This is a genomic window from Acidobacteriota bacterium (assembly GCA_026393675.1).
Lineage (GTDB): Bacteria > Acidobacteriota > Vicinamibacteria > Vicinamibacterales > JAKQTR01 > JBAXOX01.
In genome coordinates, this window is record JAPKZQ010000015.1 from 1 (window position 1) to 115,343 (window position 115,343).

Annotated in this window: 91 protein-coding genes, 1 tRNA gene and 1 pseudogene (1 of these 93 running past the window's edge); 56 read left to right on the forward strand and 37 right to left on the reverse strand. The window is 64.3% G+C overall.

Features of this window, described 5'->3' with window-relative positions:
* Window positions 1-202 precede the first annotated feature (202 nt).
* The gene (locus tag NT151_04740; protein MCX6538228.1) at window positions 203-844 is read left to right on the forward strand and encodes an MBL fold metallo-hydrolase; all 642 of its coding nucleotides are present in this window, start codon (window positions 203-205) and stop codon (window positions 842-844) included.
* On the opposite strand, the gene NT151_04745 is transcribed toward NT151_04740, so the two are convergent.
* Complete coding sequence (locus tag NT151_04745) at window positions 835-1,149, reverse strand: FHA domain-containing protein (protein ID MCX6538229.1); 315 nt, start codon at window positions 1,147-1,149, stop codon at window positions 835-837. The two genes, NT151_04740 and NT151_04745, sit on opposite strands and share 10 nt — an antisense overlap.
* Window positions 1,121-2,830 (reverse strand): alpha/beta fold hydrolase, encoded by a 1,710-nt coding sequence (locus tag NT151_04750; protein ID MCX6538230.1) that lies wholly within the window; start codon window positions 2,828-2,830, stop codon window positions 1,121-1,123. The genes NT151_04745 and NT151_04750 overlap by 29 nt, the downstream gene beginning before the upstream one ends.
* Window positions 2,831-2,868: 38 nt before the next feature.
* On the opposite strand from NT151_04750, the gene NT151_04755 reads away from it, so the two are divergent.
* Complete coding sequence (locus tag NT151_04755; protein MCX6538231.1) at window positions 2,869-3,897, forward strand: hypothetical protein; 1,029 nt, start codon at window positions 2,869-2,871, stop codon at window positions 3,895-3,897.
* On the opposite strand, the gene NT151_04760 is transcribed toward NT151_04755, so the two are convergent.
* A complete protein-coding gene (locus NT151_04760) occupies window positions 3,894-4,298 on the reverse strand; it encodes a (deoxy)nucleoside triphosphate pyrophosphohydrolase (GenBank protein MCX6538232.1) in 405 nt (134 codons plus the stop codon). The two genes, NT151_04755 and NT151_04760, sit on opposite strands and share 4 nt — an antisense overlap.
* The gene (locus NT151_04765; GenBank protein ID MCX6538233.1) at window positions 4,295-5,029 is read right to left on the reverse strand and encodes an A/G-specific adenine glycosylase; all 735 of its coding nucleotides are present in this window, start codon (window positions 5,027-5,029) and stop codon (window positions 4,295-4,297) included. Before NT151_04765 ends, NT151_04760 begins: the two co-directional genes overlap by 4 nt.
* Window positions 5,030-5,060: 31 nt before the next feature.
* On the opposite strand from NT151_04765, the gene NT151_04770 reads away from it, so the two are divergent.
* From NT151_04770 to NT151_04825, 12 genes are all read left to right on the forward strand, one after another.
* Window positions 5,061-5,594 (forward strand): cob(I)yrinic acid a,c-diamide adenosyltransferase, encoded by a 534-nt coding sequence (locus NT151_04770; protein ID MCX6538234.1) that lies wholly within the window; start codon window positions 5,061-5,063, stop codon window positions 5,592-5,594.
* Entirely contained in the window at window positions 5,591-6,472 is an 882-nt protein-coding gene (gene hpnC, locus NT151_04775) for a squalene synthase HpnC (GenBank protein ID MCX6538235.1), read from the forward strand. The genes NT151_04770 and hpnC overlap by 4 nt, the downstream gene beginning before the upstream one ends.
* A 200-nt stretch (window positions 6,473-6,672) precedes the next feature.
* The gene (gene hpnD / locus NT151_04780; protein MCX6538236.1) at window positions 6,673-7,548 is read left to right on the forward strand and encodes a presqualene diphosphate synthase HpnD; all 876 of its coding nucleotides are present in this window, start codon (window positions 6,673-6,675) and stop codon (window positions 7,546-7,548) included.
* On the forward strand, window positions 7,545-8,915 hold the full coding sequence (gene hpnE, locus NT151_04785; GenBank protein MCX6538237.1) for a hydroxysqualene dehydroxylase HpnE: 1,371 nt from the start codon (window positions 7,545-7,547) through the stop codon (window positions 8,913-8,915). Before hpnD ends, hpnE begins: the two co-directional genes overlap by 4 nt.
* Window positions 8,916-9,014: 99 nt before the next feature.
* Window positions 9,015-11,027, forward strand: coding sequence for a class I SAM-dependent DNA methyltransferase (locus NT151_04790; GenBank protein ID MCX6538238.1), 2,013 nt, complete (start codon window positions 9,015-9,017; stop codon window positions 11,025-11,027).
* Window positions 11,024-11,683, forward strand: coding sequence for a DUF1016 N-terminal domain-containing protein (locus NT151_04795; protein MCX6538239.1), 660 nt, complete (start codon window positions 11,024-11,026; stop codon window positions 11,681-11,683). Before NT151_04790 ends, NT151_04795 begins: the two co-directional genes overlap by 4 nt.
* On the forward strand, window positions 11,680-13,023 hold the full coding sequence (locus tag NT151_04800; GenBank protein ID MCX6538240.1) for a restriction endonuclease subunit S: 1,344 nt from the start codon (window positions 11,680-11,682) through the stop codon (window positions 13,021-13,023). The genes NT151_04795 and NT151_04800 overlap by 4 nt, the downstream gene beginning before the upstream one ends.
* Entirely contained in the window at window positions 13,020-14,108 is a 1,089-nt protein-coding gene (locus NT151_04805) for a PDDEXK nuclease domain-containing protein (GenBank protein ID MCX6538241.1), read from the forward strand. Before NT151_04800 ends, NT151_04805 begins: the two co-directional genes overlap by 4 nt.
* Window positions 14,101-17,028: a DEAD/DEAH box helicase family protein gene (locus tag NT151_04810; protein ID MCX6538242.1), complete on the forward strand. Its 2,928-nt coding sequence runs from the start codon at window positions 14,101-14,103 to the stop codon at window positions 17,026-17,028. The genes NT151_04805 and NT151_04810 overlap by 8 nt, the downstream gene beginning before the upstream one ends.
* 4 nt (window positions 17,029-17,032) lie before the next feature.
* Window positions 17,033-17,695, forward strand: a complete 663-nt coding sequence (gene radC / locus NT151_04815) for a DNA repair protein RadC (protein ID MCX6538243.1) — start codon at window positions 17,033-17,035, stop codon at window positions 17,693-17,695.
* A gap of 6 nt (window positions 17,696-17,701) precedes the next feature.
* Window positions 17,702-18,949, forward strand: coding sequence for a tRNA 4-thiouridine(8) synthase ThiI (gene thiI / locus NT151_04820; GenBank protein ID MCX6538244.1), 1,248 nt, complete (start codon window positions 17,702-17,704; stop codon window positions 18,947-18,949).
* 130 nt (window positions 18,950-19,079) lie between these two features.
* On the forward strand, window positions 19,080-20,513 hold the full coding sequence (locus NT151_04825) for a class II fructose-bisphosphate aldolase (GenBank protein ID MCX6538245.1): 1,434 nt from the start codon (window positions 19,080-19,082) through the stop codon (window positions 20,511-20,513).
* Here the strand turns inward: NT151_04825 and NT151_04830 are convergent.
* Window positions 20,510-21,007, reverse strand: a complete 498-nt coding sequence (locus NT151_04830) for a hypothetical protein (protein MCX6538246.1) — start codon at window positions 21,005-21,007, stop codon at window positions 20,510-20,512. The two genes, NT151_04825 and NT151_04830, sit on opposite strands and share 4 nt — an antisense overlap.
* Before the next feature lie 352 nt (window positions 21,008-21,359).
* Between NT151_04830 and def the strand changes: the two genes are divergently transcribed.
* The 11 genes from def to NT151_04885 all read left to right on the forward strand — a co-directional run bounded on the left by def (window position 21,360) and on the right by NT151_04885 (window position 32,609).
* On the forward strand, window positions 21,360-21,932 hold the full coding sequence (gene def, locus NT151_04835; GenBank protein MCX6538247.1) for a peptide deformylase: 573 nt from the start codon (window positions 21,360-21,362) through the stop codon (window positions 21,930-21,932).
* A 27-nt stretch (window positions 21,933-21,959) separates the two neighbouring features.
* Complete coding sequence (locus tag NT151_04840) at window positions 21,960-23,495, forward strand: FAD-dependent thymidylate synthase (GenBank protein MCX6538248.1); 1,536 nt, start codon at window positions 21,960-21,962, stop codon at window positions 23,493-23,495.
* Window positions 23,492-24,685: an MFS transporter gene (locus NT151_04845; protein ID MCX6538249.1), complete on the forward strand. Its 1,194-nt coding sequence runs from the start codon at window positions 23,492-23,494 to the stop codon at window positions 24,683-24,685. The genes NT151_04840 and NT151_04845 overlap by 4 nt, the downstream gene beginning before the upstream one ends.
* Before the next feature lie 16 nt (window positions 24,686-24,701).
* On the forward strand, window positions 24,702-25,112 hold the full coding sequence (locus NT151_04850; protein ID MCX6538250.1) for a thioesterase family protein: 411 nt from the start codon (window positions 24,702-24,704) through the stop codon (window positions 25,110-25,112).
* Window positions 25,109-25,321 carry a UXX-star (seleno)protein family 1 gene (locus NT151_04855; protein ID MCX6538251.1) on the forward strand — a complete coding sequence of 71 codons (213 nt, stop codon included), beginning with the start codon at window positions 25,109-25,111 and terminating at the stop codon, window positions 25,319-25,321. Before NT151_04850 ends, NT151_04855 begins: the two co-directional genes overlap by 4 nt.
* A gap of 62 nt (window positions 25,322-25,383) precedes the next feature.
* Window positions 25,384-26,058: an ABC transporter ATP-binding protein gene (locus NT151_04860; GenBank protein ID MCX6538252.1), complete on the forward strand. Its 675-nt coding sequence runs from the start codon at window positions 25,384-25,386 to the stop codon at window positions 26,056-26,058.
* Window positions 26,055-28,604, forward strand: a complete 2,550-nt coding sequence (locus NT151_04865; GenBank protein MCX6538253.1) for an ABC transporter permease — start codon at window positions 26,055-26,057, stop codon at window positions 28,602-28,604. The genes NT151_04860 and NT151_04865 overlap by 4 nt, the downstream gene beginning before the upstream one ends.
* A complete protein-coding gene (locus NT151_04870) occupies window positions 28,597-29,364 on the forward strand; it encodes an outer membrane lipoprotein-sorting protein (GenBank protein MCX6538254.1) in 768 nt (255 codons plus the stop codon). The genes NT151_04865 and NT151_04870 overlap by 8 nt, the downstream gene beginning before the upstream one ends.
* Window positions 29,365-29,376: 12 nt before the next feature.
* A complete protein-coding gene (locus NT151_04875) occupies window positions 29,377-30,657 on the forward strand; it encodes a hypothetical protein (GenBank protein MCX6538255.1) in 1,281 nt (426 codons plus the stop codon).
* A 100-nt stretch (window positions 30,658-30,757) separates the two neighbouring features.
* Entirely contained in the window at window positions 30,758-31,966 is a 1,209-nt protein-coding gene (locus NT151_04880; protein MCX6538256.1) for a thiolase family protein, read from the forward strand.
* A gap of 22 nt (window positions 31,967-31,988) precedes the next feature.
* A complete protein-coding gene (locus NT151_04885; protein MCX6538257.1) occupies window positions 31,989-32,609 on the forward strand; it encodes a TetR/AcrR family transcriptional regulator in 621 nt (206 codons plus the stop codon).
* A gap of 4 nt (window positions 32,610-32,613) precedes the next feature.
* On the opposite strand, the gene NT151_04890 is transcribed toward NT151_04885, so the two are convergent.
* Window positions 32,614-33,813, reverse strand: a complete 1,200-nt coding sequence (locus NT151_04890) for a hypothetical protein (GenBank protein ID MCX6538258.1) — start codon at window positions 33,811-33,813, stop codon at window positions 32,614-32,616.
* Between the two features lies 1 nt (window position 33,814).
* Here NT151_04890 and NT151_04895 point away from each other — a divergent pair, with 1 nt between their 5' ends.
* The gene (locus NT151_04895) at window positions 33,815-34,423 is read left to right on the forward strand and encodes a hypothetical protein (GenBank protein MCX6538259.1); all 609 of its coding nucleotides are present in this window, start codon (window positions 33,815-33,817) and stop codon (window positions 34,421-34,423) included.
* Window positions 34,424-34,498: 75 nt separating this feature from the next.
* Complete coding sequence (locus tag NT151_04900; protein MCX6538260.1) at window positions 34,499-35,872, forward strand: dipeptidase; 1,374 nt, start codon at window positions 34,499-34,501, stop codon at window positions 35,870-35,872.
* A 62-nt stretch (window positions 35,873-35,934) separates the two neighbouring features.
* On the opposite strand, the gene NT151_04905 is transcribed toward NT151_04900, so the two are convergent.
* The 10 genes from NT151_04905 to NT151_04950 form a co-directional block, all read right to left on the reverse strand.
* On the reverse strand, window positions 35,935-38,931 hold the full coding sequence (locus NT151_04905) for a prolyl oligopeptidase family serine peptidase (GenBank protein ID MCX6538261.1): 2,997 nt from the start codon (window positions 38,929-38,931) through the stop codon (window positions 35,935-35,937).
* Window positions 38,932-39,117: 186 nt separating this feature from the next.
* Window positions 39,118-39,753 carry a DUF1684 domain-containing protein gene (locus tag NT151_04910; GenBank protein MCX6538262.1) on the reverse strand — a complete coding sequence of 212 codons (636 nt, stop codon included), beginning with the start codon at window positions 39,751-39,753 and terminating at the stop codon, window positions 39,118-39,120.
* Window positions 39,740-41,527: an acyl-CoA dehydrogenase family protein gene (locus NT151_04915; protein ID MCX6538263.1), complete on the reverse strand. Its 1,788-nt coding sequence runs from the start codon at window positions 41,525-41,527 to the stop codon at window positions 39,740-39,742. Before NT151_04915 ends, NT151_04910 begins: the two co-directional genes overlap by 14 nt.
* 229 nt (window positions 41,528-41,756) lie before the next feature.
* Window positions 41,757-42,938 (reverse strand): acetyl-CoA C-acyltransferase, encoded by a 1,182-nt coding sequence (locus NT151_04920; protein ID MCX6538264.1) that lies wholly within the window; start codon window positions 42,936-42,938, stop codon window positions 41,757-41,759.
* A 27-nt stretch (window positions 42,939-42,965) separates the two neighbouring features.
* Window positions 42,966-43,661 (reverse strand): alpha/beta fold hydrolase, encoded by a 696-nt coding sequence (locus NT151_04925; GenBank protein MCX6538265.1) that lies wholly within the window; start codon window positions 43,659-43,661, stop codon window positions 42,966-42,968.
* The gene (locus NT151_04930; GenBank protein ID MCX6538266.1) at window positions 43,658-44,443 is read right to left on the reverse strand and encodes an alpha/beta hydrolase; all 786 of its coding nucleotides are present in this window, start codon (window positions 44,441-44,443) and stop codon (window positions 43,658-43,660) included. The genes NT151_04925 and NT151_04930 overlap by 4 nt, the downstream gene beginning before the upstream one ends.
* A gap of 5 nt (window positions 44,444-44,448) precedes the next feature.
* Window positions 44,449-46,740, reverse strand: a complete 2,292-nt coding sequence (locus NT151_04935) for a 3-hydroxyacyl-CoA dehydrogenase NAD-binding domain-containing protein (protein ID MCX6538267.1) — start codon at window positions 46,738-46,740, stop codon at window positions 44,449-44,451.
* Window positions 46,737-47,477 (reverse strand): TetR/AcrR family transcriptional regulator, encoded by a 741-nt coding sequence (locus tag NT151_04940; protein ID MCX6538268.1) that lies wholly within the window; start codon window positions 47,475-47,477, stop codon window positions 46,737-46,739. The genes NT151_04935 and NT151_04940 overlap by 4 nt, the downstream gene beginning before the upstream one ends.
* A 348-nt stretch (window positions 47,478-47,825) precedes the next feature.
* Window positions 47,826-49,229: a sodium:solute symporter family protein gene (locus NT151_04945; GenBank protein MCX6538269.1), complete on the reverse strand. Its 1,404-nt coding sequence runs from the start codon at window positions 49,227-49,229 to the stop codon at window positions 47,826-47,828.
* A 2-nt stretch (window positions 49,230-49,231) separates the two neighbouring features.
* The gene (locus NT151_04950; protein ID MCX6538270.1) at window positions 49,232-50,308 is read right to left on the reverse strand and encodes a P1 family peptidase; all 1,077 of its coding nucleotides are present in this window, start codon (window positions 50,306-50,308) and stop codon (window positions 49,232-49,234) included.
* A gap of 293 nt (window positions 50,309-50,601) precedes the next feature.
* On the opposite strand from NT151_04950, the gene NT151_04955 reads away from it, so the two are divergent.
* The 4 genes from NT151_04955 (at window position 50,602) to NT151_04970 (ending at window position 61,123) form a co-directional block, all read left to right on the forward strand.
* The gene (locus NT151_04955; GenBank protein MCX6538271.1) at window positions 50,602-51,930 is read left to right on the forward strand and encodes a tetratricopeptide repeat protein; all 1,329 of its coding nucleotides are present in this window, start codon (window positions 50,602-50,604) and stop codon (window positions 51,928-51,930) included.
* A gap of 338 nt (window positions 51,931-52,268) precedes the next feature.
* Window positions 52,269-55,415, forward strand: coding sequence for a TonB-dependent receptor (locus tag NT151_04960; protein ID MCX6538272.1), 3,147 nt, complete (start codon window positions 52,269-52,271; stop codon window positions 55,413-55,415).
* 197 nt (window positions 55,416-55,612) lie between these two features.
* On the forward strand, window positions 55,613-58,066 hold the full coding sequence (locus tag NT151_04965) for a DUF1343 domain-containing protein (protein ID MCX6538273.1): 2,454 nt from the start codon (window positions 55,613-55,615) through the stop codon (window positions 58,064-58,066).
* Between the two features lie 201 nt (window positions 58,067-58,267).
* A complete protein-coding gene (locus NT151_04970; protein MCX6538274.1) occupies window positions 58,268-61,123 on the forward strand; it encodes a TonB-dependent receptor in 2,856 nt (951 codons plus the stop codon).
* On the opposite strand, the gene NT151_04975 is transcribed toward NT151_04970, so the two are convergent.
* The 3 genes from NT151_04975 to NT151_04985 are packed head-to-tail and all read right to left on the reverse strand — an operon-like array spanning window position 61,120 to window position 63,995.
* A complete protein-coding gene (locus tag NT151_04975; protein MCX6538275.1) occupies window positions 61,120-61,530 on the reverse strand; it encodes a DUF420 domain-containing protein in 411 nt (136 codons plus the stop codon). The two genes, NT151_04970 and NT151_04975, sit on opposite strands and share 4 nt — an antisense overlap.
* Window positions 61,531-62,466: a heme o synthase gene (cyoE, locus tag NT151_04980; protein ID MCX6538276.1), complete on the reverse strand. Its 936-nt coding sequence runs from the start codon at window positions 62,464-62,466 to the stop codon at window positions 61,531-61,533.
* A gap of 20 nt (window positions 62,467-62,486) precedes the next feature.
* Window positions 62,487-63,995 (reverse strand): M23 family metallopeptidase, encoded by a 1,509-nt coding sequence (locus NT151_04985; protein MCX6538277.1) that lies wholly within the window; start codon window positions 63,993-63,995, stop codon window positions 62,487-62,489.
* A gap of 110 nt (window positions 63,996-64,105) precedes the next feature.
* Here NT151_04985 and NT151_04990 point away from each other — a divergent pair.
* Window positions 64,106-64,180 (forward strand) — tRNA-Glu (locus NT151_04990).
* Between the two features lie 4 nt (window positions 64,181-64,184).
* On the opposite strand, the gene NT151_04995 is transcribed toward NT151_04990, so the two are convergent.
* On the reverse strand, window positions 64,185-65,189 hold the full coding sequence (locus NT151_04995) for an ornithine cyclodeaminase family protein (protein ID MCX6538278.1): 1,005 nt from the start codon (window positions 65,187-65,189) through the stop codon (window positions 64,185-64,187).
* 355 nt (window positions 65,190-65,544) lie between these two features.
* Between NT151_04995 and NT151_05000 the strand changes: the two genes are divergently transcribed.
* Window positions 65,545-66,465: a putative sulfate exporter family transporter gene (locus tag NT151_05000; protein MCX6538279.1), complete on the forward strand. Its 921-nt coding sequence runs from the start codon at window positions 65,545-65,547 to the stop codon at window positions 66,463-66,465.
* A gap of 85 nt (window positions 66,466-66,550) precedes the next feature.
* On the opposite strand, the gene NT151_05005 is transcribed toward NT151_05000, so the two are convergent.
* Both NT151_05005 and NT151_05010 read right to left on the reverse strand, forming a co-directional pair.
* Window positions 66,551-69,034, reverse strand: coding sequence for a TonB-dependent receptor plug domain-containing protein (locus NT151_05005; protein ID MCX6538280.1), 2,484 nt, complete (start codon window positions 69,032-69,034; stop codon window positions 66,551-66,553).
* A 405-nt stretch (window positions 69,035-69,439) separates the two neighbouring features.
* Entirely contained in the window at window positions 69,440-69,952 is a 513-nt protein-coding gene (locus tag NT151_05010; GenBank protein ID MCX6538281.1) for a hypothetical protein, read from the reverse strand.
* 218 nt (window positions 69,953-70,170) lie between these two features.
* On the opposite strand from NT151_05010, the gene NT151_05015 reads away from it, so the two are divergent.
* Complete coding sequence (locus NT151_05015; protein ID MCX6538282.1) at window positions 70,171-71,202, forward strand: proline racemase family protein; 1,032 nt, start codon at window positions 70,171-70,173, stop codon at window positions 71,200-71,202.
* A 51-nt stretch (window positions 71,203-71,253) separates the two neighbouring features.
* Here the strand turns inward: NT151_05015 and NT151_05020 are convergent, their stop codons facing one another.
* On the reverse strand, window positions 71,254-71,580 hold the full coding sequence (locus tag NT151_05020; protein ID MCX6538283.1) for an iron donor protein CyaY: 327 nt from the start codon (window positions 71,578-71,580) through the stop codon (window positions 71,254-71,256).
* Window positions 71,581-71,716: 136 nt separating this feature from the next.
* Between NT151_05020 and NT151_05025 the strand changes: the two genes are divergently transcribed.
* Window positions 71,717-72,277 carry a hypothetical protein gene (locus NT151_05025; GenBank protein MCX6538284.1) on the forward strand — a complete coding sequence of 187 codons (561 nt, stop codon included), beginning with the start codon at window positions 71,717-71,719 and terminating at the stop codon, window positions 72,275-72,277.
* Here NT151_05025 and NT151_05030 read toward each other — a convergent pair.
* Both NT151_05030 and NT151_05035 read right to left on the reverse strand, forming a co-directional pair.
* The gene (locus NT151_05030; GenBank protein MCX6538285.1) at window positions 72,274-73,221 is read right to left on the reverse strand and encodes a VWA domain-containing protein; all 948 of its coding nucleotides are present in this window, start codon (window positions 73,219-73,221) and stop codon (window positions 72,274-72,276) included. The genes NT151_05025 and NT151_05030 overlap by 4 nt on opposite strands.
* Before the next feature lie 10 nt (window positions 73,222-73,231).
* Window positions 73,232-74,446 (reverse strand): dipeptidase, encoded by a 1,215-nt coding sequence (locus tag NT151_05035; protein MCX6538286.1) that lies wholly within the window; start codon window positions 74,444-74,446, stop codon window positions 73,232-73,234.
* A gap of 239 nt (window positions 74,447-74,685) precedes the next feature.
* On the opposite strand from NT151_05035, the gene NT151_05040 reads away from it, so the two are divergent.
* The 5 genes from NT151_05040 to NT151_05060 all read left to right on the forward strand — a co-directional run bounded on the left by NT151_05040 (window position 74,686) and on the right by NT151_05060 (window position 82,892).
* Window positions 74,686-75,105: an OsmC family protein gene (locus NT151_05040; GenBank protein MCX6538287.1), complete on the forward strand. Its 420-nt coding sequence runs from the start codon at window positions 74,686-74,688 to the stop codon at window positions 75,103-75,105.
* Window positions 75,106-75,201: 96 nt separating this feature from the next.
* Window positions 75,202-77,739: a penicillin acylase family protein gene (locus tag NT151_05045; GenBank protein ID MCX6538288.1), complete on the forward strand. Its 2,538-nt coding sequence runs from the start codon at window positions 75,202-75,204 to the stop codon at window positions 77,737-77,739.
* A gap of 407 nt (window positions 77,740-78,146) precedes the next feature.
* Complete coding sequence (locus NT151_05050; protein MCX6538289.1) at window positions 78,147-79,070, forward strand: DmsE family decaheme c-type cytochrome; 924 nt, start codon at window positions 78,147-78,149, stop codon at window positions 79,068-79,070.
* Window positions 79,071-79,073: 3 nt separating this feature from the next.
* A complete protein-coding gene (locus NT151_05055) occupies window positions 79,074-81,338 on the forward strand; it encodes an MtrB/PioB family outer membrane beta-barrel protein (protein ID MCX6538290.1) in 2,265 nt (754 codons plus the stop codon).
* 420 nt (window positions 81,339-81,758) lie between these two features.
* Window positions 81,759-82,892 carry a DGQHR domain-containing protein gene (locus NT151_05060; GenBank protein MCX6538291.1) on the forward strand — a complete coding sequence of 378 codons (1,134 nt, stop codon included), beginning with the start codon at window positions 81,759-81,761 and terminating at the stop codon, window positions 82,890-82,892.
* A 90-nt stretch (window positions 82,893-82,982) separates the two neighbouring features.
* On the opposite strand, the gene NT151_05065 is transcribed toward NT151_05060, so the two are convergent.
* The 7 genes from NT151_05065 to argC form a co-directional block, all read right to left on the reverse strand.
* Window positions 82,983-85,277 (reverse strand): DUF2339 domain-containing protein, encoded by a 2,295-nt coding sequence (locus tag NT151_05065; GenBank protein ID MCX6538292.1) that lies wholly within the window; start codon window positions 85,275-85,277, stop codon window positions 82,983-82,985.
* A gap of 212 nt (window positions 85,278-85,489) precedes the next feature.
* Window positions 85,490-86,311: a hypothetical protein gene (locus NT151_05070; GenBank protein MCX6538293.1), complete on the reverse strand. Its 822-nt coding sequence runs from the start codon at window positions 86,309-86,311 to the stop codon at window positions 85,490-85,492.
* A gap of 183 nt (window positions 86,312-86,494) precedes the next feature.
* Entirely contained in the window at window positions 86,495-87,727 is a 1,233-nt protein-coding gene (gene argJ, locus NT151_05075; protein ID MCX6538294.1) for a bifunctional glutamate N-acetyltransferase/amino-acid acetyltransferase ArgJ, read from the reverse strand.
* Window positions 87,724-88,299, reverse strand: coding sequence for a GNAT family N-acetyltransferase (locus tag NT151_05080; protein ID MCX6538295.1), 576 nt, complete (start codon window positions 88,297-88,299; stop codon window positions 87,724-87,726). The genes argJ and NT151_05080 overlap by 4 nt, the downstream gene beginning before the upstream one ends.
* Before the next feature lie 119 nt (window positions 88,300-88,418).
* The gene (locus tag NT151_05085) at window positions 88,419-89,657 is read right to left on the reverse strand and encodes an acetylornithine/succinylornithine family transaminase (GenBank protein ID MCX6538296.1); all 1,239 of its coding nucleotides are present in this window, start codon (window positions 89,655-89,657) and stop codon (window positions 88,419-88,421) included.
* Window positions 89,654-90,469 (reverse strand): acetylglutamate kinase, encoded by an 816-nt coding sequence (gene argB, locus NT151_05090; GenBank protein MCX6538297.1) that lies wholly within the window; start codon window positions 90,467-90,469, stop codon window positions 89,654-89,656. The genes NT151_05085 and argB overlap by 4 nt, the downstream gene beginning before the upstream one ends.
* Window positions 90,466-91,470, reverse strand: a complete 1,005-nt coding sequence (argC, locus tag NT151_05095) for an N-acetyl-gamma-glutamyl-phosphate reductase (GenBank protein MCX6538298.1) — start codon at window positions 91,468-91,470, stop codon at window positions 90,466-90,468. The genes argB and argC overlap by 4 nt, the downstream gene beginning before the upstream one ends.
* Window positions 91,471-91,600: 130 nt before the next feature.
* On the opposite strand from argC, the gene NT151_05100 reads away from it, so the two are divergent.
* The 5 genes from NT151_05100 (at window position 91,601) to NT151_05120 (ending at window position 96,259) form a co-directional block, all read left to right on the forward strand.
* Complete coding sequence (locus NT151_05100) at window positions 91,601-92,053, forward strand: arginine repressor (protein MCX6538299.1); 453 nt, start codon at window positions 91,601-91,603, stop codon at window positions 92,051-92,053.
* Between the two features lie 48 nt (window positions 92,054-92,101).
* Window positions 92,102-93,331, forward strand: a complete 1,230-nt coding sequence (locus NT151_05105; protein MCX6538300.1) for an argininosuccinate synthase — start codon at window positions 92,102-92,104, stop codon at window positions 93,329-93,331.
* Complete coding sequence (gene argH / locus NT151_05110; protein ID MCX6538301.1) at window positions 93,331-94,701, forward strand: argininosuccinate lyase; 1,371 nt, start codon at window positions 93,331-93,333, stop codon at window positions 94,699-94,701. The genes NT151_05105 and argH overlap by 1 nt, the downstream gene beginning before the upstream one ends.
* Window positions 94,702-94,787: 86 nt before the next feature.
* The gene (locus NT151_05115) at window positions 94,788-95,474 is read left to right on the forward strand and encodes a hypothetical protein (GenBank protein MCX6538302.1); all 687 of its coding nucleotides are present in this window, start codon (window positions 94,788-94,790) and stop codon (window positions 95,472-95,474) included.
* An 11-nt stretch (window positions 95,475-95,485) separates the two neighbouring features.
* Window positions 95,486-96,259: an enoyl-ACP reductase gene (locus NT151_05120; protein ID MCX6538303.1), complete on the forward strand. Its 774-nt coding sequence runs from the start codon at window positions 95,486-95,488 to the stop codon at window positions 96,257-96,259.
* A gap of 21 nt (window positions 96,260-96,280) precedes the next feature.
* Here the strand turns inward: NT151_05120 and NT151_05125 are convergent, their stop codons facing one another.
* Both NT151_05125 and NT151_05130 read right to left on the reverse strand, forming a co-directional pair.
* A complete protein-coding gene (locus NT151_05125) occupies window positions 96,281-98,251 on the reverse strand; it encodes a diguanylate cyclase (GenBank protein MCX6538304.1) in 1,971 nt (656 codons plus the stop codon).
* Window positions 98,252-98,260: 9 nt separating this feature from the next.
* Entirely contained in the window at window positions 98,261-98,722 is a 462-nt protein-coding gene (locus NT151_05130; protein ID MCX6538305.1) for a hypothetical protein, read from the reverse strand.
* A 148-nt stretch (window positions 98,723-98,870) separates the two neighbouring features.
* Here NT151_05130 and nagA point away from each other — a divergent pair, with 148 nt between their 5' ends.
* The 7 genes from nagA (at window position 98,871) to NT151_05165 (ending at window position 105,460) form a co-directional block, all read left to right on the forward strand.
* Window positions 98,871-100,109 carry an N-acetylglucosamine-6-phosphate deacetylase gene (gene nagA, locus NT151_05135; protein MCX6538306.1) on the forward strand — a complete coding sequence of 413 codons (1,239 nt, stop codon included), beginning with the start codon at window positions 98,871-98,873 and terminating at the stop codon, window positions 100,107-100,109.
* Between the two features lie 133 nt (window positions 100,110-100,242).
* A complete protein-coding gene (locus NT151_05140; GenBank protein ID MCX6538307.1) occupies window positions 100,243-101,154 on the forward strand; it encodes a DUF4097 family beta strand repeat-containing protein in 912 nt (303 codons plus the stop codon).
* Window positions 101,155-101,261: 107 nt separating this feature from the next.
* Window positions 101,262-102,473 (forward strand): deoxyhypusine synthase, encoded by a 1,212-nt coding sequence (gene speY, locus NT151_05145; protein MCX6538308.1) that lies wholly within the window; start codon window positions 101,262-101,264, stop codon window positions 102,471-102,473.
* Window positions 102,474-102,478: 5 nt separating this feature from the next.
* The gene (locus NT151_05150) at window positions 102,479-103,621 is read left to right on the forward strand and encodes a type III PLP-dependent enzyme (GenBank protein ID MCX6538309.1); all 1,143 of its coding nucleotides are present in this window, start codon (window positions 102,479-102,481) and stop codon (window positions 103,619-103,621) included.
* Between the two features lie 4 nt (window positions 103,622-103,625).
* Window positions 103,626-104,030, forward strand: coding sequence for a 6-carboxytetrahydropterin synthase (locus tag NT151_05155; protein ID MCX6538310.1), 405 nt, complete (start codon window positions 103,626-103,628; stop codon window positions 104,028-104,030).
* 17 nt (window positions 104,031-104,047) lie between these two features.
* On the forward strand, window positions 104,048-104,695 hold the full coding sequence (locus NT151_05160) for an HAD hydrolase-like protein (GenBank protein ID MCX6538311.1): 648 nt from the start codon (window positions 104,048-104,050) through the stop codon (window positions 104,693-104,695).
* 333 nt (window positions 104,696-105,028) lie between these two features.
* Window positions 105,029-105,460 carry a hypothetical protein gene (locus NT151_05165; protein MCX6538312.1) on the forward strand — a complete coding sequence of 144 codons (432 nt, stop codon included), beginning with the start codon at window positions 105,029-105,031 and terminating at the stop codon, window positions 105,458-105,460.
* A 174-nt stretch (window positions 105,461-105,634) separates the two neighbouring features.
* Here the strand turns inward: NT151_05165 and NT151_05170 are convergent, their stop codons facing one another.
* Complete coding sequence (locus NT151_05170; protein ID MCX6538313.1) at window positions 105,635-108,367, reverse strand: M14 family metallopeptidase; 2,733 nt, start codon at window positions 108,365-108,367, stop codon at window positions 105,635-105,637.
* Window positions 108,368-108,493: 126 nt separating this feature from the next.
* On the opposite strand from NT151_05170, the pseudogene NT151_05175 reads away from it, so the two are divergent.
* The 4 genes and pseudogenes from NT151_05175 to NT151_05190 all read left to right on the forward strand — a co-directional run bounded on the left by NT151_05175 (window position 108,494) and on the right by NT151_05190 (window position 114,824).
* Window positions 108,494-110,881, forward strand: a pseudogene (locus NT151_05175) (DPP IV N-terminal domain-containing protein).
* Window positions 110,876-112,486 carry a M1 family metallopeptidase gene (locus tag NT151_05180; GenBank protein MCX6538314.1) on the forward strand — a complete coding sequence of 537 codons (1,611 nt, stop codon included), beginning with the start codon at window positions 110,876-110,878 and terminating at the stop codon, window positions 112,484-112,486. The pseudogene NT151_05175 and the gene NT151_05180 overlap by 6 nt, the downstream one beginning before the upstream one ends.
* A 25-nt stretch (window positions 112,487-112,511) precedes the next feature.
* Entirely contained in the window at window positions 112,512-112,937 is a 426-nt protein-coding gene (locus NT151_05185) for a hypothetical protein (protein ID MCX6538315.1), read from the forward strand.
* Between the two features lie 162 nt (window positions 112,938-113,099).
* Window positions 113,100-114,824, forward strand: a complete 1,725-nt coding sequence (locus tag NT151_05190) for an ATPase, T2SS/T4P/T4SS family (protein ID MCX6538316.1) — start codon at window positions 113,100-113,102, stop codon at window positions 114,822-114,824.
* A gap of 6 nt (window positions 114,825-114,830) precedes the next feature.
* On the opposite strand, the gene NT151_05195 is transcribed toward NT151_05190, so the two are convergent.
* Window positions 114,831-115,265, reverse strand: a complete 435-nt coding sequence (locus tag NT151_05195) for a hypothetical protein (protein MCX6538317.1) — start codon at window positions 115,263-115,265, stop codon at window positions 114,831-114,833.
* Window positions 115,266-115,269: 4 nt separating this feature from the next.
* On the reverse strand, window positions 115,270-115,343 hold the 3' end of the coding sequence (locus NT151_05200; protein ID MCX6538318.1) for a CoA transferase. 1,153 nt of this gene lie beyond the right edge of the window; only the last 74 of its 1,227 coding nucleotides appear in the window; its start codon lies beyond the right edge, outside the window — the gene reads right to left on this strand; the stop codon is at window positions 115,270-115,272.

Below are 115,343 nucleotides of genomic sequence, written 5' to 3' on the forward strand. Positions count from 1 at the left end.
GCATACTCGGTGAACGTCGAGGGAAGCCGTATGCGGGAAATCCGCACGTACGGTTTGACGAGGGGTTGCTGGTCCGTGCGTGATTCCACGGCGGACTGGGGCCTACTCCACCCGGCTTGCGTGAGCGGGGACGCGGAGGGACCGTCTCTCGTCAGATCCGGGCGCGATCAATCGCGCCCCTGACTCCTGTATTCTGTTTCCCATGCTCCTCGAAACCCGCGCCGTCGCTCCGTTCTTCAAGAATGGCTTCCTGCTTGGCTGCGAGACCACTCGCGAGGCCGTCGTCATCGACCCCGGCGACGAGGCGCAGGAGCTCATCAACCTCATCGACCTCGGTCGGCTGAGCGTCCGATACATCCTGCTGACGCACGCCCACATGGATCACGTGAGCGGCGTCGCCAGGTTGAAGGCGGCTACCGGTGCGCCCATCGGACTTCATCGCGACGACCTGTTCCTCTACGACAGCGCCGTCCAGCAGGGGCTGATGTTTGGCTACAAGGTCGAGCCTCCTCCAAAGCCGGACTTCTTCTATCAGGTCGGCGTGCCGCTGATGTTTGGCAACTACCAGGTGCACGTGCACCACACGCCAGGCCACAGCCCGGGCGGCGTGGCCCTGCAGGTTGGCGCCACCGGCACGGCCGGCAGCGAGATCTTTGTTGGCGACACGCTGTTTGCGGGGTCGATCGGCCGGACCGATCTGCCGGGCGGCGACACGCAGATGCTTATCAACTCGATTCGGACGGTGCTCTTTGGCTTCGGGGATGCCGCCGTCGTCTACCCGGGTCACGGGCCGCAGACGACGATCGGCGACGAGAGGCGGAGCAACCCGTTTCTTCAGGACTGAGTGATCGGATGGTCGCGCTCGAGCATCAGTTCGGCGCGCCCGATCTTCAACACCGCACCCTCGGCGAGCGTCGCTTGCTGCACCCGCTCGCCATTGACCCACGTGCCGTTGGTGCTGTCGAGATCCCGCACCTCGACTGTGCCCTCGGCCGACACCGTGAACCGGCAGTGCAGCCTCGACACAAGCGGCGCATCGATGACGAAGTCCGACCGCGACGATCGGCCGGCCGTCTTGATGTGGCCCGGCATCAGCCGGAACGTCAAAGCGTTCTCGGGATCAACGCCCGGGGCGCGCAGTATCCACATGCAGCTTGTCCTTCAGCCAGCCGACCAGCGTGCCGATGAGCTTGGGGCTGACGGTCCGGTCCTGTAGCGACGAGTACTCGTCCACTTCCCCGGTCACAGCCGGCACCAGCAGGTGATTGATGCCTTCCACCACGGAAAGCTCCGAGCCCGGGTCGTTCTTGCGTGCCTTGGCCATGCCGACCAGCAGTTGACCGTGCTGAGCAGTCACCTGCCGATCGCGATCGCCCTGCAGGATGAGCGTCGGCTGCGCCACCTTACGCATGATCCTGGCCGGGTCGAACGTCAGGAAACTCCTGAACCACGCGGTGTCGGCCTGCCTCTTGTACGCCGGTGGGATTGCCTCCCATCCGTTGCCACTGATGACCGCCGCCTGGATCCTCTTCTGTAGATCCACTCTCCGCTGCTTCTCGTCATCCGGCAGGTTCATCCCATCGAGCGTGTGACGCTGTTGCTCGAGCACAAGGTCGGCGCCGGTCGTGCCCGACGTGGCGATGAGCGCGAGCGCAGCAATCTTCTTCTTCTCCTCGGATGCCGCCAGCATACTGACAAATCCGCCCTCGCTATGGCCGATGAGCGCGATGCGTTTGGGATCAACGTCCTTTCGCTTTTCCAGGTACTTCACGACTGCGCGCACATCGTCTGAGAAGTCGACGATGGTCGCCGATTCGTCGCGGCCGCCACTCTGCCCGACACCGCGCTTGTCGAAACGAATCACCAGGAAGCCGGCGTCGGCAATCGCATTGGCCAGCTGCGCGAAGATGGACACCCCGGCGACGGTTTCGTCGCGATCACCCGGACCGGATCCCGGCACCAGGATCACCGCCGGCCACAGGATGGCAGCGCCGGTTCCCGTCGTGGCCGGCTTGGAGACGGTTGCGGCGAGCGTGAAGCCGCTGGCCTGGATCCGCGCCTGCTCGTCTGTCTGTCGCGCCATCCGCTCGACGCGCGACGACACCGCCGCGATATCGTCGCGGACCACGTCGAGCCCCTGGGACGGCACGCGGAAGCGAACCAACCTGCTGCTTTCGTCCACCCATACCTCAGCCGCCAACGTCGAGTTGGGGTTGACCATCGCGAGGTTATACCGCTTCGCGGCAATCATCCGCGCCGTCGTCTGAATGCGTTCGTCGACGATGCTGTTGAGGCGGATGACAATTTCAACCTGCGGCGCAATGTAGGCCTTGATCTGGCTTCCGGAACTGACCGACGCCAGTCGCAGCGCAAGCGCTTCGAACGCGCCGAAAGCCATGTTCGGCAGCACGACCGTGTCGGCCGCCACGACATCGGTCTTCTGTGATTCCTGACCGCCCTGGATGATGCTGCTCGTGGCCTTCCCGTTCGCGAACGCCGTCTTGAGCACCAGCGGCTGCCCGCGCAACGTCGCGTCAATTTCGAGAGAGAGGGGCTTCCAGTCGCGGTCGTAGCGGAGTTCGAAACGGGCGGTCGACAGGCTGATCGGCACGCCAAGCCGGCCCGTGGCCCGGATTGTCCACCCTTCTGCCGATGCCGTGACGGTGACCTGCTCGGAGCCTATCGCCGCACCCGACAGGAAGACCGTGAAGTTGGCGGGCGTTGCCTGCCCGGGTGCCGGGGGAGGCTGTGCTGGCGCCTGTGACGCGGTTCCTAGGATGAGGACTGCGGCAAGGATAGAATGGAATCGAGCCATAACGAGACTGAGCATATCAGCAAATTGTGCGACGAAACCTGTCGCGTCGAACCATGCTTTCACCCGACCAGATACGCCAATACACGGACGTTCGTGGGGGTGCCGCCCTCCTCGATCGGCACCACCGTGGCCGCATTGCCGTGCGGGGCAACGACCGGAAGTCGTTCCTGCAGGCCCTTTTGACAAACGACATTGTGGCGCTTGGTCCGGGCTCGGGATGCTACGCCGCGCTGCTGACACCGCTTGGGCGGATGGTGACCGATATGCGCGTCTTCGAGCTGGGGGACGCGACGCTGCTGGAGGTGCCGGGCGCCGTCAAGGACATGCTCGTTGCCAGGCTCGACCAGCTGATCTTCAGTGAGGACGTGCAGTTGGGAGATCTGACCGACGAGCTCGGATGCGTGAGCGTCCAGGGGCCACTGGCCGCGGCGATGGTTCGACGGGCGTTGGGGGGTCGACCGGGAAGTGAGCCGACAAAACTCACTGGCGATTTGGCGGATTGGCCCGCGTTTCAGAACCGGCGAATCGACCTCGACAAAGAGGTAGGCATCCTGGCACGCGTCGACGAATTCGGCCTGCCCGGATTCCTGATTCTTGCGCCGCCGAGTCGACTGCCCGCACTGGCTGCGGCCATCTCCGCATCTGGCGCAATCGTGCCGGATGACGAGGTCGTTGAAACACTTCGCATCGAGAGCGGGACGCCGTTGTTTCTCGTCGACATGACCGACGACACGATTCCGCTCGAGGCGGGCATCGAAGCACTGGCCATCAGCTCGACCAAGGGCTGCTACCCCGGCCAGGAGGTCATCGTCCGCATTCGCGATCGCGGGCACGGGCGGATTGTCCGCAAACTGGTCGGCCTCGCCATTGACGGCGATGCCGAGCCGTCGCCCGGGGACAGGCTGCTCGTTGACGGGAAGGATGTTGGACACGTGACCAGCGCCGCGCACTCACCGGCGCTGGGAAAGCCGATTGCGCTCGGATACGTCCACCGCGACCACATCGCGCCCGGCAGTCGTATTACCGTCGCGCACGGCGATGCGAGCCTCGCTGCGACCGTCACTGCACTGCCGTTCGTCTAGATCTTTCCGGCGATGAGTCTCCGCACCAGTTCGTAGTCGGCCGGCGGGAGTGGAAAGCTGCCGAGTTCCGAGCGCGACACCCAGCGTATCTTCTGTCCAAGGACCGGCCGCGGGTCGCTTCTCAACTCACACCGGAAGAAGCGCAACTCAACCGTGCGTTCCGGGTACTCGTGTGTGGTGGCGAGAAGCTCGACGCCTACATCTATTTCAGCATCGAGTTCCTCCTTGATCTCCCGGATCAAACTGGCCTCGAGCGTCTCGTTCTGGTGGCACTTGCCGCCCGGAAACTCCCAATGTCCGGCCAGATGCGTGCCCTCGAGCCGGCGCGTCATCAGGAACGCCCCGTCTCGCTCGATGACTGCCGCCGTGACGAGCACGTGCCGCCGATCGCTCATTCTCATTTCAGTCTCATTTTCGCACGCGCGTCGCGCGCCGGGCTAAACGGGTATGAGCGGCACATCGACGACATGGTGCACTCGGAGCACTTTGGCTTCCGCGCGACACACACCATCGCGCCGAAGTCCATGAGCGCCTGGTTGAAATCAAAGACGCGTTTGTGGGGCATCGTGATGTCGGCGAGCGACCAAAGGTGTTTCTTTATCCGGTGCGTTGTGGAATCGCCGCGGCTTACGAAGATTCTGAACAGGACCCGTGCGATATTGGTGTCGAGAATCGCGGCCCGCTGTTTGAACGCAAAGCTCAGCACGGCTCCGGCTGTGTAGGGACCGATACCCTTGAACGACAGCAGCGTCGCGGGGTCGGACGGCAGCTCGCCGCCATAGTTCACAACGGCCTCGCGGGCGATGGCGTGCAGGCGACGCGGGCGGATGTTGTAGCCCAACGGGTACCACGTCTTGACCACCTCGTCTTCCGGCGTCGCGGCCAGCGCGTCAAACGACGGGTACTTCTCGAGCCACTCCTCGTACTTTGGCAAGACGCGGTCGACCTGCGTCTGCTGGAGCATCACCTCCGACACCAGGATGTGGTAGGGATCGTCGGTCTCGCGCCAGGGCAGGTCGCGGCCGTTCCGGTCGTACCAGTCCAGCAGTTCTCGCCGGAACTTCTGCCGCAGGCCGGGTTCTGGCAGCCGGCCGGCCTGAGGGCGTGACGGGAGCGTGGTTCTCTTGGGCATACTCTTCCAACACACTTATAATCCAAGCGGCATGAAGATCTACACTCGAACTGGCGATACGGGAACCACAAGTCTTTTCGACGGCACCCGAATTGCGAAATCCGACCCGCGTGTGGACGCCTATGGCGAAGTCGACGAAGCCAACGCCGTGCTCGGTCTAGCGCGGGCTTCTGGCCTCGACTCGGACCTCGACGACATGCTGGTTCAGATCCAGCGCGATCTGTTTGCGCTCGGATCCCGGCTGGCGGATCCGACCGAGCGCATTGCCGGGCGTGTGGAAAAGGCCGCGGTCGGACAGCAGGACGTGGCGCGGCTCGAGGGCTGGATCGACCAACTCGAGGAGGAACTCACGCCGCTTCGTCGCTTCATCCTTCCTGGAGGCGCCATGACCGGTGCCGCGCTCCACCTCGCGCGGACGGTCTTTCGCCGCGCCGAACGTCGCATGGTGGCGCTTGGTGTTCTGGAACCCACGCTTCTGGCCTACGCCAATCGTCTCTCCGATCTGCTCTTTGTCATGGCCCGGGCCGCGAACCGCCGGGCTGGCATGCCCGAGGTCGAGTGGTGAACGTCGGCGAGGCCTACACGATCTGCCAGCGCCTCGCCCGCACGCATTACGAGAACTTCCCGGTGGCGTCGTACCTGCTGCCGCGTCCGATGCGCCCGCATATCGCGGCAATCTACGCCTTCGCCCGCACGGCGGACGACTTCGCCGATGAAGGCGTGCTAGCCGCCGATGAGCGCCTGGCGCGTCTCGACGATTGGCTCCTGCGGCTCAGGTCATCCGCCACTCGGGATGTGCACGACGGCACGTCGGAGGCTGATGCCATCTTCGTGGCGCTTGCCAACACGATTCGCGAGCGCGCACTGCCGGTCGGCCTGTTCGAAGATCTGTTGAGCGCGTTTCGCCAGGACGTGACGACGACCCGCTATGAGTCCTGGCCGGACGTGCTCGACTACTGTCGCCGGTCGGCCAATCCGGTCGGGCGACTCGTCCTCCGTGTTGCGGGCCACGACAACGAGGACCTCGATCGGGCGTCCGATGCGGTCTGCACTGCGTTGCAGCTCACCAACTTCTGGCAGGATGTCGCACGCGACTGGCGAAAGGGCCGGCTGTATGTGCCACTCTCCGACATGCGCTCATTCGGCGCGCTCGCGAAGGACCTCGAGAGGCAGTGTTTCACCGTGAACTGGCGCAGCGTGCTGTCGTTGATGGCCGACCGCACACGGGCGCTCTACGACGATGGCCGGCGCGTCTGCGATGGCGTCACCGGCCGTTTCCGCTTCGAACTGCGGATGACATGGCTCGGCGGCCGGCGCATTCTCGATGCGCTCGAACGCGACAGCTTCGATGTGTTCACAAAACGGCCCACGCTCGGGCCGAGCGACATCCCCGCGCTCGCGTGGGGCGCGTTTACGTGGCGCGCGTCACACCCGGGAAACTGAGTGCTTCGACTCGCAAGTACGGTTGCCTGGTTCCTGCGAGCCGATCCGGTGGAAAATGCTCGCTCAGCACAACGTCCTGAGTGAGTAAAACCGATTTCAAGACCCGTTCTTGCGGCCGTAGAACAGGCCGCTCACGCAGGTCTTGAAACCGTCCCCAGTCTCGTTGTCGAGTTCACGAATCGAAGGGCTGAGCCGATCACATGGCCAGACGCGACACTAGCTTCTACTACTCCTTCGTCGTGCTGCCGCGCGACCAGCGTCGCGCCATCATGGCCGTGTGGGACTTCTGCCGCGCCGTCGACGATGCGGTCGATGAGCAGGCAGGAAACGCCGACCGGGTAGTCGCGAGAACAACCGCGGTGGCGGAGTTGGCCAAGTGGCGCCGCGAACTCGCGGCGTCGTTCGATGGCGGGCCGCTCGAAACGACCGTCGCGCGAAACCTCGTGCCGCACATCTCGGCGTTCAATCTGCCGCGCCGGGCCTTCGAAGACGTGATCGACGGCGTGGAGATGGACCTCGACGAGCGCCGCTATGCCACTTTCGACGATCTCCACCAGTACTGCCTTCGGGTGGCGTCGGCCGTGGGCCTGATCTGCATCGAGATCTTCGGTTACAAAGATGCCCGCTGCCGGGAGTACGCGCTCAATCTCGGCGTGGCGCTCCAGTTGACCAATATCCTCAGGGATCTCGGCAAGGATCTGGGTATTGGGAGACTCTATCTGCCTCAGGACGATCTGGCCCGCTGCGGCGTGACCGAGGACGCGTTGCGCGCCGGCGTGGTATCGGGGCCGGTGCGGAGTCTTCTGACGCTCGAGGCGGAGAAGGCCCGCGACTACTACAGGCGCGCTGCCCTTGCGCTGCCTCCAATCGACGCGCGCCGTCTCGTGGCGGCGCGCATCATGGGCGCCATCTACTTCGATCTCCTGCGGCGCATCGAGCGCAGCGGATACGCCGTGTTCGGGCCGGCCATCCGCGCTCCGCGCTGGCGCAAGGCGTTTCTTGCCGCAAAGGTATGGACGCAGTCCATGCTTGGCCTTCCCGTCGAACGCTCCATGGCTGGCGCCGAACCGAGATGAGCGACCACACGTTCGACGTGATCGTCATCGGCGGAGGCGTGGCAGGGTTGAGCACCGCTACGGCGCTCGTCGAGCAGGGCGCCCGCGTGCTGGTCGTTGAAGCGCGCCCCGCTCTCGGGGGCCGGGCTTCGTCGCACCATGACCCCACCACGGGCGAGATCGTTGACAACGGCCAGCATATCCTCCTGGGCTGCTATCGCGAGTCGTTTGCCTTCCTCAAGCGGATCGGCGCCGAATCATCTGTTCGTCTACAACCGTCGCTGGAAGTGCCGTACGTCGATCCGGCAGGGGTTCGGACTACGTTGAGTTGCCCCGCATTACCCGCGCCGTTTCATCTGCTTGCCGGCTTGATGGAGTGGGACGCGCTGTCGTGGACCGATCGGCTGTCGGCGCTCCGGATGGGGCCCGTGATCAGGATGACGCAGCAGCAACTGCGCGGCCGCACCGACAGGATTGCGGCCTCGCCCGAAGAGACGGTCGAAGACTGGCTCGTCCGCAATGGGCAGCGCCGCCGCCTCCGCGAGATGTTGTGGGAGCCGCTTGCGCTGGCCGCACTCAATCAGCCGGCGCACGAAGCCGCGGCGCCGACGTTTGCCCGGGTGCTCGCCGAGATGTTCGGTCGCGACCCGCAGGCCTCGGCACTCGGGCTTCCCGCGCGCGCGCTCGCCGAGACCTATGCTGAGCCCGCCCGGCAGTTCATCGAACAGCGAGGCGGGGAAGTGCGCACCAACGCCCTCGCAAAGGTGATCGTCGACGGCGGGCGAGCAGTCGGTGTCCGCGTCCGGAGCGGCGGCGAGCATCGCGCCGGTGCCGTTGTGTCGGCGGTGCCGTGGTTTGCGCTGGCCGATCTGTTCGACAGGCGGCTGCCAGAACTGACTGACGTTCTGGATAACGCCAGCCGGATGGGCTCGTATCCGATCGTCACAGTGAATCTCTGGCTCGACCGGGCCGTGCTCGAGACGCCATTCGTGGGACTGCCCGGTCGCGCGATGCAGTGGATCTTCGAGAAGCGCCTGATTCTCGGGGAGGCCGCGACCCATCTCTCCCTGGTCTCGAGCGGCGCGTCCGACATCGTCTCGCGCGGCAACGCCGAACTTGTGGCGCTCGCCCTGAGCGAACTTTGCGACGGCATACCAGCGGCCCGCGCCGCGACGTTGAAACACGCGACGGTCGTGCGGGAGCGGCGTGCCACCTTTTCGCTCGCGCCAGGCGAGCCGCCTCGACCGGGCGCAAAGACGAACCTCGCAGGATTCGTGCTGGCGGGCGATTGGACCGACACGGGCTTGCCAGGTACCATTGAGAGCGCCGCCGCGAGCGGACACGTTGCGGCTGTTCTGGTGCTCGGGCCACGGCCCACGTCAATCTGATCTGGATTCCGGCGGACCGCCCGAATGACCCTTTTTTCGCGTCATGCCGGCGAAAGCCGGCATCCAGGGGCGAAACAGAAGCAAGGAGTTCATTGAACGATGGCGCTCTCGCTCAATAAACCCAAGCTCGACAATCTTACCGGCGACATCTGGAAATCTGCCGAGCGCCTGCGCGGCAAGTTCAAGGCGTACGAATACCAGAGCGTCATCCTCCCGATCATCGTCATCCGGCGGCTGGAATGCGTGCTGCTGGCCTGGCGCGAGGCCAAGAGCGCCGAGGTGTTGGCCAGGCGGCCCAAGCTCACCGAGAAGGAGCTTGCCAAGCTGGTTAAGGAACTCGAACTCAATCCCCAGCAGTCGCCCTTTTCGAACAAGACCAAATGGACGCTGCGCAGGGTTTATGAGGAAGATCACACGCTGCTGGAAGAGAACTTCCGCGCCTACATCAACGGTTTCTCCAAGAACGTTGACGACATCATCGAGCACTTCAATTACCGGGCCACCATCGCCACGATGGTGAAGAACAACCGGCTCGCCCCAATCCTGAATCAGTACAAGGAACTGGAGCTTGGCCCGGACCATCTTTCCGGTCTCGAGATGGGCTACATCTACGAGGAGCTGCTGCGACGCTTCTCGGAACAAAGCGGCGAGGAGGCCGGGGAACACTTCACCCCGCGCGAAGTCATCCGGCTGATGGTCGAGTTGCTGGAGATTCCGATCCCCGACCGGCACGTCTCGATCTACGACCCCGCCTGCGGCACGGGCGGCATGTTGTCCGTGGCCAAGGAACACCTGCTCGACCGCGCCGGCACACCCGCACAGCGAGACAACGTCGAGAAGTTCGTCACTGTCCACGGGCAGGAACTGTCCCCGACGAACTACGCCATCTGTCAGGCCGACCTGCTCATCAAGAACGACCAGCAGGCCAAGGTCTTCCTCGGCAACTCGCTCATCCCCCACGAGGCGCACAGCAAAGAGCCGGGCGACCAGCTTCCCGAAACCAAGTTCCAATTCGACTTCATGCTCAGCAATCCGCCTTTCGGCGTCACCTGGGGCGGCAAGGACGGCTATGAGAAGGAAGCCCGGAAACTGGAGAAGACCCGCTACCAGGCCGGCATGCCGCGGGTAAACGACGGCGCGCTGCTGTTCCTGCAGACCATGCTGGCCAAGATGCAGACACCGAAGAAGGGCTTGCCTGCCGAAGCCTCGGCGCAGGCAGGCGGCAGCCACCTTGCCATCATCTTCAACGGCTCGCCGCTCTCGAATGGCGACTGCGGCTCAGGCGAGAGCGAGATTCGCCGCTGGATTCTGGAGAACGACTGGCTCGACGCCATCGTCATGCTGCCCGACCAGCTCTTCTACAACACCGGCATCTTCACCTACATCTGGCTTCTGCGAAACGAGAAGCCAGCCGGCCATCGCAGGCGCGTGATGCTCATCGACGCCCGCCTGCAATTCGAGAAGGAGCCGAAGTCGTTCGGCAATAAGCGCAACAGGATGACCGAGGTGCACCGGGAGTGGATCGAGGAGCGTTACCAGAAGGGTTGGAAGCCTGGCTTTGACGATGAGCACGTGAAGCTGTTTCGCGAGAAGGACTTTGCGTTCCATAAGGTCAAGGTGGTTTTCTGGCAGACCGACGAACACGACAAGCCGGCCATCATTACCGAGCCCTACGAGAAAGCATTCACCGCCGCCAACCTCGCCAAGGAGCAGGCCTTCTACGACAGCGACCTCACCTTCCGCGTGCGCGTGAAGGCGGATAACAAAGAGAAGATCGTGGAGTTCGTCCTCAAGCCGGGCGACGGCGCCGCGAAGAAAGTGAAAGCGGCCCTGGGCGACCGGCCGGAGATTCTCTCCGTCGAATGGACGCACCGGCACTACGTCCAGGACGACGAATACATCCCGCACGGCGAGGACATCGAGACGTTTCTGAAGCGGGAAATAGCCAAGCCCATCATCCGCTGGGAGGACAGCCCGCAGCTCGGATACGAAATCCTGCCCAACAAGTACTTCTACCGCTACCAGCCGCCCACGCCCGCGAAGGACTTGTTGGAGGAGTTTTGGCGACTGGAGAAGGAGGCGGAGAAGATGTTGGAGGGGCTGGCTCAATGAAAAACGCAAACGCCCCGACCGTGATGACCTCGCCGGAATACCGGCAGTTCATCGAGGACCTGAAGATGCGGGTGAACTTCGCCCGCATCTCGGTGGCGCGGGCCGTGAACCGCGACCTGATCCTGCTCTACTGGGACATCGGGCGCGAAATCGTGGAGAAACAACAGACGCTGGGCTGGGGCGATGCTGTCGTGCAAATGGTGGCGGCGGACTTGCGACGCGCGTTTCCGGAAATGCGCGGATTCTCTCTGGCAAACGTCTGGCGGATGCGCCAACTCCACATGGTGTATTCCAGTGAGGCAATTCTCGCACAAGCTGTGCGAGAATTGGCGGCGCCTGTCCCTTGGGGACATCACGTCCTTCTTCTCGGCAGGATTAAATCCCCGCCAGAGTTGCTCTACTACCTCCGCGCCACTGCCCGGTTCGGCTGGTCCCGCAACGTCCTGCTCAACCAGATCAAGGCCGGTACGTATGAACGGGCGGTGACGGAGAAGAAGACGCACAATTGTCGTGCGGGCGGTTCTTCCCGAACGGGGCACTCCGTGACCAAGCATGTCTACCGCTACCAGCCGCCCACGCCCGCGAAAGAGTTGCTCGCGGAGTTTTGGAAGCTGGAGAGGGAGGCGGAGAAGATGCTGGAGGGGTTGGCGAAATGAGTGGTGTCCCGACGGGCTGGGCAAGCGATCGCCTTAAGGACGTCGCTGCGATCAACGCGGTCGCGCTGTCCGCTGGGACAGACCCCGACTACGAGTTCGACTACCTTGAGATCTCGAACGTCGACTACCACGGCATCGTTGACCCGAATGCCATCGAACGACTTCGTTTCGAAGATGCGCCGTCGCGCGCGCGGCGAGGGGTGGCTGCCGGGAGTACCGTGATTTCATCAGTGAGGCCGAATCTGCAGGCTGTCGCCTTCTTTCCGGATGCTCCGCCACACTTCGTATGTTCAACCGGCTTCAATGTCGTGGAGCCACAACCGAGCAGGCTGTCACCGCAATTCGCCTACTACCACCTTATATCCGAGAACGCGCGCCAGTATTTAGAGGCGGCAGCAACCGGTGTTGGCTATCCCGCAGTTGGGGACAAGGAATTCAACGCCATAGCGGTCTCGCTACCGCCCTTGCCCGAGCAACAGCGCATCGCGGCGTATCTGGATGCGAGTTGCGCAGCAATTGACGCGGCGGTCACCGCCAAGCGCCGTCAACTCGACACCCTCGACGCACTCCGCAAGGCCATCATTCAACGTGCTGTCACACGCGGCATCTCAGACCGCGTCGTTCTGGAATCGACCGGCAATGCGTGGATGGAGAGCATTCCGCGTGGTTGGAGACTTGTCTGCCTCAAGCGCATCGCTGAAATTCAGGGCGGCCTCACTCTCGGTAAGCAATACGACGGGCCGCTCATCGAGCGTCCGTACTTGCGTGTCGGCAATGTGCAGGACGGCCACCTCGATCTGGCGGACGTGTCCGTGATTGAACTTCCCGCCAGCGTAGCGGCAGGTGTCGAGCTTCGTCCCAACGATGTGTTGATGACCGAGGGCGGCGACCTTGACAAGCTTGGCCGGGGCCACGTGTGGAAGGGCGAGATACCGGGATGCCTGCACCAAAACCACATTTTCGCGGTGCGTTGCACCCTCCACAAGCTGAAGCCGACGTTCCTCGCCTATGTCACTGCTGCCAAGTACGGGCGCGATTACTTCGAGGCTACCGGAAAAAAGACAACCAACCTCGCATGCACGAACGCCACCAAGGTCGGCGAGTTTCCCATTCCGTTGCCCCCGTTGACCGAACAAGAAGCTATTTGCGCTCACCTTGAAGAGGAACTCGGCGAACTGAAGGGCATCGTCAGCTGCATCGAATCCCAGATCGCCACCCTCACCGCCTACCGCAAGTCGCTGATTCATGAGTGCGTCACCGGCCGGCGGCAAGTGACCGACGAGGACGTGCGGCGCGCAGGGCACAGCGAGAGAAGTCAGCCGACGGAGCGCATGGCATGACACCTCGGAAGCCGACGAAGCGAGCGAGCGTGGCGTTGCCCGCCGCAAAGCCAATCGCGCTGATATCGGATGTTCGGGAGCTGATTCTCCAAGCCCGCGCGGGCGTGGCGCGGGCGGTGGACTCGGGGCTGACTACGCTGTACTGGCATGTGGGGCGCCGCATCCGCCAAGACATCTTGAAGGAAAAACGGGCCGAGTATGGCCGGCAAATTGTCTCGGCACTGGGGAGACAATTGGAGAGGGAGTTTGGCCGGGGCTTCTCGGAAAAATCGCTGCGCCACATGGTCCGCTTTGTCGAGGCTTTTCCCGATGTCCAGATTGTCTCGGCACTGCTGAGACAATTGTCGTGGACACACTTCGTCACGCTCATCTACCTTGATGACGCGTTGAAGCGAGACTTCTACGCTGAGATGTGCCGGATCGAGCGGTGGAGCACACGTACGCTGGAGAAGAAGATTGGCTCCATGTTGTTTGAACGCACCGCGCTGTCGCGGAAACCGGAGAAACTCGCGGCGCTGGAACTGAAGCAACTGCGGGAAGAAGACAAACTGACGCCTGATCTCGTCTTCCGCGACCCGTATCTGCTTGATTTTCTCGGGCTGAAGGACAGCTACGCGGAAAAGGACATGGAAGCCGCCATTCTCCGCGAGATGGAGTCGTTCATTCTCGAATTGGGAGTCGGATTCGCCTTTCTCGAACGACAGAAGCGCATCACGGTGGACGGCGAGGACTATTACCTCGACTTGCTGTTCTATCACCGCCCTCTGCGGCGGTTGGTGGCCATCGAACTGAAGTTGTCGGAATTCCGGCCCGGCGATAAAGGTCAGATGGAGCTGTACCTGAGGTGGCTCGACCGCTACGAGCGCAAGGATGGCGAGGACAAGCCCATCGGATTGATCCTCTGCGCGGGCAAGCGGCACGAAACGGTCGAATTGCTGGATCTGGAGCGAAGCGGCATCCGCGTATCGTCCTACTGGGCTGAAGCGCTGCCCAAACGAGAACTGGAACGCAAACTCCGCGACGCTGTTCGCCTGGCGCGTGCCCGGCTCGAATCCGGGAAGGCGGGAGGGACCGACGGTGCCTAAGCGAAAGAAGACCCCCGAGCTGACCTTTCAGCAGCACATCGAGGACTTCCTCATTCGCGAGCATCGTTATGGTGTGCTCGAACAGTCCGACATCACGGACACCGAGCATTTCATTGCCGAAGACCAGCTCTGGGCCTTCCTCATAGCCACGCAGTGCGACACGCTCAAGAAGCTGACGGACGACTACGGAACAGACGCGCGCGAAGAGGTGTTCAAGGCCCTTCGCAAGGAATTGGAGCACACGCCGCTGTGGATGCTCCTCCGCCACGGACTGAAAGTGCGTGGGCTCGAGTTGCGGCTCTACTACCCCAAGCCTCGCTCCGCCGAGAGCGCCGCCGTCGCAAAACACGGTGAGAACCGCATCACCTTCCGCCCGCACTTCTACTTCGGCGAGACCAACCAGGAGATTGATTTCGCCTTCTTCCTCAACGGCCTGCCCATCGTGGCGCTGGAGTTGAAACACGAGAAGAACCAGACCGTGCACGACGCCGTCGCGCAGTTCGCCACCCGCGACCACGCACGCAAGATCTTCCAGCATCCGTTCCTCTACCTCGCCGCCGACACGAGCGACGTGATGGCCGCCACCGACCCGCGCCGGGAACAGAACTTCCGCTGGCACAACACGGGCCTGACGAACGAAGCCGTCACCAAAGATGGCAGCGAATACCCGGTAGAGTTTCTCTACCGCGAGGTGTTGGCGAAGGACCAGTTGCTCGAAGCGCTCTCGTTCTTTCTCGTCCGCGTGCCCCAGCGCGACGCGGAGGACGACAAGCCGGAGCGTCCGGCCTTCACCCTGTTCCCGCGCTACCACCAGAGCCGCACGGTGCGAAAGGTGGCGGACGACATCTCGGCACAATTCGCCGCGAAGGCCGACATCGGCCGCAAGTATCTCGTCAATCATTCGGCGGGCAGCGGTAAGACGCTGACCATGTGCTGGCTGGCGGACCGCCTCCACAGCCTATTCAAGCCCGGCACGAGCGAGAAACTCGTCGACCTGGTGTTCATCCTCACAGACCGGAAATCGCTCGATACGAATATCAAGGACGAAATCGAGAACTTCTCTCACCTCAAGGATGTCGTTGGTCTGGCGCGGAAGGCCGAAGACCTGCCGCGGTTCTTGAAGGGGCGCAAGCCGATCATTGTCACCACGCAGCAGAAGTTCGCTTACGTGCTGGACGAGATCGAGAAGAACCCCGAATTGAAGAAACTCCGGGTCGCTTTCCTGATTGATGAAGCCCACCGCTCGCAGGAAGGCCAGATGGGCGCAGCCATCCGGTTGCCGTTCCGCAAAACTGACGAACCTGATGCCGAGGCCCCCGAGGTTGACCCGGAAGAGCAGCTCGCCAAGATCATCCGCGAGCATGACCTCAATCAGATGATCGTTGCGTTCACCGCTACGCCTGCGCCGGCCACCGTCACCCTGTTCGGCGAACCGTTCGACACCTACTCCGAGGCCGAGGCCATCGCCGAAGGCTACATCGTGGATGTGGCGGCCAGCATCATTTCCTACAAGACGCTCTACAACCTGCATTGCCCGGTCGTGCCCAAACTGGACGAGGAGAAGCTCTATCCCAAGGGGGTCGTGTCCAAGGCGCTCCAGAACGTGGCCTTCCAGGATGATGGGCTGATTCAGTACAAGGCCGAGGTGATGCTGCGCATCTTCGAGAAGGACGTGATGCCGCTCATTGGCGGACGCGCCAAGGCGATGATCGTAACCGCCTCCCGCGTCGCCGGGCTGCGTTATTTCCAGATCATCAAGGAGAAACTCAAAGAGCGCGGCGCAGCCTACAAGGCGCTCTACGCCTTCTCGGATTTCGTTCATCCGACAACCAACGCGGCGATTAGCGAGCACGCAGTCAATGAGTTGAAGGACGGAGAGCTGATCGAGCAGCGATTTGAAGGCGACAACTACCGCTTGATGGTCGTGGCCAACAAGTTCCAGACCGGGTTCGATCAACCCCTGCTGGCCGGCATGTTCCTCGACAAGCCCGTCGTGGACCGAAACGCCGTTCAGACGCTGTCACGCCTGAACCGCTGCCACGAAGGCAAGGATCGTGTCGTGGTCGTGGACTTCACCAACAACGCCAAAGCGATCCTCAAGGCGTTCGTCAAGTACCGAAAAGGCACTCCGTTCGAGCCGGAAGAGCCGGACCAGGAGCTTTGCCCGAGGTTACACGCCGAGATTCTGGCTGCGGGGGTGTTCACACAGAAGGATGCCGCCGATCTCGCAAGACTGCTCGCGACCGGCACGGATGCCCAGGTGCAGTTCTCGGTCAATGCGCTGCGGACCCGCTTTCAGGCGAAGCTCACCGACCGGGAAGAACGCAAGGAGTTCGTTTACCTGCTCGCCCGCTTCGTGAAGAGCTTTCACTTCCTCACGTGCTTCTTCACCTTTGCGCCGGAGATCAGGCAACTCGCCACGTTTGCCGAATACGTCGGCCCGCAGCTCATCAAGGCAGGCAGTGTGTCGGAGCTGATGAAGCAGATTCGCCAGACGGAAGTCATCAAGGCCGCTGTTGAGTATCAGGGCGTAGAAAGTGGCGGAGGAACGGTCAAACTCAAACCGGGCACGGGGAAGAAGGGCGCTGGCCCGCCCCCGAAGAAGGTGTCCGTTCAGGACATGATCGCGGAGATCCAAGCCAGGTTCGACATCAGCGACGAGGAAGCGCTCTACATCAAGCAGGTCACGGAGGAGAAAGTCGCCGACCTGGCCATTCGCAGCACCGTCACGGCCCACCGGGACGACCGCATCTATCTCGAAGGCGCCTATCGCTGGCAGGTGAACGGCGAGATTCAGACCGCTTATGATGAACGAGAGCGCTACGAGGAACTGGCGGATCTCAAGTACACGGACACCGGGGGTATCTTCGACATCATGGCGGTCACCGTGATCCAGCACCATCTGTCATTCGCGGCATGAGGCTATGAACAAGACGATTCACCAGATGCCCGAGTCCGACCGGCCGCGAGAGAAGCTGCTCCGGAAAGGCGCGGCTGCCTTGAGCGATCGGGAACTGCTCGCCGTTCTGCTTGGGAAAGGCACGCCAGGGATGGATGTCATGACCCTCGCCGGGAAGCTGGCGCGGCTCCTTGACGAGAAGGGCCTGGAAGTGAAGGCCGAAGACCTGACGCAGTTCGAAGGCGTGGGCGACGCGAAGGCCACCCTGATTCTCGCGGCGATCGAGTTCGCCCGCCGTCGCATCAAGCCGGCGGGTGCGAAGATCATCACCCCGGCGGATCTGCTGCCCCACATCCGGCACTACACCGATCGGAAGCAGGAGCACTTCTTATGCGCCAGCATCAATGGAGCGAACGAAATTCTGAACATCCGCGTCGTGTCGATTGGCCTGATTGACCGGAGTCCGGTCCACCCGCGCGAGGTCTTCGCGGATGCACTTGCCGAACGTGCTTCGGCGGTCATCGTTGCTCACAATCACCCCAGCGGTGGCGTTGAACCGTCGCAAAGCGACATCAACATCACCGCTCAGCTCAAGGCGGCGGGTGAAATCGTAGGCATCGAGCTGCTGGACCACATCATCTTCGACAGAAGTGAGCACTACAGTTTTCTGGAAGCTGGAAGGCTGTAAGGCCAGATGAACTCGATCATCGTCCACTACCAGGAGATTGCGCTGAAGGGCCGCAACAGGCCCTATTTCATCGCGAAGCTCGTTCGTAACCTGCGCAGGCAGACCTCCGACATCGGCGTGCAGGACGTGCGGGCGCTCATGGGCCGGATTGAGATCGTGCTCGGACCGTCGGCCGACTTCGACCGCGTCAAGGAGCGACTGCTCCACGTCTTCGGCATCGCGAACTTCTCAAAGGCCGGGCGGGTCGCGCTCGATTTCGACGGGCTCTGCAAGGCCATCCTGGCCGACCTGGCGGATCATGCGCCGGTGACGTTCCGGGTCAATGCGAAGCGCGCCGACAAGCGCTTTCCGATGACCTCCCCGCAAATCGAACGCGAGATCGGTGGGCGCATCGTCGAAGCGCTCGGCTGGAAGGTCAAGCTCGATCACCCGGAACTGGCGGTCAACGTCGAACTGCTCTCGAACCAGGCGTTCTACTCATTTGGCAAGCAGAAAGCCGCCGGCGGCATGCCGACCGGTGTGAGCGGGCGCGTCGCGTGCCTGCTGTCGGGCGGGATCGATTCCCCTGTCGCGGCCTACCGGCTGATGAAGCGCGGGTGTTCGGTCGTGCCCATCCACTTCCACAGCTATCCGTTCGTCTCGCGCGCGTCGCAGGAGAAGGTGCGCGAGATTGTCGAGATCCTGACGCGGTACCAGATGAAGACCACGCTGAAGCTCGTGCCCTTTGGCGAGCTGCAGCGGCAGATTGTGTTGACCGTGCCGCCGCCGCTTCGCGTCGTGATCTACCGGCGCATGATGCTGCGCATAGCCGAGCGCCTCGCGCGGGACACTCGCGCCCGGGCGCTTGTCACCGGCGAGGTGATTGGACAGGTTGCGTCGCAGACGCTCGAGAATCTCACCGTCATTGCCTCGGTGACCAACCTGCAGATCCTGAGGCCGCTTATTGGCATGGACAAGGAGGAGATCATCGTCGAGGCCCAGCGCATCGGGACCTACGAGGTTTCAATCGTGCCCGACCAGGACTGCTGCCAGCTGTTCACGCCGCGCAGCCCGGAGACTCACGCACGCGGCTGGCAGGTCGATGCGGCGGAGGCGAAGTTGCCGATCGAGGACATGGTGGCATCGGCCATCGCGGCCACCGTGACGGAGAGTTTCGAGTTCCCGGCCTGTCCTGAGCGAGCGCCGGAATCAAGCGGCGAGTCGAAGGGCCCGCAGCCGGACGCCGAGGGCGATCCTGGCCCTGAGTTAGCTTGAGTCGAAGAGCGCGTCGAGGGGCCAGCCGAGTCGAAGGGCCAGCCCTGAGCGAGCTCAGGTTGAACGAGCGAGTCGAAGGGTAGAATAAGACAGTGTCCTGGTCTCTAGTCACTGACTGGCAGGTGAACCCATGGTGTTCGAATCCGTCGCGCAGATGATTGACGCGTTGAAGCCGGCCGTTGTCCTGGCCGGAGACAGGGTCCAGGTGGCCGGCGAGGTTCCGGCAGCGGCCATTGATCGGCTGGCCTGGACGGCCGCGTTCGGGGCGTCCGCGGACGTTAGAGGGACCGCGCGGTGGATCATCCGCGGCATCGGTGTTCACCAGGGCGTGGTGCCCGCGTCGATCCACGACTTGTATGTGGCGATCGGACGAGGGGATGCGAAGGGATTCACCGTGCCCGCCATGAACCTCCGCGCAATGACGTACGACACGGCGCGAGCGGTGTTCCGGGCGGCAATCGCCCTCAAGGTCGGCGCGTTCATTCTCGAGATTGCGCGTTCCGAGATCGGGTACACCGAGCAGCGTCCGCACGAGTACTCAGCCATCCTGCTCGCCGCGGCACTGCGTGAGGGCTTCAACGGACCGCTCTTCATCCAGGGCGATCACGTCCAGGTGAACGCGAAGAAGTTCGCGGGCCCGGAGTGCGAGAAGGAGCTGGCGACGCTGCGTGACTTGATCCAGGAGGAGATTGCGGCTGGGTTCTACAACATCGACATCGACACCTCGACGCTGGTCGATCTCGACCAGCCCACGCTCGACGAGCAGCAGCGCGTGAACTGCGAGCAGGCGGCCGCCTTTACGCGGCACGTCAGGGGTCTCGAGCCGAAGGGCGTGATCATTTCCATCGGTGGGGAGATTGGCGAGGTGGGCGGCAAGAACTCGGATGCGCACGAACTGCGGGCGTTCATGGCGGGGTACGACAGGGCGCGCGGCAGCCTGGTCGGCATCAGCAAGATCAGCATCCAGACCGGCACGGCCCACGGCGGGTTCGTCGCGCCGGATGGCAGCGTGCGGATGGATGTGAAGATCGATCTCGACACGCTCCGCGAACTCTCCGAGCTGGCCCGCAAGGAGTTCGGGATGGCCGGTGCCGTGCAGCACGGCGCATCAACGCTGCCGCCCGACGCCTTCCACGCGTTCCCGAACGCTGGCGCGTGCGAGGTCCATCTGGCCACCGACTTCCAGAACATGGTCTACGAGCACCCGTCGCTGCCGGCGTCGCTCAAGGCCGAGATGTACGGCTGGCTTCGCGAGCACGCTCAGGAAGAACGCAAGCCGAAAGACACCGAAGAGCAGTTCATCTACAAGGCGCGCAAGAAGGCGATTGGGCCGTTCAAGAAGCAGTTATGGGGCCTGCCCGAGGACATCCGCGCCGCCATCGGCGCGTCGCTCGAGCAGCGGTTCACATTCCTGATGAAGCAGTTGCGCGTGGACGGTACCGCGGATGTCGTGAAGAAGTTCGTCAAGCCGACACCGGTGGCGTTTAATCGCGCCGCCGAAATCCAGGCCGCTGGCGGCACAATCACCGCGTCCGAGCGCAAGGCGGAAGGACTGGCGGATTAGCGCTTCGTGAGCAGCTCCGAACCCGTGATCGAGATTCCGCAGACAGTCGCGTTGTAGGTCACGCGGACGCCGCCGTTTTCGAGCGCCGCGGTCCCGGTCACAACAAACTGGCACGTGAGGCTGCCGGCCACGTCGCCGGCCGCACTCCAGACGGCGCTGGTGCCATTGAGCGACGCCGTTGCATTACCAGCCAGCGAGAGACCTCCGCCGCAGTCCGCCGCGAAGGTGCCGGTCGCACTGACCAGCGTCAGTGATGTAACGGACCACTTGAAGTTCCCGCACGTGCCCGGGTTCAGGATGACGCCGCCGAGAGGGTCGACGGAAAACGAGGTCCAGGTTCCGGCCGACAGCGATCCAATCGTCAGGGCTCCGCTCGCCAGTGTGCTGTTGATCGCGCTCGGAGAGGTTGGCGTCGACGTAGACGAGTCCGCGCATCCCGAAGCCAGCACGCCAATAGCCAGTACGAACAAAACGGCTCCAGCCCATTTTTTCATTGGAAGACTCCCAAGACTCCGATTCTATCCGCGTCTTCTTCCCAAATCGTGCCCGGCCCCAGCCTGGGAACGTTCCGGACAACACACCCTTTTGCGTCGTATCGGCCGAAGCGGGAGCCACCTTTATGTGCGGAATCGTCACGCCCAGCACCAAAACCGGTAGCCATCCCGCCGCCGTTGGTTTCCGGGAATCCATGCCGTAATGCGATGAAAAGACGGCACTTGGCCCGCTTGCTCTCCCATCGAGACCAGCGCCAGGTCGTCGGGCTATCAGCAAATCAACTGCAAGAAACGTACTGAAGATTCCCGGCGTCTGGCGTCAGGTCGCACGCGCCCCGTATAATCAGGATTCATGTCTATTCTGAAGGTCGCGCGGATGGGTCACCCGGTCCTTCGCATCAAAGCGAAGACCGTCCCCGCGTCGGAGATCGTCGGCGCCGCGATCCAGGCCCTGATCGACAACATGATCGGGACGATGCTCGAGTACAACGGCGCCGGGCTCGCTGCGCCGCAGGTGCACGAAGGGATCCGGATCTTCGTGGCCCAGCCGGTGACCGAAGACGAGGAAGGCGAACAGGGCGCAGAGAAGGCGGGGGAGCGCAAGGCGGCCGAGCCCGGGGTGATGGTCATCATCAACCCCGAAATCATCCCCGTCGGCCGACACACCGTCGAGGACTGGGAAGGATGCCTCAGCATTCCTGATCTACGGGGTCTGGTGCCGCGGCACCGCGACATCAAGGTACGCGGGTTCGACCGCGAGGGCCAGCGCATCGAGATCGAAGCCAGTGGCCACATGGCCCGCGTCATGCAGCACGAAACCGATCACCTCGACGGCGTGCTGTTCCTGGACCGGATGAAGACGCTCCAGAGCCTCAGCTTCATCGACGAGTACACGAGGTATCGCGCGGGGCACGATCAAGAGTAGAAGCCAGAAGTAAGAAGCAAGAGCATCGTGATCGAAACCGCTCCGCCCCTCGTGACCCTGCGCAATGCGCCGACGGCGCCCTTTGACGGGGCGATTGCGGCGGCGCGGACGTGCTACTCGCCGCGGGTCATCGAGGTCGGCGAGATCACCGACAGGCAGCGCGAGACGATCGGTTCGCTTACCTTCGACGCCGGCCACCACACCGTTTACCAGCACGCACACTTCGAGTTCGGCCTCGAGAACATCTCGCGCCAGTTCGTGTGGAGCTTCCTGCACGCGTACCCCTTCTACAACTCCGAGCAGTCGAGCCAGCGCTACGTCAGGCTGAACGAACCCCGGGTTTTCGTGCCGCCGCTCGAAGGCCACGCGCGTGCCGTGTACGAACAGGCCATCATCCGGGCCTGGGACGACTACGCGAAGCTGTCGGCCCTGCTGAAGCCGGACGCCTTCGCCATCCTGAAGCAACTGCGGTACGTGACGCCGCGCGCGTCGGCCCAGCGCCTGGGTGGCATCGAGCGCGAAGCCGAGAAGAAGGCCATCGAAGTGGCGCGCTACGTGATCCCGATTGCCGCCTTCACCTCGATGGTCCACACCGTGTCGGGCATCACGCTGCATCGCCTGCGCCGGATGATGAATGTCGGTGACACGCCCTTCGAAGCCAGGCAGGTCATTGGCGCGATGGTCGACCTGGTGAGCCGGCACGACCCGCTGTTTTTCGAGCGTGTCGGGCCCGAGCCGCTTGGCCGCGATGCCGCGCCCGAGACGGCATTCCCCCGGCCCGTCGCCGGCGCGGACCGGTTCGCCAGGGAGTTCGACGCGAAGCTGGGCGGTCGGGTGTCCAGGCTGATCGACGCCTCCGATGGCGCCGAAACCCTTGTGGCCGATGCGGTGCGGACAACCTTCGGCCTCGCCGCCGACGAGCTGTCCGAAGACGAGGCGATTGACCGCGTGTTGAATCCAGCGCGCAACCGCTACCGGCTGGACATGCTGAACGTGTCGTACCACTCGCCCCTGATGCGTGCGCTCAATCACGCCAGCTACACGTTCGCCAAGCGCATCAGCCACACGGCCGACTCGCAGGACCAGCGCCACCGCATGGTGCCGGCGTCGCGCCCATTGCTCACCTTTGCTGCGACCCGCGAGCCGGACTTCATCACGCCCCGGCTCATCGTGAACAACGGACCCGCCAATGCGATCTTCCAGGAGTCGATGCGCGCCGCCTGGTCGGCCAGTAACCGCCTGATCGATCTCGGCGTGCCCGTTGAGTTCGCGGCCTATGTGCTGCCCAACGCGCTTGCCGTGCGGATGATCGAAACGGGCCCGCTCATCGCGCTCGTACACAAGTGGACCCAGCGGACCTGTTTCAACGCCCAGGAGGAGATCTACGACGCGTCGATGGACGAGGTCGAGCAGGTGCGCGCGAAACACCCGAGGCTCGGGCGTTACATCGGCCCGCCGTGCGTCGTCCGCAATGGCCTGGTGGCTCCCCGCTGCACCGAGGGCACGCATTTCTGCGGCGTTCCGGTGTGGCTCAATTTTCCGAACGTCGAGCGACGACTGTGAAAGCCTCTCCACTGATCATCGTCTTTGTGACGGTCTTCATTGACCTGCTGGGGTTCGGGATCATCATCCCGCTCCTGCCGTTCTACGCGGAGACGTTCGGGGCCAACGCGTTCACGATCGCGATGCTGGCCACCTCGTTTTCGCTGATGCAGTTCATCTTCGCGCCGCTCTGGGGGCGATGGTCGGATCGGATCGGCCGGCGGCCCATCATCCTGATGGGGCTCTTCGGCTCGTTCCTCTCGTACCTGATCTTCGGCCTCGCCAGTTCCCTGGTGCTGCTGTTTGCCGCGCGTATCTTCGCCGGGATTGCCGGGGCCAACATCCCGACCGCCCAGGCGGTGGTCGCCGATGTGACGACGGCCGAGAACCGCGCGAAAGGGATGGGCATGATTGGCGCGGCGTTCGGGTTGGGCTTTATTTTTGGGCCGGCGATCGGCGGGTTCCTGAGCCGGTGGGGGTATGCGATGCCGGCGTTTTTCGCGTCGGCGCTGTCGCTCGCCAACTTCACCGCCGCCTGGTTCCTGCTTCCCGAAACACTGAAGGCCGAGTACCGGGCAAAGGCGCGCATGGGACGGCTGGAAGCGCTGCGCCACGCGATCAGCCGCCCGCATCTGCCGCTGCTGCTGCTGGTGAGTTTTCTGGTGGTGGGCGCGTTCTCGGGCTTCGAGACCACCTTCGCCCTCTTCGCCGAGCGGACCTTCGCGTTCCACGCGTCGACCATCGGGTATCTCTTCGCGTTTGTCGGCATCATTCTCGTCATCGTGCAGGGACTGCTCGTGGGGCGCACGGTCAAGTTCGTGGGCGAGCACCACATCGTGCCAATCTCGCTCGGTGTCGTGTCGATGGGCCTGCTGATGATCCCGGCGTCATCGACCGTCGCGGTGCTGATGGTGTCGCTGGCCGTGTTGTCCGTGGGGATGGGCTTCAACAACCCGTCGCTCATGTCGCTGATCTCGCGGTGCTCGGCCGCTGAGGACCAGGGCGGCATTCTCGGCCTGACGCAGGCGCTCGGCAGTCTCGCCCGGATTGTCGGGCCGCTGTGGGCAGGCTTCGCGCTCGACAACCTCGGCATCGCGGTGCCGTACGTCAGCTCCGCCGGCGTGATTGCCGTCGCCTGCCTGATCAGTATCGTCTCGCTCTGGCGCGCACGCACCGATCGGTCGTCGGGCGGCGCCCCCCGGGCTGCCTAGTCGTCGGGAGTCATTGATGGCATTCAAGTACAGCTGCCCGGTGGAAGTCCGGTTCCGTGATTGCGACCCGATGGGGCACGCCAACAACGCGGTGTACCTTACGTATCTCGAGGTCGCGCGCTTCGCCTATTGGCGCGACGTGTGCGGGGGCCGCGGCTGGGGCGACATCAAGTTCATCATGGCGCGCGTCGAGGTCGACTACAAGGCGCCGGCAGAGCAGGGCAATGTGCTGGACGTACGCCTCGGGATCACCAGCTTCGGCCGGACCAGTTTCGTTTTCAAGTACGAGCTGCTGGACCAGCACAACCGCCTGATCGCGACCGCGCGGACCGTGCAGGTGATGTACGATTACGCGACGAGCAAGCCGGTCCCCGTCCTGCAGGGGTTCAAGGACCGGGTTTCCGCCTTCGAGGGGGTGACGTCATGAATACTGTGCTCATCTTCGGCAAAGATACCTGACCGTACACGGAGGCCGCCCGTGACGACTATGCAAGGCGGCGTGTCGCGTTCGAGTACGTCAACGTCAAGAAGAACCCCGGCGATCTCCAGCGGATGCTGGCCTACAGCAAGGGGCGCCGTGATGTTCCGGTGATCGTTGACGGCGAGAAGATCACCATCGGCTTCGGAGGCACCTGAGGAATTTAATTGGGATGGGGCCGCCGTGCGCGGCCTGAGAATGCGGGTGACGGGCCAGCTCGATGATTACCGCCAGCGGCGTCACGAAGTCCTATTGCGGTAAGCGCAACGTCGTCGCGCTCGACTCGGTCGATCTTCGCGTCGAGCGCGGCGAGATGGTCTCGATTGTCGGGCCGTCCGGCTCGGGAAAATCCACACTGCTCGACCTCATCGGTGCGCTCGATCGGCCGACGTCGGGCTGGATTGAAATCGACGGCCAGCGCCTCGACGGCCTCGACGATGACGGTCTGACCCGGGTGAGACGCGACAAGATCGGGTTCATCTTCCAGTTCTTCAACCTGCTGCCATCGCTGAACTGCCTCGAGAACATCGCGCTTCCGCTGCACCTTCGAGGTTGGTCGCGGGCCAGATGCGTCGAGCGCGCACGGGAGCTTATCGATCTGGTGCAGCTTCGCGAGCGGGCCGAGCACCTGCCGGACGAACTTTCGGGCGGCGAACGCCAACGGGTGGCCATTGCGCGGGCACTGGCCAACAAACCGCCGGTGCTGCTCGCCGACGAGCCCACAGGCAATCTCGACTCGAAGACGGGCAGCGCCATCTTGGATCTGCTCAGGGACCTCCACGAACAACTGAACGCCACGATTCTCGTCGTCACCCACGACCAGCAGGTGGCCGCGCACTGTTCGCGGACGGTCTCCCTCTGTGACGGCCGCATCGTGTTCGACAAGCGGCGATGATTCTGCTGAAGCTCATCACCTGGCCGTACGTGCGGCGCCACAAAGCACGCACGGGGCTCACTCTGTTCGGCATCGTGCTCGGCGTGGCGGTGTTTATTGGCATGCGCACCGCCAACGACTCCGTCCTGCTGGCCTTCCAGAAGACCATCGATCGGATTGCCGGCAAGGCCCAGTTGCAGGTGTCGACCGGGGAGGGCGGGTTTCCGGAAGACGTGCTCGACATCGTGCAGGCACTGCCTGAGGTGCGCGTCGCGGTGCCGGTCGTCGAGGCGGCCGTCGACACCGGGAGGAAGGACGAAGGCAACCTGCTCATCCTGGCCACCGACATGATCGGCGATCGGAGTCTGCGCGACTACGATCTCGACTCGGGTGATGACGCGATCATCGACGACCCGCTCGTGTTCCTGGCACAACCCGATTCACTGATGGTGACGCGCGAGTATGCCGACCGCACGGGGCTGCGCATCGGTAGCCGCGTGCCCATGCGTACCATGGACGGCGACAAACAGTTCACCGTGCGCGGCATCATGAAGTCGGGAGGTTTGTCGAAGGCCTTCGGCGGCAATGTCGCCGTCATGGACATCTATGCGGCACAGAAAGTGTTCGGCCGGGGACGCCGGTTCGACCGCATCGACCTCGCGTTGAAAGAGGGCGTGGGCATCGCGCAGGGGCGGATGGCCATCGAGAAGGCCCTCGGCGCCGGCTTCCAGGTGGAGCCGCCGGCCTCGCGCGGGCAGCAGGTCGAATCAGTACTGCGCGTCTATAGCTTCACGGTGAACCTCAACAGCGCGTTTGCCTTGTTCATCGGGATGTTCATCATCTACAACTCGTTCGCGATTGCCGTCACCCAGCGACGGAGCGAGATTGGTATCCTGCGCGCGCTCGGCGCGTCGCGTGCGCAGATCCGGAATCTGTTCCTGATGGAAAGTGCCCTTGCGGGCCTGGTCGGCTCGACCGGCGGCCTCGGTCTCGGCATGCTGATGGCGCGAGGGCTCGCCGTCTACGTCTCGAACCTGCTCAGCGGCGTGTATGGCGTCGCGGAGCGGGCGTCTGAACTCTCGACCGATCCGACGATCCTGCTCGCTGGTCTCGTCATGGGGATGGCGACAAGCACCATCGCCGGGTTCCTGCCTGCACGCGATGCGGCCCGTGTGGATCCGATCCAGGCTCTGCAGAAGGGCAAATACCAGGTGTTGTCGGCTGGCGAGAACCGCACGCGCCGCACCGTGGCCATGGTATGTGCCGCGGCGGCCGCGACGTCACTCTTCTTCAGCAGCGTTCCGGCCTTCTTCTACGCCGGCTTTCTCCTGACGTTGCTGACCATGCTGCTGCTGAGCCCGAGCTGGACCCTGTGGCTGACGCGCGCGATGCGGCCCGCACTCAAGTGGCTTCGCCCAATCGAAGGGGCGCTTGCCGCCGACAGCCTCATCGAGGCGCCGCGGCGCACCTCATCCACGGTGGCGGCGCTGATGCTGTCACTGGCATTTGTCATCAGTCTGGGTGGCGTCATTCAGGCCAGCTACAACTCGATCATGGATTGGACCACCACGACGCTCAACCCCGACCTGTTCGTGACCCCATCCCCAACCCTGACCGACCGGAGCTTTCAGTTTCCCCCTGGCGTGGGCGACACGCTTCGCACGATAGACGGAGTCGACGAAATCCAGAGCGTGCGAACCCAGCGAATCCTCTACGACCACGCACAGGTGCTCTTGATCGCAGTGGAAGCGCACTCGCTCGGTCGGCGTGTGCGACGGCCCGTCGTCGAAGGACCGGCCAATATGTATGAACTGGCGGGTGCCGGCAAAGGGGTCATCCTGTCTGAGATTCTCGCGAGGCTGCACCATTTTCACGCAGGCGACACGATGGAGCTGGCATCGCCGACAGGGCTCCATCGGATGCCCGTCATCGGCATCGTCGTGGACTGGTCGGATGAGGGAGGCGCCATCCTCATGGATCGCGCCACGTACATCAGTTGGTGGCGCGACGATACGGTCAGCATCTTCCGGGTATACACCAAGCCAGGCGTGGCGCCGATGGATGTCAGGCAGCGAATCATCGATCGGTTCGCCGGGACGCGGAGATTCTTCGTGCTGACCAACGCGGAGGTTCGCGCGTTCATTATGAAGGTGACCGATCAGTGGAACGCCCTCGCTTACGCGCTGATTGCCATTGCCGTGCTCATCGCGATTCTGGGCATCGTCAACACCCTGACGGCGTCGATCATCGATCGCCGGCGCGAACTTGGCGTTCTCCGGGCAGTCGGTGGACTGCGGAACCAGGTCCGCTACACGATCTGGATCGAGGCGCAGGCCATTGCCCTGGTTGGCCTCGTGCTGGGGGGCGCATGCGGGTCAGTGATGCTCAAGTACGTGTTGGTGATGACGGAGCGCGACATCGCCGGCACGGCGCTGCCGTACACATTCCCGGTGGGCATCGCGGCTATGCTCGTTCCGATCATGCTGGTGTCGGCATTTGTCGCCGCCCTGTGGCCGGCAGAGTCCGCCGTGCGCGGATCGCTGGCGGAAGCACTCGAGTATGAATAGATCACTGACCGCGCTCGCCCTGGTCGCCGCGCTGGCATCGCCCGCCATCGTGCAGGCGCAGGATGCCCGCGAGATCATGCTGGAACAGCAGCGGCGGACCGACGCAAAGTCGCAGCGATGGGAAGGCCTGCTGCAGGTCTTCGACGCCAGCGGCAAGGTCTCCGACAAGCGCTGGGTGTTCGAGCGGCTGGGAGCGCACGGCGGGAGCAAGTCGCTACTGACGTTTGTCGCGCCGCCCGACGTGAAGGGCGTCATGCTTCTGGTGCTCAGCTATCCGGATCGCGCATCCGATCAGTGGATGTGGATCCCGGCCAACGAGCGCGAGCGCCGCGTGGCGCTCCAGGACCGCGCCACGCGGTTCTTCGGCACCGACTTCACATTCGAGGATCTCGAAGAACGCGACGTCGAGCAGTACAGCTACTCGATGGTTGGCGACGAAGCGATCGACGGCGTGGCCTGCTGGAAGATCGAGTCGCGGCCGAAGCAGGCAAAGGCCTCGCAGTATACGCGCTCATATATCTGGGTGCGAAAGGACAACTACGCGTTCCAGCAGTTCGAGAACTACATCAAGAAGGAACTCGTGCGCCGGCTGAAGTACTCGCGCATCGAACAGGTACAGGGCATCTGGAGCGCCCGAATGGCCGAAATGACTGACTTCAGGCGCAACAGCCGGACGGTGCTGACCTTCGAGAAACTGCTGTACAACACCCCGATGAACGAAGAGGGCTTCACGGTGCAGGCGTTGCGTCGAGGAAAGTAGGGGTACACCCGAATGACCCGCCCCTCACGCACCGTTCAACTTTTGACGCTGCTCCTGGCGGCGAGCGCCTGGATCGACGTGCCGGCGCGTGCCCAGGACGTCTCCCAGAAGGGCTTTCTCGACGTCAAGGCCATCGCGTACCCGCAGACGACAGTCATCGACGACACGCGGATCGTGGGGGAGGCGCTCCTTCGTCACGAAGTGACCCCGAGACCCGCCAGGTGGTTCAAGCTCGTCGGAGCGCTCGACGCCCGCGTCGGCACACACGGTCAGACCGCGTGGGATGGCCTGGACTGGTCCGATCGCCAGTCGGAACGCCCGTCGCTCGGCGTCCGCCGCCTGGATGCCACGATCAGCCACGGCTCCATGACCTTCAGTATCGGCAAGCAGTTCGTCCGCTGGGGAAAGACCGACACCATCAACCCCACGGACCGGTTTGCCCCGCGCGACTTTCTGACGGTGTTCGACAACGAGTACCTCGCCGTGACATCCGCCAGGCTCACGGCCGGGTCAGACGCCAGCATGATCGACATCGTGCTCGCCCGGTTCACGCCAAGCCGCATCCCACTGCTCGACCAGCGTTGGTCGGGGTCGGCGTCCACCGTGCCGGTGCTGGCGATTGAAGACCAGGGCGCTGCGTATCCCGACCGCCCCCAGATCGGCGCCAGATGGAGCCACCTTGGCAAGGGCTACGAGTTGTCAGTCTCGGGATTCAGCGGAAACAACCATCTCCCGTTGATGGCCGTCCAGCTCGTCCCGGCAGTCCAGCCCGGCGTGCCGCTTCAGCCCGGCATCGTGCCCCACGTGGCGATCACCAGGGTCTATCCGCAGATCTGGATGGTAGGGGGCGATGCGGCCGTGCCATTGACCTGGTTTGTCGCCAAGGGAGAGGTGGCCTATTTCGGTTCGACCGACGGGCGGACAGACGAATACGTGCTGTATGTCCTGCAGGCCGAACGGCAGATTGGTGAGTGGCTCGTCGTCGCGGGATACGCGGGAGAAGCCGTCACGGCAACGCGCACGCCGACGGGGTTCGCGTTTGATCGCGGGCTCACCCGCGCGGTGCTCGGACGTGCCAGCTACGCCATCGATACCAACCGGAGCCTCGCCATCGACGCGGCTATCCGCCAGGACGGCGCTGGCCATTGGCTGCGATGGGAATTCTCGCAGGCGAGGGGACAACACGTGCGTGTCACGGCACAGGCCACCTGGATCCACGGCTCCCAAACCAACTTCTTCGGCCGCTACAATCGCAATTCCAATGCGACGATGAGCGTTCGGTACAGCTACTGACAAGAAAAGTGACCCGGCCCCTTTTGGCGGGCGTCGGCCCGCGGGGGTATGATCTGCCTAGCACGTCATTATTCCTTCTTCCCGGCCAAAGGGGACGTCGATGAACAAACAGGTCTACATAGCGGCATATCACCAGTCCAAGTTCGGCAAGTTGATGGGCATGACGGTGCCTGAGATCGTCAAGAACGCTGTGACCGAGGTCTGTCAGCAGGTCAAGACCGATCCGTCCCAGATAGACGTCGGGTCGATTGGAGCCGCGTGCAACTTCACGCTCAATCAACAGGGTCTGCTGGCCGGTCTGATGGCCACGGTGCCAGGTCTCGAGGGCAAGCCGATTGAATCGGTCGAAAACGCGTGTGCCTCGGGTGGCCAGGCCGTGCTGTCGGTCGTCTACAAGTTGCTGCTCGGGATAGGCGAGGTCGGGATTGCGCTCGGTTACGAGAAGATGCGCGATAACGAGGGCAAGGCGGATGGCAAGTTGATTGGCGCGGCCCTGGGCGTGTTCTCGCATCCGGACGAGCGGCCCGGTAAGGTCTTCGTGTTTCCCCACATCTTCGCCGAGGTGATGGCCGACTACATGAAGACGCACGGCGTGACCGAGGCCGACCTGGCGCAGATTGCGGTGGTTGAATACGCCAACGGCAACAAGAACCCGTACGCTCAGATGCAGAAGGCGACAATGACTATCGAGCAGGCCATGAAGATTGAGGGCATCAATCGCTACATCGTCGATGGTCTGCCCCTCAAGACGTTTGACTGCTCTCAGATGACCGACGGCTACGCGGCGCTCATTATCGCAACCGAGGAGGGGCTGAAGCGGCTCGGCGTGGCCAAAGCCGACTGCGTGCAGATTGCGGGCTACGCGCAGGCCACCGACTCGTTGCTGCGCGCGGGCCGCGACGTCCTGCGCCCCAAGGGCGCACTCGGCGCGATGAACAAGGCGTACCAGATGGCCGGCGTCTCACCGGGCGACGTCAATGTCGCCGAGATCCACGATTGCTTCACCGTGATGGGCGCCATCGGGACCGAAGTCGTCGGTAAGGCCGGATATGGCAAGGGCGCGAAGTACTGGGTTGACGGAAAGGCCAACGTCGACGGCGAGTGCGGGATCAACACCTCCGGCGGCCTGATTGCGAAGGGACATCCGGTCGGCGCCACCGGCATTGCGATGCTCGGCTGGGCCGCCTGGCAGCTGCTTGGCAAAGTGCCGCCCGCCCTGCAGGTGAAGAACGCGAAGGCCGCCGCCACCTTCAACATTGGCGGACCCATCTGCGCGTCGGTGTGCACGGTATTGAAGCCGGCGTCGTAATCGGGCAGGTTCGGGGGCCGGGATGAACCAGGAAGAACGCACGCAGCGAAGCCGCACGGCCATCCTCGACGCGGCGCTCGGGCTGTTTTCGACGCAGGGCTACCGAGCGACGTCCATGCGGGACGTCGCGCAGAGAGCCTTGGTGTCGATTGGCAACGTCTACCATCACTTCGACGCCAAGGAAACGATCTTCCGGGAGCTCCTCGATGCGTTCTGGCGCGTGGTCGAGACGCCGGAGTTTCCCGTGACACACGCCCTGACCGTGGGGACGTTTCCGGAGAATCTGGAAGCCCTCGGCCACGCTGCCCAGGAGAGCATCGCCAAGTACCGGCCTTACATCAGGCTGATCTACGTGGACGTCGTCGAATTTGAAGGAAGCCACATCCGGAAGTTCTATTCCGAGATGGCCAGCGTCTTTGAGCGATTCGTCGAGGTCCACAAGGACGAGATCAGGATCGAAGGCAAGCTGCGCCGCGACATCCCGCCTGCCGAGGCGATCATGTTCGTGTTCCGGACATACCTTCAGCACTTCGCCGTCGAACTCGTCTTTGGCGTGCCTGATCTCTACGGCAAGAGCACTGGCCAGATTATTCGCGAGATTTCGGACATCATGCGCAACGGGCTGCTTCAAGCGAAGGCTTGAGGCACTAAGACAGCAGCACCATCACGCCGGGAATCACGGCCAGGTTGCCGGCCAACCACCACGGCCAGAACGCCCGGCCTTTGGGCAGCGTGAGATTAAACGCGAGCGTCATTGGCAGAACCACCCGCGGCGTGGCTCCGGGCTCTCCGCCCCACACGTGATCAGAGACGAGCAGCATGAGCACCGCGAAGACCGCCCCGGTGCACCACAGCGGGCTTCTGATGTTCGGCCGGAACAAGAGGCCGGCGGCCTGCACGGTGAGCGAGATCAGGACCAGCGCGCCTGGACTTCGCCAGATCGCGTTTGGGCCAAACGTGAAGAACGAGCCGTGGATCAGGCCATCCCACTGGGCGGCAAAGGCCGCAAGCGGCACGCCGAGCGACGGACCGTGGGCGAGCACCGTCGACCTGTAGATCGAACGCAGATAGTCGATCCACAACAGTTCTGGCAGCACCAGCAGCAGGCTGCACGCCAATAGCACCCATAGCCGCGGTCGTCTTCCCATGGCCAGTACGAGCGGGAAGAGCGCTGCGGCCGCCAGCAGGTTCGTTTCGCGCCCCAGCACGGACACCCCAACGATGGCCGCAGCCGTCTTGATGTGGCCTTTCTCGGCCGCGGTGACGGCCAGCGCGACCAGCAGCAGGCTCGGCCCGTCGAGCACCGCCAGCCTGACCGAAGCCAGCAGGCCCTGCGTAAAAAGGCACGCCGCCCACACCAGCAACCCACGCATATCATCGGCCGGCAGCCGACGTGCGAGCCACCAGGCCAGCAGGAGCCAGACCAGCACGTTCTGCACCGAGTAGGCCTGGAGAATCCACGCCGGGCGACCGAGCCCAAGGCAGTAGGCCGTCATCGAGAACAGGATGCGCCGGGCTCTGAACGGCGCCATGTCCATCAGCGTGTCGGTGTCGGGCTCGCGCAGGAGAGGGTCCATGGCCAACTGGGCATAGAATTGGCCGTCGTAGCCTGCCGTGCCAGGATAGTGGAAATGAGCCGTCCGCTGCAGCGTCTGGCTTTCGAACTCATGGTCGCGCTCGGAGAAGTTGATAAGCGAGGTGAACCCGGTGACCGGGTCGTAGTATCTCGCGACCAGGGCGAGCAGCATCATGACGAGCGCCAGTCGCGCGAGGGCTATGACGCGACCGCGGTGACGCGCGTATATGATCAGGATCGTGCTGTTGCTGATGCGCCGCGCAATGTTCACGATGATTCCATCCAACACCATTCGCGCTATCGGCGTTTCGCGACCGCAGTTCAACCGGGGTCTCGCGATCGCCGGTCTCGTGGCGCTCGTCGCGTTTCCAGGCGGTTGCAGCAGGGCTCCGCAGCCCATCCACATCGACCTGCTCTCGCTGCTGGCGCGCGCCGACAAGAGGCCGCCCAGCAGGCCAGGCGAAGCGTTCGTCGTGCGCGACGTCCAGTTTGACGGTCGCACGATTCCCGCCGTCATCGTTCCCCAGCCGAGCCGCATCGTGTGGACCGTCAGGATACCTCGCCGGGCGACGCTGACGACGCACGCGGGGCTGGCACCAGACCGCACCGGTAAGTATGCCGGAGATGCCGTATTCCGAATTGGCGTTTCTGGGGGAAAACTCTACGAGAAGGTGTATGAGCGCCGGCTGACCCCGAACAAGGTTGAGGCCGACCGCTCCTTCGTGCCGATCGCGGTCGACCTGTCGGCCTGGGCCGGGTGGCAGTGGAGCCTGTTCTATCGGCCGAGCGAGAGGGCGTGGAACGTCGTCTTCAGCGTCGATGGCACGAAATCATCTGATACCCCGCTGTGGCTGGCGCCCGCGATCAAGGGCGTTAAGTGAAGGGATTCCGGATGGTCGCTTGCGGGGTATGATGAGAAGCGCCGCACGCATGGCTGCTCCCGGGGACCCGATTTCATGAACGACATTGTCGACTTCATCCAGGTGAATCGTGATCGGTACGTCGAGGAACTGAAGCACTATCTGGCCATTCCCAGCATCAGCGCGATGCCGGAGCACGCCGGGGACGTGCGGCGGGCCGCCGAGTGGACCGCGGCTGAGATGACCCGCATCGGCATGGAGCATGTCCGCGTCGTCGAAACCGCAGGTCATCCCATCGTCTGTGGCGACTGGCTGCATGCGGAAGGCGCACCGACCGTGCTGCTTTATGGACACTACGACGTGCAGCCGGCGGACCCGATTGAGCTGTGGAAGTCGCCGCCGTTTGTCGCAACCATCCGGGACGGCGAGATCTACGCGCGTGGTGCCTGCGACGACAAGGGCCAGGTGTTCATCCACCTCAAGGCGATCGAAGCGCACATCCGCAAGTCGGGTCGGCTGCCCGTCAACTTCAAGGTCTTGCTGGAAGGCGAGGAGGAAGTCGGCAGCGTCAATCTCGTGCCCTACGTGCGAGACAACCGCGCTGCGCTGGCCTGCGACATGGTCCTCATCTCGGACACCGAGATGTTCGACCGCGGCGTACCATCGATCTGTTACGGCCTGCGTGGCCTCGCCTATATGCAGATCGACCTGCGCGGCACGAGCCAGGACCTGCATTCGGGCTCGTACGGCGGGGCCGTCGCCAATCCGGCCAACGTGCTCGCCCATGTCATCGCCCAACTCAAGGACAAGAGCGGCAACATCAAGATTCCCGGGTTCTATGATGACGTGCGGGCGCTGCGCGAGGAAGAGCGCGCGGAGTTCAAGCGCCTGCCGTTCAATGAAGTCGGATTCAAGAAGCACATCGGCGCCCCCCGCCTCACCGGCGAACGCGGCTACAGCGTGCTCGAACGCGTCTGGGCGAGACCGTCTCTCGATGTGAACGGGCTGCTGGCGGGCTGGACCGGCGAGGGCAGCAAGACCGTCATTGCCGCCACCGCGATGGCGAAGGTGAGCATGCGGCTCGTGCCGAACCAGGAACCCGAAAAAATTGCGGCGCTCTTCGAGGCCTACGTGAAGAAGATTACGCCGAAGACCGTCGACGTGAAGGTGACCAACCTGCACGGCGCGAAGCCGTGGATGACGGACTTCGACAACATCTACGTGCAGGCCGCCGGGCGCGCCATCGAGAAGGGGTTCGGAAAACGGCCGGTCTACACGCGCGAAGGCGGTTCAATCCCGGTCGTCGCGAACTTCCAGGAAGAGCTGAACGTGCCGGTCGTCCTCTTCGGCTTCGGCCTGCCGGATGACAATCTGCACGCGCCCAACGAGAAGTTCAGCCTCGACAACTTCTTCAACGGGATCGTGGCGTCGGCGTTTCTCTACACCGAGGTGGCGGCGACAAGACGGTAGTCGGCAGACAGTTTCTTCCGTGCCTTCGGCGACCCCGGGTCTGAAGACCCGGCGATCCAGAATCACTTCTTACCGTAGAACGGCGTCATGTCCCTCTTGCCGCGCTCCAGGTACGGCACGCCCTTCTCCATCCACTGCGGCAGCGGCGCCCCCAGCAGGTAGTGGTCGAAGAACTCGGCCATGTGCACGGTCCAGTACTTCATGTTCTCGCGCTCCCGCAGGCCGTGTTTCTCCCCGTTAAAGTTGAACATGTAGGCTTCCTTGCCGAGTCTCCGCAAGGCGGTGAAGAACTCAATCCCCTGGTACCACGGCACCGCGTCATCGTCATCATTGGCCATGGTCAGGTACGGCGTGTTCACCTTCTCAACCCAGAAGATCGGGGAATTCTCGATGAACTGCAGCGACCGCAGCCACGGCGGCGCGCCGATGCGGCTCTGCGTGCGTTCGTACTGGAACGCACGCGACATGCCCGTGCCCCAGCGGATGCCGCCGTAGGCACTCACCATGTCCACCACGGATGCCCCCGCCTCGACGGCCCTGAACATGTCGGTGCGCGTGATCAGGTAGCTGATCTGGTAGCCGCCCCAGCTGTGACCCTGGATGCCGATGCGCGCCGGATCGATGTAACCCTGCTCGACGATGTGCTGGACCGCCGGGATGACGCACTTGAGGGCGCCTTCGCCCGGATACCCGATCTCGTACTCGATGTCCGGCTGCAGCACGATGTAGCCGTTGCTGACATAGCGCGCCACGTTGATGCTGCTCGAACCAGGCGCCGGCGCCACGTACCGGTTCAGGCCCGCGGTCAACTGCTCGTAGATGTAAACCATCAACGGGTACTTCTTCGCCGGGTCGAAGTTCTCCGGCCTGGTCAGGATCGCGTGCAGCACCTTCCCATCAGCGTTGCGGTAGTCGACCAGTTCGGATCGGCCCCAGATGAACTGGGATTGCTGTGGGTTGGCATCGGAGATCTTCGTTGGGTTGCCGAAGGTCCCGCTGCTGACCCACAAGTTGGGGAATTCCTCGAAACGCTGCTCGGTGTGGAGATACACCTCGGCATCTTTCGCCTTGACGAGGCCCCCGACCGATTTATTCAGCATCACCAGTTTGGACGGGTCCGCGATTGGCGGCGGTGCCGGCAATGGCGGAGCGGCCTTCGTGTTCTTCGCCTCCACCTTCTTCGGAGCCCTTGGGTCGGTTGCCGGAGCCGCCGGCACCGGGGGAACACTCACCCTGTAGAAGCCGCTCGCCCTGGTCACATCGTCAGTGGTGGCGAGCAGCAGCGGTTTGTCCAGCTTGATGGGTTGATCTGAACCAGTTGGCCCGCGTCGGCGTCCCGCCGCCCCGCCCGCATCGTCGCCGTCAACGCGCTGATAGCGGAAGACGAGCTTCTGCTTGCGGCCCACTCCATTGGTGATCATCCGCGGCGCCGTGCCGTCGAAGCGGATCTCCCAGATGTCGTAGCGGTCGTACAACAGCACCGACCTGTCACCATCGGTCCATCCGGCAATACCGTACGTGCCAGGCAGATCGGGTGTGTCCCAGTATTCGTTCTCGAACTTGACGCCGAGGTTCGCGGTCAGGTTGATCCGTCTGCGGTCGGCGGCCTGGTAGACGATCCACTCGTGTTGGTTGGCGTCGTAGTAGATGACGTACTTGCCGCCGGGAGACAGCCGCGCGTCAAACGGCGACTTGTCGAGGATTTTCTGGCGGCTCCCATCCTGGAGGCTGACAAGGTAGTAGTCGTTGTAGCCCATGTCCCAGGACACCTGCTGGCGGTATGGCACATCGGACACGCCAATCGCCATCGCATTGTCTTCCGTCAGCCTGATCGTCGGCATGTCCGGGCTGGCGAGCACGACGATGCGCCTGTCCTTTGGGTAGACGACGGCCTGGTAGTTGCGCTTCTTCTCTTCTTCGGCGCGGACTTTCTGCATCGGCTGCAGTTCGGCGTCCTTCCAGTGCCAGATGTCGACCTTGACCGGTTCTGGTGCATCCTCGGGCGGGTCGGGCACCGGCGGCTTCGCGTAGCCGAAGAAGAGCCGCGTACCATCCTTCGAGAAGTCGAGCGTGCCGTTCTCACTGGCCGCCATCCCGTCGGGCATGCCCTTGGTTCCCTCGGCAACCAACTCAACGGCGGCCTCAGTCGCCGTTGGCCACAAGTAGAGCTTGTAGGTCGTGACGTCGTTCTTGTAGGTGTCGCGGTCTGCCAGGAAGGCGAGTTGCGCGGCCTTGTCGTCGAAGGACAGTCCCTTGTAGTGGCCGAGGCCGGAGACGAGCGTCCTGGTGACTCCATCGGTCGATCGCCGCGCGTACGCTCCGTCTTTGTCGGGTGTCTTGGCAGCCGACGACACGCCGTACGCGAGCCAGGCGCCGTCCTTACTCCACGCGTACTCGACGACCTCGGGAATGGTCGCTTGGGTCCCCGTGGCGAGTTCTCGGACGACGAGTTCGGTGCCAGGGTCCTTCTTCTTTTCCTTCTTCTTCGCGTCTTCAGCCTTGGCCTCGGGCTTGGCCTCCGCCTTTGGTTCAGGCTTCGCACCCGCCTTGGATTCGCCCTCCTTCTTTTCCGGCGTCTCGAGCAGGTACGCAACGTACTTGCCGGAGTCCTCTGGCAGCTTGAAACTCTTCACACGGGCCGCCGAAAAGCCCTCTCCGGTGGCGAGGTTCAACACGCCGAAACCAGCCTTGGGTTGTTCCTCAGGTTTCTTCTTCTCCTTCTTGGCCTTGTCGACTTCAGCCTTCACGGGCGCGACGGCAAACACCACGAACTTGTCGTCAGATGTGAACACGGCGTCACGTCCCCGCGCCTGCCGCTTCTCAGCATTCGTCTTCAGGTTGCGGATGACGAGTTCGCCGTCGCCATCCTGCGGCGCGAGCGTGTAGATGAGCCAGGTGCCATCGCGCGACAGCTTCGTGCCCTGAATGGACTTCCAGCCGTCATAGACGTCGTGAGTGATGGCGCGTTTCGCGGGCTGCTGCGCCGAAAGGCCGTCGAATGCCAACCAGAAGCACGCCACCAGGATCAGACACAGAGCGAGTCTTGCACGCTGCCGCATGGGAACTCCTTCCAAAAATCGGGCGCGCGCATGGTAGCACACCCGCCTTCGCCCTTGGGACGCCGAAGCTGCCATAGGCAGCGAAGGCGCCTACGGCTTCGGCGCGGCTCCGGCCGCCTTCGCCGCTGGCTACGGCGGGCCAAGGGCGCGAGTTGCAGGGGCGCGATTGATCGCGTCCGCGTTATCTCAACGGGCGGGAATCGTGGACTGCGCCATCTTCTCCCCGGCGTGGACAGGGATTGGCAGCCGGTTCTGCTTCGGGGGGTAGGGGCAGTCGTAGTCGTGGTTGTAGTAGCAGTACGGATTGAACGCCCGATTGAAATCGACGACGTAGACGCCGGTCTTGCTGCGATCGATCTCCAGGTACCGCCCCGCGGAGTAGGTCTCCGTGCCGCTGGTCAGATCGCTGAACGGAATGAACAGCCGATCGGGTGGCGTGTCGGCCTCGACAAATGCGGCCAGCGAAAGTGGCCGTCCCTTGAGCGTGAACTCGAGCGTGCCGACCTGCTCCATATCGCGGATCTTCCCTGTGGATGTCGGCATCTTCGCCGGCGTGCGTACCGGCGCGGGCGTAAACGATGCCGGCACGGCGTACGCGGGATCGGGAGCGAAGTACTTGAGCGGGAGATAGGTGGCGCGCGCGCTCGCGGGAACCGGCGAGTTCTCCGCCGAGAGAAAAGCGGCGTCCTTGCTTGCCCGTTCGGCCTGCAATGTCCCGATGTACTCCGCGTCGGCATCAACCGGTTTGCCACCGCACGCGACCGCAATCGCCAGCAACCCAAGCAGGCAGAACGGGAGTCCGAACTTCCTATCTGAAGACATATCCCCCCTTGGCGACCGTCGCGTCCGCGATCCGGCGCCTCAAGGCAATCGTATTCACTGGCACAGGCTTCAACAAGCGCCGCAACGCGGCCAGGTGCATCCGCAGCATGTCGCCGTCGGCAAGCGCAGCGAGCGCCTGTTTCGCGTTGAACTCCACGCGCGCGGCGGCATCGTTGACGAAGACCTGCGCGGCATCCTGCTGCAGCGCAGCCCTCGGCAGTGATCGTGCGGCGGCGTCGATCGCCCGGAGCACGGCGCTTTCGGCCTGGTACGTGTCGATGAGGATGTCGGCGATCGACATCATCACTTCCTGCTCTTCGCCAAGCTTCTCGGCGTGCTTGAGCATCCCGACGCCCATCACCGCGAGCGCGACCTTCTTGAGACTCGCGACGGTCTGCTGCTCATCGCCGAGTACCCCGCCGGCCGTCCTGGCGCCCATCTGCGGCGGGCCCATCAACTCATCCTGCAGTTTCTTCGCCGCCTGGATGATCGGCAGGTCGCCCTTGAGCGCGCGGCGCATCAGCATCCCGGGGATGAGCAACCGGTTGATCTCGTTGGTGCCTTCGAAGATGCGGTTCACCCGGGCATCGCGGAAGTGGCGCTCGGCAGGGTAGTCGCGCACGTACCCGTTGCCGCCGTGGATCTGGATGTTCTCATCGAGAACGAAATCGACGACCTCGCTACCGGCGACCTTGGCGATTGAGGCCTCGACGGCATACTCCTCGCCGGCCGCCAGCACGGCAGCCATATCTTCGCGCGACGTCTGGTGTTCGTTGATCGCGACATCGAGCAGGCCCGCCGTCCGGTAGAGCATGCTCTCGAGCGCGTAGGTCCGCGCGCTCATCTCACCAATTTTGTGTTTGATGGCGCCAAAGGTGGCGATGGGATGTCCGAACTGCTGCCGAGCTGCCGCATAGCGGGCCGACTCGCCAACCACCGCGACGCTGCCCCCGGCGCACATGAAGCCGAGCTTGAGGCGGCCGAAGTTGAGCACGTTGAAGGCGACGCGGTGGCCCTTGCCCACCTCGCCCAGCACGTTCTCGGCCGGCACGCGCACGTCCTGCAGCAGCACGGACGTAGTCGACGACCCGAGCAGCCCCATCTTGTGCTCTTCTTTTCCGCTCGACACCCCCGGATACGCCCGCTCGACGATGAACGCCGTAAAGTGTTGGCCTTCGACCTTGGCGAACACGATGTAGAGATCCGCGAATCCGCCGTTAGAGATCCACATCTTCTCGCCAGTGATGACGAAGCTGCCGTCGGCCTGGCGCATCGCGCGCGTTTTCACGGCGAGCGCGTCGGACCCCGCGCCGGACTCGGACAGGCCGTACGCGCCGATGATCTCCGCCGTCACCAGGCGCGGCACGTACTTCTGCTTCTGCGCCTCGGTGCCGAAGAGCAGAATCGCGAGCAGTGACAGGTTGACCTGCGCGCCGTAGCTGGTGGCAAATGATGCGCTCATGGCCAGACGCTCACTCAGGATGAGCGACGAGATCTTGTCGAGGTGGACCCCGCCGTACGCCTCGGGCGTGTCGGCGCCGAGCAGGCCAAGCTCGCCGCACTGGCGGAGCAGTTGCCGCGCGAAGGCCCAGTCCTTCTGCTCGAGTCGATCGATGTTCGGCAACACCTCGGTCGACATAAACTCGTCGGCCGTCTGCCCGATGAGCTTGTGCTCCTCAGTAAACCGGTCGGGCGTGAAAATGGCGGACGGCTCCGTCGTCGCCAGCAGCCACCCGCCACCCCTCGTTGCTAACGACGCTGTCTGCACGCTCATAGGGACTCCTTCTTGCTCGGGATTGGGGGTTAGGGGTTGGGGATTGGCTCACTCCGGATGCCAATCTCTGATTCCTGACCCACGGCTTCAAAACCCAGCCTTCCGTGTTCCTCGGGACTAAGGATCAGGGACTGGGGACCGGCGACCAGGAATTCGGAAGCTGCATCGTGCAGCAACCAATCCCTAATCCCCAATCCCGTCTACTGACTACCGACTACTGTCTACTCACTCAACACCGCTCGAAAATTCCCGCCGCTCCCATCCCTCCGCCGACGCACATCGACACCATGCCGTAACGCGACCCGCGCCTGTGCATCTCGTAGAGGAGCGACGTCGTCAACTTCGCGCCCGTGCAGCCGAGCGGATGGCCCAGAGCCACCGCGCCGCCATTCACGTTGAGGCGATCGGGATCGATAGGCAGTTCGCGCAGGCATGCCAGCATTTGCGCGGCAAACGCCTCGTTGAGTTCCACCAGGTCGATGTCTTCCAGACGCAGCCCCGTACGCGCCAGAAGCTTCCTGATCGCCGGCACCGGTCCCACGCCAAACCGCTCCGGCTCGACGCCCGCCGTGGCGTAGCCGACAAACCGGGCGAGCGGCTGCAGTCCCATGGCGTCGGCCTTCTCGCGCGACATCACGACGACCGCGGCTCCGCCATCGCTCATCTGCGACGAGTTGCCGGCCGTCACCGTGCCTTTGGCGTGAAAGGCCGGCTTCAGTTTGGCCAGTGCCTCCATCGAGGTGTCGCGCCGCGGCCCCTCGTCTATGTCGAACACGAACTCGCGGGCAGTAGGTGCAGAGCCGTCAGGAGAGGGCTCGACCAACGTCACTCGAACCGGCACGATTTCGTCACGAAACCGGCCCGCGTCGATGGCGGCAATCGCCCGGCTGTGGCTGCGAAACGCGAAGGCGTCCTGCTCCTCGCGCGACAGCCCGCATTCGCGCGCGTGGTTCTCGGCGACAAGGCCCGTGCTCAGATACACGTCAGGGTAAGAGTCGACCAGCGCCGGGTTGGGCGACACCTTGTTGCCGCCCATGGGCACGAGGCTCATGCTCTCGGTGCCTCCCGCAACAATGACGTCCGCGCCGCCGCCGATGATGCGTTCGGCGGCGTACGCGATCGCCTGCAGGCCCGACGCGCAGAACCTGTTGACGGTCACAGCCGAGGCCGAGACCGGGATGCCCGCGCGCAGGCTGGCGATGCGCGCCACATTCAGACCCTGTTCTGCCTCCGGCATCGCGCAGCCGATGATCACATCGTCAATCAGGGCCGCGTCGAGCGCGGAAGCGCGGCGCAGGGCGGCGATGATGGCGGTGGCCGCCAGCTCGTCGGGACGTACTGTGCGGAGGGCACCGTGAGGAGCCCTGCCAATGGCGGTTCGCGCGGCGGAAACGATGACGGCTTCTCGCATGAGTAGGTCCTCTGGTGCGGCGTCCAATCAGCGCGGGGCGGAGAAATCCGCCAGCAGATCTTCGACGGCCTCGCCGAGTTCGAGTGTCTTGCCGTCGAACAGATGATCGGCGCCATCAATCACGACGAGTTCCTTGGGATCCGGCACGTGCGCGTAGAACGTCGTCGTCTCTCTGTACGGGCACAGTTCGTCGCGGTTGCCCTGGATGAAGAACTTCGGTTTCAGGCTGTTGGTCACAGCCGAAAAATCGTAGCGCCCGACTGGCGGAGCGATGCCGATCAGGGCAGAGACGCGATCGTCGGTGGCGCCCACCGTCATTGCGATCCACGAGCCGAACGAGAAACCGGCCGCCCAGATCTCGACCCCGGGATACCGCGCGGCCACCACGTCGAGGGCCGCAAGAAAGTCGGCCATTTCGCCCGGGCCGTCGTCGAAGGTTCCCGCGCTTGTGCCCACGCCCCGGAAGTTGAAGCGCAGCACGGCCGCGCGCGTGCGACACAGCGACTTGGCGACCTGGTACACGACCTTGTTGTGCATCGTGCCGCCGCCGGTTGGCAGTGGATGCGCCAGCACGACCGCGACGCGGGGCGGATCGTCCAGGTGCGCGTCGGCTGCCGGTGCACTGCCATCCGCCTGGCGGACCGGTCCGATGTGGCACCCCCACGCCGGCTCATCGAGCAGCGCCTCGAGGCGGCCCGATGGGCCGTTGAACTCACGAATCACGCGACCACCTCTCGATGTGGACAGAACGCATTGACCACTTCCGCGAACGCGCCTGCCTGGGTCACCATGCCGATGTGACCGGTGCGCGCCATCGTGATCATGCGTGCGTCCGCGATCAGCTCGACGTAATCCTTCATACCGTCGACCGGCACCACGCGATCCAGTTCGGGTTCGCCCGCCACCACCAACGTCGGTGCCGTGATGCGCCGGCAGACACTGACGAAATCGACATCGGCCGCGAGCATGATCCGGTCCGCCATTCGCCGCGGGGATATCCGTGCGGCAAGGATCCGACCGAGATGGCTGGTGAGAAACGAGAATCGCGGCCCCCACGCCGGCCGCGCCGCCGCGACCTCCGGATAGAGGCGGCCTGCCGCGCGCGCGACGAATGCGGGAGTTGATGCCAGCGGTGCGTTCACGTAGCGCTGCACTCTGGCGTCGGGCTTCCAGCGAGGACCCGGAGTTGAAGCCAGCACCAGCGCGCGAATCCGGCCCGGCCGACCCGCCGCGTACGCCGCACCCACCAGACCGCCAAACGACACGCCGCAGATGACGGCGGACTCGGCTCCCGCGCGGTCGAGCACGCTGTCCACCTGCCGAAGAAACAGCTCGAACCCCAGACTCGGATCGTGCGGGCAGCCACTACCGCGTTCGCCAGGCAGCGAGACCGCGAGGACGCGAAACGTCCGGGCCAGCGCCTGGGCCGTCGGCGCAATCCACTCCCAGCGTCCCTGGATGCCGGGAATGAGCACGAGCGGTGGACCGGTACCGATGTCGAGCACTTGATCTAATTCCTCAGTATCTTCCCCGTCTTCAGCGTGTAGCCGATCCGCTCCAGCGTCTTCGGCTCACCACACAGGCTGATGAACGCCTCGCGCTCGAGATCGAGCACGTACTGCTCCGACACGGTTGTTGCGTGGGGCAGCGATCCGCCCGAGAGAACCCACGCGAGCTTCCGGCCGATCAGTGCGTCGTGATCGCTGATCCGGTCGCCTCGCCGTGCCAGGTGGACGCCAAGCGACAACGTGGCCAGCAGGTTCTCACCGCCCACCGGGATGGCCGTTGGCCGCGCCGGCGGCTGATAGCCTTCCGCGACCCGCGCCAACGCTCGCGTTTTCGCGTCGGCGATCAACCGATCGCGGTTCATCGTGATGGCGTCGGTGGAACGCAGGTAACCCAGCCGTTTTGCATCCGGACCGCTGGTGGCGACCTTGCCAAACGCAATGGTCTCGAATGCACGCTGCACGTACGGCAGCAGGTCCGCCTGCGAGCCTGGGAGGCGCGACTCGAGGCAACGGATGAGCATCTCCTTGGTACCGCCGCCAGCCGGGATCAATCCCACGCCGACCTCGACCAGGCCCAGATACGTCTCGGCCGCGGCCTGCACGCGATCACCGTGCAGCACGATTTCGCATCCGCCGCCAATGGCGAGACCGACGGGCGCCACAATAACCGGCACGTCCGCGTACTTGAGCGCAAGCGTGGCGCCCTGGAACGCCCGCACCATCATGTCGATCTCTTCCCAGTTGCCCTCCTGCGCTTCCATCAGCAACAGCATGAGATTGGCGCCGGCAGAGAAGTTGACCGACTCGTTGCCGACAACCAAGGCGCGGAAGTTGGTTGCGGCCTCCCGCGTGCCCGCATGGAGCATCTCGATGGCGTCGCCGCCAATCGCGTTCATCTTCGAATGGAATTCGACGGCCAGCACCCCGTCGCCCAGATCGATCAGGCTGGCGCCCGCGTTCTGCTTCACGATCCGCGACTGCTCCCTGGCGGACCTCAGGATCTCGAGGCCCGCACCGGCGGGCGGGAGCGCGCCATCGCGGAACCTGTCGCGACCCGCATCGAGAAGCTGTTGTGCCAGAATGGGCGCTGTTCCGCCGTGGGGAACCGCGTCGAGCACGGCCCGGATGCCGATCTCATCGAAGATCTCAAACGGCCCGGTGTCCCATCCAAACCCCCATCGCATCGCCCGGTCCACATCGTCGATGCCATAAGCAATATCTGGAGCAACCTGCGCCGCGTACAGCAGGGAAGGACCAAGCGTCGACCGCATGAACTCGCCCACGCCATCCTTGCCCAGAAACAGCGTTCGCAGCCGTTGTCCCGGATTCTCGATCGCGCGTGCTGCTTCGAGCGCGGGCAGCGACACGTGCTGCGATGGCCGATAGTCCATGGTGGCTGGATCGAGCACCAGGATCTGGGATTCGCCGCCAGGACGCTTGACGCGCTTGTAAAAGCCCTGTCCAGCCTTCTCGCCAATCCAACCGCGTTTGAGGAGTTCCTGGATGAGCGGTGGCGGCTCGAAGCCGCGACGCGCATCGGGGTCGGTGAGCGTCTCGGCCAGCGTGCGGGCGACGTGCGCGAAGACGTCGATGCCGGCGATGTCGAGCGTGCGGAACGTCGCGCTCTTGGGCCGGCCGATCGCAGGGCCCGACATCGCGTCGATTTCTTCGATTGTGTAGCGGCCCGTTGCCAGCACGTCGAGTACACGGAACACCCCGTGGATGCCGATGTGGTTCGCGATGAAGTTGGGTGTGTCCTTCGCGACGACGACGCCCTTGCCCAGTCGGAGGTCGGCGTATGCCTGCACGCGTGCCAGCACATCGGGATCGGTCGCCGGCGTCGGGATGATCTCGAGCAGGCGTAGATAGCGCGGCGGGTTGAAGAAGTGCGTGCCGAGCCAGTGCCGCCGGAAGTCGTCCGACCGCCCTTCGGCCAATGCCGAGACCGACAGGCCCGACGTGTTGGTGGACACGATGGTGCCAGGGCGCCGGACCTTATCAATGCGTTCGAGCAGCGGCCTCTTGATGTCGGCGCGCTCGACGACGGCTTCGATGATCCAGTCGCAGTCGGCCAGGACGTCGAATTGCTGCTCGAATCCGCCCGTGCGGATACGCGACGCGGCATCTGGCGTGTAGAACGGATCCGGTTTCAGCTTCCGCACCCGCTCGACGCTCTCCTTCGACAACTGGGGCGTGAGGTCGAGCAGCCAGACATCCACGCCTATGCTGGCGAAGAGCGCCCCAATCTGGGTGCCCATCGTGCCCGCGCCGACGATGCCAACGGTTCGGATCATGATGTGGGACTCCTTCGCTTCCGGGCGCCGGGGCCTCGACGCTGTTCTGGCCTCGACCGTCGACGTCGCTCGTTCCGGGCCGTCCGGCCGTCGACGGCCGGGAGGGTAGCACCATCAGCCGATCGGCCTGGCGCCGGGGTGCGCAGCCCGCCGACCAGCAGGCCGACGACCGCGTCGGCGTCGGCCGCGAGTGCATACCGGCGGCGGCTCAGCATCCAGTTGGTGGCCATTTCGTCGAGTGCGCCGAAGAGGATCTTGGCGACAGTGGTCGCCTTGAGGTCCTGGCGGAACACGCCGGCCGACTGCCCATCGGCAATCACGCCGCGGATGATGCCGAGGTACTCGCGCAGCAGCGTCGACGAGAAGCGCTCCATGTGCTTGGTCGACTGGCGCAACTCCACCTGGAAGACGATGGCCAGATCGCGGTCGCGGCCAAGCCGGTCAAGATGAAGCCGCGCGATGGCGGTCAGGCGGGAGAGCGGATCGGTGACGCCGGAGAGGGCCGCCCGGCCCTCGTCGATGGCCGTACGCATCGTACGCTCGAAGATCGACGCCAGCAGGTCGTCCTTGCTCCGGAAATACAGGTACACCGTGCCGGCGGCCACGCCGGCCTCGCGGGCGACATCGGCAACCTGCGCGTTGAAAAACCCGTGGCGCGCGAACACGCGCGTGGCGGCGCGGAGGATGGCGTCGTGCTTGTCTGCCTTTGCGCCTGACGGCCGGATTGTAGGCCTCAAGGGTTCGTCGGCGCGGATCGAGACGGCAGAGAGGGCAGCGGACATCATGGACCCCGGTGACTGAATGACTGTTCATTCACTCTGGACTCCTGTGCTGATCTTGTCAAGGTCCCGGTTGGGGGCGCCGCTCGGATAGAATTTGGCCTCAATACCCGTCCGCATCCATACCGTGCTGTTCACCATCACCCTGTTCCTCGGGTCGGTCCTGCTGTTCCTGCTCGAGCCGATGTTCGGTCGCCTGCTGCTTCCGCAACTGGGCGGGGCACCATCCAGGATCCCCCTGCCCGCGTCTGGACTGACGACTACTCGAACCTGCTTGCCCTGTTCCGCTGGCGGTAGGAAACGCGCCTACGCCTTGTTGCGGGCGATCTTCGCGATCGTCACACCCAGCAGGTAGGTCGCTCCCGCCGATAGTACGCCGACCGTCGCCGGCGTCCACAACGACCCGGGGCGGATGCCGCCCCACAACTGGGTGACCACCACACCCGCAGCTCCCGCGAGAATCGACACGAGCACTTCGCGCCGGCGATCAACGTGCGCGTGAGTCGCGACCAGCACCGGGATGAGCACGGTCGCGCCGAGCATGGCGTAGAAGAAGCTGAGCGCACCCTCGATGGTCGGCGTCACGATCGCGACTAGGATACCGAGGGCACCGCCAACCACGGCAGCCAGGCGAGCCACGCCAAGCACCTGGCTGTCGCGGGCCGAACGGTTGATGAAGCGACGGTAGAGATCCTGCGAGAGTGAGGTCGACAGCATGAACAGCACGGCGTCCGCCGCGCTCACTTCGGCAGAGAAGCTCGCGGCCAGGAGCAGGCCACCGACACCAACCGGCAGATCGCTGACGAGCAAGGTCGGCAGCGCGAGTTCCCGCGCCAGTCCGGGATGGTGCAGACGGGCCGCCATGCCGAGCAGCGCCGGCACGAACCCGAACAGCATTAACATGACCGCGTTGACGCCAATCCCGATTCGCACGGCACGGTCGGATCTCGCACCGTAGATCTTCTGCAGCAGCCCGGGTGAGCTGACGAACGCCGGAACCATCAGCACCACGAAGCCAATAGAAGTGGTGCCGTGCCAGAACGCCCCATATCCTGCATCGGGTATCGCACCAGGCGCCTGACGCAGAATCATGTCAAGGCCGCCCGCATTCGAGATGACGAATGGCAGCGCAATGGCGAAGCCCACTAACTTCACCATCAACTGCACCACGTTCACCCAGGCCGCGCCGAGCAGCCCGCCCGCCGCGAAGTACGTGGTCAGCAGCCCGCCGCCGATGAGGCATCCGACCCACTTGGGCATGCCCGCGACGACGTTCAAGATCCAGGCAATGCCGATCAACTGCCCGGCGAGAATCGACAAAGTGGCAAACCACAGCATGCTCGACACCACGCCGCGCACCGATCGGCCGAAGTGGTGTTCGACAAGGTCGCCAGCCGTGAGGAAACCGTTTTGCGTGGCCTGGCGCCACACGCGCGGGCCAATCCAAAAGGCCAGCAGCAGCGACCCGATGCCGGCCGATCCGTTCCACCACCACGCGCTCAGCCCGTCGCGGTATGCAATCCCGGTGGCGCCCACCGTCGAACCGGCTCCGATGTTGGCCGCGAGGACGGTTGAAAAGAGCAGCGCCGCGCCGAGCGATCTATTGGCAACAAAGAAGCTGCTCGCGCTGCGGACGCGCCGGCTCACGGCCAAGCCAACGCCCAGCAACACGGCCGAGTAACAGACGAGCAGGACGAGGTGGAAATTCACCACTACCGCCTGGCGGCGGCGGCGAGATCGTGGACCGCCGGCAGGCCGGGAAGACCAGTCGCCTGGCGCACGGCGTTCAGCACGGCTTCGGCCACCACGTCGGCGGCAAGCGCCCCGATGATGCTCACATCGGCCGGCTGCGCCAATCGGCCCGTGGCCAGCGCAAACAGCGTGTCGCCGTCGTTCATCGAATGCACCGGCGCGATGGCGCGGGCCAGGCCGTCGTGCGCCATTTGCGCCACCTTTGTCGCCTGCGCCTTGGTCAGGCGCGCGTTGGTCGCGATGACGCCAATGGTCGAGTTCTCGCCGATCGGGTTCTTCTGTGTGGTACCAGTTCGAATCAGGACGCGCGCATCGGCCAGCCCGCGTCCGTCAGGTGTTCGCACGCCGGCCACCACGCGGCCAGTCGCGGGATCGACGATGTCGCCAAACGCATTGACCGCGACCAGCGCCGCGACCGTGAGGCCGCCGGGAAGCGTGATGGCCGCGCTGCCGATCCCGCCCTTCATCGCCCGATCCATGCCAAGCAGTTTGCCCACCGTGGCGCCCGCGCCCGCCCCCACGTTGCCCTGCGCCACGGGACCATCAGTCGCCGCCTTGGCCGCCGCGTAGCCGCAATCAGCCGTCGGCCGCACGCGCGCATCGCCCACCCCGAGATCAAACAGGATGGCGGCCGGCACAATCGGCACCACGCCGTACTGCGTCGGGAACCCGATCTTGCGTTCGTCCAGGTACCGCATCACACCCGAGGCGGCATCGAGGCCGAAGGCGCTCCCGCCTGCCAGCACAATGGCGTGCACCTGATCGACCAGGCTGAGCGGATTGAGCAAGTCGGTTTCGCGCGTGCCTGGCGCCGAGCCACGCACGTCGACGCCAGCCACCGCGCCTGAACCCGCCAGAACCACCGTGCAGCCTGTCGGGCGTTCGGTGAGCGTGTGATGGCCGACCGTGATGCCCGGGACCGCCGTGAGGCCGCGATCATCAAACCGGCTTTGGGTCTGCGCCGCCAGGCCGAACGGGATGGCCGCGCACAACAGTGCGGCGCATGTCCACAGCCGAGAAGAGCCAAGTGTCTTCATGAGCGATTCCGCCCGAATGGTACCACACGGCGCAGTCGGTTGCCGGTGCTGGAGGACCCCCGATGTCCGCAACCGCTCCAGCCCAGGCGCCATGTGCCACAGTCAGTCGGGTGTGGCTGCGCGAGGTGTGAACTCAAGAGACTCGGCGGATGTCAACGCCTGGTGTGAGTCTTGAATTCGCGGCATGCATCCCGGAAAATTCAGAACTCAGAACTCAACCGCGCCCCAACCCACCAGCGAGGTGCCCCCGCAAGACCTTGACAGTAACCTGCCTGGAGGTACCATCGTGTGTCGTGGCAGAGGAAATTCCTATCGTTTATACTTCCACAGTGGGAAGAGAGGTGACCACGATGTCCACCAGCCAGCGCACAATGGCATGGCTCCTGATCCTGATCTGGATAATCCCAGGGCTGGCCTTCGCCGAGCAAAAAGGGAGGCTCCTTGGCAAGGTCGTCGACCCGGAGGGCAACCCGATTCCAGGGGTGGTCGTGACCGCCACGTCGCCGCAGATCCCGAGCTTCAAGGAAGTCCGGACAACCGACAAGAAGGGCACCTTCATTGTGGACTTCCGTGCGGTCGACGTGACGTACCATTATCGATTTGACAAGGCCGGATATCAGTCCGTTGAGGCCCAGCAGGAGTGGCACCTGGAGGGCACCCAGAGTTACCAGTGGACGATGCACCCAGTGAGTGGGTCGGCGGTTGGCAGCCTGCCCCCGGCCTCGACTTCGGAGCCAGCGATCCTCGCCTTCAACGGTGGCGTCACCGCCCTCAAAGCCAAGGATTACCCAACTGCCGAGGCGAAATTCAAGGAAGCCGTGGGGCACGACCCGAACCTGCTCCAGGCGTGGGTGGCGCTGAGCGCGGTCCAGGTGCAGACCGGGCATAACCAGCAGGCGGCGGAGTCCGCGGAGAAGGCCATGGCCCTCGGCTCCCAGGACGAGGCGGTCCTGTTGTCGCGGTGGCAAGCCTACCGCAACCTCAAAGATGACGCCAAGGCGGCAGAGGCGCTGAAGGACCTGGAGAAAGTCGGTCGTCGGGCCGAGGAAGCGAAGAAGATCCACAACGAGGCTGTCGCCCTCGTAAAGGCCGGAGACAATACGGGCGCCTTTGCGAAGTTTCAGGAAGCCCTCAACATCGACCCGACCCTCCAGGCGTCGCTGCTCGGGCTCGCCACGGCCGGTTTCAAGATCGGCCGCAACGCGGAGGCGGCAACCGCCGCGGAGGCCGTCCTGAAGGCGGATCCCAAAAACGAGCGCGCGATACGGCTTCGGTACAATGCCTGCTTGAGCCTGGGGGACAAGGAGAGGCTCATCGACGCGCTGGTGGGTCTGGCTGCCGTGGAGCCCGCGGTTGCAAGCAACGGGCTCCTGAAGCTGGCCTTCGAAGCCTACGATGCCAATGACAAGGTCCGGACCAAGGAGAGATTCCTCAAGGTTCTCGATGTCGATCCGAACCAACCGCTGGCCCACTACTACCTGGCCATGGCCTACGTGAACGAGGGCGCCACCGAGGAGGCGAGGAGCCACCTTGAACGCTTCATCGCGCTTGCGCCGAACAGCCCAGAGGCTAAGACAGCGCGCGAGATGCTCAAGCAATTGATCAAACTTGGAAGCGAGTAGGCTCGGCCGTCAGCGGCCGCTCCGACTTGGTGTGAATCCAACCGCTTGGATCCAATGGCGTAGATTTTGGGTTCCTGCAGGCATGTGGCGTGAGACATTCACCTGCTAAACCATTGACATGGCAGAGATTTGTGATGCTTTGTCGGCGGCTGGCATCCGCCTGATTCTGGTATAGCGTGTGCAACTAGAACCAACCGCGACCTGTCGGCGTTGCCGCAGGCCTCGTGAGTCCCGTACGAGGGACACTGTCTCGGCGTTTGTATGTGGCTTTTTTTGATTCCCCGATTCCATCGGTTGACATCGGGGAGGAGGACGCGATGAAGAGAATGGCATGGCTAATGGCTGCTCTCATGGTTCTGGCGCTGCCGCTCGTGGGTGCAGCCCAGACCGAGGCCGGCCGCGTCACAGGTGTGGTCACCGACCCGAGCGGCGGGGTGCTGCCCGGTGTGACGGTTACTATCAAGGGTGAGGGCACCGGCGGCGCGATTCGCTCGACGGTGACCGACTCAACCGGCCGCTACGTCGTCGCCAACGTGGCGCCGGGCTCGTACGAGCTCAGCTTCGAACTGCCAGGGTTCAGCAGACAAGCGAGCAAGCTGGTCGTGGCGGTCGGCCAGTCCGTCACCGTGGATACGAAACTCGAGATCGGCCGCCAGACCGAGCAGATCCAGGTGACCGGCTCGCTGATTCCTCGCCCGACACTGGAGGCCATGAGCCCTGTCACCACCTTGGACGTTGAAACGATCACGTATCGGGGGATGAACCGCGTCGAGGACCTTCTCATGAGCTTGCCGCAGGTCTTCGCCGCGCAGAACTCCACGATCGCAAACGGTGCGTCGGGCACAGCGACAGTGGACCTGCGCTACCTCGGCGCAAATCGCACGCTGGTGCTGATCGACGGCCGCCGGATGTCGAGTGGTGACGCCTTCGCCACTGCTCCTGACCTGAACTTCATTCCGTCTGCGCTCGTGAAACGGGTCGACGTCCTCACCGGCGGCGCTTCGTCCGTCTACGGCGCCGACGCCGTCGCTGGCGTTGTCAACTTCGTCCTGGACAAGGACTTCGAGGGCGTCAGAGGCGGTGTTCAGTACGGCGGCTACCAGCACAACAACAGCAACGCCCTGGCGCAGTCCATAAACAAGGCCAAGGGGTTCAGCTACCCATCGGGTACTATCTGGAATAACGCCCCGACCGACTTCAACGTGGCGCTCGGTGGCAAGTTCGGCGATCGTAAGGGCCATGCTTCTGTCTACCTCGACTACCGCAACACCGACGCGATCACGAAAGATCAGCGCGACTACACCAACTGCTCCGTCCTCGGGGGTCTGACCATGAACGGCCCGACCTGTGGCGGTTCAGCCACGTGGCCGGCAGGTCGTTTCACGGTGTATGACGCAACCTTCAGTAAGACCGCTAACTACGTGCTGGACCTGAATTCCGCAACCGGCGATCAGCTCAGGCCCCGCACGTCAGCAGACGTCTTCAACTACGCGCCCTACAACTTCATGCAGCGTCCTGACCAGAGGTGGGCCGGTGGTGGTTTCCTGAACTACGAGTGGAACAAGAAGATTCAGGCCTACCTTGACGTCATGTTCATGGATGACTACACGGACGCACAGATTGCGCCCTCGGGAGACTTCGGCAACACAGGGCTCATCAACTGCAACAACCCGATGCTGAGCGCCCAGGAGCGGCAGACCCTTTGCACGAATTTCGGTTATGGGCCAACCGACATGGCCAACGTCTATATCTATAGACGCAACGTCGAGGGTGGAGGCCGGATCTCCCAGCTCCGTCACACCGACCTCCGTTACTCCTTCGGCCTCAAGGGCGACCTCAACAAGACCTGGAGCTATGACGCCTACGCCCTGCAGGCCGAGGTGCACTCCCCGCAATCGTACGCCAACGACCTTAACGCACTGAACATCCAGGATGCCCTGATCGTCGACGGCGACCCGGCCAATCCGAGCACGTGGCACTGCCGTTCCGGCAATCCCGGCTGTGTTCCGTGGAACATCTTCAAGAAAGGCGGGGTGACGCAGGCAGCGCTGGACTACCTCTCGCTAGACGAAGTATTGAATTCTGGCACGAGGACACGGGTTGTGGGCGGCAAGCTCACGGGTGACCTCAAGAATTATGGTCTGGCTCTTCCCACCGCGACCGAGGGCATTAAGGTCGCTCTGGGCGGCGAGTACCGGCAGGAATACCTGTTTGTCCATCCCGACATGCCGTTCGAGCAGGCCCTTGGTGCAGGTTCGGGTGGTCCAACGCTTCCCGTCGAAGGTACCTACACCGTAAAGGAGTTCTTCGCCGAGGGGCTGATCCCCATCGTTCAGAACGCTCCTGGGTTCAAGGATTTGAGCCTGGAGGTTGGCTACCGCTACTCCGACTACAGCAGCACCGGGAAGTGGCCCACCTACAAGGTGCAGGCATCCTGGGCGCCAGTCGCCGACTTTAAGATCCGTGCAGGCTTCAACCGTGCGACTCGCTCACCCAACGTGACGGAGCTGTACACACCGCAGGGGCTTGGTCTCGGCGGTAGTCAGGACACGTGTGCGGGCGCGCACCCCACAGCAAGCCAGGCGCAGTGTGCGCTGCAGGGCGTGACCGCTGCGCAGTACGGTAACCTCTCTGAGAACCCGGCCAACCAGTACAACACCATCGGTGGAGGTAACCCGAAGCTGAATCCCGAGTCCGCCGATACCTACACCGTCGGGCTGGTTCTTACCCCGAGGGCGGTCCCGGGCTTCACGGCCGCGATCGACTACTACAACATCAAGATCAATAGCACCATCGGCGCCCTTGGAGCCGATGACATCCAGAACCAGTGCGCCGCCACCGGCAGTCCCTTGCTGTGCGGCCTGATCCACCGTGACAGGCTCGGTTCGCTGTGGATGACAACGGACGGCTACACCATCACGGCCAATCAGAACGTGGGTAAACTCGAGTCAGAAGGCATCGACCTGAACACCACCTACTCCAAGAGCCTCGGCGGAGTCGGCTCGTTCTCGGTGAACCTCATCGGCACCATCCTGAGGCATCAGAAGATCGATACCGGGCTGTACGCCTATGACTGCGTGGGCTACTTCGGCAACCAGTGCGGTATTCCGACTCCCACGTGGCGGCACATGCTCCGCTTCGCGTGGGAGACCAGGTTCAACACCACGTTCACTCTCGGATGGCGCATGATCGGCGGCGTCACGAACGATGATGGCAGCCCCAATCCGGCTATTGGAGATCCGACCAACATCGCGTTGTTGCAGGCCAACGACGCCTACGTGATCTCCGCCCGCCACTATCTTGACCTCTCGGCGACCTACAAGGCGGGGAAGCATTACCAGTTCGTACTCGGTGCCAACAACATTCTTGACAAGGAACCCCCGTTCGGGGTGGGCAGTACTCCCAACGACTACGGGCCGGGCTTCTACGGCACGTACGATCCATTGGGCCGCTACATCCACATGAGCCTGCAGTTCAACTTCTAGTAGACTCGTTTGCCGGGGGGCGCCACGCGCGGCCCCGATTTTCAAGGGGGAGCCAGGTGGCTCCCCCGTTTTTTTCTCGGCCTCGACGCGTTCAAGCCGTCGGTCCCGTCCCGCTCGGGTGGAGACGAGGATTGACGTGGAAGGTCTATGCTATTGGGATGGCGTACCGCTCCGGCTCTGTCGCCAGGGAGGTTGTCGTGCGAAGACGCAGTTCGATGATGATGACGGTGGCGATGCTGGTGATGATGGCGGCAGGCCTGATGGCGCAATCGCCAGCGGCCCAGACCGCCGCCAGGGCCTCCCGCCCGGCGGCCGCCCCTCCAGGGTCAGCATCGTTTGACCTGGCGCACCTCTCGACTGTCGACAAGGTCATCGAGCGGGCCATCGCCGACAAACAGCTGCCGGGGGCCGTGCTGCTCGTCGGCCGCGGAGCCGACGTCGTCTACCAGAAGGCCTACGGCCTGCGGGCGCTGCTGCCGCAGCCCGAGCCGATGACGCTTGACACGATCTTCGATATGGCCTCGCTCACCAAGGTGGTGGCCACCACGACAAGCGTGATGATCCTCGTCGAGGAAGGTCGCATCCGCCTGAACGATCGCGTCGCCACCTTCATCCCCGACTTCGGCCGGCACGGCAAGGACCAGATCACCATTCGGCACTTGTTGACCCACTACTCCGGCCTCCGGCCCGACCTCGATCTGAGCGACGACTCGTGGACCAGTTACGAGAAGGCCATCGCGCGCGCCTGCGACGAGGTGCCGACTTCGGCGCCGGGCGAGCGGTTTGTCTACAGCGACATCAACTTCTTCGTGCTCGCCGACGTGGTGGCGCGCGTCAGCGGCCAGCGATTCGACCTGTTCGCGCGGGACCGGGTGTTCACGCCGCTCGGCATGGTCGATTCGATGTTCAACCCGTCGGACTCGCTGCGCCCACGCATCGCGCCCACCGAGATGTGCGTGCCGTTTGGATGGCCGTGCAACGGCCCAGGGCAGATGATGCTGCGCGGCATCGTGCACGATCCGACCGCGCGGCGGATGGGCGGCATCGCGGGCCACGCGGGGCTGTTCAGCACGGCCGCCGACCTGTCGCGTTTCTGCCGGATGCTCCTTGATGGCGGGTCGCTTGGCGGCGTGCGCATCCTGTCGCCGCTCACCGTCGCGAAGATGACGACGCCGGCGTCGCCGGCGGGAATGCCCAGCGTGCGCGGGCTTGGGTGGGACATCGACACGAGCTACTCGTCGAACCGCGGTGAGCTGCTGCCGGTCGGTTCGTTCGGCCACACCGGGTTCACCGGCACGTCGTTGTGGATCGATCCGCTGACGAAAACCTACGTCGTGCTGCTGTCCAACCGCGTGCACCCCGATGGCAGGGGCGATGTGACGCCGCTGCGCGCGCGTGTCGCGACAATTGTGGCGTCGGCCCTGCGCCAGGTGCCCGATGCCGCCGCCCTCAGGCAGCAACGGTGGACCGGCACCGACTTCGGCGCCGCGGGCACGGCGCCGCGACGCGGGGATGAGACGGAGGGACGGACGCGAAACGGCATCGACGTCCTGCGCGCCGACGCGTTCAAGTTGCTGCAGGGCAAGCGGGTGGGACTGGTTACCAACCACACGGGTCGCGCCCGAGAAGGCGACGCGACGATCGACCTGCTGGCGTCGGCCAAGGGCGTCAAACTGGCGGCGCTCTTCAGCCCGGAGCACGGGATCCGCGGCATTCTCGACGAGAAGGTCGCCTCCTCCACCGACGAGAAGACGGGCCTGCCCATCTACTCGCTCTACGGCGCGACCATGCGGCCGACCGACGACATGCTCAAGGGCCTCGACACCATTGTCATCGACCTGCAGGACATTGGCGCGCGCTTCTACACGTACACGACCACGCTGGCCTACGTGATGGAGGAAGCGGCGAAGCGCAAGATCGCCGTCGTCGTGCTCGACCGGCCGAACCCGATCACCGGCGTCCAGATCGAAGGACCGTCGCTCGATCCTGCCGAGTTGGGGTTCACCGCCTACTTCCCGATGCCCATCCGTCACGGGCTGACGCTCGGCGAGTTAGCAAGGTTGTTCAACGCCGAGAACAAGATTGGCGCGGCGTTGACCGTCGTCGAACTGAAGCACTGGAACCGCGACGACTGGTTCGACGAGACGGGCCTGATGTGGGTGAACCCGTCGCCGAACATGCGGAACATGGTGGCGGCGAGCCTGTACCCTGGCATTGGCGCCATTGAGGCGTCGAACCTGTCGGTCGGGCGCGGAACCGATACGCCGTTCGAGCAGTTGGGTGCGCCATGGGTTGACGGCGTTCGTCTCGCTGCGGAGTTGAACCGGCGCAACCTGCCGGGCGTGCGTTTCTATCCCGTGGCGTTCACGCCCGTCTCGAGCAAGTTCGCGAACGAACTCTGCCAGGGCGTGTTCATCACCGTGACCGACCGGAGCCGGCTGCGGCCGGTGCGCGTCGGCCTCGAGGTGGCGTCGGCGCTCTTCCGTCTGCATCCGAAGCAGTTCAATGTGGATGGCGTGGGGCGGCTGTTTGGTGCCGACACCGTCAAGCGTCTCAGGGCTGGCGACGACCCTGCCGACATCGCGAACACGTGGGCACGGGCCGAGGCGCAGTGGCGGATCCTGCGCGCGAAATACCTGCTGTATCGGTGATGAGTACTGTACCTCTTCGGGATTCGGGATTCGGGCGAGCGGGAGGGCCGTGTGACGGCGGGTTTCCCGGGAACGCCGGGCTCCCCGACTTCGCTCGTTGAGCTTCGTCGAGGTCTCGCCGTAGCGCTCTGGCGCGGAGGCGGACAGCCCGGCACGTGCTCAGGCCACGCTAGATCGTGGCGATCCCAGGGGGATGGCGAGATGAACGTCTACAAGTTCTGGCTGGTAGCGTTTCTGGCATTAGCGATTGCCGTTCCGGCCGCGGCCCAGGTGGCCACCGGCCGCATCGAGGTCACGGCCGTCGACAGCACCGGAGCGGTCCTGTCCGGCGTGCTGGTCGAAATGACGGGACCGCAGAACGGCAGCAAGTTGACCGGCCCCGATGGCGCCGCCCGCATCCTGAACCTGCCTCCGGGCACGTATCAGATCAAGGCCACGCTGTCGGGTTTCGCCGACTACCTCAACACGTCGGTTTCGGTTGCGGCTGGCGGCAACGTGCAACTGAAAGCCGCTCTGGCGGTCGCGGGCGTGACGCAGAAGATCGATGTGACGGCCAGGACGCCCGTGATCGACGCGAAGAAGGTCGGGACGGCCACCAGCGTCACGCTCGATGAACTGCAGAACATTCCGTCGGCACGCGACCCGTGGGTCGTCATGCAGACGGTGCCGGGCATCATCACGGACCGCGTCAACGTCGGGGGTTCAGAATCCGGCCAGCAGTCTGGCTATCAGGCGAAGGGGGCATCGGGCGGCGACAACACGTGGAACATGGACGGTATCCCGATTACCGACATGGCGGCCACCGGGTCGACGCCGACCTACTACGACTTCGGCATGTTCCAGGAAATGAACGTCACGACGGGCGGTTCCGACATGTCGAGCGCGACGGGTGGCGTGGCGCTGAACTTGATCCTGAAGTCCGGCAGCAATACGCCGCACGGATCGGCCCGCATCTTCTTCGAAGATCAGTCGATGCAGGGCAACAACATGTCGGCGACGCTGGCCACCGCGCTCGGCAGCCCGAACGGCAAGGGCAACCGAATCAAGCAGTACCTGGACACGGGTTTCGAAATCGGCTTTCCCATGGTGAAGGACAAGCTGTGGGCATGGGGGTCGATGGGCAAGACCGACGTGGACAACCTGACCATCAAGCAGACACCGGACAATACGTCCCTGAAAAACTGGGCGACGAAAATCCAGGGACAGGTGACGCAGAACGTCCGTGCCAGCTTCATGTGGTTCCATGGCGACAAGCAGGCGTTCGGGCGCAATGCGAGCGCGACGCGTCCGCCTGAGACGACCGTCAACCAGAGCGGGCCGAGCAACTTCTACAAGGGCGAGATGAATGTCGTCCTGAGCAACGACCTGTTCCTGAGCGTCCGTGGTTCGCACATGCCCAGCAGATTCGACTTCGTGCCTCAGGGCGGCATGAACAAGGACGTCTACTATGACGACAGCGGCGTGTGGCACGGCTCGTCCTGGAACTACCATACCAACCGGCCGCAGCAGGTGGCGATGGCCGAGGGCAGCTATTTCAACGGCAACCACGAGTTGAAGTTCGGTTTTTCCTGGCGCCGTGTCACCGTTGAAACGGCGTCGCAGGTATCGAGCAGCAACGGCAAATCCATCGTGTCGTACTACAACGGCTACCCGGACATCTTCGTCACGATTGACAGCCCGTTTGCGTCGAACGCCCGCGCGCACTACATGTCCGGCTGGCTATCCGACACCATCACGGCGAAGCGCGCAACCATCACCGTGGGTTTGCGCTACGATCATCAGACCGATGGCACGCTCCCGACAAGCGAGCCGGCGGTGCCCGGCTTCGAGAAGTGGCTACCCGCGATCACCGCGCCGGCCGTCCCCGACGCAATCACGTGGAACTCGTTCTCGCCGCGCGCGGGTATGACCTACGCGCTCGACGAAGCGCGCAAGATACAGCTCCGAGCCAGCTACGCGCGGTTCGCGTCGCAGTTGGGCAACGGCACGTCGAGCGTGATTTCGCCCGTGCAGGATCGGTACATCGCCTTCTATGCCGTCGATACAAACCGTAACGGCGTGGCCGACCCTGGCGAAATCGACACCTCGTATCTGGCTGGATGGGGCGGCTTCGATCCGGCCACGCTGACGGCCAACAACAAGCTCGGCAGCTATTACGTGCCGGCCATCGACGAATTCATCGCCGGCATCGACCGCGAGGTGGGCAAGAACTTCGGTGTGAGCGCGTCGTTCACCTATCGCCGGTTTACCAACTTCAACTGGACGCCGTACATCGGCCTCCGGTCGCCGGCGTACACTCTGGCCGGGACGCTCACTGGCGGGCCGCTGCCCGATGGCTCAAATTTCAGCGCGCCGTACTACGCGGTGACTGCGGCTAACGTTCCGGCATCGGCCCAGTCCGGCGGTGTCGAGTACACCGGCCGCGACGGCTACTACCAGCGGTATTGGGGTATTGAAGCAAGCGCCACGAAGCGTCTGTCCGACAAGTGGATGGCGCGTTTCGGGTTTTCGACTAACGACCACCGCGAGTACTTCGACAACCCGGCGACCGCGATCGAGGATCCAACCCCGTCGGCTGGCAACCCGCTCGTGGACGGCGGCCTCGTCGTGACGGCATCGGGCGGGTCCGGCAAGAGCGGCATCTACCAGGTGTTGCCGAAGTACCAGTTCATTGCCAACGGCCTCTATCAGGCGCCGTGGGGCATTGACCTCGGCGTCAGCCTGGTAACGCGCCAGGGCTTCAGCCAGCCCTGGTACCGCAGCAGTGTGACGGCGACGGGCGATTACTTCAGCAGCAGCAAGTCGGTGCTGCTCGTGAAGGCCGTCGGCGCGAATCGTCTCCCGACCGTCACGTCGCTCGATGCTCGCATCGGCAAGGTGTTCAAGATCCAGAAGGTCAGCATCAACATCGACCTCGATATCTTCAACCTGCTCAACGCGGGGACCGTGCTGGGCCGCCAGTACGACCAGCGCCTGACGGGCGTCACCGGGTTCGACCAGATCCTCGAGATCATGAACCCGCGCATCCTGCGCATCGGCGCGCGGATCGACTTCTAATAGAGCATCAGGTAGATCACGACGCCGGTCACCGACACATAGAGCCAGAAGGGCAGGGTCCAGCGTGCGAGGCGCTTGTGACGGTCGAAGTGTCCGCGGAGCGCCCGCGTGAGCGTGACGATGGCCATCGGCAGGATGACGGCCGCCAGCACCACGTGTGTGCCAAGGATGAAGAAGTAGACCAGCCGGATCGGACCGGTGCCCGGGTACAACTTCGAGCCCGCGTTGGCGTGATAGACGATGTACGACGTCAGGAAGAGGGCCGACGCCATACACGCGGCGATCATGCACCAGCGGTGCGCGGTCTTCTGGCGGCGCCGGATCATGACGTAGCCCGTTGCGAGAAACGCTGCCGCGATCGCATTGAGCGTCGCGTTGAGGGCGGGCAGGTCCGAGATGGACATCATTTACACCCGATTGAGCACCATCAGGATCCACAACAGGGGCAGGTACGTGATTGAGCCGAAAAACAGGCGGCGCGCGGAATTCGTCGTGCGATCCCAGGCGAAGCGCGCCGCGAGGGCGAGAAACAGCGCGCTCATGATGCCGGCACCCGCCAGATATACGTTGCCCGTCATCGCCACAACCGTCGGCGCGAGGCTCAGCGGAAGCAGGGCGGCTGCGTAGATGAGCGCCTGCCGGCCGGTCGACGCGCCGTCGGGTTCGACCACTGGCAGAAGCGGGAAGCCCGCCCGCTTGTAGTCCTCCCTGTACATCCAGGCGATGGCGAGGAAGTGCGGCATCTGCCACAGAAAGACAATGCCAAACAGGATCCATGCCTCAATCGAGAGCGAGTTGCGCACGGCCGCCCAGCCGATCATCGGCGGAAGCGCGCCTGGAATGCCGCCGACCACCGTCGCGAGCGATGTTCGCCGCTTGAGCGGCGTGTAGAACACGGTGTAGGTGAGCAGCGTCGCTGTCGCGACGCCTGAGGCGAGCAGGTTGACGCCGAACGCGAGCTCGACAATGCCAGAGAGCGAGAGCACGAGCCCAAAGATGCTCGCCTGCCGCGGCGTCAGCCGGCCTGTCGGCAGCGGCCGCAGCCTCGTGCGGCGCATCAGGCCGTCAGCCTCGATCTCCATCAACTGGTTGAAGGCGGAAGCCCCGCTCGCCACCAGCGTCGTACCGACCAGCGTGTGAACCAGCACCATCCAGTCGGCTCGTGCGGGCCCGGCCATGTAGTAACCGGCGAGCGTCGTGGCGACCACCAGCATGTTCAAGCGGGGCTTGGCGAGCGTGACGTAGTCGCCCGTCCGGCCTCGCGCGGGGGCGGTAGACGCCGGCACCGTCCCATCTGGCATCGCGCGGTCCGGCCGAGGTGCGTCGGTGGACGGGTCGGTCATTGGGCCCTGATGATGCCGCGTCAGCGCTTGCGACGCGGTTTGACCGGGGGACGAGGTTTGGGCTTTGGCTTTGGCTTCGCCTTCACACGCGCGGGTGCCGGTTTGTCTTCGGTCGTTGCGGCCGCCACCTTCGGTGCTTCAGGTATGAGGCCAGCCTCGAACAACTTGCGATCAATACGGTCAGCGATCCAGTGCGGATCCCACCATTCGACAGGATTGACCGGACGTCCCGCCACAAGCGTCGTAAAGTGCACGTGATCGCCGCCGGCCAGGCCCGTCATGCCACTGCGGCCGATGGTCTCTCCGCCCTTCACGCTGTCGCCCTTTTCGACATCCATCGCCGACAGGTGGGCATAAAGCGTCTGGACGCCCATACCGTGGTCGATGATGACGCAATTGCCGTAGATGCCGAGGTACCCCGTATACATCACGCGTCCCGTATTCGCCGCGGTGACCTCCGCACCACGGACCGAGGCGAGATCCACGCCGAGGTGCACTTGCCGATCCACTTCGCGGTCGCCGTAGAAGTAGGTACGGTGATCCGCGAACACCGCCGCCGACGCCGCGCGCGCCATCCGAAGGAACGGGCCGCGCCACAGCATTTCTGGCCCACTCTCCTTGGCGATCGCTTCGATCTGCTGCGCGTTCTTGCGACGGACATCGCTGTTGATGGCCAGGAAGGCCGCCAGCCGCTCTTCGGGCTTGCCGGTTGGCATCTTCAGTTCCGGCGTGGCCTGCAGAATCGGCGGCACCACGCGGCTGACGAACGTGTCGTCGATCGGCACGCGGCTCCGCTCAAACTTGCCGGGAAACGTCTTGTGATCGAAGTCGGCCAACACCATGTTGCCCGCTTCGTCACGCGCGACCAGCGTCATGCGCGTGTCGACATCCTGATCGAAGGCCAGCGAGAAGAACGCCAGACGCAGGGTCGGATCGGGGCTCTTGCTGCCGCCGACGCCAGCAGCGGGAAAGCCCGGATAGTAGCGGTCGCCCACCTGCACACCCGACGAAACATCGGGGGGCGCGACCCGGTACACGATCATCTCTGCCCCGCCGAGCTTCACGTAGTGGTGAGTCGAGACGACCGTGATTGCAGGGGGCGTCAGCCGCACTTTCACGTCGCGGGACGTGGTGGATTCCGCCTTGCGGAGACCGAGGAGCACCAATCGCTCCGCCGTAATTACCAGGCGCGCCGTGCCGTCCTTCAAGCCGCCGAACTGGCTCGACGCTACCGCTCGCGTCAGCCGCATGCGATCGGGCGTTTCCTGCACAAATCGCGCATCGCCTGGCGATGCCAGCGAAAACACCGGAAACTGTTTATCTGCTTGTTCGAGCCTCGCCTCGACCCGTGTGAGGCGGGTGCCCATCACGTCGACCGACGCGTCAAACGTGACGCTGGCACTGCCCATGACCGACGGCCCGTGTATCGTCACGATCGGCCCGGGCTCCTGGCCAGCAAGGTAATAGGTCACGCCCCCAGCCACGACCAGCAGGACGGCGACGGAAAGCAGAATCGTCTTGAGGGACATGCGGTGTACGAGTAAAATAGAAAGTTACGAGAGACGGTTTCAAAACCTGCGTGAGCGGCCAGTTCTGCGGCCGCAAGAACGGGTTTTAAAACCGGTTCCAGGCGGCGAGTGCCGGTATCGTCTAGGGGTTAGGACACGTGGTTCTCAGCCACGGGACCGGGGTTCGAATCCCCGTACCGGTACCATCCATCATACATCTCCCATGACAACAGACCTCGCGGCCGACGCGAGGCCTGTTACTTGTGCACGCTCCCAGGCGAGCGCCGCGATCGCGGTGTCCTGAAAGCCCACGCCGGTCAGATCGCAGATGGTGATCTGATCGTCGCCGGTCCGGCCCGGTTTCTGGCCGGCGACAATCTCGCCGAGTTGAGCCCACACGTCGGATTCCTGCAGCAGGCCCAATCGCAGCGCATGCGACAGTTCACCGAAGCGGGCGCACTGAGACAGTCGATCAACAACCACGAGATCCGCACGCCGGAGACAGGCCGCCTCGAGTTCCTGCTTGCCCGGTGTGTCGGCCCCGAGCGCCGTGATGTGAAGTCCCGGCTTCAGCCACTCGGCACGCACGATGGGTTCACGCGCCGGCGTGGCCGTGATGAGCACGTCGGCTTCGCGACAGACCTCGGCTGCCCCGGCCGCCACCGTCGCCGTGATGCCCAGCGCCGCGCGCATCTCGGCGCAGTAGCTCTCGAGGCCGACCCCGTCCGGGCTCCACGCCAGCAGGCGCCTGAAGGGCCTGACTTCCTTGAGACACCGCACCTGGTGCCGGGCCTGCACGCCCGATCCAATCACGCCCACCGTGGTGATCTCACGCCTGGCGAGACACTCGGCCGCGACCGCGCCGGCCGCGCCCGTGCGAATGTCGGTAAGAAACCCGTTGTCGAAGAGCAGGGCCACCGGCATCCCCGTCTGTGCATCGAACAGGGCCATCAGCCCGGACCCGGTTGGCAACCCGAGGGCCGGATTGTCGTAGAATCCTGAGGCCACCTTTACCGCCACCACTGGTACGCCCTCCACCCAGGCCGTCTTGACGTGGAATTCTCCATTGGTGCCGGGGATGGAAAGATTGATGACGGCCGGCACGCTGGTGCGGCCCTCGCCATCGGCGCGAAACGCCGCGCGCACAGCGGTGATGGCGTCGGCGGGAGAGACGCAGGCGCGAAGGGCCTGTTCGTCGATGATGGGGAATGCCATTTGCCTATTGTCCGGCCGAAACCTCGGCGGTGGCAAGGAGCAAGGAGTGATACTCATGATCCGGGAACGTCTGATCCGCGTGATTGCCATCACAACGCTCGCCGCCGTGGCCGTTATCGGACTTGCTGCGCAGCAGGCCGCGCCGGCCGGCGACGCGACCTGCGTGCCATAATGATGGGGACGGTTATCTGGAGACGATTTCATGACCTGCGTATCGCGGCCTGATTTCGCCGCAAGAACGGGTCATGAAACCGGTTGTCATCTGCGTACCGCGGCGTAATCTCGCCGTCAGAACGGGTTTTGAAACCGGTTTCAGGGACGGTTTCGACCTGCCACACGGGATGATCGCAATCAAATGAAACGGATCTGTTTTATCGCGCTCATGGCGCTTTGTGCCTGGCCGCGCATCGACGCCGCGGTGGCCCTGATGTGTGGCGTCGTGTTCAGCCTGGCCGTTGGCAACCCGTTCGCGCGCGAATCTGGCGCCTGGGCCAGGAAGCTCTTGCAAACCTCCGTCGTCGGCCTCGGCTTCGGCGTGGGCATCAGCCAGGTGCTGCGTGAAAGCCAGCACTCAATCCTCTACACGATGATCGGCATCACGCTGACCCTGCTGATGGGCGCGGCGATCGGAAAGTGGCTCCGTGTGGAGGCGCGCACGTCGCAACTGATCTCGTTTGGCACCGCGATTTGCGGAGGAAGCGCGATTGCGGCGATGGCGCCCGTGATCAAGGCCCGGAGCGAGGAAGTCGCCGTGGCGCTGGCGACGGTGTTCATGCTGAACGCCGTGGCGCTCCTGATTTTTCCGGCCATCGGCCATCTCCTCTCCCTCAGTCCGGGTGCGTTCGGGCTGTGGTCGGCGCTGGCGATTCACGACACGAGCAGCGTGGTTGGCGCCGCGTCTTCCTTCGGGCCGGCGGCCTTGGCCACGGCCACCACGGTCAAGCTGACGCGGGCGTTGTGGATCATGCCGTGCGTTCTGGTGTACGCGCTCATCAGGAAGTCGGACCAGCGTGTCACGGTCCCGCTGTTCATCGTCGGATTTATCGCGGCAGCGGTCATCCGGTCAGTCCTGCCGCAGTATCTTGGCACCTGGGACGGGATCGCGTTTGTGGCGCGGCGGCTCCTCGTGGTGACCCTGTTCCTGATTGGCGCTGGAGTCAGCCGCGAGACCCTGAAGAAGGTTGGATTCCGCCCGATGCTGCAGGGCGTGACGCTCTGGGTGATCGTCAGCTCGGTGACGCTCGCCGCGATCTTTTATCACCTGATCGGAGACTAGAACCGGTTTCAAATCCCGTTCTGTCGGCCACAAGATGAGCCGTTCACGCAGGTTCTGAAACCGTCTCCAGAACGATCCGCCGTTTTCAGAACCGGTAGCGGACACCCACCGACGGCAGCAGCGGAAGACCTCCGGATGCCGTATAGGTCAGAAGAGGCCGGTCGCCGACCGGGTTGTACTGAAGAACCGTGTCGAAACCGCCGACGTTCGATCGGTTCAACGCGTTGATCACCTCAACATAGAATTGCCAGCGGTTTCCCGACCACCTCGGCTTGAAGGTCGTCCTGAAGTCGAGACGCACGAACACCGGCAGTCGTCCAGCGTTCAGGTTTTCGACGCCACCCGGATCTGTGGTCCAGACGTAGAGTCCATTCACGTCAACCTGCGGCACGTACCGCACGACCGCACCAGTCGCGTCCGTCTCTGCGACCGCTGCCACGCGCAGACCAACCGCGGGCGTGTAGGGAAAACCCGAGGCAATCCGCAGCGTCGCGGCCAGCTCAAGGCCGCGCATCATGCGATACGTGCCAACCAGGCTAAGGGCGTGGCGGCGATCGTAGTCGAAGGCATAACGGCGGCCGTAACTGTCGATGTCCGCCTTGCCGAAGGTGTACGAAGCCCAGCCAGCCAGCCGTTCGGCCGAATCGGTCGGTTGGTGCGCGACGAACACGTCGATGCCGTAGGCGCGTCCCGTTGCGCCATTCACGGGAGTGCTGGTGATTTGCGCGGCGGTTGGTACGCTGGCGGCAAGCGCTGGGGGGAATGCGTACGGGGCTATGCGCGCCGCCGTCTCGGCGGGCATTTCGAGGCGGCCGACGATGAGGCGGTCGAACGACTTGTAATAGCCTTCCACGCGGGCGACGAGCCCAGGGGCAAACCGGTGCTCGAGGGAGCCGAGCACGTGCACGGATTGCTCGCTCTTGAGCCCACGGGCGCCGGCCCCGCTGAGATCGACGAAGTAATCGGACTGCAGGAGCTTCTCGTAGCCAGGGCTCTGGGCGAATCGCCCGACCGACCCGCGCAGCCGGTTGCCGCCGCCAAGATCGACGCTGACCGCGAAACGAGGCGACACGACGGTCTCGCGGGCGAGGCCGCTCCAGTCGATCCTGAGGCCCGGTTCCAGCGTCACGCGCCCGAAAGGCTGATAACGATCGACTAGCCACAGCCCGGCCCGCGTCGCGTCGTTGGTTGACTCGAGCACCGCGGGCAGGCTGGTGCCCCCCCGGGCGCTGGAGCCATTCGCCTCGCTGGTGTTGCGATCGCCGCTGATGTTCCAGTTCCAGCCCGTGCTGAGCACGTGCGCCTCGAATCCGGCTTCCACGAAATGCCTCGCCGACGCGGTGAGCCCGAGCTCCTGCCGAAGCGAGATATCGCGCACGGATGTCTGGCGCGTGAAGGCCAGGGTGGACCGAGCAAACGCGGCATCACCAGGGGCATTCGAACGCGCCGCCTCGTTGCGCAGGTTGCCGATGGCGCCAAGCTCGTCGGTGTAGCTGTACCAGGAGGCTATCGTCCGCGACGTTGCGCGCCGACCGATCGTCGAAAAGAACGACAGGGAGACCAGATCGTTGCTCCCTGCATTGGTAAAACCGAAACGGTTGTTCTTCGCCGTGTCGGTAAAGTTGGCGTCGGTGGATTCGCGGCTCCGCAGCGCGAACACCGAGACACGCTGGCCGGCACGGACTTCCCAGACGCCCTTCGCCTGGATGTCGCCGAACGACGGGAGGGTGGTCCCAGTGATGCGGTTGGCAATCAGGTCATAGTAGGTCCGGCGTCCGGACACCAACCACGAGCCCTTCATCTTCCCAGGCAGCGCGCCCTCGACGATCACGTTCGCATCAGTAAGGCTGAGGGATGCCGAGCCTGCCAGCTTCTGCCTCTGCGTGCCCTGGCGATTCTCAATCAACAGCAGCGACGAGAGCCGATCGCCGTACTTGGGGCTGAAACCGCCAGACGTGAGTTCGAACGCCTGGACCGTTTCCGGGTTGAACGCGCTTGTCAGCCCGAACAAGCGGTACGGGTTGTGGATCTCGACGCCGTCCATGATCGTGAGATTTTGATCCGGCCCGCCTCCGCGGACCGACAGGCGGCTGCCGAAGTCCTCGGTCGCATTGACGCCCGGGAGCGTCTGGAGCACCCGGAACACGTTCTCCGCCGCGCCCGCGACGCTCCTGACCTCGAGCGGGCTCACCTCGGTGGATATGGGTGCCTGGGCATCGCGGGTCTTGCCGGCGATGACGACAATCTCCTCTTTGAACTGCGCCCTGTTGAGCAGCAGCACTTCGATGGTGACCAACTGCGCGCCCACCGTCACGTCAACTTGTTCCGGGAGATAGCCCTCCGCAACGATCCTGACGCGCGTCGCGCCCCGCGGTACAGTGAGTCGGAAGCGGCCGTCTCGGTCGGTCACGACGCGCAGCTCGTTCCACTCAACCGTCGCGCCGATGACGGGCCGCCTGGAGTAGGCGTCCAGGACGATCCCCGAGATGGCCGGCAACTGCTGGGCCCAGGCCGGCGCAATTCCGCCAGCCATCAGCATGAGCACGACAACAGCTTTTCCCCTCAACATGTGTGACCAGCGTACCATCATGCAACAGTGGATTGACGCCGAAGGAACACTTTGCGGAACCGCTGTCGGTGGGACGCCGTGCGGCCGGCGCGGGATCCCGCTTGCTTAGCCTGCGGCAGGCCTCATAAACAAGAACCGGATGCCCAGCATTTGCTTGGCACCCGGCCCACCCTGAATCCCGGATCGCGATATCCGGTCTCGAGACCCAGAAGCCCGAACCTCCTACCAGCGGCGCGGCGGATATTGCCGGTCGCCCCCGAGTATCGCGGCCGCGGTTGTGGCGCCCGTCTCGGCTGTCGCAGGCACATAGTGCAAAGACGGGGCCAGCGGTCAGATGCGAAAACGGCCGGAAGAACCAGCAAGGGTTGGGGCCGAAGGCTCTTTCGTGAGGACAGAGCGCCTGATTTACTGCGCCCAGACCAGGACACGGTCGCCGCCGGCGTTCTTGTGGTCCATCACCAGTCCCGGGCCATATCGCTCGAGATCCTCGGCCGTAACGTTGAGGCGAACCGGATCGATCTCACCGCCATCCCGGTGACCCGACAGTCTGATGGGCCGGCCCTTGGTCATGCGGAGCAGCCAGAATGGAATATTGAGCTTGACGAGTTTCCGCTCGTCGGGCTGCCACACCATGATGTGGAGGGCTTCGATGGGCTGTGCCTTGCCGCTCGGCCGCGGGCGTTGCTTGTTGAGGACCGGTTCGCCGTCGCGAATTTCGAGCAGCGGCTTCTGATCGGCAAACCGCGCAGCCACCTGCGTGAACTCGTCCTCGGCAGACGAGGCCGACGTGGTCGTCGCCTGGAAGGCGAACTGTTGATAGATGATGTAGCCCGCGACGGCGACAAGCCCCGCCCCGACGATCACGACCAGCGCCGCGATCCCAACGATGATGAGGCCCCACGAGGGTTTCTTCGCCATCAATTGCTCTCCAGGCCGCCAATCCACTCGATCCGGTAGACCATATTCTGCACCAGGAAGGCGCCCTGTTCATCCTTAACTGACGTCGCGGGCGCACATTTGTTCCCCCGGGGCGGCAGGAGCCGGTCGTGGCAGCCCGCGAGACGGGCGGAGTATACTCGCGCGGATTACGGACCCGGAAGGAAATAGCTATGCCGGGTGCTAACCTGAATCACGGAATAGAGACGATGCGCTGTTACAAGACCATCGACGCCCACGCGGCTGGCGAGCCGCTCAGACTGATTGTCGAAGGCTTCCCGACGCCGAAAGGCCGCACGATGCTCGAGAAGCGTGCGTGGGTCAAGGCGCACGCCGATCGGATCCGGCGGAGTCTGATGCAGGAGCCGCGCGGTCACCTCGACATGTACGGCGCGGTGCTGACCGAACCGGTGTCGCCAGAGGCCGATGCCGGCGTGTTGTTCATGCACAACGAAGGCTACAGCACGATGTGCGGCCACGGCATCATCGCGGTGACGACCATGGCGATCGAGCGGGGCCTGATTCACCCGCGGCAACCAGGGCGTGTCATTTTCGACGCGCCTGCCGGATTGGTGCGGGCGACGGCGCACATGGCGCCGCGCCAAGGATCGAAGCGTGAAGGTGGGCCGGAGACTCGCGTCAGCAGTGTGAGCTTCCTGAACGTGCCGTCGTTCGTGCTTCATCCGGGGCTCGCGACAGAGGTGGGCGGGCGGAAGATTCGCGTGGATGTCGCGTTTGGCGGTGCCTTCTACGCCATCGTTGATGCCGAAGCCGTGGGCATCCCCGTGCTGCCGGCGCGGCTCGCCGACTTGCGTCGCGTGGGTATGGAGATCAAGCACGCGGTCGAGGCGGCCGTGACCGTTGAACATCCCGACGATCGCGGGCTCAAGGGCATCTACGGGACCATCTTCACCGGACCTCCGGATTGCGAGGAGGCCGACCTGAAAAACGTCACGGTGTTCGCCGACGCGGAGGTCGACCGGTCGCCTTGCGGAACCGGAACCTGCGCCGTGATGGCCGTGGTGGATGCGATGGGGTTGCTGGCGCCCGACCGGCCGTTCCGCCACGAGAGCATTATCGGCACGGTGTTTTCCGGACGCGTCGTCTCACGCACCCGCGTGGGCGACCACGACGCGATCGTGCCCGAACTGGAAGGCTCAGCGTGGGTGACCGGTGAGCACACGTTCATCGTGGATGACGACGATCCACTCGCCGAAGGGTTTCGGCTGTAAGGGCGCGATTCCCCGCGTCCCTATCAGCGGAGGGAACCGTCCTCCCGCCGGTCAGACGCCGAGGTGCTGGCGCGTGAGGCGATCGAGGAGCGCGACGAGTGTCTCACCGTTGAGCGCGAAGGCGCCGAGGTCGGGTGACCACGAGAGCTTGAAGCTGCGCACCAGCGCCGACACCCAGATCTGGCGGACCGGCGCATTGGGGCTGACCACGAAGCGCGCCGCGGCCGGCTCTTCGAACAGCACATTGAGCACGCCGCCCTGAATTTCGAGATCGAACCCTTCGGCCTCCGCCAGCCCCAACAGCGCGTGTTGGGCCGTTTCGATGGCCTGGTCGGCCTTGACGCGAAACTCCTGCTCCGACAACACCTCGTCTGCCATGCGGCGATGATACCAAAACCCGCCAGTGCGGTAGGATAAGAAGAGCGGGATCAACGCTGAGCGAGCATTTTCACCGGATCGCCTCGCATGAACACGCGACCATCATTGCGAGTCGAAGCACTGAGGAGGGTGCCCCATGACTGCATCCGCGTATGTCGTCATTGCCCTCGGGATTGCGGTGGCCACCTACCTGCTGCTGCGCAAACCAGTCCGCCATTACTTTGCGCTGCGGGGCGACCGTGTCGTGTCGTGTCCGGAGAACGACCAGACGGTCGCCGTCCGGGTCGACGCGGCCCGTGCGGCGCTGGGTTCGGTGATTGGGGGCGGCCAATGGTGGCTCGAGAGCTGCACGCGCTGGCCGGAGAAGGCCGGATGCGGGCAGGAGTGCCTCAAGCAGATCGAGGCCGCGCCCACCGACTGCCTGGTCAGGACGCAGATCACTCGTTGGTACACCGACAAGACGTGCGCACTGTGTGGGAAACCACTCGGATCGATTGATTGGACCGAGCGCCAACCTGCCGTTATGACGCCTTCAGGCCGCACGCTCGAATGGCGCGACATCCGGCCCGAGCGGTTGCCCGACGTGCTGAGCACGCACACGGGTGTCTGCTGGGACTGTCACGTGGCCGAAGAATTCCGGCGTGCCCGGCCGGATCTGGTGATCGATAACCCGCATCCCGGCCAGCCGCATCACTAACGCGGCCGCCCGGCCGGAACGTCCCCAACCGCGACGTACGACTTCCGCGCCCGGGCCTTCATGCCAGGGCGTTTCACATTCACCGTGAGCTTGTGCACCTTGCCATCGAAGGTCGCCGGCGAGAATCCGAGCACGTACTGGCTGTGTAGTTCGAGCGCGATGCGGGCGAAGACGCTGCTGAGTTCGGGCGTCGCGGCCAGCCGGTAGTACCCGCCGCCGGTTTCCTCGGCCATCTTCTTCAGCACCTTGTCGGGACTCGTGCGTACCTGGCGCTGGCCGTTGAAGTACAGCGATTCGAGGCCGATCCCGTAGATCATCACCTCTTCCTGCCTCGCCCGATCGAGCACCTCGCCCTGGCCCTTCTTGCTGCTGGTATCCTCGCCGTCAGTGAGCAGCACGATGACCCGTCGGCCCTCGATGTCGATGAGGCGATCGACGGATTGATCGATGGCGTCGTAGAGCCGCGTCGGATATCCGAAGTCGATGTCCTTGAGCGCCGCCACCAGATCGTCTCGATCCGAGGTGAACGTGCCACTGAACTGGATCTTGTCGTTGAAGGCGCCCACCTGGGCCTTGTCCTGAGGCAGCAGCCGCTCCAGAAACTGTTCGGCCCCGGCCTTCACCAGTTTCAGCGAGTTGGTCATGCTGCCGCTCGTGTCCAGCATGACGATCGATGTGATGGGCTGCGACTGGTTCTCGAATACCGAGATGTCCTGCCGCACGTTGTTATCGAGGATCTCGAAGTCGGCCTTCGTCAGATCGGGAATCAGCCGATCCTGATCGTCGGTCACCGTTGCGTAGACCGGAACGACCTTCGCGCTCGACTTGAACACCGTCGCCTGCGGCGGCGAGGCCTGACGCGCGGCCGACACGGAGGACGAGACGACAATGACGCCGCCAACGACCATGACGAGACCAACCAGGCTTGCACGTCGATACGTCATCTGGCTCCTCCTAACCACCCTTCGCCGTGGTTTCCACGGCCCGCATGACGCGCAGCAGATTGAGTCCGAGAACTTTCTTGATGTCGCCGTCCGAGTAGCCGCGCCGAAGCAGTTCGGCGGTCAGTGCCGGAAACGTCGACACATCCTCAAGTCCCTTCGGCGCCGACGAGATGCCGTCGAAATCGCTTCCATAGCCCACGTGGTCGATCCCGGCGACCTTGCGCACGTGATCAATGTGATCGGCCACCTGCGCGAGCGTCGCGACAGGCTGCCGATGCACCGCCTTCCAGGCCTCGAGTCCTGCTGTGACCGCCGCCGCGTCGTTGGGTGTCACCTTCTCGAGCCGGGCCTGTTCCGCCTCCTGCGCCACCTCCCACGTCATTACCTCGGACGACGTGAACCCGGGCACAAACGACACCATCACGACACCACCATTGGCGGGGAGTTTCTTCAAGACCGCATCTGGGACGTTGCGCGGGTGATCGACGAGCGCCCGGGCGGACGAGTGCGAAAAGATCACCGGCGACCGCGTGATCCGCAGCACCGCGTCCATCACGGCCGGAGACACATGGCTCAAGTCGATGATCATGCCGAGGCGGTTCATCTCGCGAATGACATCTTCGCCAAACGGCGTCAGACCGTTGTGCTCGGGCGTGTCGGTGGCCGAGTCGGCCCACGGCACGTTCTTCGAGTGGGTCAGCGTCATGCACCGCGCGCCAAGCCGGTAAAACATGCGCAACGCCCCGAGCGAGTTATCGATCGAGTGGCCGCCTTCAATGTCGATCAGCGACGCAATTCTGCCCGCCTTGAAGATGCGTTCGACGTCATCGGCGGTCCGGGCAATTTCGAAGGTCTCCGGATACCGGTCGGCCATGCGGTAGACGATGTCGATCTGTTCGAGCGTCGCGGTGACGGCCGTTGTGCCGGCAAGACTGGCTGGCACGTACACGGACCAGAACTGCGCGCCGACGCCGCCCTTGCGCATCCGGGGGATGTCGGTCATCGTCGCCGGCTGCGGCCCCCGGATGTCGAGTTTTGCCGGATCGCTGCCGCCCTTCTGGCGGACCTCCCACGGGAAATCGTTGTGGCCGTCGAACATGGGCACGGCGCGATGCAGCGCCCGGGCGCGCTCCAGCAGGTCGTCCTGCTGGACGGCGGCCGCGGACACCACCACCATGGCCGCCGATACGCATGACACGACAAAGACGAGGCTCTTTCCGTCCACGGTGTGATCCTTTCAGCCCGGCGGCCTGTCGGGCGTCGTCAGGGCCAGGCCATTCCAATAGCTGCTGATATCCTTGCAGTATCGGAGGGAATCCCCCGTCAACGCAAGCGGGAATGCCCCGAATCCGGAATACGGAGGCAAGACTTCGGAATCACGGCGCTGAGTTCCGCCATCACACCCGCATCACTGGACCGGAGGCTCTCCGCGGCAGGTCCCCATCGGGTAGAATCGTCGGTACCATGGCCGACACCAAACCTCCTGCCATTGTCGATCTGACCTGGGATAGCGGACTGGCCTTCACGGCACGCGACAGCACACACGCGTGGGTGCTCGATGGACGCAACCAGGCCGGCCCCTCGCCGGTCATCGCGCTGGGGTCCGCCCTTGCCGGTTGCATGAGCATCGACCTGGTGGCCATACTCACCAAGGGGCGGCACACCGTGCGCGCGCTCGCCACGCACCTGGTCGGTCACCGGGCCGATGACGACCCGCGCCGATTCCTTCGGATGGAGATGCGCTTCACCCTCGACACCGACGCGTCACCCGAACACATCCAACGCGCCATCGATCTGTCGCGCGAGAAATACTGCTCGGTGTGGCATTCCCTGCGCCAGGACATCGAGCTCGTCACAAGCTTTGTCACCCAGGCGGACCGATGAACCACTCCCGGAGTGATTGCGCCGGCAATCACTCCGGCGCGCCGGCACAATCACTCCGGGAGTGTTCAGCCTGCTTCCGGAGAAAGGTATCGTGACATGAGGACCCGACGTCTAGCCGCCGTCATGGCGTTGGTGTGCGTGGCGGTGCTTGGTCTGTCCGCCACCAGGCCCAAAGACGAGGATGCGCGCGATCTTGAACGGCGCGCGCACACCGCTCTCGCGCAGATTGACGGCGAGGCGCCCGTGTCCGGTCTGCAGCAGATGGTCGAGGTCATCCGCGATCGGTGGGGCGTGCCCCACATCTACGCGAAGACCGTCCACGATCTGTTTTTCGCCCAGGGGTACGTCGCGGCCCAGGACCGCTTGTGGCAGCTCGACCTCTGGCGGCGCAACGCAGAAGGGAAGCTCGCCGAAGTCGTGGGCCCATCGGCCGTCAAACGCGATACGTTCGCGCGCCTCCTGCGCTACCGCGGCGATCCTGAAGCCGAGTGGCGCAGCTACGGTCCCGATGCCAGGGCGATTATTGCCGCCTTCGTCGCGGGCATCAACGCGCAGATCGCGTTTGTCACCGAGCACCCCGAAAAACTGCCGATCGAGTTCCAGTTGCTCGACGCGAAGCCCGAGCCCTGGACGCCGGAAGTGGTGATTGGCCGGATGGCCGGCTACGTGATGACCCGCAACGCCCGCAGCGAAGTGCAGCGCGCCCGACTGGCGCGCGATGTCGGCGCGGCGCGGGTGGCTGAGTTCATGCCGGTCGACCCACCAACGCCCATCGTCGTTCCCGACGGCCTTGACCTTGCCGATATTGTCGATGGCGTGCTGGATATCGCCAGCGACGCGAGCGAGACGGTTCGCTTTCCGGCCGAGCGTCTGAAGGTGGCGGGTCTTCCAAGCCTGTTCGGATTCGATCGCGGCGTGACGATCGCCGCCGAGCGCCGGCCGATGGCGTCCGACCGACTACGCGACGCCGAGGAACCCTCCTGGGCGGACGCCGCATGGCGCTACGGCTCCAACAACTGGGTGATGGCCGGATCGATGACGGCGACCGGCAAGCCGGTGCTTGCGAACGACCCGCACCGGGTGATCGCGCTGCCGTCGCTTCGCTACAGCACTCATCTGGTGGGACCGGGGTGGAACGTGATCGGGGCGGGGGAGCCCGCACTGCCCGGCATCGCGGCCGGCCACAATGAACGCATCGCCTTCGGCTTCACTATCGTCGGCATGGACCAGCAGGATCTGTATGTTGAGCGGCTCGATCCCGCCAATGCCGACCGCTACCTCTACCGCGGCGCATCGGAAGCGATGCGGGTCGAGCGCGAACAGATTGCGGTGCGCGAAGAATCGCCGCGGGTTGTCGAGCTCCGTTTTACCCGCCATGGACCCGTGCTCCACATCGATCGCGCGAAGGGGCTGGCGTACGCGCTCCGGTGGGTGGGTACCGAGCCGGGTTCGGCGGGGTATCTGCGGTCGATGGCGCTCAATCGTGCGCAGAACTGGACCGAGTTTCGCGAGGCCGTGGCGGGCTGGAAAGTCCCGTCCGAGAACATCATCTACGCGGATGTCGCGGGCAACATCGGGTGGATTGCCGCCGGCGCGGCGCCCATACGACCAGGGTGGAATGGGCTGCTGCCCGTCCCGGGCGAGAGCGGCAAGTACGAATGGAACGGGTTCCTGACGATCGACGATCTGCCACAGTCGTTCAATCCAGCCAGTGGGTACATCGCCACCGCCAACCACAACATCCTTCCGCCGGGCTACAGCAAGGTGCTCGGGTACGAATGGGGCGCGCCGCATCGCTTCAATCGCATCGACGAAGTGCTGCGAGGTGCGAAAGCGGCCGGCAGAAAACTCACGGTGAGCGACTCCGAACGCCTTCAGCACGACGCGACGTCGGTGGTCGCGCGCGCGGTGTGCAACGCCTTGCGCACCGCAGCGCGGGTCGCCGGACCGCGACCCGCGCAGGCGGGTGGTGATGCGCCGGCCGCCAAGGCGCTCGCGATGTTGAGTGCGTGGGATCACGTACTCAGCAAGGACTCGGCGGCCGCGGCGCTGTACGAACTCTGGATGCCGCGGTTGTCGGCGGCGGCGGCGAAGACGCTGGTTCCGCCGGCCGACCAGCGTTACGCGGGAGCCTCGATGTCATCCGACCGCCTGCTCGCACACCTGGCCCGTGTGGAGACAGACGCTCGCGTGCGGGAGGTGCTGTTGGGCGCTCCGCTTGATGAAGCCTGGCGCGAGGCGACTCGCCAGATGGGAGCCGACGCCGGCACGTGGGCCTGGGGAACGATCCACCGCGCCTCCCTGGAGCATCCGCTTGCCTCGACGCCCGCAAGGCGGGAGATCTTCAACCTTCCCGATGCGCCCCGCAGCGGTGATGGCAACACGCCGTTTGCCACCGGGGCCGGAAGCCGTCAGACCAGCGGCGCGTCGTTTCGCGAGGTGATCGACCTGGCCGATTGGGACTTGTCGACAACCATCAACGTGCCGGGCGAATCGGCACAGCCCACCAGCCGGTTCTATGGAAACCTCCTGCCGCTATGGGCGGCGGAGCAGTACCACCCGATGGTGTACTCGAGGGCGGCCGTGCTGGCGAATGCCGCCGCCACGCTGGTGCTGAGGCCACCGAAAAAGTAGAATCGCCGCGCCTGGTCGCCTCCTGGCGAGCCCGGCAAACCACCCCCACAGAACGCCTGATCCGGTCCACTGACGTTCAATTGGTTGGATTGATGTTTGCCGGTTCACTGCCACGACCGACCGACTACTGCCGGAAGTTCGGCAAAAACGGTGAGACCCTACAGGCCGTGTCAAGAAAAACAACGCATAAAACCTAGCAACAATCCAACCCGACGACATATTCAACGGTTGGTTCTTGCCGGTATCGGTCTTGCTCCTAGTACTGCGAATCGCCCGGTTGACAGATCTTCATAGACAGGCCATCCCTCAGGCTTCCCCCCTTAGAAGCTCGTCTTGTCCGCCGGAGTTTTCATTTTTCATACAGGCCTCGCCGTTCCGGAGGGGTCGTCACCGAAAGGGTAGTCCTGATGCGTCGAGGAATGTTGGTCCTGACGCTCGCGGCGGTGTTCGTCGTGCTCGGGAGCGGAATGGCTCTTGCGCAGAAATCGACGCCCGCAGCCGCATGGAGCGTCACGGATTGCCAGGGATGCCACGAGAAGGCCCTTGGCACAAGCTTCCAAAACACCAAGCACGCCAAGCTCGACCAGAGCTGCGTGCAGTGCCACGTCAACGTGGCCGAACATGCCAAGGCGCAGATGAATGGCGACAAGAACGCGCCGTCGCCCGCGCTGAAGAATCTCACGGCCCAGCAGATCAACGAGAAGTGCCTGACCTGCCATGAGAAGGCCAAGCAGTCGAACTATCTGAGCAGCATGCATGCGCGGCGCAACGTGGCCTGCACGTCGTGCCACAGCGCGCACTCGGCCAAGTCGGTGAAGGCGCAGCTCAAGACGAAGATGGACTCCGACACGTGCTACACGTGCCACAAGTCCGAGCGCGCCAAGTCGATGCGCACCTCGCACCACCCGGTGCGTGAAGGCAAGATGGGCTGCTCGAGCTGCCACAACCCGCACGACGGCAGCACCCCGAAGATGATCCAGGGCGAGTCGGTCAACGAGCTCTGCTACAAGTGCCACACGGAGAAGCGCGGTCCGTTCCTCTTCGAGCACGCGCCGGTCCGCGAGGAGTGCGTGTCGTGCCACGATCCGCACGGCTCGAACCACAAGCGGCTGCTGCTCAACAAGCTGCCGAACCTCTGCTGGAACTGCCACCTCACGGGCTCGGGCCACTTCGGATCGCTCGACAACCTCATCACCGAGAAGGGGTTCACGACCGCGCCGGTCACCGGCTTCCCGACTGCGGGCTCGCGCGGCGTCGAGAAGAGCTGCAAGAACTGCCACGTCAATCTCCACGGCTCCAACTCGCCTTCGGGCGCAGCGTTTTTGAGGTAACCCATGAAGCGAACGATGATTATTGCAGCGTTCTTCGCCATGGGACTCCTCGTGGCGAATTCCTTCGCGGCGGCGCAGGACGCGCCGCCCACTACGAGCGGCGGCCAGGTGACTCTGGGCCTGCTCGGTGCCGGCGACATCTCCTCGTCGAAGTTCCAGGAGTACCGCGAGGTCCCGAAGGGCGTGTCGATCCCCTTCATGAATCTGTTCTCCAAGAGCAGCACGCTCGACTTCAACCTGGTCGGGTACAACGTGCGGCAGGGAGACCAGCGCTACATGGGCTGGGCGAACCTCAGCTGGATGGATGTCGCGTTCGACTACAACCAGATCCCGCACAACATGGGCAATAACGCGCACATGATCTGGTCCGAAACGGCGCCTGGTGTGTGGAGCATGAGTCCGACGCTTCGCAAGACGTTAGCCGACGCGTCTGAATTGGTGCCGAGTGCGTCACGCACCTACGACTTCTACAATGCGCTGCTGACTCCGACATTCAACGATGCCAACCTCATCGACCTCTCGTCCCTGCGCAAGCGGGGCGACGCGGAATTCGATGTCAGCAAGGCGCTGCCCTTCGACCTGAAGTTCACCTACATGCGCGAGGTCAAGTCGGGCACGCGCGGACAGGGCGGCGGGGACATCCTCGGCGTCGTCGCTCCGGTGGTCGACGTGCCGGAGCCGCTGAACGACCTGATCCAGGACTTTGGCGTGCGCGCGGCGTACAACTTCAACAACAAGATGGGCAACGTGCACGCCGCGTTCAACCGCAACCTGTACAACAACCGGGCCGAGACCCTCGTGCTCGACAACCCGTTCCGCCCGGCGGACGTGGTCTATACGACGACTTCGGTCCCGGGCGGCCCCGGAAGCGTCCGGTTCACCACTGCCCCCGACAACGAGGCCAGCACGTTTACGACGGGCGTCCTGTTGAAGTTCGCGCACCAGACCCGGCTCACCGGCGACGTTGCGATGGCGTCGTGGACGCAGAACGCGCAGTTCTATCCCTACACCATCAATTCGGTCGTTCTGACGCCGGCCGGCGCGCGCGCAGACAGCACCTCGTCGCTCCAGCAGCAGTCGTTCAACGGAAAGATCAACACCACGACGCTGAACTTCGGGTTCTCGTCGCGGCCGGTCGAGGGCTTGGGCCTCCGGATGCGCTACCGCAGCTACGAGCTCAAGAACAAGACGAACCGGTTCGTGATTACCGGCGACCTGTCCCCCACGCCTGATCGAAGCTGGGGGGCCGCCGACGCTCCGAGCGTGGACGCTCCTTACGGCCACCCGACGGCACTCAACTACGACACCAAGTCGGATCGGTTCGACGCCTCGGTCAGCTACGACGTCAAGGCCCTCACCCTCGAGGGCGCATACCGTTACGCGAAGCTGACGCGCACCTACCGTGAAGCCGCGTCTGGCAAGGACAACGGCTACTCGTTCTCCGCGTTGTTCCATGCCAGCGACTGGCTGGGCTTCCGCGGCACCTACGACGAGCTCAAGCGCACGGCCAGCGACTACCCGTCGACGACGATCGGGCTGATGGCGGACGAAGCCGAGCGCAAGACGAAGCGCACGGGCGTCGATATCGAGCTGACGCCGATGGATAGTCTCAGCTTCACCTTCGCGTACTTCCGCAAGAACGACGACTACCCGAACCGGCCTGGCCGCGTCGCCGGGAATCTCGATACCACCAGCGGTCTGCTCTTCGCGAAGTACGACACCTACACGGGCGAGTTTGAGTTCACCCCGAACGAGCGGGTCGAACTGAGCGCCTACTACACGTACGAGAAGAACCTGCAGACCAATCGATGGACCACGCTCACCAACGGCGCGATCAACAACTCGCTCCGCTACGATGGCAGCGACAAGACCAACACGTTTGGCTTGAACGCGGTCTTCCACTTTGTTCCCGAGAAGTGGACCTGCACGCTGATGGCGCGCCACCAGAAGGTGGACGGCCTCATGGGCGTCACCGCCAATCCGTCTGGCTCGTTCTATACGTCCCGCGCAACGGCGAATCCCCCGGGACCCCAGGCCATCACGGACTGGGACGACACGGAATTGACGACCATCGGGGCGCAGCTCGACTACGCGGTCGCCAAGGCATGGACGCTCGGCGCGGGCTACATGTACGAGAAGTACGACTACGCCGACGCCTACACGAGCGGCACCACGCTCATGCCGTTCAGTGTCTCTGTGTTCATGAAGGCTGACAGCGGGCCGTACAAGGCGAACGTCGTCTACACCAAGCTGACTGTCCGCTTCTAGAATCCTGAGCTCGCGTGCGTTGCGGACCGTGTGGTTCGCAACGCTACTCGAGCCGAAGGGTAAGCAGCATCATGTTGAGGGCCGGCATGCGCGCCGGCCCTCAACGGTTTTTTTCCCGCGCTCCGCGGTTCCCCGCCCGCATCCCGGACAATTTTCCTCCAATGTAGGCCGGGTCTTCAGACTCGGCACTCAGATTCTCGGAGTGCTAGTAATGTCCGTAAGTTATTGTGTAGAAACGAGATGACGGCAAACAGTATCGTCTGCCGACAGCCCTGGCACCGGGCAACAATACGATTCCGGCCAGAAAACCATTGAGATTGGGCCGTACGGGCCATAGAATCGCGCCCGGAGCCTTGAGTCCCGGGGCGGTTTGTCTGTGATCTGTCTGATTCCCCGGGCGATTTCCTGTGGTGATTGTCCATGATCAATGTCTCTGCTATCCGGATGCAGCAGTTTGGCGTGCAGTTCTACCAGGCGTCGCTCACGGCGAAGGACATCGACAAGCTGGTGCGGTTTGAAGTGCTGACCTATGGCGAACAGCACCACCCGGCGGTGCGGGGCAAGAAGCGCGCGATCTCGACGACCAAGGTGAACTGGGATCTGCTCGAACGCCGCATCGGCGCGAGCGACAAGGCCTACCAGCGACAGATCATCCGCCGCAAGATCGACGAGCTGGTTCAGTACTTCGAGCAGTGCCGGCAGGCGCGTGATCTGCCGTCGATTCCAGGCGCCGTCATCATCTCGTGCGACGAGAAGCTCTCATTTATCCCGGTCGAGGATGGATCGCCTCTCGGCGTTCTCAAGGTGCCCGAGCGCGAAGGCATCCTGCGCGCCATCGACGGCCAGCACCGCCTGCTGGCAATGCACGCCGACATCGAGCGCTTTGGTCAGGAGATGTTCACGGTGCCGGCCGTGATCTTCGACCAGCTCCCCGAAGACCACATCGTGCAGATGTTCGTCACCATCAACGCCAAGCACACGCGGCTGAACTCGTCGCACCTGGTCAGCCTGTCGGGGCGCCAACTCTACCGCGACGACAACCTTGCGGCGGCGCACGACATCGTGCGCGCGCTCAACGAACGGGACCAGTCGCCCCTTTTCATGGACATCAAACTGCTGGGTGTGGGCAAAGGCCACATCGCGCAGGCGCCGATCGCCCAGGAATTGAAGCGGCTGTTCCAGTCGGACGCCTTCGGCGGTTCCCGCAAGACGCAGGACTTCCAGGAAGAATCAAAGCGGTTCTTCGTGAACTACTTCAAGCAGATCGCGCTCGTGTTCGGCGCGGCGTGGAACGGGCGGAAGTACGCCATCAAGTCGTCCACCGCACTTCGGGCCTTCATCCGTGTCGCGCCAGACGTGGTCCGCCGCCTCGACCAGGAACACGTCGATCGGACCGACTTCCGGGCCATCGGGCGCGTGATCTCGCCATGGGGCCACCGCATCGGCGACCTCCGGTTCGAAACCGACGGGGCCTGGAAGAAAAGCACCTCGGTCGACTCGCTCACCAAGGAATTGCGGCTGGCGCTGCAGTACCCCGAAGGCGCAATGGTGTGAGGGAAGGGATTGGGGATTAGGGATTGGGGATTGGTTTCCGTCGTCGCTAACCCCTAATCGCTAACCCCTAATCCCTTCCGCCGAGGCCTCCTACGTGTCATTCTCGAGAATCAGGCCTCGGTACCGCTGGTACAGCCATGCACCGAGCAGGAGCGCCAGCCCCAGGCCGATAAAGCCGATGATGCGGTAGATACCGCCAAGCACCGACAGGTCAAACAGGAACACCTTGCCTATGGTGAGCGCCAGAAGTGCGATGGCCAGGTAGCGCACCGGCGCGTACCGGCGGTTGATCCCGACGATGATGAGCGCCGTCCCGTAGAGGGCCCACGCAATCGAGAGTGAGGCGAGCCGCGCCAGGTCGGCCGTGGCGTCCTCGGCCGCCCGTGTCCGCCAGTAGAAGCTGATCTCGGTCGAGATGAGGAGCACCGTCAACACGTTGGCCGCGATAATCGACATGCCGATCTCGGGCGCCGCGTGATCGCTCATGTCGGCACCTCCACGCTTGTGAATGTAGGCCAGCGCGTAGCAGGCGGCCACCACCACGAGCGTAACGCCAAATCGGGAGTTGAAGACCGGAGTGAACCCGGCCGCAGCATCGAAGAACCCAAGCGACATCAGCCGGACCGTCGTGCCCGCCAGCAGCAGTACTCCGCCCAGGCGCATCCAGTCGCGTCTGGCCCGCAACCCGACCCACACCACCGCCACCGATTCCACGGTCCAGCCAACAATCTTCATCCAGTCGTCGAACTCCAGGCCGATGGCGAAGCCGACAAAGGCGAATCCGAGCGCCAGGCTGTTGGGGCCGGCATCACCGGTGAGCGCGCCGAAGTACCACGCCATGCCGAAATGCCACAGCGCGAGACCGAGCGCTAGAGACGAAGTCATTTGCGGAGCGAAGGCGTTGACAATCAGATACGCCCCGCCAAACAGCGCCAAGCCGTTGGCGTGGAACAGCACCAGATCGGCGATCGGCCACGGTTCTTCGCCCTTTCGGCTGATCCGCTCGCCCTGCGCAATCAAGTGCATGCTGTACATCGCCAGCAGCACCACGACGCTGCCGAGGCGCCAGCCCGGCGTCGTGTGCCCTGCTACCCAGTACAGGAACACCGGTGCCGTCGCGGCAAACACCGCCAGCCTGACCCACGCCCTGTTGAGCTTCACGCTGGCGAGCACGCCGGCCAGCGTCACCAGCATCAGGTAGACGAGCAGCGGCAATGAGTGCGGCAGCAGGTTGTTGAGCGACGCCACGTGATAAGCAATCGGCGCCGTCCACAGCACCGTCGCGACGACGTCGCTGTTCTCGGTGCGCGCGCGCTCCGATACCCGAAGCATGTAGGCGAACATCCCGCAGAAGAGCGTCAGGAACACCTCGGTCGTCACGTACTTGTCGGGCGTGTAGTACCGCGCCGCCCAGGCGCCAAACGTGAGAAACGTCAGCAGGTAGCTCGCTAGATTCACGATCGGCCACTGCCGGCGTTGGGCCAGGAACATGGCCCCGGCGACCAGGATCGCGTCGTAGGTGAGCAGCACCACCTGCGCATCCTCGTTGCGGCCGACCAGGAAGGGCGTCAGAAAACCGCCCAGCACGGCCACAAATGCGAGGCCCTGTGAACTCTTGCGATCCGCAACGAGAGCGGCGCCGGCGGTGATGGCGACCATCAACCCGAACGCCACTGGTTGCACGATGAGACCGTAGAAGTTGAACGCCGCGTAGGTCGAGAAGTACAGCGCGACAAACCCGCCGCCCGCCACGATCTCCCCGTAGAGGCGGTATCCCCTGCGCGAGATCGCCAGCCCGCCAACGACCATGCCGACCCCGATCACGCCTCCCAACACGACGCGCGTCGTCTCGTTGATCCACTCGTTGTCGAAGGCGTACTTGATGAAGAACCCCAGCCCCAGCAATAGCGCGGCCATGCCCACGTACAGCAGCCAGTGTCCGCCGATCCTGGTTTCAAGCGTGTCGCGTGCACTGTCGGCCTCGGCCGAGGGTGCCGGGCGCGCGGCGTCAGCCTCAGGCGCGGAGCCGCCGGGCGGCAGAATCGAACCGCCCGACGTTGAGGGCTCGGCCGACGACGCATAGGCGCGGACGGCCACTGAGGCTTCGGCGAAGGGATCGTGCACGACAACAGGCGATGCGACGGCCGTGGGCCCCGACGGAAGTGCAGTGGACGCTGCGCCGGCCAGTTCCGTCTTGAGCTGGTGCAGCATGGAGCGAATCCGCTCCACAGCGGAGCCGGTACGCGTCAGCTCGGCGCGCAGTTCATTCAGTTCGTTCCTCAGGCGCTGCGTTCTGAGAAAGGTCAGCACGGGCACGACAAGCGTGATGAAAGCGAGAATAGCGACGAAGATCAGCCCGGTCAGCGCGCGCATCACTTGGTCCATAGTGGGGGCATCCAGCCCCATTCGGGCGTGTTCAGCGTAGACGATACGCTTCTGGATCGTGAATGTCGTGGGCCAACTGTGAAGAAGGGTGAAAAAAGATACGGCGGGGAAGTAGACGGGATTCGGGGTTCGGAAATCAGAGGCAAGGAGTAAGAAGCAAGAAAGAGAGAAAGGCAGGGGCGCGGTTCGTCACGCCCCTGCACGATCGTCACCTATCGTTTCGTGAGTTCCCCGAGCCAGGTCTTCGCAAACGCCCGCGTGGCCTCTACCGTTTCGCGGCCGGCGCGGTAGCAGAGCTTCCATTCCGACGGCTTCTCTTCGTACCGCTGGTCGGAAAAAGTCATCCTGCCTATCGGGTTTTTCGTGAGTTTCGCCGCGTAGTCCACGTCGGCGGACACGTCGAGAAACTGCTGAAGCCGACGGGCGACCAGCACGGATCCGTCGGCGGGGTAGTCCTTTTCCCACTCGGCGAGGCGTGCCTTGTACTGGTCCTGGGTGTTCTTGTCTTCCGCCGCGACCCTCTCCTTGACCATTGCCTGCGCATCCGGGTCCGTTGAGAATCTTTGGAGATCCCCCTCCAGTTGCTTGATGTACACTTCCTGGTCCTTGCGCTCATCCGGTGGCAGCAGCGCGAGCTTCTTCTTCTCCTCCTCGATATTTCGGCGCTGCTCGTCCATCTGCGCCTTGACCTGCTGATCGGGGGTCCCCTTCGATGCGGGGGCGCCGGGTTTGGTATTTTGGCGCGCCGCTGCGTAAGTCGTCTTGAACTCCGCCGAGCCGACGAAGCTCTTCACCCACGTGAGCCCTTCAACCACGAGCGCCGCGCGCGCGGCGGGCGGTGCCGCCATCACGGCCTTGGCGGCCAGGTAGAACGGGACGTTCCCTCCGACGAAGGCCTGCACCGACTCGGTCTTCGCTTGCGCCTGTGTGACACCCAACCGGGTCCACAGGTCGGCGGCCCAGGCCACGCCGACCCACACCGCGACGACCACCGCGCCGCCAGCCAGCCATTTCACTATTCGACCCTGCGTCATGTGCGGTTCTCCTCTTGCATGTTGCAGCCGGAAGCTAATGCCTCACCAGTTCCACACGGCGGTTCTTCGCCCGACCATCTTCGATGTCGTTCGATGCGACTGGGGCGCGACGGCGGCTGTCCGCCTAGTGTAAACGATGAGGTGGGCCTGCGACAGGGGCGAACGCGATGAATCGCGCGGGGGCTACGTCCGATACTCCGCATTGATCTTGACGTATTCCGCGCTGAGGTCGCACGTCCAGACGGTGGCCGTGAAGGGCCCTCCGCCGCCGAGGTTGACCTCGATCTCGATCTCGCTGCCCGTCAGGTAGGTGGCCGCCTCCGGCGCGCGGTCGTCGTACGGGACGCCGTCGCTGAAAAGCACAATTGGCCCAACGCGGACCTGCGCGCGCTCGATGTCGAATGCGACACCGGCCCGGCCCGCCGCCGCGACCAACCGGCCCCAATTCGGATCGCCTCCGTGGATCGCGGTTTTCACGAGCAGCGAATTGGCGATCACCTGGGCCGCCCGTTTGGCGTCCTCCGGGCTTGCGGCCCCGCTCGCGGTGATCGACACCAGCTTGGTGGCGCCCTCGCCTCCGCGCACGATCGCGCGCGCCAGCGTGCCGCATACCTCGATGAGCCCGGCCACGAGCGCCTGATACAAACCGTCATCGACGACAACCGTGCTACTCCCGCTCGCGAGCAGGAAGACGGTGTCATTGGTCGATGTGTCACCGTCGACGCTGATCGCGTTGAACGTGACCTCGACCGCGTCTACCAGTGCACGTCGCAGGACTGACGGATCGACCAGGGCATCGGTCGTCACAAATCCGAGCATCGTCGCCATGTGCGGCTCGATCATGCCGGCGCCCTTCGCGATCCCGCCGACATGAAACGCACCAGCGGGCGTGGTCACCCTGACCGCGGTTTCCTTCGGCTCGCGATCCGTCGTCATGATGGCAAGCGCCGCCTCATGATGGGCGCCACGGGAGAGCGCCCCGGCGGCCCTCGCCGCGCCTTTTCTGATCTTATCGACATCGAGTTGCACGCCGATCACGCCCGTCGAGGCGACCAGCACCTGCTCGGCCCGACAGCCGATCGCCGAAGCGACGAAATCGGCCGAGCTGCGGGCGACGGCCAGCCCTTCAGGCCCGGTGCAGGCGTTCGCGCATCCGCTATTGACGATGATGGCCGAGGCGTAGCCGCCGGATGCGGCGAGATGCTCGCGCGACACCAGCACGGGAGCGGCCTGGGCCTTGTTGGTCGTAAAGACACCGGCGGCCGATGCCTCGGCGTCCGAAACGATCAGCGCGAGATCAAGCCCCCCGGCCTTCTTGATGCCGGACGCGCAGGCCGCGACGCGAAAGCCAGCGGGCGCGGTGACGCCGCCCGGAACGTGGTTGATGGTGACACCGGGCGGGACGACGCTCTTCACGAGAAGATCTCCGTCGTGGTCGCGGGCGTGGGAAACCGGCCGACCTGCGTATCGACCATCGCGTACTGGCCACACTTCTGAAAGAGCGCGCAACTCCAGCAATCGGCCGACACCTTCTCGGGCAACCAGAAGTGCGGCACGATTGAGAATCCCAGCCTGACGAAGAAACGCGGGTCGTGTGTAAACGCGCACAGCGTCCTGTAGTGACCCCCACGCGCACGGCGGCGCAGCTCGTCGATGACCATCCGGCCCACACCAAGCCCGCGCGCCGCCTCGTCGACGACAAGTGACCGTACTTCGGCGACGCTGCGGCTGAGCGGGGCCAGTTCGGCGCAGGCGAGCACGGTGCCATCCTTGATGGCGACGACGAAGCGGGAGGCGTGCGTCGCGATGTCGCCGAGCGAGCGGGGCAGCAGGTGTCCGGCCTGCTGGTAGCGCGCGATCAGATCGTGGATGAACGGCGCATCAGTCGCCACGGCCCGGCGCCCGTCGAGCGTGTCGGTCTTCGGAAGCGGTTGCATCCCGGGCGTCGCGGCCTGCAGCACAGGGACGTGGATGGGAAGCATGATCATGACGCAGCCGTCTCCTTGGTGCTTCGACTCGCCATTACGATTCCGTGTTCTTGCGAGGCGATCCAATTACAACTGCTCGCTCAGCACCACGTCCTGAGTGAATGAACTCGTCGCCGAACTTATGAATCGAAGGACTTGGCGACATCCGTGAACACGCCGTCCAGCAATGTCAGGGCTTCGTCCACTTCGGCATGGGTGATCACAAACGGGGGCAGCATGCGAACCACCGTGTTGGCCGTGCGATTGACGAGCAGGCCGCGCTTGAGCGCCGCGTCGATGTAGGGCGTTGCGTCGACAATCAGATCAAGACCCCACATCAGGCCGGCGCCACGAACCTCGCGGATCACTGGGTGCCTCGCGGCCAGCGCGAGCAGGCCCTCTCCGAACCGTCCGCCGACCTCGCGCACGTGCTCCTGCAGACCGCCGTTTGTGAGCGCCTCGAGAAAGACCAGCGCCGCCCGGCACGCCAGGAGGTTGCCGCCGTACGTGGTGCCGTGGTCACCAAACGAGATAGCCGCCGCCACCGGCTGCGATACGAGCGCGGCACCGACCGGCACGCCAGCCCCAAGGGCTTTGCCGATGGCCGCGAGATCAGGCTGGATGCCCAGGCGCTGGTACCCGAACGCGGTGCCCGTCCGCCCGAGACCGCATTGGACCTCGTCTGCGATGAGCAGCGCGCCGTTGCGTTGACGCGCTCGTTCCATGGCCGCGGCCATCTCCGGGCTGAGCGGCCGGATGCCGCCTTCTCCCTGCACGGCTTCCGCGATGATGGCGGCCGTCGTCGACGACACCGCCGCTTCGAGCGCGTCCGGATCGTTGGCCGGGACCCACGTCACGTCGTCGAGCAGCGGCTCGAAGGGCGCACGGTAGTGCTCGTCCCAGGTCACAGACAGCGAACCCATGGTCCGGCCGTGAAACCCGTGCTCGAGCGCCACGAATCCGGTTCGATGGCGATCGCCCGACGTGTACCAGAACCGGCGCGCGAACTTCAGGCACGCCTCGACCGCTTCGGTGCCGCTGTTGCAGATGAAGACGCGCGAGAGACCCGAGAGCGCGGTGAGCAAGGCTGCAACCTGACCCTGAAGCTCGTGGTAGTAGAGGTTCGAGGTGTGGATGAGTGTCCGGGCCTGATCCGCCAGCGCGGCAGCCAGCGCGGGATTGGCGTGACCAAGCGACGCGACGCCGATGCCGGAGATCAGATCGAGATAGCGCCGCCCGCTGTCGTCATACAGGTAGACGCCTTCGCCCCGCGTGAAGACCACCGGGGTGCGGCGGTAGGTCTGAAGGAGGTGCTGGCTTTCGAGCGCCTTCACCGGAGAAGGCTGCGCGCCTGATGCAACCGGCGTCTGAGACGTCATGGAATCACCCTCGTCATGGAGCCGTCGGCGGATTCGCCCCGAACCACCGCCGATTCGAGGCGCGAGATGTCGCGGCCGTTGACGATCAGCACCGAGCCCACGCCGGCTCTGAGCGCCGCGCGGCACGCCTGCAACTTGGCGAGCATGCCGGCATTGGCGGTGCCCGATTCGATGATCTGCCGTTCCGCCGACCCGCTGAGTTCGACGATGGTGTGCGCGTGTGCGTCGACGACACCTGGCGTGGTGCCCGCGATGACCAGCCGTTCGGCCCAGAGACGTTCCGCCAGCGCGCCGGCAATGGTGTCGGCATTGACGTTGTAGAGCGCACCGGTCTTGTCGGCGCCAATGCTGGCGACCACCGGCACATAGCGCCCGGCCAGCAGGTGGTGCAGCAGGTGAGGGACACCATCGTTGACGGGACGTCCCACGTGGCCTAGCGACACGGTCTCTCCGGCCGCGGTGCGCATGGGCGGCGCCGCTTCGACGGTGGCCACCCCCGCATCCGCGCCCGTCAACCCGACAGCCTGACCGCCCGCGGCCGTGATAGCCGCCACCAACCTCGTGTTGATCGTCCCGGCGAGCACCGGCACCACAACCGCCAGCGTCGCCTCGTCGGTCACGCGGATGCCGTCGACCAGGCGTTTTGGAATGCCGGCTTTCACCAGTTCGGCATCGATTTCCCTGCCGCCGCCGTGAATGACGACCAGGGGGACGCGCCGGGCGATCGACGCAATCGTGCGCGCGATGGCCTGGACGGCGCCGGCATCTTCGATCAGTTCGCCGCCGAGTTTGAGAATGGTCGGCCGGCTCATGCCCACAACCCCGTCCGCTCGTCGAGCCCGTACATCAGATTCAGATTCTGCACCGCCTGGCTGGCCGCGCCCTTGAGCAGGTTGTCGAGGCACGACACAACGACCAGCCGGCCCGTGCCCTGGTCGACACGCCATCCGATGTCGCAGAAGTTCGTGTAGGCCACGTGTTTGATTTCCGGCAGCGCGTCGCCCCACAGCCTGACAAATGGGGCATCGGCGTACGCGGATTCGAGCGCCTGTCCGACAGCGTCCGCCGTCGTGGCCGGAGCGAGCCTCGCGTAAATCGTCTCGAGGATTCCGCGGTTGAGCGGCACCAGGTGCGGCACGAACGTCACGTTGCGGCCCAGTTCCTGTTCCATTTCGGCCACGTGACGGTGACCGAACACGCCGTAGGCGGCCGCGCTGCCGTGGTTTTCGGAGAAGTGTGTGCGCTCGCTCGGTACCTTGCCCGCGCCTGAGACGCCCGACTTGGCGTCGATGATCACGTCGCCCTCGACCAGATTTGCGTCCACCAGGGGAAGCAGCGCTAGCAGCGCTGCCGTCGGGTAGCAACCCGGGCACGACGCAAGCGTCGCGTGCGCGAGGGCAGCCCGGCTCCGCTCCGGCAGGGCGTAGACCGTGCCGTCTGGCACGCTGATCGTGTCGGGATACCACGTCGACCGGGCAACGGTCTCATGGATCCGGAACGCGCCGGACAGATCGATCACACGCCGGCCCGATCCGACCAGCTCCGTGCCGAGCGAGGCCGAGGCCTTTTCGGGCAGCGCCATGCAGACCACATCGCACGCTTCCACCAGCGCCTTGGTGTCGAGGGGCACGATGGGCTCGTCCCAGATCTTCGCCAACGCGGGGACCCGGCGCGGATCGCCGTTGCCCGACGAGGTGGCCAGCGTCAGCCGCACGGCCGGGTGCCGGGCGAGGAGGCGGACCAGTTCGAGGCCGGCGTACCCAGTGGCTCCGGCAATGCCGACACGAATCGGGTGCTGATCGACGGGTGACATCAACGCGTCCTTGAATGCATAAGTATGCAGTCTGCGGATTGGCGGAGTCAAGAATATTCACGCAATAGAGGTCTTGTTGGTTGCGTTGCTATGCATAAAAATGTATATTTATACTGTTTGGTGCATGGCCATGAAGACACAGCGACAAGCCGCCATTCTCTCCCTGATCGATCATCGGTCGATCTCAAGCCAGGAGGACCTGCGGAAGAGACTCCGCGGAAGCGGGTTCTCCGTCACGCAGGCCACCTTGTCGCGTGATCTCAAGGATCTGGGGCTGGTCAAGAACGCCGCCGACGGGGCGTACCATCGCCCGGGTAGCGACATCGCCAACCCGGGTCTCGCCGCCGCGCGTCTGCAGCACGCCGTCGCGGAGTTCCTGATTGGCGTGGACCGCGCCATGCAACTGGTGGTGCTCAAGACCAACCTCGCGCAGGCGCAGCCGTTGGCCGCCGCCATCGACGCCGCCGCGCTCGATGGCATCGTCGGATCGATCGCGGGCGAGGACACGGTGTTGCTGGTGTGCCGGGACACCCGTGCCGCCACCAGCGTTGCGGGGAGCCTCCAACGGATGGCGCGGGGATAAGACCAGGAAACGACGTCGCGCAATGGCGGTGAAAGAGGGGAGAGGGTGATGGCGAAGGAACGGGTCGTCTTGGCGTATTCGGGCGGGTTGGACACGTCGGTGGCTGTCCCGTGGCTGGCGGACAAGTACAACGCCGAGGTCGTCTGCGTCACGATGGATCTTGGGCAGGGCAAGGAACTCGAATCGATCCGCGAGCGCGCGCTGGCCGCCGGTGCCGTGCGGGCTCACGTGCTCGATGTGCGCGAGGAATTCGCCAACCAGTACATCCTTCCGGCGCTGCAGGCCGGTGCGGTCTACGAAGGCAGCTACCCGCTCGCCACCGCGCTCGGGCGGCCGCTCATCGCGCGGAAACTCGTCGAGATCGCCCGTATCGAGGGCGCCGCATCCATCGCCCACGGCTGCACTGGCAAGGGCAACGACCAGGTGCGCCTCGATGTGTCCGCGCGTGCGCTCGAGCCCGGCATCCGCGTGATCGCGCCGGCCCGCGAGTGGGGCATGACGCGTCCCGACGAGATCGAGTACGCTCGCACGCGCGGGATTCCGGTGCCGGTGACCGTCGCCAGCCCCTACAGCACCGACGCCAACCTCTGGGGGCGGTCGATTGAATGCGGCGTGCTCGAGGACCCGTGGGTGGAGCCGCCAGACGATGTCTACACGCTCACGAAAGACCCATCGGAGTGTCCCAACGAGCCGGCCTACATCGAACTCACCTTCGAGCAGGGCGTGCCCGTCGCGGTCAACGGCGTGTCGATGCCGTTAACGGAGATCATCGCCAGTGTCGCGACCATCGCAGGCGCCCATGGCGTGGGTCGGATCGACATGGTCGAGAATCGGCTGGTCGGTATCAAGTCGCGTGAGATCTACGAGGCTCCCGCCGCCGTCGTCCTGCACTCGGCGCACCGCGAGCTCGAGAACTTCGTAAGCCCGCGCGATCTCTCCCGGATCAAACAGGATCTGGGGCTCAAGTACGCGGACCTTGTGTACAACGGGCTCTGGTTTTCGCCGGTGCGCGAGGCCATCGACGCGTTCGTGGCCACGATCCAGCAGCGCGTGACTGGCACGATTCGCCTCAAGCTCTTCAAGGGTGCCTGCCGCGTGGTCGGCCGCCAGTCGCCCTTTGCGCTCTACGATCACGGGTTGGCGACCTATGACGAGGGCGACACGTTCGATCACAACGCCGCAGTGGGCTTTATCAAGCTCTATGGCCTGCCTGTCGAGACGGTCTCCCGCAAGTGGGGACTCGCCGGCAGAGCCGTGGAACAGCCGAAAGCGGTCTGATGTCGCACCTGTGGTCCGGCCGGTTCGACGCGGATCCCGATCCCGACGTCTTCTCGTACGGCGTGTCGCTGTCGTTTGATCGGCACCTGTTCGAAGACGATGTGACCGGCAGTCTGGCATGGGCCGAGGCGCTCGCCAACGCCGGGGCCATGTCAGCAGACGCCGCCCTCGCGATTGATGGCGCCTTGCGAGACATTCTCGAAACGGGCCGTCGCGACCCGGCGCTTGTGGCCGGCCCGGACGAAGACGTCCACGCCTTCGTCGAACGTCAACTGATCGAGCGTATCGGTGATGCCGGTCGGCGCCTGCACACAGGCCGGTCGCGCAATGAACAGGTCTCGCTCGATCTGCGACTCTATTTCAAACGGCGGATTCCACTGCTCATCAATCGATTGCGCCGGCTCGTCACCGCGCTGGCTGATCAGGCGCAGGCGTCGGCGTTGCACACGATGCCGTCCTACACGCATCTGCGTCGGGCGCAGCCCATCCTGGTCGCGCACTTCTTTCTGGCGCATGCGGCGGCCTTCCGGCGCGATTGCCAGCGCTTTGAGCAGGTGCTGCACGAAACCGACGAGATGCCGCTGGGATCGGGCGCCATTGCCGGCACGACGTACGCCGTCGACACGCGAGCACTGGCCGACCGGCTCGGCTTCTCGCGCATCGTCACCAACAGTCTCGACGCCGTTTCCGACCGCGACTTCGTCGCGAGCTTCCTCTTCGCGTCTTCGCTCACGATGGTGCACCTGAGCCGGATGGCCGAAGACATCATTATCTTCACGTCCGAGGAATTCGCGTTCTTCGATTTGCCCGACAGGTTCGCGACCGGCAGCAGTCTCATGCCGCAGAAGAAGAACCCCGATCCGCTGGAACTGATGCGCGGCAAGTCGGGCCGCGTGCTCGGGCGATTGTCGGGGTGGCTCACGACCATGAAGGGCCTGCCGAGCGGCTACAACCGGGACCTGCAGGAAGACAAGGAAGCCGCCTTCGAGGTCGAGGCCACGCTCGCGCCCTCGCTTGACGTCGCGGCGGCCGTGATGGCGGGATTACGCCTGAACGCTGCGCGCGCCGAGGCGGCCGCGTCGGGCCTCCTGCTGGCGACTGACGTCGCGGACTATCTCGTCGCGCACGAGGTGCCATTCCGCGAGGCCCACGCGGCTGTCGGGGCCATCGTCCGGGAGTTGGTCGCCGAGGGGCGCGATTTTTCGGAACTCACCGACGATGAGTGGCGCCGCTTCAGTCCGCACTTCGCGCCGGATATCGCGGCCGTCATCACCGCCGGCGCCTCTGTCGCCGCCAAGCAGACGCCTCAATCAACCAGCCCGGTCGCGGTTGCCGCCGCGCTCGCCGAACTGCGCGCCTGGCTCCAGTAGCATTTGCCCTTCTATTCGTAGCTTTGCTAAAATCAGACGTCCTTCAGCCTCTCCCTTTCCCGCCCGAGTTTCCGGGGGATCTTTTAATGGTGAAGCGCAAGCTTCGAGTTGGTGAGTTAGTGGATGACTACTGTCCGCGCGAGCGGCGTGTCAGCGATCACGCAATCGTGGCGATGGTGGATGACGACATCCGCCAGGTGCGCTGCGCGACGTGCGACACGGAACACGACTATCGCGCGGCGAAGGTGCCGCCGACGCGGAAGAAGAAGCCCGCGGCCGGCCCACCTCCGCTGCCCCCGGCCGGCATGGTCGTGACGCCGGCCGCGCCGCCAGTCATCGTGGCCGTGCCTGACGTATCGAGCGATCTCGAAGCCCGAAAGAGCCAGGCCGAACCTCCCGCCGAGGCTGGCGACGGGCAGCCTGCGGGCGCGGCGCCTGTTGACGGCCCGGTTCATCGCCAACTGATCCGGGCGACGCTGCCGCGGATCGAGGGTCAGGTGCCCGAGCGGCGGATTCCCGAGTTCACGATGCACAACACCGGCGGCCGAGGCGCTGGTGGGCACGGCAAGTCGTTTCGGGCGGGGCATGGCGGACCGCACCGGCCGGGCGGTGGCGGCAAGTCCGCGCCGGGTCACGCGCGGCCGGGCGGAGGTCGTCAAGGGGGCGGGTTTTCGCCGCAAGGCGGCAGACCGGGCCCGGGCGGCGCGCAAGGGGGAGGGCCCAATCGCTCGTCCCGACATTCCTTCGGCGGCCGTACCGGCAAGAAGAACTGACACCCGCATCGATGAGCGACCTTTCCGGCACGTTCGGCCTGATCACCGGCATCGCCAACAAACGATCCATCGCGTGGTCCATCGCGAAGGCGCTCGCGCAGGATGGTGCCCGGCTGGCGTTGGCGTACCAGGGAGAACGATTTGCCGAGACCGTCGAGGAACTGGCGGCGGAGTTGAACAGCCCGCTGCTCCTGCAGTGCGACGTGACATCCGACGCGCAGATCACCGACGTCTACACGACCATCGGCAAGGAGTTCGGCGGACTCGACTTCCTGCTCCATGGCACGGCGTTCGCCCCGCGCGAGGAATTGTCGCGGCCGTTTGTGGAGACCAGTCGCGAAGGCTTCCGCATCGCGCTCGATGTCAGCGCCTATTCGCTCATCGCGCTCGCGCGAGGCGCCGCGCCGTTGATGGCGGCGCGCGGCGGAGGCAGCATGCTCACCCTGACTTACCTGGGCAGTGAGCGCGTGTTTCCGAACTACAACGTCATGGGCGTGGCCAAGGCCGCGCTCGAAGCGTCCGTGCGCTACCTGGCCGCCGACCTGGGTCCGCGCAACATCCGGGTCAATGCGATCTCGGCCGGGCCGATCCGCACGCTGGCCTCGTCGGGGATCTCCGGCTTCACGAGCATCCTGCAGGTCTACCGCGATCGGGCACCGCTGCGCCGGAACATCGAGCTGGACGAAGTCGGCCAGACGGGTCGTTTTCTGCTGGGACCAGAAAGCGCAGCCATTACCGGCGAAGTGCTGATGGTGGATGCCGGCTTCCACATGATGGGATTGTAGAACGTCCCGCGACGCCCTCACCTATAGCACGCCTTCCGCCGCCCTCCGCAGGTCCACGTCCGCGATGGACCCGCTCTCGAACGCGGTCGGGATGCCGGTTGGTGCCGGCGTGAGGCGCTTGCGCTGGCTCTTGTCCCGGTACATCTGCTGATCCGCCACGGCCAGCAACGCCTCGTACGTGCCGCCATCTCTGGGAAACACGGCGGCGCCGATGCTGACGGCCAGGCGCACCCGCTGCGTGCCGCGCACGACAAATGGCAACGCGTCGACCACCTGCTGAAGCTCCACGCGTTTGGCCTCGGCGTCCTCGATGCCGCAATCTGACAGCAGCACGATAAACTCGTCGCCGCCGTATCGAGAGACGACGTCGTACGGACGGATGGCGCGGCGCAGGACCGACGCCACTTCGCGCAGTGCGCGGTCACCGGCCGGATGCCCGTAGCTGTCGTTGATGTCTTTGAGGTTGTCCAGGTCCAGCAGCAGCACGGCGACCGACGAGGTCAGTCGCCGCGCTCGGGCCAGCTCGCGCGTGAGATGCAGGATTAGAAAGCGATTATTCGGAAGCCCGGTCAACTGGTCGGTGACCGCTTCCTCGTGCGTCCGTTCGAAGAGCACCGAGTTGTGGATCACCGCCGACACCTGCGCCGTCACGCGCAGCGCGAGACGGTGGTGGTCCTCGGTGAAGAACCGCGGCTCGGTGTGGTACATCGCCAGGGCACCAATCATGCGCTCGGCCACGATGAGCGGGCAGACGAGCGCCGATTTCAGGACCTGGCCGTCGGCCGGCACGCCAATCGAGAGGAAGTCGTCGCCCGGATCCTCATTGACGCGGCACTCGCGTGTCGCGATTACGCGGCCAATCAATCCCGAGCCGACGCGCAGCTCCATCTGCCGCAGGTGCGCGGCACCCGTGCCGATCGCAAACCGGCAGCGGGCCACGCCTTCGGCCGTATCGTACAGGAAGAGCGCGCAACTGGCGAACGGCACGAGATCGCGGAGCTTTCCGGCAACGACACCCATCGAATCGGCCACGCCGAGGCTGGTTCCCAGTCCCTGCGCGACCTCGTACAACGCGTACAGTTCCTTTTGCGCCAGCGCGATCTCGTCAAAGACAGACGCATGGGATTCGGAGATCCCGGCGTGATGCGGATGCTCGCGTGTGGCTCCAGTGGCGTGCAGTCGCATGCCCGCCGGCGCGGCCGTCTCGAACGCGGCATCGAGCGACGGCAGCAGTTCGACAAAGCGCGCCACGACCACCGGATCGAGCGCGCCCCCGGCTTCCCGCCACAACGCCTCGATCGCGTCGCCGCGCGAGACCGCCTTGCGGAATGGGCGATCCGAGGTCAGCGACACGAAGTGATCGACCACCGATAGAATGCGCGCGCCGAGCGGAATGTCGCTGCCACTGAGGCCCGCGGGGTAGCCCGATCCGTCCCACCGTTCATGGTGGCAAAGCACGAGCGAGGCGACAGGATAGGGAAACGGCACGTGCGCAATGATGTCGGCGCCAAGCTGCGAATGGATGCGGACCTTGCCGATTTCCTCGGGCGTGAGCGGTCCCTTCTTCGTCAGGATGTGGTCGGGCACACCGAGCTTGCCGACATCGTGCAGCAGCGCCGCCATCCGGACGCCTTCGACCTCCTGGGCCGGTATGCCAAATGCCTTCGCCATCTCGACCGCGTACGCCTGTTCGCGGCGGATGTCGGTGCGCGACGAGCGTGCCCTCGCTTCAATCGCCCGCGCGAGGGCTTCGACTGTGGCCAGCCAGGTGTCCGAGGCCCGCTGATGCTGGCGCTGCGTGTCGGCAAGTGCCGTCCGGCCCCTCACGTGGAGGTGATACGCGAGAGCCACAGCGCCCGCAGCGAGGCATGCCAGCAGGAAGGCGACCCAGGCGGGCACCGACGTGCCGCGGACGAGCCAGAAACCAGCGCCGATGACGCCGGCGCCAACCAGGCCCGCCAGCACGCGCCGTTCCGTGAACGTACTCCGCATGGGAATCTTCTAGCTTCGGATCGCGCCCCCTGGGGCCGCTGGCGACGGAGCAGGTTTTGATCCGCCACCCGCGAAATACGCCGTCTGGTAGCCCTCGATCAGTTCCTTCATCCTGACGGCGTCTTTCTTGTAGTGACCCTTGCAGTGAATCGGCGCGGCGCCGCCGGAGGTCTCGATGTAGACATCAGAAAAGATGATGTGGGTGTCGATGCCCACCGACGCGATATGTGCGATGTGAATCGAGTGCTCGTACCTCCCGAACCACTGCGGCGTGTAGTGGACGACGTTCGACGTGGTGATGAGCACCTGGGTCGGCAGCAGGCGGTTGCCCCTGCTGAGGCGGCTGGCGCGGAACACGTCGCCTGCCGCGAACGGTTTGCCCTTGAGCCAGACGATCCAGATTCCGATCACCAGAAGCCCGGCGACGACGAGCACGGCATAGAGACCCCACGACTGCCAGAAGCTGTTCATGATGGTACCCTCGCTCCGTCAGCCGCCGGTGTCAAGAACGGATTCAGTGCTAAGCTGACCTCGGTTGTCCGGGCGGTCTGCCGGCCGCAGGCCAGCCGCCAGAAGCCCGGCGCGAATGGGACGCCTGTTCCCGCGACCTGACACTCGCATGACGCAGACACTGGTTCTTGCCGGCGCCGACATTGTGCTTCCCGACCGCGTGATCGCCGGGGGCACCATCATCATCGAAAACGGCCGGATCGCCGACATCGTCTCTCGTGTTGTGCCGACCGCGTCCGATGTTGCGCACGTCGATCTGCAGGGCCTTACCGTGGTTCCCGGTTTCATTGACGTGCACGTGCACGGTGTCGAGGGGATCGACTCGCTCGATGGGCCGAACGCGGTGCGGGATCTGGCCGCGCGGATGCCGAAATACGGCGTGACGGCCTTCTCGCCCACGACCGTGGCGTGTCCGCCTGCAGAGCTTCGCATGGTGGTGGACGGCGTGCGCGCGTGTCGTGAAGCGCCGGCGGCCCGCTCGGCGCGCGTGCTGCCCGCGCACCTCGAGAGCAACTTCATCAACCCCGACTACAAGGGCGCCCAGCCGATCTCGTGCCTCAGGACGCCCGCCTCGGCGCTCGCGGCGGGTGGCGACGATCACCGATCAAGGCGCGATGAGGAGTTCTCCGGCGCCGACATCCTGCGCGTCATAGACGAGGCGGGTCCGGACGTGGGCATCGTCACGTTGGCGCCGGAACTAGATGAGGCGATGGCGCTCATCCGGCGTCTGGTGGCATCCGGACGCATCGTGTCGCTCGGCCACTCAGCCGCCACATTCGACATCGCCATTGACGCCATCCGCGCAGGGGCACGCCAGGCCACGCACCTGTTCAACCGGATGCCGCCGGTCGGCCACCGCGAGCCCGGTCTTGCCGGAGCCGTTCTGCAAGCACCGGAGGTCGCGGCCGAGATCGTGTGCGACGGCTATCACGTGCATCCCGGGATGTTGAGAATGGCGATTGCCGCGAAGGGCGCCGACCGGATCATGGCTATCACCGATGGCAGCGCCGGTGCCGGCCTTCCACCCGGCACGCGCGCCAGGCTTGGAGGACGCGCCATCGACGTCCGCGAACAGGGCGCTTTTCTTGAAGACAACACCCTGGCCGGCAGCACGGCCACGATGGACCGCGTGTTCCGGGTGTTGACGGGCGTCGGCGGACTCGGGCTTGTCGACGCCGCTACGCTCTGCGCCACCACACCCGCACGCGAACTGGGGCTTACCGGGCACGGCGTCATCGTGGCGGGCGCGGTGGCCGACCTTGTCGTGCTCAGTCCGAAGTTGACTGTGGTTGAAACCTACATCGCCGGCCAGCCCTGCCTCTACCCTGAGCTCACTTCTGGGGCGTGACGGCAGGCTTGATGTCGCGGGCCGTGCTCTGGTTGACACTTCCCCGTCGTGCCCCACCTAACTGAGTCGAAGGGTCTGTCGCCACTGAACTTCGCCCGCTCGGAATCCGTCCTATTTCCCGGAGGGACAATGTATGCGCACGTGGAGTCTCCGGCGAACGGTCAACGCGGTGAGCCTTGCTGCCCTGGCAGCGACGCTGGCAGGCTGCGACATCACGGTGGGCGCGGCCCAGTTCAGCACACGGGAAGAAAAGAAGTTCACCGTCACAGGGACGCCGCAGGTCGAGTTGACGACCTTTGACGGTTCCATCGAGGTCCGGGGCTGGGACAAGCCGGAGGTGCTGGTCGAAATCGAGAAGCGCGGCAACAACCAGGCGGCGGTAGACAAAATCCTGGTGAAGGCCACGCAAACCGGCAACACGATCACCGTTGACATCCCGAAAATCGCGTCCACTACCCACATCACGTTCGGCCAGTCGCCGAGCGCCAGCCTGGTGGTGTCGGTGCCAATGCAGTCCGTCCTAAAGCTGGACAGTGGCGACGGTTCGGTGACCATCAAGCGCGTCAACGGAAAGATCAATATTCACACCGGCGACGGCAGCGTGCATGTCACGGAGGCGAAGGGTGACCTGTTCGTGCGCACCGGCGACGGTTCGATCCAGGCCGCCGAGATTGACGGGCACGTGGATGTCGAGACGCGCGATGGCAGCATCACCATCGAGGGCACACTCCGCGCCGTGCGCGCCGATTCGGGCGACGGCTCGATCAAGCTGACGGCGCAAAAGGGCAGCGCGATGGACGCCGACTGGGTCGCGACCACCGGCGACGGCTCGATCAAGGTGCGCGTCCCGGACGGGTTCGGCGCGAACGTTGACGCCGAGAGCGGTGACGGCGGTGTGCGCATCGACAAACTCGCGGGCCAGACCGACCAACGCGCCGAGGGAGAGAAGCACGACCGCAAATCGGTGCGAGGCACGATCGGTGGCGGCGGAAAGATCCTGAAACTGCGGAGCGGCTCCGGATCGATCAGTCTGAAGAGCTGGTAGAGACGGTTGCCGCCGGCGTTGAGAGGCAGGCCAGGGGCGCCCGAGTGGGCGCCCCTTTTCGCTATAATGCTGAGATTCACCTCGTTAGACCGGAGCGATTTACTCACATGGCCAAGACACCGACCGCGCAGAGCCGATATCGCAAGGACCTGTCCGAAATGCCGGACTGGATGAAGAAGAAATCCTGTCCCAATCGGCACAAGTTCATGTCCGGCAAGCGCGTGCTTCCGAAGAACCTCACCGGCAAAGAGAAGCTGGAAGACATCGTCGACGATGCGTTTCTGGCGTACAACTCGGGCCGGCTGCGTGAAGCCTGCCAGTTGTTTACCGAGAAGATGCTCGAGCCGGATGTCACTATCGGCATGAGCCTGTCCGGGGCGCTGACACCCGCCGGCCTGGGATGCTCGTCCATAGTGCCGCTCATCAAGGCGGGATTCGTGGACTGGATTGTCGCCACCGGCGCGATTCTCTATCACGACCTGCACTTCGCGCTGAACTATCCCATCCGGATGGGCAGCTTCACGATGGACGACACCGAACTGCGCGACAACGACATCGTCCGCGTCTACGACGTGTTGATGGGCTATAGCGACTGCCTGATGGCCACCGACGAGACGCTGCGTAACATCCTGGTCCAGTCCGAATTCCAGAAGGAGATGGGCACCGGCGAGTTGCACCATCTGCTGGGCAAGTACGCCGCCGAGTGGGAGCGCAAGGCTGGCCTCAAGGACGTGTCGGTGCTGGCGGCCGCGTACCGCGCTGGCGTGCCGTGCTACACCTCGTCGCCGGGCGACTCGACTATCGGCATGAACGTTGCGGGCGTGGAGCTGCGTGGCAACAAACTTCGGCTGAACCCGTCCATCGATGTCAACGAAACGACCGCAATCGTGCTGGCGGCCAAACGCGGCGGCGGCCGGAGTGCCGTGGTGCTGTGGGGCGGCGGCAGCCCGAAGAACTTCATGCTGCAGACCGAACCACAGATCCAGGAGGTGCTCCGCATCAAGGAGTTCGGCCAGGACTTCTTCCTGCAGGTGACCGACGCTCGCCCCGACACCGGGGGACTGAGCGGCGCGACCCCGAGCGAGGCGGTGAGCTGGGGCAAGGTGGATCCGGACCGGTTGCCTGATGCCGTCGTGTGCTATACGGACACGACCATCGCGATGCCAATCCTCACGCACTACGCGCTGGCAAGGCACAAGAAGCGGAAGTTGCGCCGGCTGTACCAGGCGCGCCTGGGCCTGCTGAAGGCCCTGACGAAGGAGTACTTCACGCACAATAAAGTCAAAATGCTCGACGGCACAGATCCGGTGCTCGGCTGACGCCCATGGCCAAGACGACTCCTGCCCAACTCAAGACGCTGGCGGCGCAGCACGGCACGCCGCTCGTCGTGGTCAACCACGATATCCTCCGGCAGAACTACGAGCAGTTCAGGAAGTACCTGCCGCGCGTGCAGGCGTACTTCGCTGTCAAGGCGAATCCGGCGCCCGAGATCGTGCGGACGCTGTTTCGCGTCGGGGCGAGCTTTGACGTAGCGTCGTTTCCCGAGTTCATGCTCGTGTACGACTTCATCAAGAAACGGCCGGCCGCCGAGCGGCAGGCGTTCGTGTGGGACAAGATCGTCTACGCAAATCCCATCAAACCGAAGGACACGCTGCACGCGCTCGACAAGTACAAACCGCTCGTCACCTTCGACAACCGCACCGAAATTGGCAAGGTCCGCGATTTCGCGCCGCATGCCGGGTTGCTGCTGCGCATCCGGGTGCCGAACACTGGATCGATGGTCGAGTTGTCCTCCAAGTTCGGCTGCGAGCCGGGCGAGGCTGTTGCCCTGATTGAAGAAGCACACAACGCCGGGCTGGTCGTGGAAGGCCTGAGCTTCCACGTGGGCAGCCAGTGCACAAACTTCGAGAACTTCGTCCAGGCGCTCAACATGTCGGCGGCGGTGCGGCACGAAGCGCTCTCGCGCGGCTTCGACATGAAAATCCTCGACATCGGCGGCGGATTTCCCGTGCGCTACAACCGCCACGTCCAGCCGTTCAGCCAGCTGGCGAGGATCATCAACGCCGAGATCAACAGGCTGTTTCCCAAGGAGATGGAGATCATTGCCGAACCGGGCCGCTTCTTCGTGGCCACGGCGGTGATCTCGATCGCCAAGGTCATCGGCAAGGCCGTCCGTGACGGCAAGCCGTGCTACTACATCGACGACAGCGTCTATCACACGTTTTCGGGGCTCATCTTCGACCACTGCCCGTATCACTTCAAGGCGTTCAGGAAAGGCCCGACCGAGGTGTGTGCGGTGTTTGGGCAGACGTGCGATGGTCTCGACACGATCTCGCAGTCGGAGGCGCTTCCGGAACTCCAGCTCGACGACCTGGTCTACTCCGAGGACATCGGCGCATACAGCAACGCATCAGCGACCTGGTTCAACGGCTTCCCGCCAGCGAAGGTCGTGCACATCAACGAATAGGCCTATGTACTCCGTCACCAAGCGCATCGACTTCTGCTACGGCCACCGGTTGCTCGACTACGACGGGATCTGCAAGCATCCGCATGGCCACAATGCGACCGCCGAGATCGAAGTGCGGAGCGGGCAACTCGACAGCCGCTGCATGGTCTGCGACTTCGGCGACATCAAGCGCGTCGTGAAGTCCTGGATCGACGAGCATATCGATCACAAGATGGTCCTGCGCCGGGACGACCCGCTCGTCAAACCGCTGCAGGAGCAGAACGAACCGCTGTTCCTCGTGGACGCCAATCCCACCGTCGAACACATCGCGAAGATCATCTACGACTACGCGAGGTCGCAGGGCTTCCCGGTCGAGGCCGTGCGTGTCTGGGAAACGCCTACGTCGTGTGCCACCTATAGCGGCGAGTAAGGCCCGGAACCTCTGCCATGCTGCTGGTCTTTGATTTCGACGGAACGCTCGTGGATTCCATCCGCGATCTGGCCGAGTCGGCCAGCGATCTCTCGGCGGAGTATGGCGGGTGCCGGCTCGACGACCAGACCGTCACCATGATGGTTGGCGAGGGCGCGCAGACGCTGGTCGAACGCATCCTCGCCCAGGCCGGCGTCGCCGGCCCGCAGCCAGGCGCGCTCAGCCGCTTCCTTGAGATCTACGATCGACGGATGCTCGATCACACCATCCCATACGCGGGGATGATCGAGACTCTCACAACGGTGAGCCGCTCTCACCAACTGGCGATACTGACCAACAAGCCCGAGCAGGCCACTCGCCGCATCATGAGCCACACGGGTCTCGATCGGTTCTTCCACGACTGCGTGTTCGGCGACGGGTCGCTTCCGCGCAAGCCGGATCCAGAAGGCCTCGGGTGGTTGATGGGTCGGAACGGAGCGTCGGCGGCGCAGACCTTGCTCGTTGGCGATTCGGACGTCGACGTGGCCACGGCCCGTGCGGCCGGCGTGCAACTGTGCATCGCGCGTTACGGATTCGGTTTTGATCGCGTTGACGTGGCGACACTTCGAGACGACGACGTGATCATCGACCGGCCAGAGGAATTGCTGACGGCACTGCTGACGTAGACACGAATTGGGGCCTGGCCCCTTTTCTCACATTGGCTGCGGGAGAACGTTTCCCTCCGCGTCCCCGCTCACGCAAGCCGGCAAAACGCGCCTTGCCGGGACACGTCGCCGACCTCACGATCGGGGCCCCTATCCCCGTGCCTGTCTTGGCCCTCACGGCGCATTTTGCAGACTGACGCTATCGACTTGGTTCGAGGGGCCGCTCCGAGAACCGTCCTTCCGCTCAGCGGTCGCAGAAGGGGTGGGCCCCCGGCCCCGTTCAATACGTACCAGATTAGGGCGCGCTCGGTTGAATCGCCGGGTTAGAATTGACCACAACGAGGAGGGACCATCATGTCCATCGCAACCGATCTGGCCGCACTGGGACAGAGCCTTAACGCCGAGGTCACCGACAAGAAAGGCGTCATCAAGCTCGAAATCGTCGTGGCCGAGCGCAAGTCGTTCCTGTCGAAAAAGAAGCTGACGTACACGATTAAGTGCAAGCCAGACGACGGATCGAAAGAGCTGAACTACTCCGAGATGCTGAAGGAAAGCGGCTTCGGCGTGTCCAGTGGCAGTGACGACAGCGAGGCGGGTTTCGGCTTCAAGGCTGGCACGTACAAGACCGGTTTCGGCAGCCCCACGCAGGGTACCATCCAGGAGCAGTCGACCCTGTTCGGCAAGCAGTACACCTACAGCTTCGACTGGTCGAAGATCCGCGGCCAGGTCGAGGACATCGCGAGGAAGAACGGGTACGTGCCCAAGTACCATGTGATCATGTTCTGACGCGCCCTCTCCACCCGACCCGCGCTTCTGGGCATCATCTATGCGCCTCATCTTGCGGAATGGAGCAAGATCTCGTCACCCCGGCGAAAGCCGGGGTCCAGCCGTGGATTCCCGCGTTCGCGCGAATGACGGATTAGCACTGCCTATTCCGGCGCCGGTTGCCGGCCTGTGGACCTATCGCACGTAGATCGCCGAGTTGAAGACAACGCGGAACGTCGCAAACGGCTGGCCGCGCCACTGGGGACGGAAGCCGAGCAGCACCACGTGCCCCTTGTCGAGCTCAATGTCGAGCGCCGCTGCTTTGCCCTGAAGGTACTTCTCGCCAATCAGGTAGCCGGACTGCAACGGCGACCCGGTGTCGGCGTACTTGGCGAGAATCGTGCCCTTAAATCCAACCTGGGGCTCGTACACTGGGCTGCCGTCGACAAACACCGCAGAGGTCTCGGCCATGCCGGCCATCACCGGGTGGGTCGGGTCGGTCTTCACGTTGACAATTGATCCACGCAGGAAGAACTCCTCGGGCTTCAGGCCCTCGACGACGTTTTTCACGGGCAGCTTGAACTGCTGAATCGCGAACCTGCAGGCCGAGTTGAAGCAGACCACGGTGCCGCCGTCTCGGACGAACGTCTCGAATGACTGCAGGTCGGCCTGCGTCAGAGCGTAGGCGTACTCGGGACGCACCGCCCGGCCCGACCCGCCGCCGCGCCCGCCCTGGCCGCGGCCGCCACCCTGCCCACCGCCCGCTGCTGGCGCGGCTGCTCCGGCCTCTCCGCGCGCGCCGGTCTGGCCGCCGCCCTCAACCGGGATCCGCGCATCGTCAGCGAGGATGATGCTGTCGACCTTGTCGCGAAGCGGCGCGTGGAAGTCCTCCGGATGGAGGCTGACGAATTCGAAGCCGTACTGCTCGAGGAGCCACCGTGTCCACCCTTCGTCCATGCTGCCGGCCCACGGCTGATAGAGCCCGATGCGCGGCTTCTTCAACGCCACGCCTGAGGCTGCCGTGCGTTCGGCGACCAGCGCGAGCGACTTGACCAGGTCGGATTGGGCGGCATCGGAAAGTCCGGTGATGATGTAACGCGCACCAGCCCCCGGGGCGCCGGCGGCGAACTGGACGCTGGCGCCGAGCTTCCAGGCGCGCGTGATGGCTCGAAAGGCGTTGTTCTGCGCGGGATCCACGGCAAGTGCCGGGCCGCTGCCAGACGTTCTGCCTGCCGGCGGAACAATGGCTGCGGCTGCGGAATTCGAATCGAACCCGATGCCCGGCACGCTGTCAAACGGCGCCGGGTCGGCGGAGGTTGTCATGTTGTACGGCGTGGGTCTGGCCGTCGGCGTCGGCATCGCGCCAAGCACCTTCATCTTCCCGCGCATCTCGTCTGTGAGTGGGCTGGCAACCGTGGTGATCTTCACGCCCATCTGCAACGGCAGCGTCCAACCGGCCGCGTCGTAGGGCCTGAGGGGCGGGCCGCCCGGGTACTGGCGCAAGTCCGGGTACTTCTGCGCATTGAACAATTCGCGCGCCATCGCGCCGAATTCCTGATCGGTCGGCACCACCCATGTGCCGGTCGCATAGGTGACCTTGTCAAGCGTGACCGGTGCCGTCAGTTGCGACACGCGCACGCCGCCGAAGGCGAGGCGACGGAGCATCTCGACTGCCGCGACGGGGTCGCGCTGATCCTGCGGAATCATGTAGGCGTACGGCGCTGTCTTTCTGCCCGCGGCAATCTGATCCCGGCCCGCCTGGTAGCGGTTGTAGAGCAGCGATTCCCGGTACTTGGCCGCGAACTCGAGCGTCGAGATCGCCGCCGTCTCGTTGTAGGCCACCGCATCACCCAATCGCCACCACCCGCCCGGCCACGGGCTCGAGTAGAGGCTCTGCGGTCTCAGGTCGCGATAGCTCTCGGGAAGATCGTTGAGGGTGTACTCGCGAGGCGCGGCCATGTTGCCTGCCGTCTCGGTCCAGAACGCCGGGATGTTCTTGAACGCCGGCGCGTAGTCGACGTAACCCGGGTACCATGCGTCAAAGGCGATGCCCATGTGTGTGGCGCCGACCTGTCCCCGTTCCTCGAGGCTTTTCGCGATAGCCATGCCAATCATGTTGATCTCGCGCGACACGAGATACGGTGCGTCGAGGCCGACCGGCTCGGAGAAGGGCGGCAGCCAGATGCGCGTCGGGAACGGCGCCGACTGGTGGAACACATAAATGATGTTCGGCTCCCACTGGCGCCAAAAGTGTTCCATCACGCGCGACTCGATCATGTTCAGCATGTACGCGTCGCGGTTGTTGTCGTGACCGACATACTCCTGATACAGGCGGGGCAGGCCCGACTGTTCATAGGGCGTCCCTGCGTTCTTCGCGAGCCACTCGCCCACCATCTGCTGGCCGTCGGGGTTCATCGTCGGCCACAACATGACGATGTCGTTGTCGAGGATTTCCTTGATGGCGGGATCGGCCGCGCGGTTGACGAGGTCGTAGGCGAGCTGCAGCGTCATCTGCGCGCCAGCCACTTCGGTGGCGTGACAGCCGCCATCGAGGTGCACGAACGCCTTGCCTTCGCGCGCGAACCGGCGTGCATCATCTTCGGAGAGACCCTGGGGATGCGCGAGGCGCTGGGCGATCTCGCGGTACCGATCTACTTTGTCGAGATTCTTCGGGTTCGAGATGAGGGCGAAATACATGACGCGCCCATTCGTCGTCTTTCCGGCCTCCACGAGCCTGATTGACGAGCTGGCTGCGGCGAGTTTCTTCAGGTAGCTGATGGCCTGGTCGTAGGTTGCCAGTTTGTTGTCGGCACCGGGTTTGAATCCCAGGACCGACTCCGGCGTGGGCAACGCCCGGGACGCCGCCACCAGGACGGCCTGGCTTGCGAGCACCACGACAACAAGCAGAGTCGCTACCTTACGCATCATCGTCATTCCCCCTGCGCGGTACCCTATCGTCGAGCGGCCTCAACTGCAAGCCGGTTTGTCGGCTTCCCTGCATTTCGACCCCGAAAACACGGGTATGATGGCGGGGCCAAATTGGGGAGATCGTCCATGTCATCACCTGCTCATCGAAGGCTTGTGCCCGCGCTTGTTGTCCTGTTTTGTGGATGTGTTGCTGTCGCGCCGGGGATGGCGCAGCCGGCCGGGCCAGCGGCGCAGCGGCAGATCACGGCCGCCGACTACGCGCGCGCCGAGAAGTTCCTCGGACCCTCCGTCAACCCACTCGTGATAGGGGGAACCGTCGCGGCCACATGGCTGCCCGCCGAGCGGTTCTGGTACCGGAGCACCACGGCAACCGGATTCGAGTACGTGCTGGTGGATCCGGCGAACCGGACGCGGACGCCGTTGTTTGACCATGCAAAGGTGGCTGCGGCACTGTCGACCGCGGCCGGCGGCAAGTACGACCCGCAGCGTCTGGCGTTGGACTCGCTTGAACTCTCAGAGGATGGCAAGACCATCTCGTTCAACGTGGATGCGCGCCGCTGGTCGTGCGACGTGATGGGCACGGCCTGCAGCGCGACGGGAGCCGCCACGACAGGACGGGGGGTTGGTGGTGGAGGAAGAGGTGCAGGTGGTCGCGGAGGCCGCGGCGGCACGGGCAGCGCAGCCAACAACGCAGTGGCATCGCCGGACGGGAAGCGGGCAGTCTTCATCCGCGATTGGAACCTGTGGGTGCGCGACGTGGCGACCGGCCAGGAGCGCCAGCTCACCACCGACGGCGTGAAGTACTTCGGCTACGCCACCGACAACGCCGGCTGGAGCAGCAGCGATCGCGCGGTCGTGCTGTGGTCTCCCGACTCGACGAAGGTCGCCACCTTCCAGCAGGACGAGCGCGAGGTCGGTGAGATGTACCTCGTCAACACGCCCACCAATCCGGTCGGTCACCCGACGCTGCGCGTCTCGAAGTTCCCGCTGCCCGGCGATCCCGTGATGGCCATGATCCACCGGGTGATCATCGACGTGGACTCGGGAAAGGTTACGCGCTTCCAGATGCCGCCCGACTATCATCGCGCCACCCTCGGCGACGACCTCTCGCTGCGCGACATGCAGTGGAGCCCGGACGCCTCGCAACTGGCCTTCGCGTCGGTGTCACGCGATCACAAGCAGGCGGTCGTGCGTGTGGCCGATGTCGCAACCGGCGCGGTGCGCACGGTGTTCGACGAGACGGTCAAGACGCAGCACGAGGCACGGGCGGGATGGCACGTGCTCTGGGCCAGCAGGGAAGTGATCTGGTATTCCGAGCGTGACAACTGGGGACACCTTTATCTCTACGACCTGACGACAGGCGCGCTGAAGCACCAGATCACGCGGGGCGAAGGCCCCGTGATGCAACTGCTCAGGATCGACGAGAAGGCCAGAATCGTCTGGTTCGTCGCGCAAGGACGCGACAAAGGGGAGGACCCGTACTTCAGGCATGTGTACCGCATCGGTCTGGACGGGACCAATGACACCGCGCTCACTCCGGACTCTGGAGACCATTCCGTCCAGCTGTCGCCATCGGGCCGCTACTTGATCGATACAATGTCGACGCCCGAACGCGAACCGGCGGTGACACTGCGCGATGGCGACGGCAAGCCCGTCATGCCGGTCGAGAAAGCGGATATCTCCAGACTGCTCGCCACCGGCTGGAAGCCGCCGATCCCCATCACGATGACCGCGCACGACGGCAAGACCGACATCTACGGCCTGATGTTCCGCCCGACCAATTTCGATCCCACGAAGAAGTACCCGATCGTCAACAACGTCTATCCCGGGCCGCAGACCGGCAGCACGGGCAGTCGCGCCTTTGCCGCCGCCAGAGGCGACCGGCAGGCCCTCGCCGAACTCGGCTTCATTGTCGTCACCATTGATGGAATGGGCACGCCGGGCCGATCCAAGGCGTTTCAGGATGCGTATTACGGCGCGATGGGGCGCGACAACACGATTCCGGACCAGATTGCCGGCATGACGCAGCTCGCGCAGAAGTACCCGTGGATCGATCTCGACCGGGCCGGGATCTGGGGGCATTCCGGCGGCGGATTCGCCACGACCACGGCGATGTTCCGGTTCCCGGACTTCTTCAAAGTGGGCATCGCGGAGTCGGGCAATCACGACCAGCGGTTGAACGAAGACGACTGGGGCGAGCGCTATCAGGGGCTCGTCGTGCACAACCCAGACGGCACCGACAACTACGACGCCGAGGCGAACCAGAACTTCGCGAAAAGCCTCAAGGGGCACCTGCTGCTGGCGCACGGCACGATGGATACCAACGTGCCGCCGTACCAGACGATGCTCATCGCAGATGCGCTCATCAAGGCGAACAAGGACTTCGATCTGCTGATGCTGCCAAACCAGAACCACGGGTACGGCAGTGCGTCGGCATACATGATGCGACGCCGGTGGGATTACTTCGTCAGGTGGCTTCACGGCACCGAGCCGCCAAAGGAATACCAGATGCAGGGGCAGGCACAAGCGCAGGCGCCGCCATCACCACAGACGCCGCCGCAACCTGCCGCACCGACGCGATCCGACATCCTCCGGGGCGAATATGGGCCGTATCGCGCCAACAACGACCTGCTGTCGTACAACCTGGACGTGCGCGTCGATCCAGAGAAGAAATTCATCAGCGGGAAGAACACGATCCGGTTCCGGATGCTCCGCGACGATACCCGCATCCAGCTCGATCTGTTCGCGAACCTGAACGTCGACAAGATTCTGCTCGGCAACGTTGAGCTCAAGTACCAGCGCGAGTTGAACGCGGTGTTCGTGGACTTCCCGGAGACGCTCAGGAAGAACCGTGTGTACGCGGTCGAGTTCTACTATTCCGGTTCGCCAGTCGAGACCGGGCGATTCGGCGGCTTCACGTTCCGGAAGGACCCGGCGGGCCGTCATTGGATCACCACCTCGTGCCAGGGCCCTGGCGCGAGCGTCTGGTGGCCCAACAAGGATCAGCAGCGCGACGAAGTGGAGAACATGCGCCTGAGCGTGTCGGTGCCGACCGATCTGGTCGACGCGTCCAACGGGCAGTTGCTGGGCAAGACCGACCTGGGAGATGGCTACACGCGCTACGACTGGCAGATTCATTACCCGATCAACAGCTACAGCGTGTCGCTCAACATCGGCGCCTACGTGCACTTCAGTGACACGCTCGGCGGGCTTCCGCTCGATTTCTACGCGCTGCCCGAGGATCTGGACAAGGCGAAGCGCCAGTTCGCGCAGGCGAAGGGAATGCTGGAGGCCTTCCAGAAGTACTTCGGCCCCTATCCGTTCCCCAAGGACGGTTACAAGCTGATCCAGGTGCCCTACTCAGGGATGGAGCATCAGAGCGCCGTCACCTACGGCAACCGTTTCGCCAATGGATATCTCGAGCGCGACTGGACGGGCGTCGGCATCAGCACGAGATTCGACTTCATCATCATCCACGAGAGCGCGCACGAGTGGTTTGGCAACAGCATCACGGCAGCCGACGTGTGCGACGAATGGATCCATGAGGGGTGGGCGACGTACCTCGAAGGCGTGTACGTAGAGCACATGTTCGGCAAGGCGGACGCCTTGAAGTACGTGAATGGCTACAAGACGAAGGTCAAAAACCGCGAGCCGATCATCACGGCGTGCGGCATCAACAGGACGCCGTCGCAGGACATGTATTTCAAGGGCGCGCTCTTCATCAACACGCTCCGCAGCATCGTTAATGACGATGGGCGATGGTGGAAGCTGATGCGCGAGTTCTACGGACGCTTCAAGTACCAGAACATCACTACCGGTGACGTGGTGGCGTTCTTCAACAAGAACACCGGCAGGGACCTGACGCCGATCTTCGACCAGTACCTCCGGCGCACCGATCTGCCGACACTGGAGTTGCAATTTGAGGAGAGCGCTGGCAAGGTGTCGTATCGGTGGAAAGTCGACGAGAAGGCGTTCGCGATGCCGGTGAAAGTCGGCAGGAAGGACGCGTGGCAGCTCATCGAGCCCACCACGGAGTGGAAGACCATCGCCCTGGGGATGAAGATAGTGGAGTTCGACGTGGCGACCGATCTGTATTACATCAATGTCTCCAGGAAGTGATGGCCGCGCCGGACGGCATGGTGTGATGGACATCGACACATCAGGGTGGACGAAGGAAGGCACCTTCACGGCAACGCTGATCGAGGCCCTCAAGGCGATAGACGCCGTCGCCTCCCTCAGGGTCGAGGACGCGCCGTCGAGCCGCGCGGACGCCGGCTACGCGTTCATCAGCAACGAAGTGTTCGTGAGGTTCCAGACCCACAACCGATGGGAGACCGTGCGGCGGTTCGGGATCCCGTGGCGGCGGATCGTTCAGGCCGACCGGATGACGCTCGAGGAGCTTGGAAGGGCCCTGGGAGCAATCGAGAACGTAGGTCAGCCGGACTTCGGGGATGCCGGTATGCTTCAGTACCTGAGAGCCGAACGAATCGTGCCGCCGTACCAGACCAAGGGCATCAAGGTCGTCGAAATGGTGCGCATCTACCTGGCGGGCGCACAATCGAGGCAGTGATAATCCCCACTCCCCGGTTCGGGATCAGGGGTTAGGGGTTAGCGATTAGGGGTTAGCTTCCGGACTGAACCAATCCCTAATCCCTAATCCCGAATCCCTAATGTTGGCACCACGTTCGGCCGACAACCGGGGGGAGTAGGCCCTATTGGCCGGGAACGACACGTGTCGCTTATCGAATCTCTGATCGCGGCAGTCCTCAGGACGAACGGAAACGGGCTCGTCATGCACGTCGGCGAGCGGCCGTTCGTGTTGTCGCCGTCGGGTCCCTCGAATCTCTCCGAGCGCCCGCTGAGCGTCGAGGCCATGGGCAACGTCCTGACCGACCTCTTGTCGGTGGAGGACCAGCGCGCACTGAATGAGGTCGGGGCGGTCGAGAAGGAACTGACGATTCCCGAAGCGCCCGGCGACCGGTTCATGCTGGTGGCCGCTCGTGGCGGCGATGACATCTGGATTGAGCTGCGCCGTCAGCGGGGCAGCACCCAGCCTCGACGCGATCAACCCGCGGCCTCGGCCTCGGCCGCCGCCGCTCCGCCGTTGCCGCCGGCGCAGCCAGAGGCACAGGCCGAGACGATCCCAACGCCCCGGCCTCGGATGGCACCCACGCATTCCCCGCTTGAGCCTCCGCAGTCAACCTCGGCTCCGCGCGAGCCGGAAGCGGTTCTTTCGGATCCCGTTGCGGGCAGGCGGCGCGTGACATCGACGCGCGATCCGCAGCCCGGCGTGGTGCTGCCGCTTGCGCGCAGTCCGATTCGGACCGACTCTTCGCGTCTGACGCCAACGCCATCGCCAAAGTACCTGGGTATTGGCCGGCTGCTGCGCACCGCCGCCGCCCGGGGCGCCTCGTCGCTCTACCTGATGGCCGAGGCAAGACCCAAGATTCGGATCGATGACGAGATCTTGCCGCTTGAAACCGAGCCGCCGCTTGGCACGGCCGAAGTGGAATCGCTCATTCTCGAGCTGGCGCCGGGCGCCAACCGCGAGGCCCTCGTCGGCGGGACCAACGCCGAGTGGGTCTGCGAGCTCCCGGATGTAGGGCGCGTGCGGTGCCTGAGCTTCCGCGATCAGCACGGTCCGGGCGCGGTGTTCCGCTTGATTCCGACGCGCCTGATCTCGGCCGATCAGTTGGGCCTCTCCCGCGACATCCAGGCGTTGTGCGCGGAAGGCGACGGCTTGATCCTGGTGGCGGGCCCGCGCCTGAGCGGCAAGTCGACGCTCACCTCCGCGCTGGTCGACCTGATCAACCGGACGCGGACCGACTACCTCATCAGCCTCGAGAGTGAAATCAAGTTCCTCCACGAGAACCGGAAGGCCATCGTCAGCCAGCGCGAAGTGCGCAGCGATCCCGACGTCATGCTGGCGCACGCACGCGCCGCACTGCGCGAGAATCCGGATGTGCTCGTGATCGACGACCTGAAGACGCCGGAACTGGTAGCGCTTGCGCTCGACGCCGCCGATTCGGGCCACCTCGTCATTGCGACGATGACCGCACCCACGACAAGTGCGGCACTGGCGCGGCTGATCGAGTCGGCACCCTTCGATCGACAGGCGCAGGTGGCGCTGGCGCTCTCGGAATCCCTGCGCGGTGCGATCGCGCAGGTGCTGCTTCGCAAGTCCGGTGGCGGCCGCGTGGCGGCCCGCGAAGTGCTCTTCAACTCCTCGTCGATGGCTGCGCTCATTGCCGAGGGCAAGGTGTCGCAGTTGCCGCTCGCGATTGATTCGGGCCGGAAATACGGCATGGTGCCGATGAACGACGCGTTGCTGGCGTTTGTCCAGAGCGGCGCCGTGGACGCGCGCGAGGCCTACCGGAAGGCCCATGACCGCGTCGCGTTTGTCGAGCAGTTGCGCCGCGAGGGAATCGACACGTCGTTTGTGGAACGTCTCGCCTGATTGGCTCTATCGCTCAATCACGTCCGCCATCAGTTCCAGCAGGAATTCCAGCACGTGTTCGTCGGTCGTCGCCTCGATCGCCACGCCCTCGGCGACGAGGCGGTCGTCGGTCGTGACCCGGCTGCCGCGCTCGCGGCTCACTTCGGCGACCACGGCGGGAGTTGGCAGGGACGTGTCGAGGCGGAGATCGATAAACGTCCGGTTCGATCGTTCCGACACCAGGCGCACGGTGTCTCCAGGCGTGATCACCTTGTACGGGTAGTTCTCGGCTGTCAGCGTCTGGGCAAACGTCGTGAAGACCGGCACGGCGACTCCCGACAGGAAGGTGGCGTAGACCCGCTCGGCGGCGGCGACCCGCTCGCGCCGCGCGCCGGCAGCCCGTTTCAGGTCGGTGAGGCGCAACTGGACACGGCGGCGAATCTGCGCAACTTCGAGCGACATGGGATCATCTCCTGATGGTGTGACCTGATAGTGGCGGCGCGATCTCAATAACCGCGTCGCGGCCAAGGCGCGCAATAT

Bases quoted from the DNA above. Each gene is read 5' to 3' on its own strand.
- NT151_04740 (MCX6538228.1), top strand. From the start codon at position 203: ATGCTCCTCGAAACCCGCGCCGTCGCTCCGTTCTTCAAGAATGGCTTC.
- NT151_04745 (MCX6538229.1), bottom strand. From the start codon at position 1,149: ATGTGGATACTGCGCGCCCCGGGCGTTGATCCCGAGAACGCTTTGACG.
- NT151_04750 (MCX6538230.1), bottom strand. From the start codon at position 2,830: ATGCTCAGTCTCGTTATGGCTCGATTCCATTCTATCCTTGCCGCAGTC.
- NT151_04755 (MCX6538231.1), top strand. From the start codon at position 2,869: ATGCTTTCACCCGACCAGATACGCCAATACACGGACGTTCGTGGGGGT.
- NT151_04760 (MCX6538232.1), bottom strand. From the start codon at position 4,298: ATGAGAATGAGCGATCGGCGGCACGTGCTCGTCACGGCGGCAGTCATC.
- NT151_04765 (MCX6538233.1), bottom strand. From the start codon at position 5,029: ATGCCCAAGAGAACCACGCTCCCGTCACGCCCTCAGGCCGGCCGGCTG.
- NT151_04770 (MCX6538234.1), top strand. From the start codon at position 5,061: ATGAAGATCTACACTCGAACTGGCGATACGGGAACCACAAGTCTTTTC.
- hpnD (MCX6538236.1), top strand. From the start codon at position 6,673: ATGGCCAGACGCGACACTAGCTTCTACTACTCCTTCGTCGTGCTGCCG.
- hpnE (MCX6538237.1), top strand. From the start codon at position 7,545: ATGAGCGACCACACGTTCGACGTGATCGTCATCGGCGGAGGCGTGGCA.
- NT151_04790 (MCX6538238.1), top strand. From the start codon at position 9,015: ATGGCGCTCTCGCTCAATAAACCCAAGCTCGACAATCTTACCGGCGAC.
- NT151_04795 (MCX6538239.1), top strand. From the start codon at position 11,024: ATGAAAAACGCAAACGCCCCGACCGTGATGACCTCGCCGGAATACCGG.
- NT151_04800 (MCX6538240.1), top strand. From the start codon at position 11,680: ATGAGTGGTGTCCCGACGGGCTGGGCAAGCGATCGCCTTAAGGACGTC.
- NT151_04805 (MCX6538241.1), top strand. From the start codon at position 13,020: ATGACACCTCGGAAGCCGACGAAGCGAGCGAGCGTGGCGTTGCCCGCC.
- radC (MCX6538243.1), top strand. From the start codon at position 17,033: ATGAACAAGACGATTCACCAGATGCCCGAGTCCGACCGGCCGCGAGAG.
- thiI (MCX6538244.1), top strand. From the start codon at position 17,702: ATGAACTCGATCATCGTCCACTACCAGGAGATTGCGCTGAAGGGCCGC.
- NT151_04825 (MCX6538245.1), top strand. From the start codon at position 19,080: ATGGTGTTCGAATCCGTCGCGCAGATGATTGACGCGTTGAAGCCGGCC.
- NT151_04830 (MCX6538246.1), bottom strand. From the start codon at position 21,007: ATGAAAAAATGGGCTGGAGCCGTTTTGTTCGTACTGGCTATTGGCGTG.
- def (MCX6538247.1), top strand. From the start codon at position 21,360: ATGTCTATTCTGAAGGTCGCGCGGATGGGTCACCCGGTCCTTCGCATC.
- NT151_04850 (MCX6538250.1), top strand. From the start codon at position 24,702: ATGGCATTCAAGTACAGCTGCCCGGTGGAAGTCCGGTTCCGTGATTGC.
- NT151_04860 (MCX6538252.1), top strand. From the start codon at position 25,384: ATGATTACCGCCAGCGGCGTCACGAAGTCCTATTGCGGTAAGCGCAAC.
- NT151_04865 (MCX6538253.1), top strand. From the start codon at position 26,055: ATGATTCTGCTGAAGCTCATCACCTGGCCGTACGTGCGGCGCCACAAA.
- NT151_04870 (MCX6538254.1), top strand. From the start codon at position 28,597: ATGAATAGATCACTGACCGCGCTCGCCCTGGTCGCCGCGCTGGCATCG.
- NT151_04875 (MCX6538255.1), top strand. From the start codon at position 29,377: ATGACCCGCCCCTCACGCACCGTTCAACTTTTGACGCTGCTCCTGGCG.
- NT151_04880 (MCX6538256.1), top strand. From the start codon at position 30,758: ATGAACAAACAGGTCTACATAGCGGCATATCACCAGTCCAAGTTCGGC.
- NT151_04885 (MCX6538257.1), top strand. From the start codon at position 31,989: ATGAACCAGGAAGAACGCACGCAGCGAAGCCGCACGGCCATCCTCGAC.
- NT151_04895 (MCX6538259.1), top strand. From the start codon at position 33,815: ATGATTCCATCCAACACCATTCGCGCTATCGGCGTTTCGCGACCGCAG.
- NT151_04900 (MCX6538260.1), top strand. From the start codon at position 34,499: ATGAACGACATTGTCGACTTCATCCAGGTGAATCGTGATCGGTACGTC.
- NT151_04905 (MCX6538261.1), bottom strand. From the start codon at position 38,931: ATGCGGCAGCGTGCAAGACTCGCTCTGTGTCTGATCCTGGTGGCGTGC.
- NT151_04910 (MCX6538262.1), bottom strand. From the start codon at position 39,753: ATGTCTTCAGATAGGAAGTTCGGACTCCCGTTCTGCCTGCTTGGGTTG.
- NT151_04915 (MCX6538263.1), bottom strand. From the start codon at position 41,527: ATGAGCGTGCAGACAGCGTCGTTAGCAACGAGGGGTGGCGGGTGGCTG.
- NT151_04920 (MCX6538264.1), bottom strand. From the start codon at position 42,938: ATGCGAGAAGCCGTCATCGTTTCCGCCGCGCGAACCGCCATTGGCAGG.
- NT151_04935 (MCX6538267.1), bottom strand. From the start codon at position 46,740: ATGATCCGAACCGTTGGCATCGTCGGCGCGGGCACGATGGGCACCCAG.
- NT151_04950 (MCX6538270.1), bottom strand. From the start codon at position 50,308: ATGAAGACACTTGGCTCTTCTCGGCTGTGGACATGCGCCGCACTGTTG.
- NT151_04960 (MCX6538272.1), top strand. From the start codon at position 52,269: ATGGCTGCTCTCATGGTTCTGGCGCTGCCGCTCGTGGGTGCAGCCCAG.
- NT151_04970 (MCX6538274.1), top strand. From the start codon at position 58,268: ATGAACGTCTACAAGTTCTGGCTGGTAGCGTTTCTGGCATTAGCGATT.
- NT151_04975 (MCX6538275.1), bottom strand. From the start codon at position 61,530: ATGATGTCCATCTCGGACCTGCCCGCCCTCAACGCGACGCTCAATGCG.
- cyoE (MCX6538276.1), bottom strand. From the start codon at position 62,466: ATGACCGACCCGTCCACCGACGCACCTCGGCCGGACCGCGCGATGCCA.
- NT151_04985 (MCX6538277.1), bottom strand. From the start codon at position 63,995: ATGTCCCTCAAGACGATTCTGCTTTCCGTCGCCGTCCTGCTGGTCGTG.
- NT151_04995 (MCX6538278.1), bottom strand. From the start codon at position 65,189: ATGGCATTCCCCATCATCGACGAACAGGCCCTTCGCGCCTGCGTCTCT.
- NT151_05000 (MCX6538279.1), top strand. From the start codon at position 65,545: ATGAAACGGATCTGTTTTATCGCGCTCATGGCGCTTTGTGCCTGGCCG.
- NT151_05005 (MCX6538280.1), bottom strand. From the start codon at position 69,034: ATGTTGAGGGGAAAAGCTGTTGTCGTGCTCATGCTGATGGCTGGCGGA.
- NT151_05010 (MCX6538281.1), bottom strand. From the start codon at position 69,952: ATGGCGAAGAAACCCTCGTGGGGCCTCATCATCGTTGGGATCGCGGCG.
- NT151_05020 (MCX6538283.1), bottom strand. From the start codon at position 71,580: ATGGCAGACGAGGTGTTGTCGGAGCAGGAGTTTCGCGTCAAGGCCGAC.
- NT151_05025 (MCX6538284.1), top strand. From the start codon at position 71,717: ATGACTGCATCCGCGTATGTCGTCATTGCCCTCGGGATTGCGGTGGCC.
- NT151_05030 (MCX6538285.1), bottom strand. From the start codon at position 73,221: ATGACGTATCGACGTGCAAGCCTGGTTGGTCTCGTCATGGTCGTTGGC.
- NT151_05040 (MCX6538287.1), top strand. From the start codon at position 74,686: ATGGCCGACACCAAACCTCCTGCCATTGTCGATCTGACCTGGGATAGC.
- NT151_05045 (MCX6538288.1), top strand. From the start codon at position 75,202: ATGAGGACCCGACGTCTAGCCGCCGTCATGGCGTTGGTGTGCGTGGCG.
- NT151_05050 (MCX6538289.1), top strand. From the start codon at position 78,147: ATGCGTCGAGGAATGTTGGTCCTGACGCTCGCGGCGGTGTTCGTCGTG.
- NT151_05055 (MCX6538290.1), top strand. From the start codon at position 79,074: ATGAAGCGAACGATGATTATTGCAGCGTTCTTCGCCATGGGACTCCTC.
- NT151_05060 (MCX6538291.1), top strand. From the start codon at position 81,759: ATGATCAATGTCTCTGCTATCCGGATGCAGCAGTTTGGCGTGCAGTTC.
- NT151_05065 (MCX6538292.1), bottom strand. From the start codon at position 85,277: ATGGACCAAGTGATGCGCGCGCTGACCGGGCTGATCTTCGTCGCTATT.
- NT151_05070 (MCX6538293.1), bottom strand. From the start codon at position 86,311: ATGACGCAGGGTCGAATAGTGAAATGGCTGGCTGGCGGCGCGGTGGTC.
- NT151_05080 (MCX6538295.1), bottom strand. From the start codon at position 88,299: ATGATCATGCTTCCCATCCACGTCCCTGTGCTGCAGGCCGCGACGCCC.
- NT151_05085 (MCX6538296.1), bottom strand. From the start codon at position 89,657: ATGACGTCTCAGACGCCGGTTGCATCAGGCGCGCAGCCTTCTCCGGTG.
- argB (MCX6538297.1), bottom strand. From the start codon at position 90,469: ATGAGCCGGCCGACCATTCTCAAACTCGGCGGCGAACTGATCGAAGAT.
- argC (MCX6538298.1), bottom strand. From the start codon at position 91,470: ATGTCACCCGTCGATCAGCACCCGATTCGTGTCGGCATTGCCGGAGCC.
- NT151_05100 (MCX6538299.1), top strand. From the start codon at position 91,601: ATGAAGACACAGCGACAAGCCGCCATTCTCTCCCTGATCGATCATCGG.
- NT151_05105 (MCX6538300.1), top strand. From the start codon at position 92,102: ATGGCGAAGGAACGGGTCGTCTTGGCGTATTCGGGCGGGTTGGACACG.
- argH (MCX6538301.1), top strand. From the start codon at position 93,331: ATGTCGCACCTGTGGTCCGGCCGGTTCGACGCGGATCCCGATCCCGAC.
- NT151_05115 (MCX6538302.1), top strand. From the start codon at position 94,788: ATGGTGAAGCGCAAGCTTCGAGTTGGTGAGTTAGTGGATGACTACTGT.
- NT151_05120 (MCX6538303.1), top strand. From the start codon at position 95,486: ATGAGCGACCTTTCCGGCACGTTCGGCCTGATCACCGGCATCGCCAAC.
- NT151_05125 (MCX6538304.1), bottom strand. From the start codon at position 98,251: ATGCGGAGTACGTTCACGGAACGGCGCGTGCTGGCGGGCCTGGTTGGC.
- NT151_05130 (MCX6538305.1), bottom strand. From the start codon at position 98,722: ATGAACAGCTTCTGGCAGTCGTGGGGTCTCTATGCCGTGCTCGTCGTC.
- nagA (MCX6538306.1), top strand. From the start codon at position 98,871: ATGACGCAGACACTGGTTCTTGCCGGCGCCGACATTGTGCTTCCCGAC.
- NT151_05140 (MCX6538307.1), top strand. From the start codon at position 100,243: ATGCGCACGTGGAGTCTCCGGCGAACGGTCAACGCGGTGAGCCTTGCT.
- speY (MCX6538308.1), top strand. From the start codon at position 101,262: ATGGCCAAGACACCGACCGCGCAGAGCCGATATCGCAAGGACCTGTCC.
- NT151_05150 (MCX6538309.1), top strand. From the start codon at position 102,479: ATGGCCAAGACGACTCCTGCCCAACTCAAGACGCTGGCGGCGCAGCAC.
- NT151_05155 (MCX6538310.1), top strand. From the start codon at position 103,626: ATGTACTCCGTCACCAAGCGCATCGACTTCTGCTACGGCCACCGGTTG.
- NT151_05160 (MCX6538311.1), top strand. From the start codon at position 104,048: ATGCTGCTGGTCTTTGATTTCGACGGAACGCTCGTGGATTCCATCCGC.
- NT151_05165 (MCX6538312.1), top strand. From the start codon at position 105,029: ATGTCCATCGCAACCGATCTGGCCGCACTGGGACAGAGCCTTAACGCC.
- NT151_05170 (MCX6538313.1), bottom strand. From the start codon at position 108,367: ATGATGCGTAAGGTAGCGACTCTGCTTGTTGTCGTGGTGCTCGCAAGC.
- NT151_05180 (MCX6538314.1), top strand. From the start codon at position 110,876: ATGCAGGGGCAGGCACAAGCGCAGGCGCCGCCATCACCACAGACGCCG.
- NT151_05185 (MCX6538315.1), top strand. From the start codon at position 112,512: ATGGACATCGACACATCAGGGTGGACGAAGGAAGGCACCTTCACGGCA.
- NT151_05195 (MCX6538317.1), bottom strand. From the start codon at position 115,265: ATGTCGCTCGAAGTTGCGCAGATTCGCCGCCGTGTCCAGTTGCGCCTC.